Source organism: Microbacterium pollutisoli (assembly GCF_053586795.1).
Genome location: NZ_JBNYWT010000006.1, coordinates 1 through 115048 on the forward strand (window position 1 = coordinate 1; position 115048 = coordinate 115048).

103 protein-coding genes, 4 tRNA genes and 3 pseudogenes are annotated in these 115048 nt (G+C 69.3%); 40 read left to right on the plus strand and 70 right to left on the minus strand.

Annotation, left to right across the window (positions count from 1 at the left end):
• Positions 1-123: 123 nt before the first annotated feature.
• The gene (locus tag ACQ143_RS12950; protein WP_449571124.1) at positions 124-531 is read right to left on the minus strand and encodes a GreA/GreB family elongation factor; all 408 of its coding nucleotides are present in this window, start codon (positions 529-531) and stop codon (positions 124-126) included.
• A 136-nt stretch (positions 532-667) separates the two neighbouring features.
• Here ACQ143_RS12950 and ACQ143_RS12955 point away from each other — a divergent pair, with 136 nt between their 5' ends.
• The 4 genes from ACQ143_RS12955 (at position 668) to ACQ143_RS12970 (ending at position 7395) form a co-directional block, all read left to right on the plus strand.
• The gene (locus tag ACQ143_RS12955; RefSeq protein ID WP_449571125.1) at positions 668-5332 is read left to right on the plus strand and encodes an ATP-dependent helicase; all 4665 of its coding nucleotides are present in this window, start codon (positions 668-670) and stop codon (positions 5330-5332) included.
• Entirely contained in the window at positions 5325-6098 is a 774-nt protein-coding gene (locus ACQ143_RS12960; protein ID WP_449571302.1) for a DNA-formamidopyrimidine glycosylase family protein, read from the plus strand. Before ACQ143_RS12955 ends, ACQ143_RS12960 begins: the two co-directional genes overlap by 8 nt.
• A 103-nt stretch (positions 6099-6201) precedes the next feature.
• Complete coding sequence (locus ACQ143_RS12965) at positions 6202-6609, plus strand: transferase (protein WP_449571126.1); 408 nt, start codon at positions 6202-6204, stop codon at positions 6607-6609.
• A 36-nt stretch (positions 6610-6645) separates the two neighbouring features.
• Positions 6646-7395, plus strand: a complete 750-nt coding sequence (locus ACQ143_RS12970; RefSeq protein WP_449571127.1) for a LysR family substrate-binding domain-containing protein — start codon at positions 6646-6648, stop codon at positions 7393-7395.
• Between the two features lie 275 nt (positions 7396-7670).
• Here ACQ143_RS12970 and ACQ143_RS12975 read toward each other — a convergent pair whose 3' ends face one another.
• The 4 genes from ACQ143_RS12975 to ACQ143_RS12990 all read right to left on the minus strand — a co-directional run bounded on the left by ACQ143_RS12975 (position 7671) and on the right by ACQ143_RS12990 (position 13056).
• Positions 7671-10154, minus strand: a complete 2484-nt coding sequence (locus tag ACQ143_RS12975) for a CHAT domain-containing protein (RefSeq protein ID WP_449571128.1) — start codon at positions 10152-10154, stop codon at positions 7671-7673.
• Between the two features lie 44 nt (positions 10155-10198).
• The gene (locus ACQ143_RS12980; RefSeq protein ID WP_449571129.1) at positions 10199-11902 is read right to left on the minus strand and encodes a S8/S53 family peptidase; all 1704 of its coding nucleotides are present in this window, start codon (positions 11900-11902) and stop codon (positions 10199-10201) included.
• A 64-nt stretch (positions 11903-11966) separates the two neighbouring features.
• Positions 11967-12437: a hypothetical protein gene (locus ACQ143_RS12985; protein ID WP_449571130.1), complete on the minus strand. Its 471-nt coding sequence runs from the start codon at positions 12435-12437 to the stop codon at positions 11967-11969.
• Complete coding sequence (locus ACQ143_RS12990; RefSeq protein ID WP_449571131.1) at positions 12430-13056, minus strand: RNA polymerase sigma factor; 627 nt, start codon at positions 13054-13056, stop codon at positions 12430-12432. Before ACQ143_RS12990 ends, ACQ143_RS12985 begins: the two co-directional genes overlap by 8 nt.
• A gap of 142 nt (positions 13057-13198) precedes the next feature.
• Between ACQ143_RS12990 and ACQ143_RS12995 the strand changes: the two genes are divergently transcribed.
• Positions 13199-13924, plus strand: a complete 726-nt coding sequence (locus ACQ143_RS12995; protein WP_449571132.1) for a glutamine amidotransferase-related protein — start codon at positions 13199-13201, stop codon at positions 13922-13924.
• On the opposite strand, the gene ACQ143_RS13000 is transcribed toward ACQ143_RS12995, so the two are convergent.
• The 7 genes from ACQ143_RS13000 to xylA all read right to left on the minus strand — a co-directional run bounded on the left by ACQ143_RS13000 (position 13900) and on the right by xylA (position 24450).
• Positions 13900-14718: a tryptophan-rich sensory protein gene (locus ACQ143_RS13000; protein ID WP_449571133.1), complete on the minus strand. Its 819-nt coding sequence runs from the start codon at positions 14716-14718 to the stop codon at positions 13900-13902. The two genes, ACQ143_RS12995 and ACQ143_RS13000, sit on opposite strands and share 25 nt — an antisense overlap.
• A 62-nt stretch (positions 14719-14780) precedes the next feature.
• Positions 14781-16610 carry a malto-oligosyltrehalose trehalohydrolase gene (gene treZ, locus ACQ143_RS13005; protein WP_449571134.1) on the minus strand — a complete coding sequence of 610 codons (1830 nt, stop codon included), beginning with the start codon at positions 16608-16610 and terminating at the stop codon, positions 14781-14783.
• 37 nt (positions 16611-16647) lie between these two features.
• Complete coding sequence (gene treY, locus ACQ143_RS13010) at positions 16648-19071, minus strand: malto-oligosyltrehalose synthase (protein ID WP_449571135.1); 2424 nt, start codon at positions 19069-19071, stop codon at positions 16648-16650.
• A gap of 9 nt (positions 19072-19080) precedes the next feature.
• Positions 19081-21264 carry a glycogen debranching protein GlgX gene (gene glgX / locus ACQ143_RS13015; RefSeq protein ID WP_449571136.1) on the minus strand — a complete coding sequence of 728 codons (2184 nt, stop codon included), beginning with the start codon at positions 21262-21264 and terminating at the stop codon, positions 19081-19083.
• Positions 21265-21331: 67 nt separating this feature from the next.
• A complete protein-coding gene (locus ACQ143_RS13020; protein ID WP_449571137.1) occupies positions 21332-21802 on the minus strand; it encodes a glutaminase in 471 nt (156 codons plus the stop codon).
• A 22-nt stretch (positions 21803-21824) separates the two neighbouring features.
• Positions 21825-23114: a xylulokinase gene (xylB, locus tag ACQ143_RS13025; protein ID WP_449571138.1), complete on the minus strand. Its 1290-nt coding sequence runs from the start codon at positions 23112-23114 to the stop codon at positions 21825-21827.
• Positions 23115-23259: 145 nt separating this feature from the next.
• Positions 23260-24450, minus strand: coding sequence for a xylose isomerase (gene xylA, locus ACQ143_RS13030; RefSeq protein ID WP_449571139.1), 1191 nt, complete (start codon positions 24448-24450; stop codon positions 23260-23262).
• Between the two features lie 264 nt (positions 24451-24714).
• On the opposite strand from xylA, the gene ACQ143_RS13035 reads away from it, so the two are divergent.
• Together ACQ143_RS13035 and ACQ143_RS13040 are read left to right on the plus strand one after the other, a co-directional pair.
• Complete coding sequence (locus ACQ143_RS13035) at positions 24715-25734, plus strand: LacI family DNA-binding transcriptional regulator (protein ID WP_449571140.1); 1020 nt, start codon at positions 24715-24717, stop codon at positions 25732-25734.
• Positions 25735-25757: 23 nt separating this feature from the next.
• Positions 25758-26423, plus strand: coding sequence for a sugar-binding protein (locus ACQ143_RS13040; protein ID WP_449571141.1), 666 nt, complete (start codon positions 25758-25760; stop codon positions 26421-26423).
• A gap of 5 nt (positions 26424-26428) precedes the next feature.
• Here the strand turns inward: ACQ143_RS13040 and ACQ143_RS13045 are convergent, their stop codons facing one another.
• The 4 genes from ACQ143_RS13045 to ACQ143_RS13060 are packed head-to-tail and all read right to left on the minus strand — an operon-like array spanning position 26429 to position 31987.
• Positions 26429-28786: a beta-xylosidase/alpha-l-arabinosidase gene (locus ACQ143_RS13045; RefSeq protein WP_449571142.1), complete on the minus strand. Its 2358-nt coding sequence runs from the start codon at positions 28784-28786 to the stop codon at positions 26429-26431.
• Entirely contained in the window at positions 28783-29652 is an 870-nt protein-coding gene (locus tag ACQ143_RS13050) for a carbohydrate ABC transporter permease (RefSeq protein WP_449571143.1), read from the minus strand. Before ACQ143_RS13050 ends, ACQ143_RS13045 begins: the two co-directional genes overlap by 4 nt.
• Positions 29652-30644: a carbohydrate ABC transporter permease gene (locus ACQ143_RS13055; RefSeq protein WP_449571144.1), complete on the minus strand. Its 993-nt coding sequence runs from the start codon at positions 30642-30644 to the stop codon at positions 29652-29654. Before ACQ143_RS13055 ends, ACQ143_RS13050 begins: the two co-directional genes overlap by 1 nt.
• 5 nt (positions 30645-30649) lie before the next feature.
• On the minus strand, positions 30650-31987 hold the full coding sequence (locus ACQ143_RS13060) for an extracellular solute-binding protein (RefSeq protein WP_449571145.1): 1338 nt from the start codon (positions 31985-31987) through the stop codon (positions 30650-30652).
• A 134-nt stretch (positions 31988-32121) separates the two neighbouring features.
• On the opposite strand from ACQ143_RS13060, the gene ACQ143_RS13065 reads away from it, so the two are divergent.
• A complete protein-coding gene (locus ACQ143_RS13065; RefSeq protein ID WP_449571146.1) occupies positions 32122-33366 on the plus strand; it encodes an ROK family protein in 1245 nt (414 codons plus the stop codon).
• Here the strand turns inward: ACQ143_RS13065 and ACQ143_RS13070 are convergent.
• Positions 33332-34027 carry an SDR family oxidoreductase gene (locus ACQ143_RS13070; RefSeq protein WP_449571147.1) on the minus strand — a complete coding sequence of 232 codons (696 nt, stop codon included), beginning with the start codon at positions 34025-34027 and terminating at the stop codon, positions 33332-33334. The genes ACQ143_RS13065 and ACQ143_RS13070 overlap by 35 nt on opposite strands.
• Before the next feature lie 40 nt (positions 34028-34067).
• Positions 34068-35546 carry an SDR family NAD(P)-dependent oxidoreductase gene (locus ACQ143_RS13075; RefSeq protein WP_449571148.1) on the minus strand — a complete coding sequence of 493 codons (1479 nt, stop codon included), beginning with the start codon at positions 35544-35546 and terminating at the stop codon, positions 34068-34070.
• Between the two features lie 49 nt (positions 35547-35595).
• On the opposite strand from ACQ143_RS13075, the gene ACQ143_RS13080 reads away from it, so the two are divergent.
• The gene (locus ACQ143_RS13080; RefSeq protein ID WP_449571149.1) at positions 35596-36000 is read left to right on the plus strand and encodes an NUDIX hydrolase; all 405 of its coding nucleotides are present in this window, start codon (positions 35596-35598) and stop codon (positions 35998-36000) included.
• 17 nt (positions 36001-36017) lie between these two features.
• On the opposite strand, the gene ACQ143_RS13085 is transcribed toward ACQ143_RS13080, so the two are convergent.
• The 4 genes from ACQ143_RS13085 to ACQ143_RS13100 form a co-directional block, all read right to left on the minus strand.
• Entirely contained in the window at positions 36018-36917 is a 900-nt protein-coding gene (locus ACQ143_RS13085; RefSeq protein ID WP_449571150.1) for a glycoside hydrolase family 43 protein, read from the minus strand.
• Positions 36914-38566: an MDR family MFS transporter gene (locus ACQ143_RS13090; protein WP_449571151.1), complete on the minus strand. Its 1653-nt coding sequence runs from the start codon at positions 38564-38566 to the stop codon at positions 36914-36916. The genes ACQ143_RS13085 and ACQ143_RS13090 overlap by 4 nt, the downstream gene beginning before the upstream one ends.
• Positions 38563-39186 carry a TetR/AcrR family transcriptional regulator gene (locus ACQ143_RS13095; RefSeq protein WP_449571152.1) on the minus strand — a complete coding sequence of 208 codons (624 nt, stop codon included), beginning with the start codon at positions 39184-39186 and terminating at the stop codon, positions 38563-38565. Before ACQ143_RS13095 ends, ACQ143_RS13090 begins: the two co-directional genes overlap by 4 nt.
• Before the next feature lie 211 nt (positions 39187-39397).
• The gene (locus tag ACQ143_RS13100; protein WP_449571153.1) at positions 39398-40816 is read right to left on the minus strand and encodes a DUF222 domain-containing protein; all 1419 of its coding nucleotides are present in this window, start codon (positions 40814-40816) and stop codon (positions 39398-39400) included.
• 29 nt (positions 40817-40845) lie between these two features.
• On the opposite strand from ACQ143_RS13100, the gene ACQ143_RS13105 reads away from it, so the two are divergent.
• The 4 genes and pseudogenes from ACQ143_RS13105 to ACQ143_RS13120 all read left to right on the plus strand — a co-directional run bounded on the left by ACQ143_RS13105 (position 40846) and on the right by ACQ143_RS13120 (position 43967).
• Positions 40846-41136, plus strand: a complete 291-nt coding sequence (locus ACQ143_RS13105) for a PadR family transcriptional regulator (RefSeq protein WP_449571154.1) — start codon at positions 40846-40848, stop codon at positions 41134-41136.
• Position 41137: 1 nt separating this feature from the next.
• On the plus strand, positions 41138-41506 hold the full coding sequence (locus ACQ143_RS13110) for a DUF1048 domain-containing protein (RefSeq protein ID WP_449571155.1): 369 nt from the start codon (positions 41138-41140) through the stop codon (positions 41504-41506).
• Positions 41503-42185 (plus strand): annotated as a pseudogene (locus ACQ143_RS13115) (ATP-binding cassette domain-containing protein). Before ACQ143_RS13110 ends, ACQ143_RS13115 begins: the two are co-directional and overlap by 4 nt.
• A 60-nt stretch (positions 42186-42245) precedes the next feature.
• A complete protein-coding gene (locus ACQ143_RS13120; protein WP_449571156.1) occupies positions 42246-43967 on the plus strand; it encodes an acyl-CoA dehydrogenase in 1722 nt (573 codons plus the stop codon).
• Positions 43968-43980: 13 nt separating this feature from the next.
• On the opposite strand, the gene ACQ143_RS13125 is transcribed toward ACQ143_RS13120, so the two are convergent.
• On the minus strand, positions 43981-44310 hold the full coding sequence (locus ACQ143_RS13125) for a DUF7882 family protein (RefSeq protein WP_449571157.1): 330 nt from the start codon (positions 44308-44310) through the stop codon (positions 43981-43983).
• A 54-nt stretch (positions 44311-44364) separates the two neighbouring features.
• Between ACQ143_RS13125 and ACQ143_RS13130 the strand changes: the two genes are divergently transcribed.
• The 4 genes from ACQ143_RS13130 (at position 44365) to ACQ143_RS13145 (ending at position 45881) form a co-directional block, all read left to right on the plus strand.
• Complete coding sequence (locus tag ACQ143_RS13130; protein ID WP_449571158.1) at positions 44365-44733, plus strand: DUF7882 family protein; 369 nt, start codon at positions 44365-44367, stop codon at positions 44731-44733.
• Between the two features lie 138 nt (positions 44734-44871).
• Positions 44872-45327, plus strand: coding sequence for an SRPBCC family protein (locus ACQ143_RS13135; protein WP_449571159.1), 456 nt, complete (start codon positions 44872-44874; stop codon positions 45325-45327).
• Positions 45324-45659, plus strand: coding sequence for a hypothetical protein (locus tag ACQ143_RS13140; RefSeq protein WP_449571160.1), 336 nt, complete (start codon positions 45324-45326; stop codon positions 45657-45659). The genes ACQ143_RS13135 and ACQ143_RS13140 overlap by 4 nt, the downstream gene beginning before the upstream one ends.
• A 45-nt stretch (positions 45660-45704) precedes the next feature.
• A complete protein-coding gene (locus ACQ143_RS13145) occupies positions 45705-45881 on the plus strand; it encodes a hypothetical protein (protein WP_449571161.1) in 177 nt (58 codons plus the stop codon).
• Between the two features lie 3 nt (positions 45882-45884).
• Here the strand turns inward: ACQ143_RS13145 and ACQ143_RS13150 are convergent, their stop codons facing one another.
• The gene (locus tag ACQ143_RS13150; RefSeq protein ID WP_449571162.1) at positions 45885-46730 is read right to left on the minus strand and encodes a transposase; all 846 of its coding nucleotides are present in this window, start codon (positions 46728-46730) and stop codon (positions 45885-45887) included.
• A gap of 83 nt (positions 46731-46813) precedes the next feature.
• On the opposite strand from ACQ143_RS13150, the gene ACQ143_RS13155 reads away from it, so the two are divergent.
• Entirely contained in the window at positions 46814-47434 is a 621-nt protein-coding gene (locus tag ACQ143_RS13155) for a cyclodeaminase/cyclohydrolase family protein (RefSeq protein WP_449571163.1), read from the plus strand.
• A 51-nt stretch (positions 47435-47485) separates the two neighbouring features.
• On the opposite strand, the gene ACQ143_RS13160 is transcribed toward ACQ143_RS13155, so the two are convergent.
• Both ACQ143_RS13160 and ACQ143_RS13165 read right to left on the minus strand, forming a co-directional pair.
• Positions 47486-48133: an IMPACT family protein gene (locus ACQ143_RS13160; RefSeq protein ID WP_449571164.1), complete on the minus strand. Its 648-nt coding sequence runs from the start codon at positions 48131-48133 to the stop codon at positions 47486-47488.
• A 206-nt stretch (positions 48134-48339) separates the two neighbouring features.
• Entirely contained in the window at positions 48340-48702 is a 363-nt protein-coding gene (locus ACQ143_RS13165) for a fasciclin domain-containing protein (protein WP_449571165.1), read from the minus strand.
• Here ACQ143_RS13165 and ACQ143_RS13170 point away from each other — a divergent pair.
• Entirely contained in the window at positions 48597-49226 is a 630-nt protein-coding gene (locus tag ACQ143_RS13170; RefSeq protein WP_449571166.1) for an anti-sigma factor, read from the plus strand. The genes ACQ143_RS13165 and ACQ143_RS13170 overlap by 106 nt on opposite strands.
• A gap of 81 nt (positions 49227-49307) precedes the next feature.
• Here ACQ143_RS13170 and ACQ143_RS13175 read toward each other — a convergent pair whose 3' ends face one another.
• The 5 genes from ACQ143_RS13175 to ACQ143_RS13195 all read right to left on the minus strand — a co-directional run bounded on the left by ACQ143_RS13175 (position 49308) and on the right by ACQ143_RS13195 (position 54391).
• Positions 49308-50531, minus strand: coding sequence for an NAD(P)/FAD-dependent oxidoreductase (locus tag ACQ143_RS13175; protein WP_449571167.1), 1224 nt, complete (start codon positions 50529-50531; stop codon positions 49308-49310).
• A 352-nt stretch (positions 50532-50883) separates the two neighbouring features.
• Positions 50884-51858 carry a CFI-box-CTERM domain-containing protein gene (locus tag ACQ143_RS13180; RefSeq protein WP_449571168.1) on the minus strand — a complete coding sequence of 325 codons (975 nt, stop codon included), beginning with the start codon at positions 51856-51858 and terminating at the stop codon, positions 50884-50886.
• A gap of 70 nt (positions 51859-51928) precedes the next feature.
• Positions 51929-52504, minus strand: a complete 576-nt coding sequence (locus ACQ143_RS13185) for a hypothetical protein (RefSeq protein WP_449571169.1) — start codon at positions 52502-52504, stop codon at positions 51929-51931.
• A gap of 83 nt (positions 52505-52587) precedes the next feature.
• Positions 52588-53145, minus strand: coding sequence for a hypothetical protein (locus ACQ143_RS13190; RefSeq protein ID WP_449571170.1), 558 nt, complete (start codon positions 53143-53145; stop codon positions 52588-52590).
• A 73-nt stretch (positions 53146-53218) separates the two neighbouring features.
• Positions 53219-54391 carry a tyrosine-type recombinase/integrase gene (locus ACQ143_RS13195; protein WP_449571171.1) on the minus strand — a complete coding sequence of 391 codons (1173 nt, stop codon included), beginning with the start codon at positions 54389-54391 and terminating at the stop codon, positions 53219-53221.
• A gap of 73 nt (positions 54392-54464) precedes the next feature.
• Here ACQ143_RS13195 and ACQ143_RS13200 point away from each other — a divergent pair, with 73 nt between their 5' ends.
• Positions 54465-54836: a hypothetical protein gene (locus ACQ143_RS13200; protein WP_449571172.1), complete on the plus strand. Its 372-nt coding sequence runs from the start codon at positions 54465-54467 to the stop codon at positions 54834-54836.
• Positions 54837-54842: 6 nt separating this feature from the next.
• On the opposite strand, the gene ACQ143_RS13205 is transcribed toward ACQ143_RS13200, so the two are convergent.
• The 3 genes and pseudogenes from ACQ143_RS13205 to ACQ143_RS13215 all read right to left on the minus strand — a co-directional run.
• Positions 54843-55412 carry a transposase gene (locus ACQ143_RS13205; RefSeq protein WP_449571303.1) on the minus strand — a complete coding sequence of 190 codons (570 nt, stop codon included), beginning with the start codon at positions 55410-55412 and terminating at the stop codon, positions 54843-54845.
• A gap of 19 nt (positions 55413-55431) precedes the next feature.
• A complete protein-coding gene (locus tag ACQ143_RS13210; RefSeq protein WP_449571173.1) occupies positions 55432-56628 on the minus strand; it encodes an IS110 family transposase in 1197 nt (398 codons plus the stop codon).
• 222 nt (positions 56629-56850) lie between these two features.
• Positions 56851-57648: pseudogene (locus ACQ143_RS13215) on the minus strand (IS256 family transposase); the annotation flags it as partial.
• A 113-nt stretch (positions 57649-57761) separates the two neighbouring features.
• On the opposite strand from ACQ143_RS13215, the gene ACQ143_RS13220 reads away from it, so the two are divergent.
• A protein-coding gene (locus tag ACQ143_RS13220) for an IS3 family transposase (RefSeq protein WP_449571174.1) occupies positions 57762-58912 on the plus strand; the annotation gives its coding sequence in 2 pieces (ribosomal slippage) (positions 57762-58032 and positions 58032-58912; 1152 coding nt in all).
• Positions 58913-59390: 478 nt separating this feature from the next.
• Here ACQ143_RS13220 and ACQ143_RS13225 read toward each other — a convergent pair.
• The 3 genes from ACQ143_RS13225 to ACQ143_RS13235 all read right to left on the minus strand — a co-directional run bounded on the left by ACQ143_RS13225 (position 59391) and on the right by ACQ143_RS13235 (position 64072).
• Positions 59391-61757, minus strand: a complete 2367-nt coding sequence (locus tag ACQ143_RS13225) for a hypothetical protein (RefSeq protein ID WP_449571175.1) — start codon at positions 61755-61757, stop codon at positions 59391-59393.
• A 249-nt stretch (positions 61758-62006) separates the two neighbouring features.
• A complete protein-coding gene (locus tag ACQ143_RS13230; RefSeq protein ID WP_449571176.1) occupies positions 62007-63152 on the minus strand; it encodes a Gfo/Idh/MocA family protein in 1146 nt (381 codons plus the stop codon).
• Positions 63149-64072: a class I fructose-bisphosphate aldolase gene (locus ACQ143_RS13235; protein WP_449571177.1), complete on the minus strand. Its 924-nt coding sequence runs from the start codon at positions 64070-64072 to the stop codon at positions 63149-63151. The genes ACQ143_RS13230 and ACQ143_RS13235 overlap by 4 nt, the downstream gene beginning before the upstream one ends.
• 44 nt (positions 64073-64116) lie before the next feature.
• On the opposite strand from ACQ143_RS13235, the gene ACQ143_RS13240 reads away from it, so the two are divergent.
• From ACQ143_RS13240 to ACQ143_RS13260, 5 genes are all read left to right on the plus strand, one after another.
• Complete coding sequence (locus tag ACQ143_RS13240) at positions 64117-65115, plus strand: carbohydrate kinase family protein (RefSeq protein ID WP_449571178.1); 999 nt, start codon at positions 64117-64119, stop codon at positions 65113-65115.
• Positions 65112-66110 carry a class I mannose-6-phosphate isomerase gene (locus ACQ143_RS13245; RefSeq protein WP_449571179.1) on the plus strand — a complete coding sequence of 333 codons (999 nt, stop codon included), beginning with the start codon at positions 65112-65114 and terminating at the stop codon, positions 66108-66110. Before ACQ143_RS13240 ends, ACQ143_RS13245 begins: the two co-directional genes overlap by 4 nt.
• 8 nt (positions 66111-66118) lie before the next feature.
• A complete protein-coding gene (locus ACQ143_RS13250; RefSeq protein ID WP_449571180.1) occupies positions 66119-67114 on the plus strand; it encodes a DUF4432 family protein in 996 nt (331 codons plus the stop codon).
• A 65-nt stretch (positions 67115-67179) separates the two neighbouring features.
• On the plus strand, positions 67180-68232 hold the full coding sequence (locus tag ACQ143_RS13255; protein WP_449571181.1) for a LacI family DNA-binding transcriptional regulator: 1053 nt from the start codon (positions 67180-67182) through the stop codon (positions 68230-68232).
• The gene (locus tag ACQ143_RS13260) at positions 68178-71012 is read left to right on the plus strand and encodes an FAD-binding and (Fe-S)-binding domain-containing protein (protein ID WP_449571182.1); all 2835 of its coding nucleotides are present in this window, start codon (positions 68178-68180) and stop codon (positions 71010-71012) included. The genes ACQ143_RS13255 and ACQ143_RS13260 overlap by 55 nt, the downstream gene beginning before the upstream one ends.
• Before the next feature lie 260 nt (positions 71013-71272).
• On the opposite strand, the gene ACQ143_RS13265 is transcribed toward ACQ143_RS13260, so the two are convergent.
• The 6 genes from ACQ143_RS13265 to ACQ143_RS13290 form a co-directional block, all read right to left on the minus strand.
• Entirely contained in the window at positions 71273-72319 is a 1047-nt protein-coding gene (locus tag ACQ143_RS13265) for a LacI family DNA-binding transcriptional regulator (RefSeq protein WP_449571183.1), read from the minus strand.
• A gap of 47 nt (positions 72320-72366) precedes the next feature.
• The gene (locus tag ACQ143_RS13270) at positions 72367-74808 is read right to left on the minus strand and encodes a hypothetical protein (protein ID WP_449571184.1); all 2442 of its coding nucleotides are present in this window, start codon (positions 74806-74808) and stop codon (positions 72367-72369) included.
• Complete coding sequence (locus tag ACQ143_RS13275; protein WP_449571185.1) at positions 74805-76790, minus strand: glycoside hydrolase family 2 protein; 1986 nt, start codon at positions 76788-76790, stop codon at positions 74805-74807. Before ACQ143_RS13275 ends, ACQ143_RS13270 begins: the two co-directional genes overlap by 4 nt.
• 82 nt (positions 76791-76872) lie before the next feature.
• Complete coding sequence (locus ACQ143_RS13280) at positions 76873-77727, minus strand: carbohydrate ABC transporter permease (RefSeq protein ID WP_449571304.1); 855 nt, start codon at positions 77725-77727, stop codon at positions 76873-76875.
• Positions 77728-77768: 41 nt separating this feature from the next.
• Positions 77769-78620 (minus strand): carbohydrate ABC transporter permease, encoded by an 852-nt coding sequence (locus ACQ143_RS13285; RefSeq protein ID WP_449571186.1) that lies wholly within the window; start codon positions 78618-78620, stop codon positions 77769-77771.
• A 150-nt stretch (positions 78621-78770) separates the two neighbouring features.
• On the minus strand, positions 78771-80075 hold the full coding sequence (locus tag ACQ143_RS13290; RefSeq protein WP_449571187.1) for an ABC transporter substrate-binding protein: 1305 nt from the start codon (positions 80073-80075) through the stop codon (positions 78771-78773).
• 193 nt (positions 80076-80268) lie between these two features.
• Between ACQ143_RS13290 and ACQ143_RS13295 the strand changes: the two are divergent.
• Positions 80269-80565: pseudogene (locus tag ACQ143_RS13295) on the plus strand (tyrosine-type recombinase/integrase); the annotation flags it as partial.
• A 33-nt stretch (positions 80566-80598) separates the two neighbouring features.
• On the opposite strand, the gene ACQ143_RS13300 reads toward ACQ143_RS13295, so the two are convergent.
• Complete coding sequence (locus tag ACQ143_RS13300; protein WP_449571188.1) at positions 80599-80928, minus strand: hypothetical protein; 330 nt, start codon at positions 80926-80928, stop codon at positions 80599-80601.
• 194 nt (positions 80929-81122) lie between these two features.
• Positions 81123-81213: transfer RNA gene (locus ACQ143_RS13305), tRNA-Ser, on the minus strand.
• A 137-nt stretch (positions 81214-81350) separates the two neighbouring features.
• Here ACQ143_RS13305 and ACQ143_RS13310 point away from each other — a divergent pair.
• The 4 genes from ACQ143_RS13310 to radA all read left to right on the plus strand — a co-directional run bounded on the left by ACQ143_RS13310 (position 81351) and on the right by radA (position 86143).
• Positions 81351-82745 (plus strand): MFS transporter, encoded by a 1395-nt coding sequence (locus ACQ143_RS13310; RefSeq protein ID WP_449571189.1) that lies wholly within the window; start codon positions 81351-81353, stop codon positions 82743-82745.
• 104 nt (positions 82746-82849) lie between these two features.
• Positions 82850-83650: an SDR family oxidoreductase gene (locus ACQ143_RS13315; RefSeq protein WP_449571190.1), complete on the plus strand. Its 801-nt coding sequence runs from the start codon at positions 82850-82852 to the stop codon at positions 83648-83650.
• A 75-nt stretch (positions 83651-83725) separates the two neighbouring features.
• Complete coding sequence (locus tag ACQ143_RS13320) at positions 83726-84676, plus strand: L-lactate dehydrogenase (protein WP_449571191.1); 951 nt, start codon at positions 83726-83728, stop codon at positions 84674-84676.
• A gap of 99 nt (positions 84677-84775) precedes the next feature.
• Positions 84776-86143, plus strand: coding sequence for a DNA repair protein RadA (radA, locus tag ACQ143_RS13325; protein ID WP_449571192.1), 1368 nt, complete (start codon positions 84776-84778; stop codon positions 86141-86143).
• A 117-nt stretch (positions 86144-86260) separates the two neighbouring features.
• Here radA and ACQ143_RS13330 read toward each other — a convergent pair whose 3' ends face one another.
• The 4 genes from ACQ143_RS13330 to ACQ143_RS13345 all read right to left on the minus strand — a co-directional run bounded on the left by ACQ143_RS13330 (position 86261) and on the right by ACQ143_RS13345 (position 90806).
• Complete coding sequence (locus ACQ143_RS13330; protein ID WP_449571193.1) at positions 86261-86665, minus strand: dehydrogenase; 405 nt, start codon at positions 86663-86665, stop codon at positions 86261-86263.
• 278 nt (positions 86666-86943) lie between these two features.
• Positions 86944-87633: a hypothetical protein gene (locus tag ACQ143_RS13335; RefSeq protein WP_449571194.1), complete on the minus strand. Its 690-nt coding sequence runs from the start codon at positions 87631-87633 to the stop codon at positions 86944-86946.
• A gap of 45 nt (positions 87634-87678) precedes the next feature.
• Complete coding sequence (locus ACQ143_RS13340; protein WP_449571195.1) at positions 87679-88197, minus strand: amino-acid N-acetyltransferase; 519 nt, start codon at positions 88195-88197, stop codon at positions 87679-87681.
• An 86-nt stretch (positions 88198-88283) separates the two neighbouring features.
• Complete coding sequence (locus ACQ143_RS13345) at positions 88284-90806, minus strand: ATP-dependent Clp protease ATP-binding subunit (RefSeq protein WP_449571196.1); 2523 nt, start codon at positions 90804-90806, stop codon at positions 88284-88286.
• Positions 90807-91018: 212 nt separating this feature from the next.
• Between ACQ143_RS13345 and ACQ143_RS13350 the strand changes: the two genes are divergently transcribed.
• Genes ACQ143_RS13350 through ACQ143_RS13360 form a run of 3 tightly spaced genes read left to right on the plus strand, consistent with a single transcriptional unit; the run spans position 91019 to position 92591 of the window.
• Complete coding sequence (locus tag ACQ143_RS13350) at positions 91019-91699, plus strand: hypothetical protein (RefSeq protein ID WP_449571197.1); 681 nt, start codon at positions 91019-91021, stop codon at positions 91697-91699.
• Positions 91699-92364 (plus strand): hypothetical protein, encoded by a 666-nt coding sequence (locus tag ACQ143_RS13355; protein WP_449571198.1) that lies wholly within the window; start codon positions 91699-91701, stop codon positions 92362-92364. Before ACQ143_RS13350 ends, ACQ143_RS13355 begins: the two co-directional genes overlap by 1 nt.
• Positions 92361-92591, plus strand: coding sequence for a helix-turn-helix domain-containing protein (locus tag ACQ143_RS13360; protein WP_449571199.1), 231 nt, complete (start codon positions 92361-92363; stop codon positions 92589-92591). The genes ACQ143_RS13355 and ACQ143_RS13360 overlap by 4 nt, the downstream gene beginning before the upstream one ends.
• Positions 92592-92746: 155 nt before the next feature.
• On the opposite strand, the gene ACQ143_RS13365 is transcribed toward ACQ143_RS13360, so the two are convergent.
• The 4 genes from ACQ143_RS13365 to ACQ143_RS13380 all read right to left on the minus strand — a co-directional run bounded on the left by ACQ143_RS13365 (position 92747) and on the right by ACQ143_RS13380 (position 96589).
• On the minus strand, positions 92747-93490 hold the full coding sequence (locus tag ACQ143_RS13365; protein ID WP_449571200.1) for an endonuclease domain-containing protein: 744 nt from the start codon (positions 93488-93490) through the stop codon (positions 92747-92749).
• A 531-nt stretch (positions 93491-94021) separates the two neighbouring features.
• Positions 94022-94702, minus strand: coding sequence for a hypothetical protein (locus ACQ143_RS13370; RefSeq protein ID WP_449571201.1), 681 nt, complete (start codon positions 94700-94702; stop codon positions 94022-94024).
• A 185-nt stretch (positions 94703-94887) separates the two neighbouring features.
• A complete protein-coding gene (gene cls, locus ACQ143_RS13375; RefSeq protein ID WP_449571202.1) occupies positions 94888-96360 on the minus strand; it encodes a cardiolipin synthase in 1473 nt (490 codons plus the stop codon).
• Positions 96361-96406: 46 nt separating this feature from the next.
• Positions 96407-96589 carry a hypothetical protein gene (locus ACQ143_RS13380; protein ID WP_449571203.1) on the minus strand — a complete coding sequence of 61 codons (183 nt, stop codon included), beginning with the start codon at positions 96587-96589 and terminating at the stop codon, positions 96407-96409.
• A 133-nt stretch (positions 96590-96722) separates the two neighbouring features.
• Between ACQ143_RS13380 and ACQ143_RS13385 the strand changes: the two genes are divergently transcribed.
• A complete protein-coding gene (locus ACQ143_RS13385) occupies positions 96723-97946 on the plus strand; it encodes a DUF4192 family protein (RefSeq protein WP_449571204.1) in 1224 nt (407 codons plus the stop codon).
• Positions 97947-98037: 91 nt separating this feature from the next.
• Here the strand turns inward: ACQ143_RS13385 and lysS are convergent, their stop codons facing one another.
• The 12 genes from lysS to tilS form a co-directional block, all read right to left on the minus strand.
• The gene (gene lysS / locus ACQ143_RS13390; RefSeq protein ID WP_449571205.1) at positions 98038-99555 is read right to left on the minus strand and encodes a lysine--tRNA ligase; all 1518 of its coding nucleotides are present in this window, start codon (positions 99553-99555) and stop codon (positions 98038-98040) included.
• Positions 99556-99586: 31 nt separating this feature from the next.
• Positions 99587-100303, minus strand: a complete 717-nt coding sequence (locus tag ACQ143_RS13395; protein ID WP_449571206.1) for a DUF2520 domain-containing protein — start codon at positions 100301-100303, stop codon at positions 99587-99589.
• Positions 100300-102234 carry a PH domain-containing protein gene (locus ACQ143_RS13400; RefSeq protein ID WP_449571207.1) on the minus strand — a complete coding sequence of 645 codons (1935 nt, stop codon included), beginning with the start codon at positions 102232-102234 and terminating at the stop codon, positions 100300-100302. The genes ACQ143_RS13395 and ACQ143_RS13400 overlap by 4 nt, the downstream gene beginning before the upstream one ends.
• Entirely contained in the window at positions 102231-102908 is a 678-nt protein-coding gene (locus tag ACQ143_RS13405; protein ID WP_449571208.1) for a PH domain-containing protein, read from the minus strand. The genes ACQ143_RS13400 and ACQ143_RS13405 overlap by 4 nt, the downstream gene beginning before the upstream one ends.
• Positions 102853-103347: a DUF3180 domain-containing protein gene (locus ACQ143_RS13410; protein WP_449571209.1), complete on the minus strand. Its 495-nt coding sequence runs from the start codon at positions 103345-103347 to the stop codon at positions 102853-102855. Before ACQ143_RS13410 ends, ACQ143_RS13405 begins: the two co-directional genes overlap by 56 nt.
• Positions 103344-103880, minus strand: a complete 537-nt coding sequence (gene folK, locus ACQ143_RS13415) for a 2-amino-4-hydroxy-6-hydroxymethyldihydropteridine diphosphokinase (RefSeq protein ID WP_449571210.1) — start codon at positions 103878-103880, stop codon at positions 103344-103346. The genes ACQ143_RS13410 and folK overlap by 4 nt, the downstream gene beginning before the upstream one ends.
• Complete coding sequence (folB, locus tag ACQ143_RS13420) at positions 103877-104239, minus strand: dihydroneopterin aldolase (RefSeq protein ID WP_449571211.1); 363 nt, start codon at positions 104237-104239, stop codon at positions 103877-103879. Before folB ends, folK begins: the two co-directional genes overlap by 4 nt.
• Positions 104236-105033: a dihydropteroate synthase gene (folP, locus tag ACQ143_RS13425; RefSeq protein ID WP_449571305.1), complete on the minus strand. Its 798-nt coding sequence runs from the start codon at positions 105031-105033 to the stop codon at positions 104236-104238. The genes folB and folP overlap by 4 nt, the downstream gene beginning before the upstream one ends.
• A gap of 11 nt (positions 105034-105044) precedes the next feature.
• Positions 105045-105635: a GTP cyclohydrolase I FolE gene (gene folE, locus ACQ143_RS13430; protein WP_449571212.1), complete on the minus strand. Its 591-nt coding sequence runs from the start codon at positions 105633-105635 to the stop codon at positions 105045-105047.
• A 9-nt stretch (positions 105636-105644) separates the two neighbouring features.
• Complete coding sequence (ftsH, locus tag ACQ143_RS13435; RefSeq protein WP_449571213.1) at positions 105645-107654, minus strand: ATP-dependent zinc metalloprotease FtsH; 2010 nt, start codon at positions 107652-107654, stop codon at positions 105645-105647.
• A 65-nt stretch (positions 107655-107719) separates the two neighbouring features.
• Positions 107720-108271 (minus strand): hypoxanthine phosphoribosyltransferase, encoded by a 552-nt coding sequence (gene hpt, locus ACQ143_RS13440; protein ID WP_449571214.1) that lies wholly within the window; start codon positions 108269-108271, stop codon positions 107720-107722.
• Between the two features lie 60 nt (positions 108272-108331).
• Complete coding sequence (gene tilS / locus ACQ143_RS13445) at positions 108332-109327, minus strand: tRNA lysidine(34) synthetase TilS (protein ID WP_449571215.1); 996 nt, start codon at positions 109325-109327, stop codon at positions 108332-108334.
• A gap of 63 nt (positions 109328-109390) precedes the next feature.
• Between tilS and ACQ143_RS13450 the strand changes: the two genes are divergently transcribed.
• Positions 109391-109924 (plus strand): inorganic diphosphatase, encoded by a 534-nt coding sequence (locus ACQ143_RS13450; RefSeq protein WP_449571216.1) that lies wholly within the window; start codon positions 109391-109393, stop codon positions 109922-109924.
• 66 nt (positions 109925-109990) lie between these two features.
• Here ACQ143_RS13450 and ACQ143_RS13455 read toward each other — a convergent pair whose 3' ends face one another.
• Positions 109991-111403, minus strand: coding sequence for a peptidoglycan DD-metalloendopeptidase family protein (locus tag ACQ143_RS13455; protein ID WP_449571217.1), 1413 nt, complete (start codon positions 111401-111403; stop codon positions 109991-109993).
• 260 nt (positions 111404-111663) lie between these two features.
• On the opposite strand from ACQ143_RS13455, the gene ACQ143_RS13460 reads away from it, so the two are divergent.
• The 3 genes from ACQ143_RS13460 to ACQ143_RS13470 all read left to right on the plus strand — a co-directional run bounded on the left by ACQ143_RS13460 (position 111664) and on the right by ACQ143_RS13470 (position 111978).
• Positions 111664-111736, plus strand: a tRNA-Glu gene (locus ACQ143_RS13460).
• A gap of 27 nt (positions 111737-111763) precedes the next feature.
• A tRNA-Asp gene (locus ACQ143_RS13465) sits at positions 111764-111837 on the plus strand.
• A 68-nt stretch (positions 111838-111905) separates the two neighbouring features.
• Positions 111906-111978 (plus strand) — tRNA-Phe (locus ACQ143_RS13470).
• Between the two features lie 457 nt (positions 111979-112435).
• Here ACQ143_RS13470 and ACQ143_RS13475 read toward each other — a convergent pair.
• The 3 genes from ACQ143_RS13475 to ACQ143_RS13485 all read right to left on the minus strand — a co-directional run bounded on the left by ACQ143_RS13475 (position 112436) and on the right by ACQ143_RS13485 (position 113904).
• Positions 112436-113029 (minus strand): DUF305 domain-containing protein, encoded by a 594-nt coding sequence (locus ACQ143_RS13475; RefSeq protein WP_431797296.1) that lies wholly within the window; start codon positions 113027-113029, stop codon positions 112436-112438.
• 52 nt (positions 113030-113081) lie between these two features.
• The gene (locus tag ACQ143_RS13480) at positions 113082-113351 is read right to left on the minus strand and encodes a hypothetical protein (RefSeq protein WP_449571218.1); all 270 of its coding nucleotides are present in this window, start codon (positions 113349-113351) and stop codon (positions 113082-113084) included.
• 400 nt (positions 113352-113751) lie between these two features.
• Positions 113752-113904: a hypothetical protein gene (locus ACQ143_RS13485; RefSeq protein WP_449571219.1), complete on the minus strand. Its 153-nt coding sequence runs from the start codon at positions 113902-113904 to the stop codon at positions 113752-113754.
• Positions 113905-114066: 162 nt separating this feature from the next.
• On the opposite strand from ACQ143_RS13485, the gene ACQ143_RS13490 reads away from it, so the two are divergent.
• On the plus strand, positions 114067-114546 hold the full coding sequence (locus ACQ143_RS13490; RefSeq protein ID WP_449571220.1) for a YciE/YciF ferroxidase family protein: 480 nt from the start codon (positions 114067-114069) through the stop codon (positions 114544-114546).
• A gap of 48 nt (positions 114547-114594) precedes the next feature.
• On the opposite strand, the gene ACQ143_RS13495 is transcribed toward ACQ143_RS13490, so the two are convergent.
• Positions 114595-114927, minus strand: coding sequence for a DUF7882 family protein (locus ACQ143_RS13495; RefSeq protein ID WP_449571221.1), 333 nt, complete (start codon positions 114925-114927; stop codon positions 114595-114597).
• Between the last annotated feature and the right edge of the window lie 121 nt (positions 114928-115048).

A 115048-nucleotide genomic window follows, 5' to 3' on the forward strand; every position in this document is an offset into this window, starting at 1 on the left:
ACTGACCACGCGTCACCAGACACGCCGCATCTCTGCCCGGTCACGGCGAACGACGAAGCGCCCGCCGGACAGACCAGCCCGACGGGCGCTTCACCCTGCCCGCTTGACAAAACGAGTTACATATCAGGCGAACGGCGCCGCCGCGACGATCGTGACACGGATCTCGGCGCCGCTGGGCGCCTTGTAGCTGACGCTGTCGCCGACATAGTGACCGGTGATCGCGACGCCCAGGGGCGACTCGGGCGAGTACACGTCGAGGTCGACATCGTGGTCCTGGCGCACCAGTTCACGGCTCCCGAGCAGGAAGCTCTCGGCCTCGGCGTCGTCGCCGAAGCGGACGGTCACCTTCATGCCCGGCTCGACGAGGCCGTCGTCGGGCTTGGGAGAGGTCTCGGCGCGGCGGATGAGGTCACGCAGTTCGATCAGGCGCACCGGATCGGCGTCCTCGCGCTGCTCGAGCTCGTGGAGCTCCGCCTCGAGGGCGGCCAATGCCGCTGCGGTCATCCACACGGTACCGGTGGTGTTCGACATGGTCTTCCCCTTCCTGCCCATGGCAGCCAAAGATTCTCAAGTTTACCGAGCCCCGCTGGGGAAAGGCGAATATCACGCGAAATCCGCCGGCGACAGGCCGTACCCCGATGTCGTCGGCGGCGACGAAGATGGAGGGATGGTCGATGTGCTCGAACGGTTCGGTCCTGCCACGCAGGACTGGTTCCGGTCGGCGTTCTCGGCTCCGACGTCCGCACAGGCCGGCGCGTGGGAGGCGATCTCCGCCGGCGCGCACGCGCTCGTGGTCGCCCCGACCGGCTCGGGCAAGACGCTGTCGGCCTTCCTCTGGGCGATCGACCGCACCTTCCACGAACGCGAGCGGCCGAAGGATGCCGGGGCGGCGCGCACCGGCATCCTGTACATCTCGCCGCTGAAGGCACTGGGCGTCGACGTCGAGCGCAACCTGCGTTCACCGCTGGTGGGGATCGGGCAGTCCGCCCGCCGGCTGGGTGTCACGGTGCCCGAGGTCACCGTCGGCGTGCGGTCGGGCGACACCCCGTCCGCCGACCGGCGCAAGCTCGTCACGAATCCGCCCGACATCCTCATCACGACGCCCGAGTCGCTCTATCTCATGCTCACCTCGCAGGCGGCCGAGACGCTGCGCGGCGTGCACACGGTCATCGTCGACGAGGTGCACGCCGTGGCGGCCACCAAGCGCGGCGCCCACCTGGCGGTCAGTCTGGAGCGTCTCGACGAGCTGCTGGAGACCCCGGCCCAGCGCATCGGCCTGTCGGCCACGGTGCGGCCGATCGACGAGGTCGCGCGGTTCCTCGGCGGGGCGGCACCCGTCGAGATCGTCGCGCCCCCGGCGAGCAAGACGTTCGAGCTGAGCGTGGTCGTGCCGATGGCCGACATGGTCAACCCGCCGCCGGCCCCGGGCACGGCCGTACCACCCGACGGCGCGGGGGCGGATGCCGATGGCGACGGCGCCGAGGACTGGTTCACCACCCCGCCGACCGAGGTGACCGGGTCGGTGTGGCCCCACGTCGAGGAGGCGATCGTCGATCGGATCCTCTCGCACCGGTCGACCATCGTGTTCGCCAACGCGCGGCGTCTGGCCGAACGGCTCACGGCGCGGCTGAACGAGATCTACGCGGAGCGCGTCGGCGCGGACCTGCCCGCACCGGCGGTTCCCGCCGCGATGATGGCCCAGGCCGGGTCGACCGCCGGCGCCGAGCCGGTGCTCGCCAAGGCGCACCACGGCTCAGTGTCGAAGGAGCAGCGCGCCCAGGTCGAAGACGAGCTCAAGTCGGGTGTGCTGCGCTGTGTCGTGGCCACCAGCAGTCTCGAGCTGGGCATCGACATGGGGGCGGTCGATCTGGTCATCCAGGTCGAAGCACCGCCGTCGGCCGCGTCGGGGCTGCAGCGGGTCGGCCGTGCCGGACACCAGGTGGGCGAGGTCAGCAAGGCCGCCCTGTTCCCGAAGCACCGCGGCGACGTGCTGCACACCGCCGTGGTCACGGAGCGCATGCTCGCCGGCAAGATCGAGGCCATCGCGGTGCCGCAGAACCCGCTCGACATCCTCGCGCAGCAGACGGTCGCGGCGTGCGCCCTGCAGCCGGTCGACGTCGAGGGGTGGTTCGAGACGGTGCGCCGGTCGGCGCCGTTCCGGTCGCTGCCGCGCTCGGCGTTCGAGGCGACGCTCGACCTGCTCGCCGGCCGCTTCCCCTCCGACGCGTTCGCCGAGCTGCGTCCGCGCGTGGTGTGGGATCGTGATCACGGCACCCTCACCGGCCGGCCCGGCGCCCAGCGCATCGCGGTCACCAGCGGCGGCACCATCCCCGACCGAGGGCTGTTCGGTGTGTTCGTCGCCGGTGAGACCACCGGGGCGCGCGTGGGGGAACTCGACGAGGAGATGGTCTACGAGTCCCGGGTGGGCGACGTGTTCACCCTGGGCACCACCAGCTGGCGGATCGTGGAGATCACCCATGACCGCGTCAACGTGCTGCCCGCTTACGGGCAGCCCGGCAAGCTCCCGTTCTGGCACGGCGACGGCCTCGGCCGCCCGGCCGAGCTCGGCGAGGCGCTGGGCCGGTTCTCGCGGGAGCTGGCCGCCGCGCCGCGCGAGAAGGCGGCCGCACGCCTGCGGGACTCGGGGCTGGACGACAACGCCATCGACAATCTGCTGGCCTACCTCGCGGAGCAGCGCGAAGCGACCGGCAGCCTGCCGACGGACAAGACGCTCACGGTGGAGCGCTCCCGCGACGAGGTCGGCGACTGGCGGGTCATCCTGCATTCCCCCTACGGCATGCATGTGCACGCGCCGTGGGCGCTGGCGGTGAACGCCCGGGTGCGCGAACGCCTCGGCGTCGAAGGGTCAGCCGTCGCCAGTGATGACGGCATCATCGTGCGGGTGCCCGACGCCGAGGCCGAGCCGCCCGGCGCCGAACTGTTCGTGTTCGACCCCGACGAGATCGACCAGCTGGTCACGGGCGAAGTGGGCGGGTCAGCCCTGTTCGCCTCACGCTTCCGCGAGTGCGCGGCCCGGGCACTGCTCCTGCCGCGGCTGAACCCCAACAAGCGATCGCCGCTGTGGCAGCAGCGGCAGAAGTCGGCGCAGCTGCTCGAGGTCGCCCGCGAGCACCCGACGTTCCCGATCATCCTCGAGACGCTGCGCGAAGTGCTGCAGGACGTCTACGACCTCCCCGCGCTGCTGCGCGTCGTCCGGGCGATCGGCGACCGCCGCATCCGCCTGGTCGAGACGACGACGAGCCAGCCCTCACCGTTCGCCCGCGACCTGCTGTTCGGCTATGTCGGCGCGTTCATGTACGAGGGCGACTCCCCGCTGGCCGAGCGCCGCGCGGCCGCGCTGTCGGTCGACCCGGCGCTGCTGAGCGAGCTGCTCGGCAAGGTCGAGATGCGCGAGCTGCTCGACGCCGACGTCATCGCCCAGTTCGAGCGCGAAGTGCAGCGCCTCGACCCCACGCGCAAGGTGAAGGGCGTCGAGGGTGTGGCTGACCTGCTGCGGCTGCTCGGCCCCCTCGACGCGGCGGAGGTCGCCGCCCGGCTGGTGCCGACGAGCACCGACGGCACCGACCTCCCGAGCGCGGAAGCGGGTGAGGCGGGCGTGACGGAGGCGGCCGCGCTGCTCGATCAGCTCGTCGACGCCCGCCGGGCCGTCCGCGTGACCGTCGCCGGGGTCGAACGGGTCGCCGCGATCGAGGACGCGGGGCGGTTGCGGGACGCGCTGGGGGCGGCACTGCCGGTGGGCATCCCCACCGCGTTCCTCGAACCGGTCGCCGACCCGCTCGGCGACCTCGTCGCCCGCTATGCCCGCACCCACGGTCCGTTCCGCACCGCGGCGGTGGCCGAGCGTCTCGGGCTCGGCCCGGCTGTGGCCCGCCAGACCCTGCAGCGGCTCGAAACCGCCGGTCGGCTCGCCAGCGGGTACTTCCTGCCGGACGCGGCCGGGGACGACCTCGAGTGGTGCGACAGCGAGGCGCTCCGCCGCATCCGGCTGCGATCGCTGGCGGCCATCCGCGGGAGCGTCGAGCCGGTGTCGGCCGAGGCCTTCGCCCGGTTCCTCCCCGTCTGGCAGCATCTCGAACGCCCCCTGGAGGGCATCGACGGGGTGCTCGCGGCCGTCGAGCAGCTGGCCGGTGTGCCGCTGCCGGCCAGCGCCTGGGAATCCCTGATCCTGCCGGCCCGGGTCGCGGACTACTCGCCCACGATGCTCGACGAGCTGACCAGCAGCGGCGAGGTCGTCTGGTCGGGCCACGGCTCCCTGCCCGGCCGCGACGGATGGATCGCCCTCCACCCCGCCGATGCGGCGCCCCTCACACTCGCCCATCCGGTCGGCGACGTCGACGAGCCGCAGACCCCGCTGGAGGAGCGCATCCTCGAGACCCTCACCGCCGGGGGCGCGTACTTCGCCGCGCAACTGGTGCCCCTCGCGGGCGCGGAGAACGAGCAGTCGGTCGTCGAGGCCCTGTGGAACCTCACCTGGGCGGGGCGGGTCACCAACGACACGTTCGCGCCCGTGCGGGCACTGCTGACCGGAGGTTCGCAGGCCCATCGCGTCGCCCGGCGCACGCCCCGCACACGCATGTTCCGGGGCGTGCCGCTGGCGGCGACCCCCCGGTCGGCGCCGCCCCGCCCGGCGCTGGTCGGTGGTCGCTGGTCGCTTCTGCCGGGCCGCGATCCCGATCCGCTGGTGCGCGCGGCCGCCGCTGCGAGCCTGCTGCTCGAACGCTACGGCGTCGTCACCCGCGGCTCGGTGCAGGCCGAAGGACTGCCGGGCGGTTTCGCCCAGGCGTACCGGGTGCTGGCCGGGTTCGAGGATGCGGGGCACTGCCGTCGCGGCTACTTCATCGAGAAGCTGGGCGCCGCCCAGTTCGCGACCTCCACCACCGTCGACCGGCTCCGCGCGTTCGCCGGGCTGCCGGGCCCGGCGCCGCGGACGGCGATCACACTCGCGGCCACCGACCCCGCCAACCCGTACGGCGCGGCCCTGGGCTGGCCGGCGCTCGCAGGCGTCTCCCATCGGCCGGGCCGGAAGGCGGGCGGCCTCGTCGTGCTCGTCGACGGCGCGCTCGTGCTCTACCTCGAGCGCGGCGGCCGCTCGGCGCTGGCCTTCACCGACGACGAGGAGGTGCTGGCCGCCGCGGCCCACAGCCTCGTCGACACGGCACGCCGGCGGCGTCTGGACACGCTGACGATCGAGAAGGTCGGCGGCGAGTTCGTCTACAACACCGCCGTGGGCCGCACCCTGCGCGCCGCCGGGTTCGTCGAGTCCACACGTGGTCTCACCCTGCGCAAGACGACGGCGGGTGCCCGTGCCTGAGGGTGACACCGTCTTCCGCACCGCGCGGCGCCTGCACGCGGCGCTGGCCGGCCACGAGGTCGTCCGGTTCGACATCCGCGTGCCCGGCAGCGCCACCGCCGACCTCACCGGGCAACAGGTGCGGGAGGTGGCCGCCCGCGGCAAGCACCTGCTGCTCCGCGTCGGCGACCACACGCTGCACTCGCATCTGAAGATGGAGGGCGAGTGGCATGTCTATCGCCCGGGCCAGCGGTGGCGCAAGCCCGGTCACACCGCCCGCGCCATCGTCGGGGTGCGCCCCGCCGACGCGGTCGGTTTCGATCTCGCGATGGTCGAGGTGCTGCCCACGCGCGACGAGCAGCGCGTGGTGGGACACCTCGGCCCCGACCTGCTCGGCGCGGATTGGGATGCCGCCGAGGCGGCCCGGCGGCTGGCGGCCGACTCCCGTGCCGTCCACGTCGCCGCGCTGGACCAGCGCAATCTGGCCGGGCTGGGCAATGAGTACGTCAACGAGCTCCTGTTCGTGCGCGGCGTGCTGCCCACCACCCCCGCGAACCAGGTCGACACCGCCGCGCTGGTCGACACCGCATCGCGCATGATCCGCGCGAACCGCGACCGGTCCGGCCGTACCTTCACCGGAGACACCCGCCGGGGACGGGGGAACTGGGTGTACCGCCGGGCCGGCAAGCCGTGCCTGCGGTGCGGCACCGTCATCGAGGGCTCCCGACTCGGCGCGCAGCCGACCGCCGAGCGCATCGTGTTCTGGTGCCCGAACTGCCAGCGCTGACCCGGTGCCGACCCGAGCAGGCCGCCGACCCCGTCCGCCGGACGCCGGACGCCGGCCGGGAATATCCGGGGCCGGGACGCGTTGTCCTGTGTCAGGAGGAAAAGTGGGCAAGAACTACGTCGACATCGAAGACGACCACGGCGATGTGCTGCGCTACCGCAAGCACGCCAACGGTCGCGGCCTCATCGCGCACGGAGCGAAGGTGCACGCCACCGCGCTCGTGGAGCAGGGAGCGTATGTCGAACCCGGAGTGCAGGTCGCCGCGGGCGCCCACATCGGCCGCGGCGTGTGGATCGAGCCGGATGCGGTGATCGGTCCCGACGTGGAGATCGCACCCCACGCGCACATCGGTCCGGGTGCGCACATCGGCTCCCACGCCAAGATCGGCGTCCGCGCATACATCGGCGCCCACGCCCGGGTGGCCGGCGGATCGCTCATCGGCGACGACGAGAGCGTGTCGGAGGGCGAGCGCATCGCGACCGACCGCCGCGGACTGCGTCTGGCCGCCTGACGACCGCGCCGTGACACCGCGGCTACGCTGAATCGCATGGCGACCGGCGGCAGGGCGAAGCGGGGCGGCGGACAGGGGCGCCGGCCGGCTCCGCGCACGCCTCAGCCGCATCGCTCGCGCTCGCAGGCGCCGCGCGCACAGAAGTCGTCGCCCCGCGCACAGCAGTCGTCGCCGCCGGCTCCCGCGACCCCGCCGGGTCCGTTCCGCCTCGGCGCGGTCGCCGGCGCGACGCCGGGCAAGTGGATCGACATCTGGCATGAGCGGATGCCGCAGGTCGACCTGCAGCTGATCCCGCTCCCCGGTGATCGGCAGCGTACGGCCCTGGCCGACGGTGAGGTGGATGCCGCGCTCGTGCGGCTGCCGATCGACAAGACCGGTCTGCACGTCATCTCCCTCTATGACGAAGTGCCCGTCGTCGTCTGCGCGGCCGATTCGCACCTGACGGCGGCCGACGAACTGCACCCGGCCGATCTGGCCGGAGAGGTCGTCATCACCCCGGCCGACGACGTGCTCCAGGTGCGGGTGCCGGACGCCGTGGCACCGGTGTTCGACGCCCCCGCCACGACCGAAGAGGCCATCGCCACCGTCGCGACCGGCGTGGGCGTGGTGATCGTGCCCATGTCGCTGGCGCGGCTGCATCACCGCAAGGACGTCGCGCATCGGCGGCTGGTCGACGCGCCCGGCTCCACCGTCGCGCTGGCGTGGCCCGCAGTGCAGCCCCATCCACTCGCCGACACGTTCGTCGGGATCGTGCGCGGCCGCACCGCCAACTCGTCACGCGGCTGAGCAGAGCCGACCGGCCCCCGGGCTTCCCCCAGAAGCCCGGGGCCGTGACCCCTCCCCAGAGGTCCGGACCGGGGCCGGTGGTGTCCCCACGATCCACCGACCCCTTCGGAGCGGCCTGAACCCCCCGGTGGCCGTCCGCAGCGAACAGCGGTCACGTTGCCTCCAGCCAGGCGACCCCCATCACGTGACCTCCGACCGTGTGTCCGGTCGAAGCGCCGTTCTATGTGTCAAGAGCACGAGGGGGCGGCGGTGATACACCCCGGGTGAAGAATTTCTCAGAATCCGGCGCCGTGCACCTGGAACGGGGCGACGATGCCCGTGCGCGCGGCGGCATCGGCGAGCGCCTCGGACGGGGACACCCCCGCGGCCAGGCCCTCGTGCATGGCCCCGAGCAGCTCGCACGCATCGTCGTCGGCGACGACCACCGGCGCGGCCACGACACAGCGTGCGCCCGCGTGCAGCCAGGCGCGGGTCATGCCGATGGCCTCCTCGCCCCAGCGGACGTTCGAGCGGCCCACCTCGCACGCGGACAGGACGACGGTGGCCGGGATCTCCGGCATCCGGTCGATGTCGTAGCCGAACAGGAGCCCATCGGCCAGTTGCAAACCGGAGAAGAACGGGTTGTCGGGGGTGTGGCGGCCGTGCGCCGACACATGCAGCACGTCGACGGCTCCCACCAGTTCGGTGGCCGCGTCCACTGTCGCCGCGGCGCCGTCGTGCACGACAGGTGCGCGGCCCTGCCAGGCGGATGCCGCGCGCGCGACCTCTTCGCTGCCGCGCGCGACGCGCGGGCCGACGACGAAGCCCGCTGTGCGCTGCGGGGCCGGCGAGCGCAGGCGGGCCCAGCGCGACACCGAGACGGCACAGGTGATCACCCGGCCCCGGAGGTCAGGCAGCATGCTCCAGGGCACACCGGCGAGCACGCCCGGAGCCGTCACCACCAGCCGGCGCGCATCGGTCGCCGCCACCGCCGGCGCGACCAGCAGACGCGACAGTTCGGCCAGCCGACTGTCAAGGGATCGGCGGACGACATCGGCCAGCGGGCCGGCGCGCACCGCGGCGGCCACGTCCAGGTCGGAGCGGAGCCCGCCCAGCAGGCGCTGTACCTCGGCCCAGTCCGCCAGGGCCACCACCATCGCGTCCTCCGCACCGGTGACCACGCAGTCCAGACCGTGCGAGCTGAACACGAACGAGAGCGCGGCGGTGTCGGGATCGAGCACGCGCTGCAGCGCCGGCAGGTCGATGCGGTCACCCGTGCGCGGCGCATCCGTCGCGCCCACGCTGGTCCACTGCCGCTCGCGCAGCAGCTCGCTCAGCTCGGCGGCACGCGGATCGGTGAGCCAGGTGTCCGCGGGCAGATCGGCGCGCAACGTGCGCAGTTCGGCCAGGCGGCGGGCCGTCTCCGGATCAGGCGGCGGCCGCAGCGGCACCACCTGCTGGCTGAGCAGTCGTGCCCGCTCCGACCATTCGAGCATCGCCTCCGGATCCCGCGTGGCCGCCGCGGCCGCCAGCCCCAGGCCCAGCAGCCCGTTGCCGTGCATGGCCAGGGAGGTCTGCAGGTCGAGGCTGCCGAACGACCGCGACCACGCGGTGAGCTCATCGAGTCCGCGCGCAGCGTGCCGGCGCGCCGTCCCCGGCGTGGTGGCGCGGGCGGCCCGGACCTCGTGCGCCAGCAGGCGCACCTCCAGCGGTGCCGAGCGGCGCAGCCGGGGCAGTGGCGCGCCGTCGTCACGCCCATGGCGCAGCCGCCACAACATGGCGGTGAGCTGCACCGCCACGGCCTCCCCCCAGGCGCCGTGTTCTTCGAGATCGGTCACGACCCGGTCGATGGCAGGGGCACTGGGCACCCGGCGGGCGTCGGGGACGATGCGCCCCGAGCGCGTCACCGTTCCGCCGGCCAGCAGCGCACGGATGCGGATGCCGGCGGCGCGTGCCCGCCAGAGGTCCCCCTCGAGTGCGGCGAAGCGTCGCTCCGCCGCCGCCGCCACCCGGGCGGCGCGCGCCGGGTCGTGCCGCAGCAGTGACCGCGCCAGGTTCAGCTCCGACTCGCCCTGTGCCTGACGCATGCGTCGGGCGCCGAAAGTCTGGATCGCCGATTCCAGCAGCCGCTCGGCCTCGGTCGTCAACCCGGCGTCACGCAGTACCTGGGCCCGGTCGAGGTCGCCGATGGCGGTGTTGACGTCGGATTCGCCGGCCATGACCTTGCGGGCGCTCACCATGCGCGCGAGCGCGCCCACCAGGTCACCTTCCAGCAGCAGCAGATACCCGAGGTTGTGCTCCGCGACCGCCATGGCGTCGTGATCGGGGTCGTGCGCGTAGTCGGCCAGCGCGCGGTCGAGGTCGGCCCGGGCCTCTGCGAAGGCGCCCACCTGCATGTGGGCGACGCTGCGGTTGAGGTGCATGCGGGCGCGGGCCTTCGGTGAGGCGTCGAGGCCCGCGATGCCCCGGGTGAGCATCTCGACCGCGGCGGCCGGGTTCCCCCGGGTCAGGGCGATCAGGCCCAGCTGCCCTTCGAGGACGGCCGTCGTCTCCGCCGAGATGCCCTCCAGCGCGAGGGCCTCGCGGCACAGCGCCTCCGCGCTGTCGGGTGCGCCGCCATGGGAGGCGAGATAGGCCTGGGTGCCCGCGATGCGTGCCCGCAGGTCGGGATCGGTCGCACGTTCGGCGGCGGTCGCGAGCAGGCGTCGAGACGCGGCATACCGTCCCCGGTTGCCGTTGTCGAGGGCGCGCTGGTACAGCTCCTCGGCCGAAAGAGTCACTCCCCTAGTGTGCCGCCCTCGCGCCGATCACGCGCGCAGCCCGATCACACCGTGGGCATCTCCTCCTCGGCGAGCGCCTCCTTGACGGCGGCGGCGATGTCGTCGGCGACCGTGGAGGCCATCGCCGGCCGGGACCCGTCGGGAGCGGCCTCGGGCTGAAGGCGGGCGACGATGCGTCCGGCCACCAGGGGCGCCGCGAACGAGGTCCCGCTCCACACCGCGAAGCCGCCGCGGTAGTCGTCGGGGTCGATCGTCTGCCGCCGCAGCTTGTACTCGTCGTGTCGCGCGGTGGCCTGCACGCCGCCGAGGAACTGGGGCATCGTGCTGACGATGCCGGCGCCGGTGGCGTAGGTGCCGACCCATGGGCCCACATTCGAGAACAACGCCGTCGAGCGCCGGCTCGGGTTGAGGGCGCCGACCGAGAGGTGCGCGGCGTAGTCGTCGGGGCGGATGCCGTTGTCCGACCCGGGCCACGCCCACAGCGATGCCGGGAACGACGGCCGGTCGATCGCGTCGTTGCCCGCCGACGCGACCACGACCGTCCCCATCGCCCGCAGCGCCGTCAGCAGGTCGTGCAGATGGCGGCTGTACAGGCCGTCCTCCGGGGTCTCGTGGTAGTAGCTGAGTGACAGGCTCAGCACGTCGATCGGCCGGCCGCCGCTCTGGCCCGACCGGTGTCGGAAGACGAGCACGGCGAGGTCTTCGAGGATCTGCAGCAGGGTCGACTCGGTGACGATGCCCAGGCCGTTCGCGACGCGGATGGCCAGCAGGTCGGCGTTCGGCGCCGCCTGGCGCACGATGCCGGCGATGAAGGTGCCGTGCCCCGCGACGGCGTCGATCTCACCGTCGAGCGGTCCGTACAGGTCGGGGTAGATCTCGGGGTTCGCCTCGTCGGTCAGGCCGATCGGCCGCCCGTCGAGTTCCACATGGCGGTCGACGATGTCGTCGGGCAGCCACGGGTGGGTGCCCGCGCCGGTGTCGAGGATCGCGACCACCGGGCGTCGCCGGCCCACGGGCACCTTCGTGCGGTGCGGTGCCGGCCCGACCCAAGCCACCGGTTCCCGGCCGCCGCAGCCCGGCTGCCCGTACTCGCTGACCGGGTTGGTCTTCGTGTACGGGTTGGTCTTCGTGTACGGGTTCGTCTTCGTATACGGGTTGGTCTGCGTGAACGGGTTGGTCTGTGTGAACGGGTTCACCCCGATCGGGTCGATCGACACGATGTGGTCCAGGCCGATGCGGTCCACGCCGGCCTTGCGCAGTGCCGCGCCCACGTCGCCGCCGCGCAGGGTGCGCAGGTCCCCACCGAGGGCCTCCCGCCGGATGCGCTGCAGCACGCGCCAGGCGTCGGGCAGCGCCGGCGACTCGACCGAGGACGAGTCCTCCGGGGTGAGCTCGATCCGCAGCACCGGCGCGGCGCCGGGCACGACCGGCTCGCCGAGGGCGTCCTCTTCCTTCGGGCCGATGCGCGCCCCGCTGAGCCGCTCCCGCTGGATCCCCCAGCCGAACGACTCGGCCGCGGCCTTGACGCGGGCGACGTTGTCGCGCAGCCGCATGCCGTCGGGCGCGCCGTCGTCACCGACTCCGGAGACCAGCAGCCGGTTCGGCACGTACGCGGTCGGGAAGACCCGCATCGGCTCGATCGGATCGGCCTGCGGGTCGAGCACGACACCGGTCGTGATCGAGCCGCGTGCGCGGTCCTTCCAGGTCCATCCCTCCGGCTGCGGCATCGCATTGCCCACATCGGCCATGCTGCTCTCCCCTTCCGACCGCACAGCGCGGCCCCCATCGTCGCCCTGCCCCAGGGCCCGGTCGTCAGACTTCGAAGTGCGGTGTCAGCAGATCGCCGGCGGCACCGGCATCCGTGGTGGCGTCGAGCACGACACGCAGCTGGACCATGCCCCTGGGCACGTCCTCGAACGCGAAGCGGCCCCCGTCGGCGGGCGTCGTCTGCTCGGTGTCGTCACGCAGCAGCACGACCGAGGTGGCCGGCCCGTCGACCCAGCCGTCGATGCGGTGCATGCCGCCGCCGGAATCGGTGAGGTGCACGAGCACGTTCGTGGTGCCGTCGCTGAACTGCAGCGTGAGCATGTCGGCGTCGCCGCGCGTGGCCCCGACCGCGTCGGACTCGACGAGCGTCAGCAGCGCGTACTCATGGGCGAGGTCGTCCGCGGCCACCGCGGCGACCATGCGGTCGACGAGGTCGACGGGCATCGGATCGACCTTCTCCCAGGTGCGCCGCAGCGCGCGGAACAGCAGGGCGTCGGATGCCGGGTTGTCAGCCATCGGTCTCGTCCTTCCAGCCGTCGGCGGCCAGCGCCGTGCGGAGCTTGCCCAGGCAGCGCCCCCGGGTCGGGCCGATCGACCCGACCGGCATGGCCAGGTCGGTCGCGATGCGGGCATAGTCGGGCCGCTCTTCGAACGCGATGACCCGCAGCAGACGCCGGCACCGGTCATCGAGGGTGCCCACCGCCCGCCAGAGCCGCTGATGGCTGTCGGCGGTCTCGGCCCGGGACTCGGCGGACTCGTCGGTGGGCAGGTGCGGCTCGAGCGTCTCGTGTTCGACGGGGGTGGCGCGCTGATGCGCGCGGGCCACCCGCCACGCCTCTCGACGCGCGCACGTGGTCAGCCACCCTGCCACCGCGCGGGCCTCGGTGATCGAGTCGTGCCGGCGCACGAGGGTCAGCCACGTCGTCTGCACGACGTCTTCGGCCAAGCCGCGCTCGAGGCCGTAGGCGCGCACGACATGCCATAGCACCGGGGTCAGCAGGCGCACGAGGCCGTCCATCGCCCGCGTGTCACCGGCGCGCCAGCGCGCGAAATGCTCCGCCGCCTGCACCCAGATCGAGGCGTCGCCGACGGATGCGTCGTCGCCGCGGGTCGGCGCGCGATCGGCTTCAGTCATAACGCCCATTGTGGCCACACTCGAAGGAGCACTGCCACCACCCCCGTGATACACGGGCTTCCGAAAAACCCGTCGTCCGCAACGGCGGCCTCGTTTCGGCTCCGCCGGACCACACCCCGGGGTGCCGCCGTAGACTCACCGCATGGCCCCGTTCGTGTATGTCTGCGCACGCCCGCAAGCCGAAGCCGCCGCCGCCGAGTTCGACTCGTTCCGCACCAGCGCACGGCTCGCCGAGGGCGAGATCGACCGTCTCGACCTGGTGCACGACGAACTGCCCGACGACGCGTTCACCCGCTGGCGGGGCTTCATGGTCGGCGGCAGCCCCTTCAACGTGACCGACCCCGAGTCGACCAAGACGGCCGCCCAGCAGCGTCTCGAGGCGTCGCTGGCGCGCATCGCCCGTGCCGCAGCGGCCGGGGAGACGGCGGCGCTGTTCACCTGCTTCAGCATCGGTGTCGCCGCCCGCACACTCGGCGGCCGGGTCACGCGCGGCTATCCCGAAGACACCGGGCCGACCACGGTGTCACTGACCGAGGCGGCCGGCGGCGACCCCGTGTTCGGCGGGCTCGCGGACACGTTCTCGGCGCTGACCGCGCACAAGGAGGGGGTGGAGACCCTGCCGCACGGCGCGGTGCTGCTGGCCACCAACGAGGCCTGCCCGGTGCAGGCGTTCCGCGTCGGCGACCGGCTGTACGCGACGCAGTTCCACCCCGAGCCGACCGCGCAGGCGTTCGTCGACCGGATGGCGGTGTACCGCAACGACGGCTATTTCGACGCCGGCCACTTCGATGAGATCGCCGGGCGCGTGCTGGCGGCATCCCTCACCGAGCCGGCCCGCATCCTTCAGGCGTTCGCACGCACCTTCTGATCCCGGTCGCTGCGGATGCCGGTGAGCCGCAGGAGCAGCGGCACCCCGAGGACGACGGCGGCGGCGATCCAGGCGGTCACGGCCACGGGCGTCGAATCCGGTTCGTCCACCGTGCGGGCGATGCCGATCCAGACGAGCCCCCACGCCATCGCCAGTCCGGGCGCGATCCGGCCCCGCGTGCCCCAGGCGATGGCGGCGCCCAGCAGGGCGACGACGACCAGCACCGCGACGCCCCACGCGTCGGCAGCCGCGTCGGACTGGGCGGGCACGACCTCGGCGGTCAACCACGCCGTCACGTTGGCGACCGTCGCCAGCGTCACCCATCCGAGGTGCAGGCCCACCGTGGCGTCGGCGAGGATGACATCGTCCCAGCGGCTGGACGGGCGGGCCACGAGGGCGCGGATCGTGATCGACAGCGCGATGACCAGCAGCACGATGGCGATCACGGTGGAGATCAGGTTCAGGAACTGTGCGGCCAGCAGCCAGCAGCCGTTGAGCACGGCCGTGAGGGCGATCCACCATCCGGTCGCGCGCTGCCGTTCCCGGGCGCGCTGACCCGGCAGCGCCTGCCAGACCGCGTACCCGATCATCAGCACGTAGATCACGCTCCAGATGCTGAAGGCCGGGCTGCCGGGGGCGAGCACCGTGGCGTCCGCGGAGAGCGCGCCGTCCTGCAGTTCGCTCACGTCGGTGCCGCCGAACAGTCCGACTCCGAGCAGGGCCGCGATGAGCATGAAGACGACGACGGCGATGACGACGATCTGGCGGGCGAGGTCACGGGCCTCTGTTCTCATGCCGCGACCGTATCCAGACCCGCGGCCCGGTCACAGGGGGGTTGACAGCGCCCGGCCCGACGTCACGGACCGGCGACCACGGCCGCGTCCGGCGGGATGACGAGCACACCCGGCGTCCGCCGGCCGGGCGTCTCCTCCCCCGTGCCGAGACCGTCGACCGTGGCGATCCACACTGTCTCGCCGGGCCTCAGCGGCACCTCCCACGGCTCGGCCGACAGGTTCACGAGCACGCGCGCAGCTCCCCGGTCGAGCTCGTAGCGACGGCCACCCGGAGCTTGGGCGGCGGCCGCACCGCGCTGTCCGTACCGCGGATCGGTCAGCTCGGGCCGGGCGCGGCGCAGCGCCGCGAGCCGGCGGTACAGGTCGAGCAGGCGCGCGTGGTCTCCGGCATCCTTCTCGGCCCAGTCGAGTTTCGAACGCTCGAATGTCGCCGGGTCGTTGGGGTCGGGCACGAGCGACTCGTCCCACCCCATGCGCGCGAACTCGGCCTTCCGTCCGCGGGCGGTGGCCGCGGCCAGCTCCGGCTCGGGATGCGAGGTGAAGAACTGCCAGGGCGTGGACGCGCCCCACTCCTCGCCCATGAACAGCATGGGCGTGCCGGGGGCGGTGAGGGTGAGCACGGCGGCGACCGCGAGGCGGTCGGAAGACAGCGTCGCGGAGAGCCGGTCGCCGGCGGCCCGGTTGCCGATCTGGTCGTGGTCCTGCGCGAAGGTGATCAGCTGCCAGCTGGGCACCTCGGGCGGCAGGGGGATGCCGTGAGCGCGGCCGCGGAACGACGAGTGGGTGCCGTCGTGGAAGAACCCGCCGGTCCACACCTTCGGCAGGGCGTCGAGCGCATCGAAGTCGGCGTAGTAGCCGGCCGTCTCGCCGGTGAGGGCGACGTGCACGGCGTGGTGCCAGTCGTCCGACCACTGCGCGGTCAGGCCGTGGCCGCCGGCGGTGCGCGCCAGGATCATGACCGGGTCGTTCAGGTCGCTCTCGGCGATGAGGGTGAGCGGACGACCGAGGTGGGCGCTGAGGGCGTCGACGCGCTCGGCGAGCTCGGCCAGCAGGTGCTGCGGCTGTTCGCCGGACTCGTGCAGGGCGTGCACGGCGTCCAGGCGCAGGCCGTCGACGTGGTAGTCGTCGAGCCACATGAGGGCCCCGGCGAGGATGTGCTCGCGCACGGCGCGTTCGTCGAGGTTGATGCTGTCGCCCCACGTGTTGCGGGTGCCCTCCCGCAGGTACGGGCCGAACTCGGGCAGATAGTTGCCCGAGGGGCCCAGGTGGTTGTAGACGACGTCCTGGATGACGGCGAGGCCCCGGGCGTGCGCGGCGTCGACGAACCGCTGATACGCGGCCGGGCCGCCGTACTCCTCGTGCACCGCATACCAGAGCACGCCGTCGTAGCCCCAGTTGTGCGTGCCGTTGAAGGCGTTGACCGGCAGCAGCTCGACGTGGGTCACGCCGAGGTCGACGAGGTGGCCGAGCTTGCCGACGGCGGCATCGAGGGTGCCCTCGCCGGTGAACGTGCCGATGTGGAGTTCGTAGATGAGGCCGCCGGCCAGCTGACGGCCGGTCCAGGCGGCGTCGGTCCAGGTGTGGGATGCCGGGTCGACGAACGCCGAGGGTCCGTGCACACCGGTCGGCTGGCGCCGCGAGCGGGGGTCGGGCAGGATCTTGTCGCTGTCGCCGAGCACGAAGCCGTAACTCTCGCCGGGGGCGAGCGCGACGTCGGCCCGCCACCAGCCGTCGTCGCCGACCGGCGTCAGCTCGGTGTCGGGGTGCGGCGCGGACTCTGTGTGGTCGTGCGGTGCGGGTCCGGTGTCGCCGTGCGGTGCGGGTCCGGTGTCGCCGTGGCCCCAGCGGCGCAGCCGCACGCGAGTGGCGTAGGGTGCCCACACCTCGATCATGGTTCCGCTCCTTCGGTGAGGGCCGGGCGGGCCCGCATCAGATTCCCGCCTTCAACAGCGCCACCGGGTAGCGGGCCAGCAGATCGGCGAGGGGCACCTCGGTGCCCGAGAACCGGCGCCCCGTCAGCACGTCGACCGTAGGGCCGGCGTGGCGCAGCAGCACGGTGTCGCCCCAGCCGCCGCGCGCCGTGAGCCCCATCGGAAGGCGGGTGGCCACGGCGAGGGCTCCGCCGCGGTCGAACGCGATCGCGTGCTCGGCGGCTGCGCCCACCACGGTCAGGGGCGTGTAACGGCTGAACAGCGCCGGGCGGTCGCGGCGCAGCCGCAGCGCCCGTGAGGTGACGAGCAGCTTCGCGGCACCGGTGTCGTCGATCGGCGGCAGCAGGCCGGCATCCAGTTCGCCGAGCAGGCGTCGACGCTGGGCGAAATCCACCGGTCGGCGGTTGTCGGGGTCGACGAGCGAGAAGTCCCACAGTTCGGTGCCCTGGTAGACGTCGGGCACCCCGGGCCCGGTCAGCTGCAGCAGCTTCGCCGACAGGGAGTTCGACCACCCAGCGTCGCGGATCTCGGCGACGAATGCGTTCACGATCGCGACCGCACGGCCGTGTGCGGCCGCGACGACGTCGAGCACACGCTCTTCGAACGCGGGGTCCGGCGCCGCCCAGGAGGAGTGTGTGCCGGCTTCGCGCGCGGCCTTGATCGCGTAGGCGCGCAGCCGCTCGGGGGCGGCGGGCCAGGCGCCGATGATCGCCTGCCACAGCAGGTTGTCGAACGGCCCGTCTCCGGTCGAGGCGATGCCGCGCAGCCGTTCCAGCACCTCGGCCCAGCGGTCGGGCTTCTCGGCGAGCACGTGCAGGCGTGCGCGCACGTCTTCGCTGCGCTTGGTGTCGTGGGTCGTCAGCGTCGTCATGGCCTGCGGCCAGGCCGCGTGCCGCCGGGCGAACGCGTCGTGGAGCCCGTCGGGGTCGAGCGAGAACTGCGACGGGTCGCCGCCGACCTCGGTCAGGGAGGTGAGCCGCGAGTACCGGTAGAAGGCGGCATCCTCGACCCCCTTGGCCATGACGGGCCCGGTGGTTTGCATGAACCGGCGGGAGAACTCGGTGCCGGGTTCGGCCACCAGCGGGCCGAGCACCGCGAGGGCGTCGGCGAGGTCGGCGCGGCGTGCGGTCGCGGCGGCGACGGCGACGGTGACGTGCTCCCGCCCCGCCGGGAGGTAGGAGCGGTAGACGGGGAACGCGGCCAGCAGCTCGGCGAGCGCGTCGGTCGCCGTCTCGGCGCCGAGCCGGTCGCGGATCGCGGCGGGCAGGCAGCGCACCAGGCGGGCGATCTCGGCGGCCTGCGCAGTGTCGCCGACGGCGCGCTTGGTCGTGTGGATGAGGCCGGCCCACTGCGGCGCGGTCTGCCCCGTCGGGGCGTGCAGTTCTGTGTCGAGGGCGTCGAGCCGCTCGCGGCCGCGCGGATCGACGAGCACCCGGTCGATCTCGGCGAGCGCGTCATACCCGGTGGTGCCGTCGACGGGCCACCAGCCCGGCAGCTGCTCGCCATGCTCGAGGATCTTCTCGACCACGAGGTACGGCGCTGCGCCGCCCTGCTGTGCGACGGCGTCGTCGAGGTCGGCGAAATACCCGCGGGGGTCGGCCAGACCGTCGGGGTGGTCGATGCGCAGGCCGTCGACGAGCCCCTCACGGAACCAGCGCAGCACCTCGGCGTGCGCCGCCGCGAACACCGCCGGGTCTTCGACGCGGACGCCGGCCAGCGAGGTGATCGTGAAGAACCGGCGGTAGTTGAGCGCGGTGGACTCGTCGCGCCAGAACGCCGGTTCCCAGTGCTGCCGGGCGAGCACGGCACGCACCGTGTCGGGGTCGTCGGCGGCGGCATCGGGTGCGGTCCCCTCGGCCAGCGGCAGCAGGTGGTCGAAGTAGCGGGCATGACCGAAGGGAGCCCGCGCGGCGGCGTCGGGTGTGTCCCCGGCGGCCGGGTCACCGGCATCCACCGCGGGCGGCACGATCCGCAGCTCGCGGGCGGCGATCACGTCCTCCAACGGTGCGCCGAGGATGGGCAGCCGCACCCGCCCGTCGCCGGCGTCCCAGTCGATGTCGAACGCGCTCGCCCAGCGGGAGGCGCGGCCATGGGTGAGCACGTCCCACCACCACGGGTTCTCCGCCGGTATGGCGACGCCGACGTGGTTCGGCACGATGTCGACGAGGATGCCGAGCCCGGCGTCGCGGGCGGCCGCCGAGAATCGGGCGAGAGCCTCCGGTCCGCCGCGGGCGGCATCCACCCGGGTGGGGTCGACGACGTCGTAGCCGTGGTCGGAGCCGCGGGCCGACTGCAGGATCGGCGACAGGTAGGCCCAGCCCACCCCGAGCTCACCCAGGTAGTCGGTGAGCGCTGCCGCCGCGTCGAGGTCGAACCCGGCGCGGATCTGCAGCCGGTAGGTGGATGCCGGGCGCCGCGTCATCGGGCTCGCCTATCCCTCGTCCGCATCGGCGACGACCTCGACCGGCTCGGTGCGGGCGGCCAGCGATGCGGCCACCGAATGGTCGATCTCGGGCTCGTCCTCTTCGTGGTCGCGCAGCACCACCAGCGATTTGGCGGCCAGGGTCACGACCTCCCCGCCGCTGAGCGGCTCACGGTCGGAGGCCTCGCCGGAGGTGTCGATCACGACCTCCCAGCGGGGGCTGGGCTGCACCGCCGGGACGGTGAAGTCCACCGCCTCGGTGCCGGCGTTGAACAGGACGAAGAAGTGCCGGTCGTGGATGTCCTGGCCGCGGCGGTCGCGCTCGCGGATGCCGTCGCCGTTGAGGAACACGCCGATCGCGCGCCCGAAGCCCGACTCCCAGTCCTCGGGCTGCATCTCGGTGCCGTCGGGGCGGATCCAGGCGATGTCGGGGATCGCCATGCCCTCCTCGCGGCGCACCGGCCGGCCGTCGAAGAACCGACTGCGGCGGAAGGTCGGGTGGTCGCGGCGCAGCGCCGACAAGGCGGCGGTGAACTCGATCAGCGGGCGGTCCGCGGCATCCCAGTGCACCCAGGTCAGCTCGCTGTCCTGCGCATAGCCGTTGTTGTTGCCCTGCTGGGTGCGACCGAGTTCGTCGCCGTGGGAGAGCATCGGCACGCCCTGGCTCAGCAGCAGCGTCGCCAGGAAGTTGCGCTGCTGCCGCGCCCGCACCGTGAGGATCTCCGGGTCGTCGGTGGGCCCCTCGACACCGTGGTTGTCGGAACGGTTGTGCGATTCGCCGTCCCGGTTGTCCTCACCGTTGGCCTCGTTGTGCTTCTCGTTGTACGAGACCAGGTCGCGCAGCGTGAACCCGTCGTGCGCGGTGACGAAGTTGATGGATGCCACGGGGCGGCGTCCCGAATGCTCATACAGGTCGGCGGAGCCCGTGATGCGCGAGGCGAACTCGCCCAGCGCCTGCGGCTCGCCGCGCCAGAAGTCGCGCACCGTGTCGCGGTACTTGCCGTTCCACTCGGCCCACTGCGGCGGGAAGTTGCCCACCTGGTAGCCGCCCGGGCCGACATCCCACGGCTCGGCGATGAGCTTGACCTGCGACACCACCGGGTCCTGCTGCACGAGCTCGAAGAACGCGGCCAGCCGGTCGACCTCGTAGAACTCGCGCGCGAGGGTGGAGGCCAGGTCGAACCGGAACCCGTCGACGTGCATCTCGAGCACCCAGTAGCGCAGCGAGTCCATGATCAGCTGCAGCGTGTGCGGATGGCCCACGCCCATGCTGTTGCCGGTGCCGGTGTAGTCGGTGTAGTAGCGCTTGTCCTCTTCGAGCCGGTAGTACGCGAGGTTGTCGATGCCGCGCATCGACAGGGTGGGGCCGAGGTGGTTGCCCTCGGCGGTGTGGTTGTAGACCACGTCGAGGATGACCTCGATGCCGGCCGCGTGCAGCGACCGGACCATGGCCTTGAACTCGTGCACCTGCTGACCCTGCCGCATCGCGTAGGTGTTCTGCGGGGCCAGGAAGGCGATCGTGTTGTAGCCCCAGTAGTTGGACAGGCCCTTCTCCTGCAGCACCGAGTCGTTGACGAACTGGTGCACCGGCATGAGCTCGATCGCGGTGACGCCGAGCTTGAGCAGGTGGTCGATGATCACCGGGTGTCCGATGGCGCCGTAGGTGCCACGCAGTTCTTCGGGGATCTCGGGGTGCAGCCGGGTCAGGCCCTTGACGTGGGCCTCGTAGATGAGCGACTCCGCCAGCGGCCTCTTCGGCGCGCGGTCACCGGCCCAGTCGAAGTACGGGTTGATCACCACGCCCTTCATCATGTGGGCGGCCGAGTCGTCGTCATTGCGGCCGTCGGGGTCGCCGAACGGGTACCCGAACACTTCCTGACCCCACTGCACCTGGCCGTCGACGGCCTTCGCGTACGGGTCGAGCAGCAGCTTGTTCGGGTTGAACCGCAGGCCCTGTGCGGGGTCGTAGGGTCCGTGCACCCGGTAGCCGTACCGCTGGCCCGGTTCGACGGTCGGCAGATAGACGTGCCAGACGTAGGCGTCGACGTCGCGCATCTCGACGCGGGTCTCGACACCCTCCTCGTCGAACAGGCAGAGCTCGACGCGCTCGGCCCCCTCGCTGAACAGCGCGAAGTTCGTGCCGCTTCCGTCGAAGGTCGCACCCAGCGGATACGCGTTCCCGGGCCATTCCATGCGGGCCTCCGTGCTCTGCTGTCGGACCGTGCTCTGGGTGCCAGACTAAGGGGTCGCAGAGGCCGGGTCAGCGCAGCGCGAGCTGCTCGTCGAGGTAATCGGCCAGCGGCCGAGTGCCGCCGGCGGCATTCCACCGCACGTGCACCACCCCGGCGACCGTCAGGAGCGGGTCGGCCGCACCGCCGGCATCCACTGTCGCCAGGTCGATCTCGCGCCACCCGAAGTGGACGACCTCGCCCTCGGCGAAGCCGCCCCGGTGCGCGGCGGCGGCCCGGTCGGAGCGCTCCCGCTGCGATTCGGCCGTGAATCCGCGGATCGCCTCGTGCCGCGCCCGCAGCACCTCGCCGGTGGCGAACACCTGCTCGTCGCCGATCAGCAGCACGCCGAGGTGCCACGCCTCACCGACCGGCACGATGCGCGGCGCACGCCCGATGCCCAGGATCCGCCGCGACTCGACCAGAGCGCCGAGCCGCACCCGCGGGGCGCCCGCCAGGCGCGTGCGCGCCGCGGCGATCAGGGTCGAGGCACCGGCATCCACCCCCCTATTGTCTCGTGTGGAGTCAGGCGGCGAGCACGCGGGCGGCTTGGCGGGCGGCGCCGAGGGCGACGTACTCCGCGGGGGCGGGCACCTCGACCGGGACGCCGAGCACCTGCGGCGCGATCTCGCGCACGGCGTCGGACTGCGCACCGCCGCCGATCAGCAGGGCGCGTTCGATGGGCACGCCGAGGTCGCGCACCGCGTCCACGCCGGCGGCCAGGCCCGACAGCATCCCCTCGACGGCGGCGCGGGCGAGGTTCTCGCGGGTGGTGGATGCCAGGGTCATGCCGGTCAGCTCAGCCGTGGCGTCGGGCAGGTTCGGCGTGCGCTCGCCCTCGAAGTACGGGACGAGCGTGAGACCGCCGGCGCCGGGCTCGGCGGCCAGTGCGAGCCGGCTCAGCTCGGCATGGTCGACCGCGAGCAGGCGCCCGATGGCGTCGAGCACGCGCGCGGCGTTCAGGGTGGCCACCAGCGGCAGGAAGTTCCCGTCGGCCGAGGCGAAGCCGGCGACGGTGCCCGACGGGTCGATCGTCCGGCGCTCACTGACCGCGAAGACGGTGCCGCTCGTGCCGATCGACACCACGACATCGCCCGGGCCGGCCCCGACGCCCAGGGCGGCACCGGCGTTGTCGCCAGCGCCCGGACCGACCCGGCGGCCGGCGGGATCGGTGACGGACTCGTCGGGGCCGAGCACCCGCGGCAACACCGCGTCGTGGCCGAGCGCGGCGATCAGCAGGTCGCGGTCGTAGTCGCCGGTCTCCGGATCCCAGTAGCCGGTGCCCGACGCGTCGGAGCGGTCGGTGACCAGTTCGTCGAGCACCGGGTTGTCCGGGCCGAATCCGCGCAGCCGCCAGGTGAGCCAGTCGTGCGGCAGGGCGACGGCGGCGACGCGGGCCGCGTTGTCGGGCTCGGCGTCGCGCAGCCAGCGCAGCTTGGTGATGGTGAACGACGCCACCGGCACCAGGCCGGTGCGCCGGGCGAGCTGCTCGGCGCCGAACTCGGCGATCAGGTCGGCTGCCGCGCCGGCCGAACGGGTGTCGTTCCACAGCAGCGCGTCGCGGATGACCTGGCCGTCGGCGTCGAGCACCACCATGCCGTGCTGCTGCCCCCCGATCGCCCATGCGGCGACGTCGTCGAGGCCACCGGCATCCGCGATCGCGCTCTGCAGCGCCGCCCACCACGCCTCGGGGTCGACCGACGTGCCGTCGGGGTGCGATGCGCGTCCGGTTCGCACGACCTGACCGGTCTCGGCGTCGCAGATCACGACCTTGCACGACTGGGTCGACGAGTCGACTCCCATCACCAGTGCCATCCGAACTTCCTCTCCGTCAATGCCCACCGGGGCTCCTCCGCGCGCTTCATCCTCCGCGAGAGAACAACCGGGCGCCGAGAGAACGGGCGGGGGGCCCGGGGTCGGGGTGACCCCGCGGGCAGGGCGGCCGCGGGGTCACGATCGGTCAGCCGCGGGCGCCGAGCAGGTGCTCAGTGGCCAGCTGCTGCAGGCGGACGAAGCCGAAGCCCTTGCCGCCCAAGTAAGCGCTCGTGTCGAAGTCCTCGTAGGCGGAGCGGTCGGCGAGCAGGTCGTCGTAGGTCTCGCCCTCGCCCAGGGTCGGCACGGACAGCTCGTCGACCTTGGCGGCGGCCAGCGCCTCCTGCACCTCGGGGTCGGCGCGGAAGGCCGCGGCGCGCTCCTTGAGCAGCAGGTAGGTGCGCATGTTCGCGGCCGCCGAGTCCCACACGCCGTTCTCGTCCTCGGTGCGGCTGGGCTTGTAGTCGAAGTGGCGCGGGCCGTCGTAGGCGGGCACACCGCCGGGGCCGCCGTTCTCGAGCAGGTCGACCAGCGCGAACGCGTTGTGCAGGTCGCCGTGGCCGAACACGAGGTCTTGGTCGTACTTGATGCCGCGCTGCCCGTTGAGGTCGATGTGGAACAGCTTGCCGTGGTACAGCGCCTGGGCGATGCCGGCGGCGAAGTTCAGGCCGGCCATCTGCTCGTGGCCGACCTCGGGGTTCAGGCCCACGAGCTCGGGGCGCTCGAGCGAGTCGATGAACGCGATCGCGTGGCCGAGGGTGGGCAGCAGGATGTCGCCGCGCGGCTCGTTGGGCTTGGGCTCGATCGCGAAGCGGATGTCGTAGCCCTTGTCGACGACGTAGTCGCCGAGCAGGTTCACCGCCTCCCGGTAGCGCTCGAGCGCCGCGCGGACGTCCTTGGCCGAGTCGTACTCGGCGCCCTCGCGGCCACCCCACATGACGAAGGTCTTCGCGCCCAGCTCCGCACCGAGGTCGAGCTGGCGGAACACCTTGCGCAGCGCGAAGCGGCGCACCTGGCGATCGTTCGAGGTGAAGCCGCCGTCCTTGAACACGGGCGCGGAGAACAGGTTGGTGGTGACCATCGGCACGATCAGGCCGGTGTCGGCGAGCGCACCCTTGAGCCGGTCGATCTGCGTCTGACGCTCCGCGTCGCTCGAGCCGAAGGCGAACAGGTCGTCGTCGTGGAAGGTGAGGCCGTAGGCGCCGAGCTCAGCGAGCTTCTCGACGGCGTGGACGACGTCGAGCGCGGGCCGGGTCGGACCGCCGAACGGGTCGGTGCCGTTGTAGCCGATCGTCCAGAGGCCGAACGAGAACTTGTCTGCGGGAGTGGGGGTGAGCATGACGCTCCTTTACGCGGGCTGCGGGAATTGTTGTGTACCACAACCTATAACACTTCCCGCGATCCGTCCACCGGCCGTCGACGTCGATGGTCAGCTCGACGGCGGTCGTGGGGATGCCGGAGACCTCGCCCACGGTCGTGGGCACCGGCGGGCGTGGGGGCGCCGGCGTAACGCGCGCCGAAAGTATCGCCGCATCGACCGAAAGCGTGTGATAATCGACGGCACTGCGGCGCTCTCCCGCAGCATCCACGTATGGAGTCGCCCATGACGCGCACGACCCGAGTCACCCTCGCCGAGATCGCCGCCGAAGCGGGGGTGTCGCTGGCCACCATGTCGAAGGTGCTCAACGGGCGCACCGACGTGGCCCCCGCGACCCGGGCGCGCCTCGAGGAGCACCTCAACCGGCACGGCTACCAGCGACGCAACGTCGCCCAGCGCTCCGAGACGATCGAACTCGTCTTCCACGAGCTCGAGTCCAGCTGGTCGATGGAGGTCATCGACGGCGTGGAGGCGGTCGCGCACGCCGCGGGACTGTCGGTCGTGCTCACCGTCAGCGGCGACCGCCACGCCCCGTCCTCAGACTGGATCGACGGCGTGCTGCGGCGCCGGCCGGTCGGCGTCGTGCTCGTGTTCAGCGACCTCGCCCGCCCGCACCGGGAGAAGCTGCGGCTGCGCGGCGTGCCGTTCGCGATCGTCGACCCGGCGGGCGACCCCGCGCCCGATGTGCCGTCGGTGGGGTCGGCCAACTGGTCGGGCGGGGTCATGGCCACCCGGCACCTCATCGAGCTGGGCCACCAGCGCATCGCGGCCATCACCGGACCCGAGGACATGATGTGCTCGCTCGCGCGCATCGACGGCTACCGGTCGGCCATGAACGCCGCGAACCTGCCGATCGACCCGCGGTGGATCCGCTTCGGCGACTTCCACCCGCCTGCCGGGGAGACCCACGCGCGCGACCTGCTGGCCGGACCGGACCGCCCCACGGCGATCTTCGCCGGCAGCGACCTCCAGGCGCTCGGCGTCATCGCGGCGGCGACGGCCGCGGGGCTGAGCGTGCCCGGCGACCTGTCGGTGGTGGGCTACGACGACATCGCCCTCGCCCGCTGGCTGAGCCCGCAGCTGACGACCGTGCACCAGCCGCTGCGCCGCATGGGCGAGGAGGCGGCGCGCCTCGTGCTGCGCCTGGCCGACGGCGAGACGGTTGACACCCTGCGCATGGATCTGGCCACGCACCTCGTCGTGCGCGGCAGCACGGCACCGCCGGCGAGCACGCCGCGGCGCTGACCGACACCGGCTACATCGTCGAGATGGCCATCGACATGGTCGGTCAGTCGGGCGGGCAGAGCGATGTGCCGCTGGGTGGACCGGACACGTTCCACGGCATCGACTTCCAGGTCAACGACGGCCGCGACGGCGCCCGCTTCTCGGTCCATACGTGGGCGGAGCCGACCGGTACCGGCTACCAGAACACGGCCCGCTGGGGCGTCGCACGGCTCATCGCCGCGGATCACGGGGGTGAGCCCGGTGGTCCGGATGAACCCGGGGAGCCGGGAGAGCCCGGGGAGCCGGGTGGTCCGGGTGAGCCGGGCGACGCATGGGCGATCGTCGACATCGGCACCGGCCGGGTGGCGCAGGGCGGCGACCTCGACGTGAAGCTGTCGGGGCTGACCCCGGGCCAGCAGGTGTCGGCGACGCTGTTCAGCGACCCGATCGTGGTGCGCGGTATCCCTGCCGCCGACGCGAACGGCCAGACCGCCTTCACCGTGGCGATCCCCGCCGATCTGCCGCTGGGTGCGCACACGCTGGTGCTCGAGTCGGGTGATCTCGATCCGATCAGCGTGGCGGTCACGGTGATCGGACCGTTGCAAGCCACCGGCGGTCAGGTGCCCTGGGGCATCGGACTGGTGGGCGCGGCGCTGCTGACGGTGGGGGGACTGCTGGTGTACCTCCGTCCGCGCCGACGGGTGGGCTGACCCCGTCAGACGGCCGTCACCGTGACCTCGGGCACGAGCGCCCGGGTGTGGTCGACGACGCGCGTGGGCCCGGTGACGGTCAGCGTGACCGCGGACGGCAGGTCCTCGGCCGAGCGGCCGGCGCTGAGCACGACCGTGCCGGCGTCGACGATGCGCTCCAGCGCCCGGCCGGTGTAGGAGAACAGGTCGGCCGGGACGGTGAAGCGCACCTCGGCGCTCGCGCCGGCGGGCAGCTCCACCCGTGCGTAGCCGATCAGGCGCTGCACGGGACGCGGCGTCTGCGCCACCGGGTCGTTGAGGTACAGCTGGACGAGTTCGATGCCGTCGCGGTCGCCGGTGTTGGTCACCTGCAGCGAGACGGTCACCGTGCCGTCGGTGGGCAGCTCGGTCGCGTCGGCGACCAGGTCGGTCCACACGAACGTCGTGTACGACAGGCCGTGGCCGAACGCGAACGCCGCCGACGGATCGATGTTCGAGACGCCGCTGGGCCGGGCCAGCGGCACGGCGAGGTAGCTCGACGGCTGGGCGCCGGGACTGGCCGGGATGCTCACCGGCAGGCGGCCGCTCGGATTGACGCGCCCCGACAGCACCCCCGCCAGCGCCGGCGTGCCCTCCTCACCGGCGAAGAACGCCTCGACGATCGCCGCCGCGTCGGTCACCGCGCGCCCGAGCGCGTAGGGGCGCCCGGCCAGCAGCGCGACCACGGTCGGCGTGCCGGCGTCGAGGACGGCGTCGAGCAGATCCTGCTGGGCGCCCGGCAGCGACAGGTCGGCCGCGTCGCACCCCTCACCGCTCGTGCCGCGCCCGAACAGGCCCGCACGGTCGCCGAGAGCGAGCACCACCACGTCGGCGGCCTGCGCGGCGGCCCGCGCCTCGTCGAAGTCCCGTTCGCCGCCGTCGACGCTCGTGCCCTGCACGTAGGTCACCTCGGCGTCGGGGAACTCTGTCCGCACCGATTCGAGCAGGGTGGGCAGGGCGATCCCGGCCCCGAAGTCGGGGTGGTGGATGCCGACGTGCAACGGGAAGGAGTAGCAGCCGAGCACGGCGAAGGGGTCGTCGCCGTTGGGTCCGATCACCGCGATGCGCCGGGGCTCCCGCAGAGGCAGGGTGCCGTCGTTGTGCAGGAGGACGATGGCCCGCTCGGCGATCTGCCGGGCCAGGGCCCGGTTCTCGGCCGGGTCGAGGTCGACGCTGCCGCGCACGTCGTCGGCACCGGCATCCACCCGCCCGGCGAGCACCTCGGGCACGTACCCGGCGTCGCCGTCGAGGAGGCCGAGCTCGATCTTCTGCGCGAGCACGCGCCGCAGCGCCCGGTCGATGAGCGCCTCGGGCACGATGCCTTCGCGCACGGCGGCGGCCAGGTCCGGGCCGAACGTCTTGCGTCCGGGCAGCTCGACGTCGATGCCCGCCTTCAGCGCCTGGTGCGCGGCGTCGGTCCAGTCCTCGGCGACGGCGTGCTGGGTGAGCAGGAACGCGATGGCGAAGTAGTCGGCCACCACGGTGCCCTCGAAGCCCCACGTGTCGCGCAGCAGCCCGGTGAGCAGCTCCTCGTCGGCGGCCGAGGGCACCCCGTCGAGGTCGGTGTACGAGTTCATGACGCTGCGCACGCCGCTGTCGCGGACCGCCATCTCGAACGGCGGCAGGATGACGTCGTGGAGCTCGCGGGGACCGATCGACACGGGCGCGAGGTTGCGCCCCGCCTTCGAGGCCGAGTAGCCGGCGAAGTGCTTGAGCGTGGCGACGACCCCGGCCTGCTCGATCCCCTGGATGTAGGCGGTGGCGATGGTGCCCACCAGCAGCGGGTCCTCGCCGATGGTCTCTTCCACGCGGCCCCAGCGGGCGTCGCGGACGACGTCGAGCACGGGGGCCAGGCCCTGGTGCACCCCCATCTTGCGCATGTCGGCGCCGATGCGCTCGCCCATCTCCCGCACGAGGTCGGGCTCCCACGTGGCACCCCACGACAGGGGCACGGGGTAGGCCGTGGCCCCCCACGCGGCGAAGCCGGCCAGGCACTCCTCGTGCGCGAGGGCAGGGATGCCCAGACGCGACTCGGTCACGATCCGCTGCTGCGTGCGCAGCAGCGAGACCGCTCCGGCGGCCGGGTCGACCGGCACGGTGCCGTAGGTGCGGGTCAGCTGGCCCAGGCCCAGCGGCGCGATGGTGTCGAGATCGACGTCCTCGGTCATCGCGTTCTGGTTGGGGGCGACCTCGGCGCCGTCGTTGGACGCGGCGATCCAGATGCCGTACAGCTGGGCGATCTTCTCCTCGAGCGTGAGCTCGGCCACGAGGGCCTCGACACGCTCGCCGATCGGCAGCGCTGCGTCACGCCACGGTGTGTGGGTGGGTGTTTCAGACAAGGTCATCCCTTCACGGCTCCCTGGAGGCCGCCGACGATGCGCTTCTCGGCCAGGGTGAAGAACAGGATGGCCGGGAGCATCGCCAGCGAGGTGTAGGCGAGCACCCCCGTGGTGTCCTGCCCGTAGGCGGTCGAGAAGAACTGCACACCGAGCGGCAGCGTGTAGTCGGCGGGCGCGGCACCGCCGGCCTGCAGCACGAACAATGGCAGCAGGTAGGCGTTCCAGCTGCCGACGAAGGCGAGCACGCCGACGGTCATCATCCCGGGCATCGACAGCGGCAGCATGATGCGCCAGAAGAACCCGATCTTGGTGGTGCCGTCGACGACGGCCGCGTCTTCGAGCTCACCCGGGATCGCCCGCAGGAACGGCACCAGGATGATGATCGTGGTCGGCAGCGCGAACGCCACCTGCGGGATGATCAGACCCCACCACGAGCCGAACAGGCCGAGCTGGCGCAGCATGACCGTCAGCGGGAGGATCGAGATCGTCAGCGGGAACAGCAGCCCGGTCGTGAACAGGGCGTACATGAACCCCCGGCCGCGGAAGTCGTACCGCGCGATCACGAACGCCGCCATCACGCCGAACGCCATGACCCCGAGGGTCGTGCCCAGCGCCGTCACGGTGCTGGCCAGCACCTGACGCCAGAACTGCGCGTCACCGAGGATGCGCGCGTAGTTGTCGAAGATCCACGGGTCGGGCAGGCCCCCCGGACTGGTGAAGAAGTCCGGGTTCGAGCGCATGCCGGCGATCATCACGTAGAGCACCGGACCGATGGCGATGGCCGCCACGGTCAGCGCCACGACGTAGACGATCGGCTGGCTCCAGTCGAAGCGCCGCGCGCCGGCGCGGTGGGATGCGGTTGCAGTAGACATCAGCTGTTTCCTTGAGTGATCGCACCGGCGAGGTCGCGACGCAGCGCGTAGCGCTGGTAGAAGAGGGCGATCACGAGCGAGATGAGGAAGAGCACGACCGCGACGGCGCTGCCGTAGCCGATCTGCGAGACGTTCAGGCCGTTCTTGACCATGTAGACGGCCATCGTGGACGACGCGTTGAGCGGTCCGCCGCCGGTGACGATCCACACCATGTCGAACAGCTGCAGCGAGCCGATGATCGACAGGAACGCCCAGATGCGGATGGTGGGGCCCAGCAGCGGCACGGTGACGTACCACTGGGTCTTCCACCAGCCGGCGCCGTCGAGCGCGGCGGCCTCGTAGAGCTCGTCGGGGACGCTGGTCAGCCCGGCGAGCATCAGGATGATGGCCAGGCCCAGGTACTTCCAGGTGAGGATGCCGAACATCGTCCACATGACGACGTCCTGATCGGCCAGCCACGACGGCGGGTTCTCGATGCCGATCATCCCCAGCCAGGTGTCGATGGGACCCATCCGGTTCGGGGGCACCGACTGCAGCATGATCTGCCAGGCGATACCGGCGGTCACCTCGCTGAGCACGTAGGGCACGAAGATCAGCGCCCGCAGCAGTCCGCGGAAGCGCAGGCGTCGGTTCATCAGCAGCGCCACGAGAATCGCCAGCGGCCCCTGCACGAGGAGGGACATGATGACGATGAAGAAGTTGTTGCCCACCGAACGGTGGAAGACGGGGTCGGCGAGCAGGCGGACGTAGTTGTCGATGCCGATGAAGCGGTCGAGCGGCCCGAGGCCGTTCCAGTTGAAGAAGCTGTAGTAGGCGGCCAGTGCCACCGGGAAGAGGACGAAGGCGAGATAGACGAGCACGCCGGGGCCGGCGAACAGCGTGATCTCGAACCACTTGCGGCGTTGCGCGCGGGCGCGCGCCGTGCTGCGGGCTTTCGGAGCGGGGGCCGGGCCCGCGCTCAGCGCGGGCCCGGCCTCGTTGATTGCTGTCATGGGTGTTACAGCGTCGCCGCCGCCGCGTTCATCGCCTCGGGGATCGACTCGGGCGTGCCGTCGCCGAACATGAGGTTGACGATCGCGTCGTTCATCGCGTTGCCGATGACCGAGCCGTACTGCGTGTCGAGCCAGGTCACCACGAGCGAGGAGTTGACCGTGCCCTCGGCGATCTGCTTGAGCACCGGGTCGGTCAGGCCCGCCTCGGCACCGGCGACGGTCGGGATCGCACCGGTCTCGGCGAAGCGCGTCTGCACCTCGACGCTGGAGATGAACTCGACCAGGTCGACGGCCGCGTCGGGGGCGTCGACGTAGACGCCCCACGCGTCACCGGAGCCGAGCGCCGCACCCGGGGCACCGGCGGCACCCTCGATGTCGGGCACCGGCATCCACGCCAGCCACTCGGGAGCCGGCGGGTTCTCGGCGGGCGCACCCGGAACGAGCTTGGCGACCTCACCACGGTGCCACGAGCCCATGAGCTCGGTGGCGGTGGCCTGCGAAGCCATCAGACCCGCCGCGCTGTTGGGCACGCTCTGGGCCGGGGTGCTCGTCGGGTTCTGCTGGAAGGGCAGGTCGCCCTCGAACTCGTCGAGCCAGGCCTGCAGGTTCTCACCGGCGGTGACGAAGCACTCGTCGTCGAAGTTCAGCGTCTCCGCGGCCGTGGCCAGCGAGTCGGCCGAGCACGACTTGATCGCGAACTGGTACCACCAGTGCGCCGCCGGCCAGCCGTCACCGGCACCCACGCCGATGGGCGCGACGCCGCTGTCGGCGAGCTTCTGCAGCGCCTCGGAGAACTCGGTGAACGTGGCGGGCACCTCGGTGACACCGGCGGCCTCCCACAGGTCGGTGTTGTACCAGAGGCCCTCGATGCCGAAGGTGTAGGGGATGCCGTACTGCTTGCCGTCGACGTTCCAGCCGGTGCCGGCGCCGCCGATCGACTCGATGACGTCGGTCAGGCCGCTGAGGTCCTTGAGGTACCCCGCCTCGACCTGCGCCTTGATCTCGCCCTCGGCCCAGACCATGAACACGTCGGGTGCCGCGTCACCGCCGGCCTGCAGGGCGTTGGGGATGAGGGTGCGCTGAAGGTCCTCGTTCTGGAACGCCTGCACGTCGACCTTGACGCCCGGGTTGGCGTCCTCGAACTCCTGCGCGACGTCCTCCCAGAGGGACTTCAGGGGCTCGCCGGTGGCGTTGTGCCACCAGGTGATCGTGACCTCTTCGCCGTTTCCGTTGCCGTTGCCGTCGGTGGGCTCGTCACCCGCGGAACAACCGGCCAGCATGCCGACGGCCAGACCTGCGGCCCCGATACCGGCAGCCGCGCGCATGATGCTGCGTCTGTTCATCCTTGAACCTCTCGAAAGTTTCGACAGTGATGTCGAAAGTGATGTGGACACCCCCACCATAGGACGCCGGTCATTCGTGGTCAACCCCAACAAAACCCCGCGCGATAACGATCTGATCACCTAGAGTTGTGCCTGTGGCAGAGGCGACAGGGACCGTCGAAGGCGTACGACAGCGCAATCTCACCCGCGTGCTCCGGCTCGTGCATCTGGAGGGCCCCACGTCGCGGGCGGCGCTGACCGAGGCCACCGGCCTGAACCGATCGACCATCGGCGACCTGGTCGCCGAACTGGTGCGCGCAGGTCTCGTCGTCGAACGCGCACCCGACCCCGCACGCCGCGTGGGCCGCCCCTCTCCCCTCGTCGTGCCGGCCCCCGACGTCGTCGTCATCGCCGTCAACCCCGAAGTCGACGCCGTCGAGATCGCCGCGGTGGGCCTGGACCAGAGCATCAGCGTGCGCGAGCGCGTCGCCGTCACCGACCTGATCACCCCCGAGGCGACCGCGGCCCTGATCGCCGACCGCATCGCGGCGTGGCGCACAGATGCATTGGCCACCGCGCGCATCGTCGGGGTGGGCCTGGCCGTGCCCGGACTGGTGCGCGCCGCCGACGGCCTGGTCCGCCACGCGCCGCACCTGCAATGGGCGGATGCGCCGCTGCACGACCTCGTCGCCGCGGCCACCGGCCTGCCGGTCGTCGTCGGCAACGACGCCTCCCTGGGCGCGCTCGCCGAACACCTCTACGGTGCGGCGCGCGGCATCGACAACGCGATCTACCTCAACGGCGGGGCAAGCGGCATCGGCGGCGGCCTGATCGTCAACGGGATGCCGGTGGGCGGCCGCGGCGGCTATGCCGGCGAGTTCGGGCAGAACCGGCCCGGCATCGCGACGCTGGCCGACCGCCGCGCGCGCGACGGTGTGCTCGAAGACGAGGTGCGGCGCTCGCGCCTGCTAGCGGCGGTGGGGCTGCCCCAGGCCACCGACCGCGAACTCGCGGCGGCCCTGGCGGCGGCCACGGCACCGGATGCGACCGCCGAGATCGCGCGCGAACGCTCGATCCTGGCGACGGCACTGGCCAACGCCGTCAACGTGCTGAACCCCTCGGTGATCGTGCTGGGCGGGTTCCTCTCGATCCTGGCCGAGCTCGACGCGGAGGGCTTCGCGGCCGCGGTGGCGGCCCACTCGATGCCGGCCTGCGCCGAGGACCTGCAGATCCGCTCGGCCGAGCTGGCCGACGAGCGTCTGCTGATCGGCGCCGCCGAAGCCGCGTTCGAGCCGCTGCTGGCCGACCCGGCCGGCGCCGCCGTCGACGGTGCGGTCGCCGACGAGCCGGCCGACGCGGACCTGGTCAGCGCGGGCCCGGACGCACCGTCAGATCGCTGATCACCGCGTCGCGGGGAAGATCGAGGGCGGTGAGGATGCCGGTGGCCACCGAGTCCACGTCGATGTACACCGTCGGGACGTAGTCGCGCCCCTCCTGCTCGTGCACCTGGGCCTGCATGGGGGTCGCCGTGCGGCCCGGGTACACGGTCGTCACGCGCACGCCGTGCGGCGCCTCTTCGGCGCGCAGGGCGTCGGCCAGCGCTTTCAGCCCGTGCTTCGAGGCGGCGTAGGCCGACCAGTCCGGGTGGGTGCGGAGCCCTGCCCCCGAGTTGACGAAGAGCAGCTGACCGCGGGCGGCGCGCACCCGCGGCAGCACGACGCGCGTGAGCTCGGCCGGCGCGATGAGGTTGACCGTGAGCTGATCGGTCCAGGCGCTCAGGGGCAGCTCGCCCACCGCGCCGAGTTCGACGATGCCGGCGGCGTGGATGACCGCATCGATCGATTCCGGCAGGTCGGCCGCGGCCACGGCATCCTGGATCGCCTCGGGATGCGCGAGATCGACGACGACCGGGATCGCACCGGGGAACGCGGCGGTGAGCTGGGCGGCGCGCTCGCCGTTACGGGCCACGAGCACGAGCCGGTCGCCGCGCGCGGCGAGACGCTGCGCGACGGCCTGGCCGATACCCGAGCCGGCGCCGGTGAGCAGGTGGGTCTGGGTCATCCCGCCATCTTCGCAGGTCGTCGGCCGTCGCGGCCCGGGGTCACCACTTGCCCGGGGCGTAGTCCTTGAGGAAGACGCCGAACAGGTCCTCGCCGGCTTCGCCGCGCACGATCGGGTCGTACACGCGTGCGGCGCCGTCGACGAGATCGAGCGGGGCGTGGAAGCCCTCTTCGGCGAGGCGGACCTTGGTGGGGTGCGGGCGCTCGTCGGTGATCCACCCGGTGTCGACGCTGGTCATGAGGATGCCGTCGGTCTCGAACATCTCGCGCGCACTGGTGCGGGTGAGCATGTTGACGGCGGCCTTGGCCATGTTCGTGTGCGGGTGGCCCGGGCCCTTGTAGCCGCGGTTGAACACGCCCTCCATCGCGCTGACGTTGACGATGTAGGTGCGGCGCGCGCTGCTGGCCGCCAGGGACGCCCGCAGCTTCGAGATCAGCAGGAACGGTGCCGTGGTGTTGGCCAGCTGCACCTCGAGCATCTCGAGCGGGTCGACCTGATCGACGCGCTGCACCCACGAGTTCACGTCGTCGTGGTCGGGGATGAGCCCCCCGGCGTCGATCGCGGTGCCCGCGGCGAGGCGCTCCAGCGAGCTGGACCCGGCCTGTAGGGCCTGCTCGGTGAGCTCTTCGGCACGTGCGGCCGCGGTGGCCAGGATCGGGTGGGCGGTCACGGAACGCTCGAGTGCCTGCGGGTGCTGGTCGTTGGTGTGGCCGAAGGTCACCAGCTCGGGCAGGGGCCCGTCGGGCAGCGGGGCCAGCTCGGCCTCGACCAGGGGCTGGTAGGCGCCCGGCGAGCGCCGCACGGTCTGGGTGGCGTTGTTGATGAGGATGTCGAGGCTGCCGGCGGCGGCGACCTCGTCGGCCAGGCCGATCACCTGCGCCGGGTCCCGCAGGTCGATGCCGACGATCTTGAGCCGGTCGATCCATTCGGGCGCGTCGGGGAGGCGGCTGAAGCGGCGCACCGCGTCGCGGGGGAACCGGGTGGTGATGGTCGTGTGCGCGCCGTCGCGCAGCAGCCGCAGGGCGATGTACATGCCGATCTTGGCGCGGCCGCCGGTCAGCAGCGCGCGCCGGCCGGTGAGGTCGGTGCGCGCGTCGCGCTTGGCGTGGCTCATCGCCGCGCAGGGCGGGCAGAGCTGGTGGTAGAACGCGTCGACCAGGGTGTACGGCTGCTTGCAGATGTAGCAGCCGCGGGGCTTGATGAGGGTGCCCGCCGTCGGCGCGGTCGTCCGGGTGCTGATCGGGATGCCGCGGGTCTCGTCGTCGATGCGGTCGGGCGCCCCGGTGGCGGTGGCGGCGATGACGGCCCGGTCCGCGGCGGCGACGGCGTCGCGTGCGGCACGGCGGCGCTCCCGCTTGACGGCCTTGAACATCTGCCCGGTGGCCCGGCGCACCGCGATGAAGTCGGGGTGGGTCTCGTCGACGTCGGCCAGCCCCTCCAGCACCCGGAGGGTGGCGGCGAGGTCGGCGGGGTCGATGCCGCTGGGCGGCAGATCGGAGTCGGAGGTCGCGGGAAGCACACGCGATTCTACGTCGGGCCGCCTGCACACCACCTGTTACCGTGCCACCGTGACCTCTCCCGCTGTCGAACCCCGCCGCATCCACGTCTCGGCCGCCGTGATCGTCGACGAGGCGGGGCGGCTGCTGGTGGTGCGCAAGACCGGCACGACGGCGTTCATGCAGCCCGGCGGCAAACCCGAACCGGGTGAGACGGCCGGTCAGACGCTGCGCCGTGAATTGGCCGAGGAGCTGGGCCTCGACGTGGCACCGCACGATCTGGTCGGACTGGGGTCGTTCACCGCGGCCGCCGCGAACGAGCCGGGGTACCTCGTGGTCGCCGAGGTCTTCTCCGTGGACATCGGCCGGCAGCAGCCGGCGGTCGGCGCCGAGATCGCCGAACTGCGCTGGATCACCCGCGCCGATCTGGCGCACCTCGACGTCGCGCCGCTGGCCCGCGAGAACTTCCTCCCCTGAGCCGGCGCGGGTCCGCGCTAGAGGAGCTCCACGGAGTCGGCCGTCTCGCCCAGCGGGCGGAACACAGCGCGCTCGTCGGGGGTCGTGTTCGGCTGATGCAGGGTGAGCAGCAGGCTGCCGTCGAGCGTACGCGCGATCATGCCGTGTCCGCCGTCGGCGCCCCAGATGGGCTGCTCCTCCTGCACCCAGGGGCCGGCGAGTGTGCCCGACGCCGACCGGGCGATGCCCATCGCATAGCCCTGGTCGCCGAAGCTCGACCACAGCATGATGAGCCCACCGCCGGCCAGGCGGTGCAGGAACGGTCCGTCGGTGACGTGCGCGTGCGTGCCGGCGGGGATGCGCGGGTGATTCAGGGGCCGTGCCCACGGCGCCTGCGAGGCTCGGAACAGCACCTCGGGCTCACCCACCGTCTCGCGCAGGTCCGCCGACAGCCTCTGCCGCACGACTTCGCCGTCGAACACCTGCACCCACTCGTGGCAGAACACGATCCAGGGGTCGCCCTGCTCGTCGATGTGCAGGGTGCCGTCGAGGCACTCCCAGTCGCGCGGGGTCACCGGGCCGTCGCTCCAGGGCCGGTAGGGGCCTGCCGGTGCGTCGGCGACGAGGATCTGGGTGCCGCGCCGCACGCCGTCGGCGTGGAAGGTCGCGAACATGAAGTACCGGCCGTCGTGGCGGTGCACCTCGGGGGCCCAGTAGTTGCGGTCGCTCCAGAACCCGGCCGGCGGCCGGAACGCCTCGATCGGCCCCTCCCACGACACCAGGTCGGTGCTGCGGTAGGCGTCGAACCCGGTGGCGGGGGGATGCCAGATGTCGGCGTCAGTGGACCCGAACAGGTAGTAGGCGCCCTCTTCGGGCACGGTCAGCACGAACGGGTCGCGGATCTGGATGTCCGCCAGCGGCACAACGGCGTGGGTCATCCTCCCATCGTGGCAGGCCTGGCCCGGTCGCCCTCCGTCGACGCCCCGGCATCCTCGGCCGGGGCGGACTGAGTGGGCTCGGCACCGGATTCGATCAGCAGCTGCCCTTCGGCGAGGGCCTCGGCGGGCACATCGCGCTCGACGGTGGTCTTCAGCGGGATCTCCTCGATGAAGCACAGCAGCACCACCGCGATCAGCGCCAGGGGCGCCATCCACAGGAACAGCGGGCTGAGGGCGTCGTTGTATCCGTGCACGACGATCGAGTGCAACTGGTCGGGCAGTCCGCGCACGAGGTCGGGGGTCAGCGAGCTGATGTCGCCCATCCGGTCCTCGAGGCCCTCGGGCACCCGGGTGCTGATGATGTCGATGAGTCGCACAGTGAACAGGCTCCCGATCACGGCGCTGCCCAGCGATGCGCCCACCTGACGGAAGAAGTTGTTCGACGCGGTCGCGGTGCCCACGATGCGGTTGGGGAACGAGTTCTGCACGATCAGCACGAGGTTCTGCATGTTCGCGCCGAGGCCGATGCCCATGAGGGCGAGGTAGGTGCAGAACAGCCACAGCGGCAGCTCGGGCGTGGCGGTGCCCAGAAGCACCAGGGCGAGGGTCACCAGCGCGGCGCCGGTCAGCGGCATCCACTTGTACCGGCCGTAGCGGCTCACGAGCCACCCGGTGCCGACGGAGCTGAGGAGCATGGCACCCATCATCGGCACCATGAGGAGCCCGGCGACGGTGGCGTCGGCACCGAACGTCATCTGCAGGTGCGTGGGGATGTAGCCGATGACGCCGAACATCGCGACCCCGATGAGCAGACCCGCGACGGTGGCGATGTTGAAGTTGCGGTCGCGGAACAGCGCCGGCGGGATGATCGGCTCGACGGCGCGGCGCTCGGCGAACACGAACGCGATCCCGAGCACCACCGTGGCCGCGATCAGCCCGAGGATGACCGGCGACGTCCAGGCGAAGTCGTTGCCGCCCCACGAGGCGACGAGGATGAGGGATGCCGTGGCGGCGGCGAGCGTCATCATGCCCCACACATCGATCTTCGGCTTCGCGGTGGTGCCCTTCGGCAGGTGCAGCAGGGTGATGGCGGCGGCGAGGGCCAGCAGGCCCAGGGGCACGTTCATCCAGAACGTCCAGCGCCAGTCGGCGTGCTCGGTGAGGTAGCCGCCCAGGAGCGGGCCTGCCACCGACGACACGGCGAAGACGGCGCCCATGATGCCCATGTACTTGCCGCGATCGCGGGCCGGGATCACGTCGGCGATGATCGCCTGCGAGAGGATCATGAGCCCACCCGCGCCCAGGCCCTGCACGACGCGCGCGACGATGAGGACGCCCATGTCGGGAGCGAGGGCGCCGATGACCGATCCGATGATGAACAGCACGATGGCCGTGATCAGCGGGCTCTTCCGGCCGATCAGGTCGCTCATCTTTCCGTAGATGGGCATCATGATCGTCGACGCGAGGATGTACGCGGTCATGACCCAGAGCATCTGGTCGACACCACCCAGTTCGCCGACCATCGTCGGCATCGCGGCGCTGAGGACGGTCTGGCTCAGGGAGGCCAGCAGCATCGCGAGGATGAGACCGACGAACAGGAGGACGATGCCTCGGCGGGTCTCATGGGAATGGCGGCGGGGTGTCGTCATGGGAGTGTGCGCAGAACCTCTCGGAGTGTGTGGAGGCCGTCGTCGAGACGGCGGATGACGTCGGCGGGGTACCCGCCGGCGGTGACGGTCTGACGGATGCTGTGGCGCAGCACGCCATTGCAGGCGACGACGAGCACGCGGGCGGCCTCGTCGATGTCGTCGTGCGCGAACCCGCGGCGGCGCATGCGGTCGGCGACGGCGGCGGCGATGCGGACCTCGACGCCGTGCATGCGGGCCCACTGGCGCTGGATGAGCTGGGGATGCTGGATGGCCAGGCGGCGGCGTGCGGCGACCAGCTCGTCGTCGCCGACGGTGAACACGCCCATCAGCAGACGCGAGAGGTCCGCGATCAGGTCGTCGGACTCACCGGCGGCGAACTCCTCGAGCTCGGCGTCGCTGGGCTGGCCTTCGTGCAGGCCGACGATCGCGTCCTCTTTCGACGGGTAGTAGTTGAAGAAGGTCCGCGTCGAGATGTTGGCATGGTCGCTGATGGCGGCCACGGTCGCCCCGTCGGGGCCGTGCTCGAGCGCGAGCTCGACGGCGGCGCGGTGGATCGCCTCGCGGGTCGCGCGCTGCTTGCGCGCGCGGAGCCCCTCGGTCTCGGTCACCGTCTCAGTCACCGCACAATTATTGCACATCGTGCACTTTTTCACCAACTGCATTTGGATGCCGGGGGCGGCGCCACCCCGCGGCGACGGCACGACGATCGCGCACACCGCCTCGGGCGCCGGGCCCGTCGTGGTCATCGTGGGTGGGGCACTGTCGGTCGCGGCCGGTCTCGCCACGACGCTGGTCAATGCCGGATCCACGTCTGGAGAACCGTGGCGCGGACTACGTCTGAAGCACCGTGGCGCGCGCTCGATCCCGAAGCCGGAGCGCTGAGCTGGTGGCACGCCTCCAGATGTGATCGTCGGTGTACCACCCGGGGGCCCGCACCTCGGGGATGCCGGCGTTCATGCGGATCTGCCAGCCGATGCTGTCGAGAAAGCGATGGTGGAACCAGCACAGCAACACCCCATTGTCGGTGTGGGTGGGCCCGCCCTTGGCATGTTCGGTGACATGGTGGATCTCGCACCACCCGGCCGGGATACCGCAACCGGGAATGATGCAGCCGCCATCACGCAACGCGATGGCGCGGCGCTGATGCCGGTTGAACACCCGGTCTTCCGTGCCGATACGCAGGATTCTTCCGTCGGCGGTGCTCGTCACCCGCTGGATCACACCCGCACAGGCGACACGGCGGGCCAGGTCGATCGGGAGCGGCTCCGTGCACCCCTGAGCGTGCGCGTATCCGGTGCCGGATTGCAGTTCTTCGGCCGCGACCGAGACGACAAGCGTCGGGGCGGCCCCGCCGATCGTCGGCAAGAGCCGGCTCGAGGCCGCCACCGACAGCGCGTTGGCCAGCGCATCGTGCTGCTTCTGGGGTCGGGTGCGGTCATCAGGCAGAGGGGTGGGCTCTTCGCCGGCCGGATCACCCTCCGGGTCGCCGAAGGCGACGCGAGGCGACAGCTGCGCGTCGAAGATCGATTGCAACTGCGCCGCGACTTCGTGCATCAGCAACCCTCGAACCGGCACCCCGTAGGGCGTCGCCGCCCCCAGCGTCAGCGAGCGCTTGCGTTTCGCGGCCCGTTCGCGCGGCTCGGCTCCGTCTTGATCGAGAGCACAGGCCCATGTCGTGGCCTGCAGCTTGAGCAGGTCTGCACACAGCGGCGGAGATCCGTCAGGCCCGTCGCCGCGCGCTTCAGCGACGAGCACCCGCTCAGCAGCCCGGCGCGCCTCGGTGGTCACCCGCGGCGCGGTCGACTGCAACGGCGTGGAGATCGCCAGCACCCCATCGACCCCTACGACACCGTCGGTCATCGCCGCTCGCAACACCGGCATCTCACCCTCGAGCAATTCACCCGTGGTCTCGGACACCACCGGCCTGACCGCCTTCGCCGCCTTCTGCAACCGTGAGGCCGCCGGGCCGCTGACCCGGGTGATCCGCTGCACCAGCTCGCTCACGTCATGCGCGCCCAGGCGCGACGTCATACGGTCGGCGACGATGCCGGTCTCGGAACGCCGCATCACTTCGCCTACCGCGTCGACGAGCAGCGCCTCAGCCAATCGACCCAATCCGGCGACCTCGCCGAGCAGGTGAGCGAGTTCATGCTCCCCCATGCCCTGCAGCGCGCCTCCGGTGGCCGCTGCACGGACTGTCGAAGACAACTCCGCATGCAGGTGATCCAGCGTGCCACTGAAGGGGTTCATACATTCGATTATCGCGAGGGCCTCCGACATTGAAGGTCCCCTCGCGCGGCCCCCGGCATCCGCTATTCAGTCTTGCCAAGTACCGGTACCGCGGATTCGTCGACATCGTCGAGGGAACCGTCTATGCACTGCTGGTGCGCATCGAGCAGCGCGGCCTGGTCGACGTCGAGAAGGTGCCGTCCGAGAAGGGGCCGCCGCGCAAGGTGTACTCGCTCAACCCCGCCGGTCGTGCGCAGCTCGCAGAGTTCTGGAAGACGTGGAGCTTCCTGGCCGATCGCATCCAACGACTCCACGACGACGAAGGACAAGGAGGCGACTGATATGGCCGCGAAATGGATCGAAGCCCTCACCGGGCCGCTGGAGCAGAAGAAACAGTACCGGCGGTACAAGGCCCGCATCGACGGCCTCGCCGAGCCCCACAGGACGGTGGCGAAGGCGATCGAGCGGTACCTGATGGCCTCGGCGATGGTCATCGACGGGGACACCATGGTCACGATGCTCGGCGACCTCGCCGACCTCTGGGCGCGCGCGGCCGTGGACCGCACTCCCGTGCGCGACATCGTCGGCGACGACCCCGTCGAGTTCGCCGAGAACTTCGCCCGCGCCTACAGCGGCAAGCAGTGGCTCGACAAGGAGCGCGCGCGACTGACCAAGGCCGTCGACGGCGCCGTGCGGAGTGAGCCCTCATGACCGCGGCGATTCAGGTGCGCAGCGTCGAGAAGTCGTTCGGCGACGTCGACGTGCTGCGCGGTGTCGACTTCGACGTGGCCGCGGGCAGCATCGTCGCACTGCTCGGCGCGAACGGCGCGGGTAAGACGACGCTCGTGCGGATCCTTGCCACACTCGCCCAGATGGATGCCGGCACTGCGGCCGTCGGCGGATTCGACGTCACCGCGCAGGCGCCTCAGGCATGCGTCGACGCCTCGACATCGCGATGAGCCTGGTCGGCGACCCGTCGATCATCTTCCTCGACGAGCCGACGACCGGCCTGGACCCGCAGTCCCCGGCCGGCGTCGCCGCGTGGCTCGCCGTCACCGGCATCCTGACCCTGTTCATCCTCGCGCTCACCTGGCTTGCGGTGATCGCCGGATTGTCGGCGAAGACGGTCGACGGGGCGAGCGCGTTCTCCTACCCGCTGATCTTCCTGCCGTTCATCAGCTCGGCGTTCGTGCCGACCGAGACGATGCCCGGGCCGGTGGCGTGGTTCGCCGAGAACCAGCCGGTGACCCCGATCGTGAATGCGATCCGCGCATTGCTCGCCGGACAGCCCGCCGGCGGCGAGATCTGGGTCGCCGTGGCCTGGTGTGCCGGCATCCTCGTCGTGGCCTTCGCACTGTCGATGATGGTGTACCGCCGCCGCCTGCGGTGACTCGGGGGCGAGACTGAGTGTCACGTATACTGACTCTCAGTCTCGCCCCAAGGAGTCCTGATGGCCGCCCCTCAATACCAGCCCCCCGTCGACGACTACGCGTTCCTGTTCGGCGAGGTGTTCGGCCTCGACCTCATCGCCCGCGCGACCGGTGGCGAGCTGACCACCGAGGACGCGACCGAGATCATCGCCGGTGCGGGCGAGTTCGCCGCGTCGGTGCTCGCACCGCTCGAGACCGTCGGCGACCGGGAGGGCGCCCGGCTCGTCGACGGCCAGGTGCGGCTGCCGGACGGTTTCGTTGACGCGTACCGCGCGTTCGTCGAGGCCGGCTGGATCACCGCCGAGGCGCCGGTCTCTGCCGGCGGCGACGGCCTGCCCGGGGCGGTGCGCGCCGGGCTCGGCGACATCTGGAACGGCTCGAACGCCGCGTTCGCGCTGTGCTGGCTGCTGACGGCCGGACAGATCCATGCACTGGATGCCGCGGCATCCGACGAGATCCGAGAGACATATCTGACCAAGCTGGTGTCCGGCGAGTGGACGGGCACCATGAACCTCACCGAGCCGGCCGCCGGCACCGATCTGGGCGCGATCCGCACGATGGCGACGCCCCGCGACGACGGCACGTGGTCGATCAGCGGGCAGAAGATCTTCATCACGTGGGGCGACCACGACGCGGCCGAGAACATCGTGCACCTCGTGCTGGCCCGCACACCCGATGCGCCGGCCGGCGCCCGCGGCCTGTCACTGTTCGTCGCGCCGAAGACCCTGGTGAACCCCGACGGCGGTCTCGGCGAGCGCAACGCGATCACGACAGTCGCCGTCGAGCACAAGCTGGGCATCCACGGCAGCCCGACCTGCGTGCTGTCGTATGAAGACGCGACCGGTCACCTCGTCGGTGAGCTCCACGGGGGCCTGGCCGGCATGTTCGTGATGATGAACGCCGCGCGCGCCGCAATGGGCTTCCAGGCGACCGGAATCTCCGACCGCGCGTACCAGCAGGCGGCTTCCTACGCGGCCGAGCGGCGGCAGGGGCCGGTGGTGGGCCGTCCCGACGGTGCCCCGATCGCCGAGCACCCGGACGTGCGACGCATGCTGCTGTCGATGTCGAGCAAGATCTTCGCGATGCGCGCGCTCGGCGTGTACGCGGCCGATCTGCTCGACCGGGCGGATGCCGGGGGCGACGCGACGCTGGCGGAGTTCTTCGTGCCGATCCTCAAGGGGTGGACGACCGAGGACGCCCAGCAGGTCACCAGCGATGCGATCCAGGTGCACGGCGGCATGGGCTTCATCGAGGAGACCGGCGTCGCGCAGCACTACCGCGATGCCCGCATCACGACCATCTACGAGGGCACCACGGCCATCCAGTCGAACGACCTCATCGGCCGCAAGGTGCTGCGCAACGGCGGTGCGACCGTCGAGACGCTGCTCACGCAGATCGAGGCGACGATCGCCGGGCTGCGCGGTTTCGAGGATGCCGTCGCGACGCGCACAGCGGAGCGGCTCGAGCGTGCGGTGGCGGCGGCGCGACGGGCCACGGCCGATCTTCTCGGCTTCGCCGACGCCCCGCGCGACGCCTACGCGGTGAGCGTCCCCTACCTGATGCTGCTGGGCACCCTCGCCGGCGGCTGGATGCACGGCCTGGCCGTCGTCGCCGTGCTCGAGCACGCCTCACCCACCGAGGAGGATGCCGCACGGCTCACGTCGGCCGACTTCTACGGCAGCCACCACCTGCCGCGCGTGCACGCCCTCGCCGAGACCGTCGCCGGCGGTGAGATCGCGTAGCGCGCGTCGGCGCTCAGCCGATGTCGTCGCCGGGCGGCGCCTTGTCTTCCGGCGGCTCGGGCACGACGTAGAGCCCGCCGGGCGAGTTCGCGGTGACCGCGAGCGCTTCGACCCAGGCGCGGTTGAGGGCTGGCTGACGGCTGCCGTGGAACTTGAACGCGATCGAGGTACTGGGGTTGAGCCAGATCGAGGTGCGCCCCTCGCCCACGCTGGCGTCATCGCGCCAGGTGAACAGGAAGCTCTCTCCACGGCGGAGCTTGTTCGCGATCACCACCTGAAGGTGCGCGAGAAGACGGTCCTCGAAGTCGACCTTGGAACCGTTGTGGTAGATGAATCTGCCCATGTCAGGGCTATCCTGGCACACGAAATCGACGCACGAGGGCATTAGGGTGACCCCATGGGCACGATCTACTACGGCGGGTCCGCGACGCCGATCCACATCGAAGATCGCGCGCTCGCGCACTTGAAGGTGGTCATCGCCACCAAGCTGCGGCGCGGCGAGAGTTTCACCGTCTCGTGGCAGCACCCCGACGACCAGCCACGGGGCCGCAGCACCATCTGGCTGCATCCGTCGATCCCGCTGCGCTTCGTGTTCGAAGACCCGGAGCCGGCCCAGCTGAGCCGGGAGTGGATCGAGGAGCTCGCCAACTCCGCGAGTTCGACCGGCGGCATCCAATTGGTCGCGACGCACATCGAAAGCGACGACGAAGCGCCCGACAACAATGCACCGCAGACGGTGGCCGTGTCGTCGGCCGAGGAGGACTGACCCCCCTGACCGCGGCGACGCCGTGATACAGGGTGTCGCCCGATCTGACAAGCCCCTCGCCGCCGAACTCCCCCGGCAGGCACGATGGCCTCTCCAACCCGCAGTGGCGCTGTGCGCCGCACGACGAGAGGAGCCTTCATGGCACGCATCATCGAGACCATCGACGTCGACGTCCCGGTGACGACGGCGTACAACCAGTGGACGCAGTTCGAGTCGTTCCCGCAGTTCCTGAGCTTCGTCGACTCGGTCAACCAGATGGACGACACGACCACGCACTGGAAGGTGACCATCGCGGGTGCCACGCGTGAGTTCGACGCGTCGATCACCGAGCAGCACCCCGACGAGCGCGTCGCGTGGCGCAGCACGACCGGCGAGGCCGAGCACGCGGGCGTCGTCACGTTCCACAAGCTCACCGACACGTCCACGCGGGTCTCTGTGCAGCTCGACTGGGAGCCGCAGGGCTTCGTCGAGTCGGCCGGCGCGGCGCTGGGCGTCGACGACCATTCGGTCAAGAGCGACCTCAAGCGCTTCAAAGAGTTCATCGAGTCGCGCGGTCAGGAGACCGGAGCATGGCGGGGAGACGTCGAACGGTGACCCCTCCGGCCGATGAGCGGCCGCGCAATGCGACTGATCTGAGCAATCAGACGGCGCTCAACCAGGGGCGTGCGCGGCGATGGCTCATCCCCTCCACCGGGCTCGCCGCCATCGGTCTGGTGCTGTTCGCCCTCGCGATCCCGCTGCAGCCGGTGCTCGGCGTGGTCGGCATCATCCTCACGGTCGCGCTGACGGCCGCGATGTGGATCGTCGCGGTGCGCGTGGCCGATGCGCCCGCCCGCAACCGTGCGCACGCGTGGCTGATGGGGGCGATGGCCGTCGAGATCCTGGCGCTGCTGCTCGTGCTGTGGTTCCTGGAGGCGAACGCGTGACACTTCTGACAACCCAGGAAAGGGAGCCTGTTCATGGTGCGTGAGATGACCGACGAAGAGAAGCGCCGCGACCAGTTGCTGGCGGCTCCGAACGCGACGGAGGAGGACGCGGCCCCGCGCATCGACGTGACGCACCGGGAGGGCGTGACCCGCATCGATGTGCGCGACGACGCCGTCGTCCGGCCGGGAAACCCCATGGAGGAGCCCGCTGAGCAGGACTGAGGTTCAGTCGTCGAGTTGCGCACGGGCTTCGGCCACGGCGCGCTCGGCGTCCACCACCTGCGCGTCGGCCGCACGGTGCTCGGCGGTGATCTCGGCGAGCTCGTCCTGTGCCTGACGCGCTTCGCGCTCGAGGCGTTCGAGCTCCTGCCGCAGCTTCTCCTGACGCGTCGCGAGCTCGTCGGATCGGTCGGCGAGGCGTTTCCGGCGACGTTCGAGGTCGTCACGGGCGCGGGTGGCGTCGCGCACCTGCGCTTCGGCGGTGCGCAGCGCACGTTCGGCCTGCTTGCGCCGTCGCCGCGCGGCGACCTCGTCGGTGGGTGGCGCCGGTTCAGGCGCGTCGGTGTCCAGACCCCCGGCGACCGCATCGGTCAGGTCGACCTCCGCGGCGCCCGACGCCTCGAGGGGCCGGACGAGGCGACCGGATGCCACGGCCGCGGCCGCGCGCGCGTCGAACATCGCCGCGTTCAGCGTCTCCGCCACCGCGTCGGTGGTGGCGGGAGTCACCTTCTCGCCGCGGTCAGCGGCCAGGCGCGCGGCCTCGGCGGCCAACGAGCGCACGAGCGCGCGGCGTTCACGGCCGAGGGCGGTCAGGGCCGCGGCATCCAGGTCCGCCTGCGCCTCGCGCAGTTCGGCCGCCAGCTCCAGGGCTTGGCCGAGCTGGTCGGCGCGCTCCCGGGCGATCACATTCACCACCCAGGCCGCCGTCAGCGGTTTGCGCAGCCGGCTGATCTGCGCCGCGAGCGCGCGGTCGCCGACGACCTTCGCACGGGCGTTGCGGGCGGAGGTGAATTCCGCCGGGGGCAGTGTGTAGAGCTCGGCGGCGATCTCCTCGAGACTCTGATCGACCATCGCCCCATTCTGCCCCTGCCGAACATCCGGCTGCCGGACAACCCCGTTGACGCCCCGGTTCCGGCCGTGGCCGAATGAGCGGCATGGTGGACACGCACGACGATCCCACGCAGCGCGCCTCAGAGGCCGCGCCTCTTCACGAGTGGCTCGACCGGCTCGGGCAGGATGACGGCGCCCCCGGGGGTGGATCGGCCGCGGGCGTAATGCTCGCGATGGCGGCTGCGCTCCTTGAGATGGTGCTCCGCTATGGTGACGGCACCGAGAACGAACGTCTACGCGGACAGGCGGCGCAAGCGCGCGCCGTCGCACTCGAACGCGCGCGAGAGGATGCGCGCGCCTCGGCCGCACTGGGCGCGGCGCTGGCGCGGGACGAGGACGATCCGGATCGGGAGAATGCGGTTCGGCGTGCCGGCATCGATGCGGTGCGGTCGTCGGCAGAACTGGGCGCCTCCGGCATCCACCTCGCCGACATGCTCACCGAGGTGACCGCGCTCGCCCGGCCACCCCTCATGTCCGACGTCGGCGTTGCCGGAGAGGCGCTGACCGCAGGGCTCGGCGGCGCTCTCATCAATCTACGTGCCAACACCGCGCTGCTGGCACGCCACGGCCAGAGCGCGCCCCCGGAGGCCATCGCCGCGGACGCCCGGATGGCAGCCGCCCGGCGCGCGGCCGAGGAACGGGCCGCGGCCGTGCGGGAGCGGTGACACCGTTCGGCCCGGCATCCTTCGTGCTGTGACGGGTTCGTCGCGCTCGGTTCACTCCGCGACGTCGACGACCCGCTCGCCGCCGATGACCGGCGTGATCGACCCTCCGGACGCCGCGGCGACCTCGTCGCGCAGCCGGGGCAGCGCCTCGGCGGGCGCCCAGAGCTCGAAGGTCGCCTGCGCCGCGTACACGGTCTCGCCGAGGGTCGCGCCGGAGCGATGCGCCCACTCGCGCAGCAGGTTGTCGAAGCGCCCGGCATCCGCATGCGGCACCTGCACGCTCACCTGCGTCAGGGCGCGCCGGTGCACGAGCCGGGCCTCGTCGAGCGCCTCCGAGACCGCGGTCGAGTACGCGCGCACGAGTCCGCCCGCGCCGAGCTTGACCCCGCCGAAGTAGCGCGTGACGACGGCCACCACGTCCGTCAGTTCGCGACGCCGCAGAACCTCGAGCATCGGGATTCCGGCCGTGCCGGACGGTTCGCCGTCGTCGGAGGAGCGGGCCTGATCGGCCAGAAGGCCGGTGACCATGGCCGTGCAGTTGTGCCGCGCGTCCCAGTGACGTTTGCGGACCGCCGCGATGACGGCGTCGGCGTCGTCGACGGATCGGACCGGCTCGACACGCGCGATGAACCGGGACTTGCGCACCTCGAGCTCACGCTCGACGGGGGCCGCGATCGTGGCGGGATAGAGGCGACTCACCCCTCCGACGATACGACGCCGGCGCCACACCGACGCCGGGCAAGATGGGGCCCGCCCGGGGCGGGGGTCCCACAGGCGGACCCCATCGGCTGGATTCTCAGTCCGCGGGCACCAGCACGCGGTCGATCGTGTGGATCACGCCGTTGGTGGCCGGGATGTTGAGCCCCCACAGCACCAGGCGGGGATCGCGCAGCGCCGTTGTCTCATCACGCAGGGTGAACCCGCGCGGCGAGACGGTGCCGCCGTTTGGCCATCTCGAGCGACTTCGCGGTGATGACCCGCACCGGCCCGAGTCTCTTGCCCGCGACCACGTGGTACAGCAGGATGTCGGCGATCTGATCTGTGCTGAAGGTCGACGTGATGGCGGTGAGGGCCTCTGCCTCCGACGCGGGCGCCGTGCCGGTGAGGTCGTGGACCAGCCGCAGGAAGGCACGGTCGTTGGGGGCGAAGACCGTGTAGGACGGTGGGCGACCTCGAGCTCGAGACGCCGCCGGAGCGCGTGTGGGACGCCATCGCCGCCGAGATCGGACTCTCCGACGCCGTCGCGCGCCCCAGCGATTCCCCCGCATCTGAGGCCGTTGCACCCGTCGCCGCGGCCGGAGCCGACGCCGGGAAGGAGGCCGGCGATCCCCCCGATGCGCCACCGACCCCCGGTCGCCGTCGGAGTCGGGCACTGTTCACGCTCGCCGCCGCACTCGTCGCGATCGCAGGTCTCGGCATCGGAGCCTGGGTGATCACCGCGCTCTCGCCGCCGGAAACAGTCGCGCGCGCGGCGCTCGAGGCGTTCCCCGGCCACCCGGGCGCCACCGGCACGGCGGACGTGGAAGTGGATCGCGACGGGGCGCGGCAGCTGGTCGTCACGGTCGACGGCGGTGTGGTGGCCGACACCTATCGCGAGGTCTGGCTCATCCGCAACGACGCCGGGGCGCTGATCAGCCTCGGTGTGCTCGAGGACGAGACGGGGAGCTTCCCGATCCCCGCCGGTGTCGACCTCGACGAGTACAGCCTCGTCGATGTCTCCGTCGAGCCGATCGACGGCGACCCGGCCCATTCCGGGGACTCGATCGTGCGGGGCGCGCTGGCGCAGATCTGACCGGCGGGGTCAAGGGCGTCGGGCGATGCACTCCCGCGTCTCCGTCCCGCCTACGCGCACGGCGGCATTCTCCATCGCGCGTCAGCGGAGCGGGTCGAACGGGCGCAGGATGGGGTCGATGGTGCCGCTGACGATCTGTTGAGCCAGGAGCTTGCCGGTCGCGGGCCCGAGGACGAAGCCCCACATTCCGTGACCGCCCGCGACATAGACGCCCGGGGCCCGGGTGGCGCCGACGAGGGGGAGACCGTCGGGCGTCACGGGACGCGAGCCCACCCACTCATCCTGGCGGTCATCGAGGTCGACGCCGGCCAGGAGTCCACGCGCCTGATTGACGATGGCCTGGATGCGACGCGGCTGCGGCGGCTCGTCAGGTCGGCGGAACTCCATGGTTCCCGCAACCCGGAATCGGCCCTGGTAGGGAGTGCACGCGATGCGCTGGAACGGCAAGTAGACGGGGTGCTTCGCGGGGTTCTCGCTCGCCACCGTGAAGGAGTAACCGCGACCCGCCTGCACGCGGACCTTCACCCCCAGCGGGCGCGCAAGCTGCGGCATCCATGCGCCCGTCGCGATCACGACCGAATCCGCCGTGAGCCGTTCACCCGAATCGAGCGTGACACTCGGCGCGCCCTCGGAACCGACCGCGGTGACCGCTGCGCCTGTCCGCAGGTGCGCACCTCGCCCGACGACCGCCTGTCCCAGCGCTTCCATGAAGGGTCCCGGCTCGGTGAACCGCTGCCCGTCCAGCCGGTAGACCGCCTTGACGGCATCGGACAGCTGCGGTGCCAGTTCGCGCGGGTTCTCGACCCGCTTGATCGCCACGTCCTGCCCGTGACCGGCGACGTTGGCGGCCTCCGCGAGGTAGGCCCTGGACTGGCGCTCCTCAGTGAACGCGATCAGAAACGGTGCCTGGCGGGTCCAGGACTGCACTCCACCGTCGGTGAGCTCGTCGAAGCACTCGAGAGCGATCTTGTTCATCGGTGTGAGGGCAGCCATGGTGCGGTGCCATGCACGCATCGTTCCGCGCGAGACGAACCGGGCCAGGAATGCCCAGAGTGCCGGGTCGACGCGGAACGGGACGTGCAGTGCGGCGTCCGGATCCAGGAGCGCTCTCGGTCCGTAGGTCCACACGCTGGGGTCGGCCAGCGGGATGGTCTTCGCGGGCGCGAGGTATCCCGCGTTACCCCAAGACGATCCGGCCGCGACACCGGTCTTGTCGATCACCGTGACCTCGACACCACGCTCCTGCAAGTGCCAAGCCGTCGCCAGCCCGACCATTCCCGCACCCACGACAATCGACCGCGGCATCCCAGGTCCTCTCTGACACTGTTCCGACAGACAGTAGTCTGCCCTGCCTCCGCACTTCCCCGATCAGGCTCGTCGACACGCAACGCGAAACCCCCGCGATCCCAGGATTTCTCAGGGATCTGCGGGGGTTTCGGATGGCGGTGACGGTGGGATTTGAACCCCTATCGCGGGTCAATGGATGCCGGCACGACCGGCGCGATCCGCGTGATTCCGCGGAAGTTGGGCACATGTGCGCACACCTGAAAACGGGGTCGCGCAGAAGTTCCGTTACCGCTGCGTTACCGCTGCGCGCTCGCCAGTCCGTGCGCAAGACCGCTCCGGTGGATGTCGACGGCCGCGCGGCCTTGCGCGCTCAAAGGCCGGAATATGGGAGGGCAGACACACCGCGTCGGCGAAGTCGACCGACGAGTCTGCCGATTAATGGTCGCGCCGCGCGAGTGAACCAGGTGTGGCGACCGACTTTCCGGACGACCCAGGGGCTAGTGGCATAGTAGCTGCGTACGAAAAGGCGACCGCCGACGGACTTAAGTAGTTTGTCATCGCGCCATCGGCGTAGCACCCATACTTCGGGAGCGTCATAGGAACCGTACACGGCCGTCGCCACGTAGCAGCCTCCGGACTTTGGCGCCTGCGCAGGCGACTCGGAAGGGGCAAGAGACTCCTTCAACGTCGGCCCTGTGACCGGCGAGGCGTGCTTGACCTGGACAACAACGTCACCACGTCGCGATCCGTCGCCTTCGGGTACCCACTCGCGGGCCGCCGTTACGACCCCGCGCACAAACCGCTCCACCCGCTGGGCTCCCTGCTGGGTGAGCGTGTGACCGTCTGCCTCAAGGAAATCAGGGGCTCTGGCAGGGAGCTCCTGCAGATACACGCTCCATCTGTCTCCGTCCGGCCCGAGGATGCCGACCTGTCGCACGCCGCTCTCCGCTGCGATCCGTTGTTCGGCAGCGGCAGCGGCGGCGCGCAATCCTTTGTCTCCACCGAGGATCGGAACGTCGCTAGCAGACACCTTCTCTCCGCGCCGCATCGCCTCACGCTGCTCCTCCGTCGGCATCGGGATGCCAGCGCCGGTAGTCATCCCGAGAAAGCCTGGGAACGCTGCTAGGAGCACGCGTTCTCGAGGCACATCGATCAGAACCAAGATCAGGTCGAGCACGACGCCGTACTGAGTGTGGAGAGGCTGGAACACCCGGAGCAGGTTGCGTCCAGCGAAGGCGGAAGGCTCTGTCTTCCTCGACTCCGCAATCACCGCTGAGCGCCAGAACGGCGCGTTGCTGTGCCATGTCAGGTGGTCTGGCAGACCGACTTGGTACCACTCAGGCATCCGAGATCCTCGCTGTCGGGACGCAACAATGAACTGCACGACCAGCCTAGAGGTGACCGAGCGAACGCGCCTAGCGCCAGATCTCAAGTGCGCCCGGGTCCCACATCTCCATCTGAGCGACAACGCCTTCGTACAAATAGATTTCGCCACTGCCGCAGATCGTGGCGTCGGCTTCGATCGGTTGGAGCGAGACGTCCCAGAAGATGAATGTGAACCGATCCGCGGAAGGGTAGTCACGCCCAACGTTGACGAAGGTTCCGTCGGCAGTCTCGCGGACGCTCATGAGCGGGCCGCACACACGCTGAACGGTTCCAGCATTCTCCCGTGCGCGATCCCACCCGAGGCCGCCGTCCGGCCATTCCTCGGCGGCGGGAAGTTCGGTCACCCCGAACGTGCAATACCCATCCTCCTCGAGAAGCGCAACCGATTCTTCCCGCATGTTGTAGCCGAGGAGTTCTTCGCAGGAGTCAATCTTGAACTCGCTGTCGATGGCGTTGGAGAGATAGTCGACCGCGATGTCGTACTCGTTTGAGCAGGCGTCACTCAACGCCTGCATGACTGAGTCGACGTCTCCAGTTCCGGACCTCTCGTACGAGATCGCCGCCGAAAGCAACTGTGAGCAAGAAGGCGGCGCATACGTGGACATGCTCGACCCCGAACTGCATGCGGCCATCACCGTGGCCGATGACAGAACCAGGAATGCCAAGCCGGCCGCCCGCGAGCGAGAAGTCATTGGAGAAGCCCGTCACGCTGCGCGCGCTCTTCGAGAAGCACCATGATCATTGCCCAGCGCCCGCGCTCCATGCGCGCGACCTCCAGCGACGAAGTCCGATGCCGCGACGGCCACTTCGGAAAGAGCGCGACAAACGCACTTGCCAGCGCGACTCCGACGTCAGACTTGGACCAGTGCTCCACTTCTTCGTAAGAGGAACCCCCAGTGACCGCGTACGCGGCCTCGACCGCGATGGGAAACTGGCTCGTTCGCACGGCGATGCTGTACCCCTCGATCACCTCGTCAATGGTCAGATCGTCTAGGTCGAGATCGAACGGACTGTGCCTCAGCAGATCAGCGAAGAACCTCGCCGCCTTCTCCTTCGACTGCGGCGATCCGTCGTTCGCTCCCGACCGCGCAGCGAGCGTGGCGATGGCAACGCCTTGTGGGCTCTCCCGGAGGCGACGATCATGCCCGGACAGTGCCAGATTCGCAATCCCACCGATGAGCTTCCAGACGAGCCAGATCCCTACAATGACCCCGCCAACGATGAGAACGACTCCCCAGAAGTCCATCAACACCCTTCCGCATGAACGCGGGCGTATGACGTCCGCCGATCGAAGTGCGCCCGCGCTTCGGCCGCACAGCTCATAGTTGTCCGCCGACGTCAGAGTCCGCAACTCGCCCACGCAGGGCAACGAAGCGATGTTCGTTGAGCGCCACCGCGACGGAGTCGAGATCGTCCTCGAAAAGCTCGGCGTAGGTGTCGAGTGTCATCGCCGCGCTCGCATGACCGAGCATCCGCTGAACCGCTTTGACGTTGGCTCCGGCGCTGATCGCGAGCGACGCCGCGGTGTGACGCAGATCATGCGGAGTGACCCGAGGCATGATCGGCGGCGCTTCCTCTCCACGCTCCTTCGCCTCAGCTGCAGCCTTGGCATCCTCGGCGCGAATCCTCTTCACCGCACCCGCGAACCACCCGGAGACGGCGTTGCCCGGCCGGAGGTATCCTCCGAACTCCGCCGGCCAGAGCAAATCGTTGGCCGCCTTACCCTTCACCGCAGCACGTACGGACTTGTCCAAGAACGCCGGGTAGACCACGGCGCGCCGCTCATGCGTCTTCGGAGTGCCGACCTGCACGTGTCCGTTGACTTCGACCGCGTTCTCTTCGATCAGCACTCGACGCCGCATGACGTCGACGTTCCGGACTCTGATCCCGGTGACCTCGCCCCAGCGCAGGCCGGTGTACGCGGTGAAGCGGATGACATCGGGATAGCGGGATGCCGCTGCCAGACGCTCCACCTGCTTGTGGCTGAGAAACGGCTTCGGCTTCTTCGACTTCTTCGGCGTCTTCACCTCGCGTGCCGGGTTTGCTGGAATCCGCCGATCACGCACCGCGCCGCCGAGGATGGTGGCCAGCACTCCGTGGCACCGCTTCACCGTCGTTGGCGACTTGGTCGCGGCGAGCTCGGCGATCCACGCGGCGACCTCGGTGTGCCGGATCGAGCCGACACGTCGAGCTCCCCACTTCGGCTCGACATGGATCCTCCACGAGCTCTCGTCCGAATGGTAGGTCGAGGGCTTCACCCCGGTCTGGTGGGCGACGAGCCATTCCGCGCCCAGCGCCGCGACTGTGGCGTGCGCGTCGCTCGGAGCGATATAGGTGCCGGCGGACTTCGATACCTCGATCTCGGCGATGTACGCCTCGGCGTCGCGCTTACGGAGGAAGCCGCCCTTGCGAGCCGTCTTGCCGTCGGGCTTCCGGTACCTCGCCTCCCAGCGCTTGCCAGCCTTCGTGTCGTACGAGTACGCGGAACCCATGCCGACAGTCTGCCGTGGGCCACAGACGTCGGTGCAAATGTGAGCGTCCCATGCGGCAGTCATCATTGAGATTGTGACGACCACTGAACACTGGCTCAGCGCGATCCGCGACACCTACACCGATCTCGATGGTTGGCAGGCACGCGCAAAGAAGATGCCACCGGAACAACCCGAGGGCGGCAGCTTGCTGGCCGCCGACGATGCGCTGTTCCCGTGGCATCCCATCAGTGAAGCGTCTCGTATCTCGTTGGTCGTCGCCGGAGAACATCTGCGACTCGCTCGGACGGCGATCGAGGCACGCCAGGTGTACCCCAGCGCTCATTTCACAGCCCTCCGTGGAGCACTCGTCGGCGCCGCGCAAGGCGTGTGGGTCCTGTGCCCGTCCGATCCGCATGGGTCAAGCCCCGGGTGGTGGTGTAACGGTCGGTGGTCCTTCTGCTGTTGAGATTGGTTAGGCGCTGAGTTCGAGGACGGGGTCGGTGTTCACCTCCGGCTCGGGTTCGGTGACGAGGGTCAGTCGGGACTTGGCGAGCATCTCGAGGCCGAGGTAGCGGCGCCCTTCGGCCCACTCGTCGGTCTGCTCGGCGAGCACGGCGCCGACGAGGCGGATGATCGCGTCGCGGTTGGGGAAGATGCCCACCGAGTCGGTGCGGCGGCGGATCTCCCGGTTGAGGCGTTCGTTCGGGTTGTTGGACCAGATCTGCTGCCAGAGGCCCTCGGGAAACCCGGTGAACGCGAGGATGTCCGCCCGGGCCGCGTCGAGGTGCTCGTGCGCGTCGGGGAGCTTCTCTTCGACGTAGTCCAGGAGCCGGTCGAACTGTGCGTTCACGGCGTCTTTGTCGGGCTGGTCGTAGACCGAGTGCAGCATCGCCTTCACCGCCGGCCACATGGCCTTCGGTGTGACGGACATCAGGTTCGCCGCGTAGTGGGTGCGGCAGACTCCCACTGTCAACTGGGTGCAGATCTGTGTGTGTTTGCGTGGGCGCGCTGAAGGCGCCGCTCGGCCCCGGGTGTCGGGCAGCGGCTCGCGGGGTGCGCGATCACGCGGCGGTGATCAATGCGGCTGAGCCGTGGCGGGCCGGGTCGTAGGTCTCGTGGTTGGTCCAGCAGCGCCAGAGGATGCGGGTCCAACGGGCGGCGAGGCCGCGGAGTGCGCGGTGATAGCGCTGGCCCTTCTGGTCACGGGCGTCGCGGAACGCGGCGGCCGCCCAGGGTGAGAGCTTGATGGAGTTGAACGCCCACCACATGGTCGCTTCTCGCAGCCTGCTGTTCGCGGCGTAGCGGAACCTGACCGACCGGGACCTGCCCGAGGAGCGGGTGACCGGGGCGAGGCCGGCTTCGGCGAGCAGCACTTCGGATTGCGGGAACCGGGCCCGGTCCTCACCGATCTCGGAGAGCAGTACCGCGGTCAGCACGGGTCCGATGCCGGGGAAGCTGGCGAAGATCACCGCGTCCGGGTGCTCCGCCGTGGCCGCGGCGATCGCATCGTCATATTCGGCGAGTTGAGTGTTGAGCAGTTGCAGCACTTGGGTGAACGCGAGAGCGGAGAAGCTCTTGCCCGCAACCGTTCCCGGGGAGCCGGAGAGCAGATTCTGTCGCATCCGGTCGGCGAGGGTCTGCGCGGGAACTCGGCCGGTGTAGTGGTGGCGGGAAAGGAACCCGGCCATCCTGGTGGTCTTCACCCGCGATGCGTTCGCCGGCGTCGGATAGTCGGTCACGAACGACAGCGTGATCTGCCGGTCGACGGACGAGAACAGCCGGACTGGCGCGGGGTGGTAGGCCTCGAGGATCATCCGCAGCTGGCTCTCGGTCGCTTGCTGCGTTTCGAGGAGCCGGTCGCGGTCGCGTGTGAGCGCCTTGATCTCCGCAAGAAGCGGCGACGGGACAGACAGTGGGCGCCAGTGCGCGTGATCGAACCGGAGCGTGTCGGCGAGCACGAACGCATCGAACCGGTCGTCCTTGACCGCGGCGACCTTGTAACGCTCCCGCGCTCGAGCGGAGATCCTCGGAGACACCGGGAACACCACGTGCCCGATCTCTTGGAGATGCTCAACGAGCAGCCCTTCAGAGCGTTCGATCGCGATCGGGACCTGCGGCCCGAAGCCGTTCAGGTGCTGGTCGAGTTGGTGGAGCCCGGCGACGTCGTGACTGACGCGGGTTTCGAGCAGCCGCTTCCCGTCGGGCGCGACAACGCAGAGCTGGTGGTTCTCACCGCCCCAGTCGATGCCGGCGAACACCGGCCACGTTGGCGAGTTGAGGTCTTGCATGAGCGCTTCTCCTTCGAACGAGGGGTCCGCCTCGTGACGAACTCCTCTGGACGCTCACTCAGGTGCTCCCGCTGTCGGGGCACGACTCCCACTAGCCAGTCGGAATCCGCCACCGCCGGGAGGGACAGGTCTGCCGCTGGACCTCAAAGGTCACGCTGCCAAGGTCCTCTCCCGACGGTGAGGATGAACCAGCGGGACGATCCCGCCACCACCCATGTTGACGAGTGAGCGTTGCCAGACCGCGCCGGGCAGGTTCGCCGCGATCGCCTCCACGAGCCCGGCATGGGCGTCACTGGTGACCAGGCGGACCCCGCCCAGGCCGCGGGCGACGAGGTCGGCGAAGAACGAGTTCCAGGCTGCGCCGGTCTCGCTGGTCGCAATCCGCAGGCCCAGGACTTCCCTGCGCCCATCGGCGTTTACCCCGGTCGCGACGAGCACGACGGCATTGATGACCCGGCCGCCTTCGCGGACCTTCATGGTCAGCGCGTCGGCGGCGACGAACGTGAACGGTCCCGCGTCGCCGAGCGGGCGGTGGCGGAACTGGTCGACGTGTTCGTCGAGGTCCGCGGCCATCCGCGACACCTGCGACTTGGACAGCGAGTGGATCCCGAGGGTCTTGACGAGCTTGTCCATCCGGCGGGTGGAGACCCCGGCGAGGTAGCAGTCCGCGACGACGGTGATCAGCGCCGTCTCGGCGCGTTTGCGGCGCTCGAGCAACCATTCCGGGAAGTACGTTCCGGTGCGCAGCTTCGGGATCGCGACGTCGATCGTGCCGACGCGGGTGTCCAGGTCGCGGTGCCGGTAGCCGTTGCGCTGCGCCGAGCGATCCGGGGACGGCTGACCCCATTCCGCGCCGACCACGGCGTCCGCGTCGGCGGACAGCAGCGCGTTGATCATGGTCTGCAGCAACTGCCGCATCAGATCCGGCGACGAATCGGCGAGGGCTTCACCCAGCAGGCGGGCAGGGTCGACAATATGAGGAGCGGTCATCGTGATGATGCCTTTCGAGTGGGATGTGAGTGGGCTGACCCCGTTTCGTAGGTCCGGTCGTTATGCGAGTCGTCCTGTTGCCCGCGGTCGCGGGCAGGGAGACTGGTCAGATCATGACGAACAGCAGGAAGCGTCACACCCCGGAACAGGTCGTCCGCAAGCTCGGGCAGGCCGACAGGATGCTCGCCGACGGTGCGGATGTCGCGGCGGTGTGCCGAGAGCTCGGGGTGTCCGAGCAGACGTACTACCGGTGGCGTAACCAATACGGCGGACTCAAGGCCGACGACGCGAAGCGCCTGAAGGAGCTCGAGAAGCAGAACGCGACCCTGAAGCGGCTGCTCGCCGAGGCGGAGTTGGAGAAGGCCGCGCTCAAGGAGCTGGCTGAGGGAAACTTCTAGGCCCGGGCAGGCGCCGCGCCGCCGTCGCTCACCTGATCAGAATACTGCAGGTGAGCGAGCGGATGGCGTGCCGTCTGGTCGGGCTGAGCCGCTCCGCGTACCGACGCCCGCTCAACGCCGACACGGTCACGGACCCAGACCGGGCGCTGCGGGAGTGGCTGCGCGCATGGGCGAAGAACCATCCCCGCTACGGGTACCGGCGGGCGTACCACGACGCCCGCGCCGAGGGGTGGGTGGTGAACCACAAGAAGATCCAACGCCTGTGGCGTGACGAAGGGCTCCGGGTCCCGCAGCGCCGGCGTCGCAAGCGCGTCGGATCTTCGACCGTCGACGCGCCGACGGCGGACGCGCCGAACGTGGTGTGGGCGGTGGACTTCCAGTTCGACGCCGACGAGCACGGCCGACCGGTCAAGATCTGCTCGATCGTCGACGAACACACCCGGGAATGCATCGGCGGCCTCGTGGAGCGCTCGATCACCGCCGACCGGCTCACCGCCCACCTCGAGGACCTCGTCGCCGCCCGGGGCGCCCCGGCGGTGCTCAGGTCGGACAACGGGCCGGAGTTCATCAGCGAAGCGATGGCCGACTGGGCCGGCACCCGCACCGGCCTGTCCTACATCCCTCCGGGCTCGCCGTGGCGCAACGGGTACGTCGAGTCATTCAACAGCCGGATCCGCGACGAGTGCGTCAACATCAACAGCTTCTACTCGCTACTGCACGCGCAGGTCGTGATCGGCGACTGGAAGGACGAGTACAACCATCACCGCCGGCACTCCTCGCTCGGCTACCTACCCCCAGCCGAGTACGCTCGGCAATGCACCCATCAAATCGAAACCGACGACTCACACACCGTCCGGACCGAATAACGGGGGCGGCCCATGAGAGTTTCCTCGAAGGACCACACGGTGACCGCGCCCACGTTCAAGACGGGACCGGTCACCGCGCGCTACACCACTTTAAGGGGCACTACTAACTCCCCTCATCAAAACACCCGGGCGCATCCGGGCGTGGCGCCGAAACGGGGGCCTCTCTGCCCACGCTTTACCTGGCCGACGGCCGATGGCATTCGGCGGCGACAGTGTGGATCTGAGGCGTTCGAGGAGTGAGCGTCCAGGTCATCGCGATTGACGTCCGTTGTGCAGCTTGTCGGCTGGGGCAACCTCGTGAACTTGATGAGCCCCGGCGCCGGACACTCGTGAGTGCGAGCCGCCGGTCCCCCGGAAACCTCAGAAGATCGTTGCGAACCACTCGACGAAACGGATCGCGGCGGGGCCGAACTTCCACACTCGACCCCGCCGCCTGCGAGACGACGGCCTCTGCTACTGGACGGCCGCCATCTCGGTCCTATTGTGCTTGCATGTGCTGAACCTGGACCATGCCGTTAACCGCATATATCCGCACATTGAAGGATTTGGTGCCAGTCCAGTTCGTCACCGACGCGAGATTGTAGGTGAACTGGCCCGTCTGATTGGAGTCTGGCTCCAGCGTGATGTCCCCGCTGCCGTCGTTGACTTTCAGCGCCCAGCGAGCTGAGCCGTACACCGCACCGACGTCGATAGTCAGCTGGGGGTGTGCGCCGACGTCGTAGGTGACCTGCTTTTGCACCATCCCATATCCGACAGCACCGCCGTCGACGTCTTCATACCGGACCACCGCCGCGCCGCCGGTCGCGCTCATGAATGAGTTGTATGGGTTCATCCAATCGCTAATGTCCTCGAAGCTATCGATCACCGGGAAGACATCGGGCACGTTCGGGACGGGAATGCTCGAAGTGTCGAAGGTGAAGGCGACTGGGGCGCCGGAATCGAGGCGAAGGCCGTTCAGCAGCCAGGTTAGTTCGATCGCTTCGGCGGCGGTGAAATTGCTCGGTGCGACACTGTCGACCTTTACACCGGTGGCTGTGGGAATGAGCACCTCTCCGAACTGTTTACCTCGGATCACGTCCCGCAAGGCAGACTTTGTGAATTGTTGCGCTTGCACGTGACCGCCGTTCCCAAGCAGACCATAAATAATCAGGTTCACGTCGGGGTACTTGTGGTAATGGAAATTGTCCAAGTTGTCGTCAGGACGGTGGATACTGGCGAAGAATTCCTTCATCCTGTCCATCTGGTTGGTGGGCAGACCAGAGATTGACAGAGCGGTAGACTTAAACATGTCGTTTCCGATCGACCATTCCTTAGGGATGGCCGTGTACTGGTAACTCACGCCGTAGATAACGTCTGGTTCCTGGAAAAACCAGTCGTCGAGTTCGGCGATCATCGCGAGGCGCTTAGTCTGCCACATGGTGGCGTCTGCGGTGAGGCCGAGTTCGTTGGCAATCTTGATCGCGAACTCGGTGTCGAACAGCCAGGACGAGATGAAGTTAAGGTCTTTCTCCTCGGGTATGTCGTGACCGCAGCAAATCCACCGTGGGTTGTCCTCTGCCCAGTCCAAGAATCGCTTCAAGTCAGCATAGGCGCTGGCCAGGTAGGTTGCGTTGTCAGAGTTCTGATACAGCATCCATGCCGTCTGCGCCAGTCGTGTCGGCAACGATTCCCCGCCAATCATGCCATTGGCATCTACCTCGGAAAGCAACCCGAGGTAGGACTGCCAAGCTTGGTCCGGCATCAGGAACGACAGCATCTGGTATCCGAACGCGCTCTCCCACTGCGCGGTTCCGGGATTTGCGTCGCTACCGAAATTCCACAGCGATGGTTTCCCTGCCATTACCTGCGGGTAGGGATAGGTACTGGCATTCTCCGGCAACGAATCCACAAGCCCCTGTAACAGAAATGCCCAAGCGGAGTAGTACATCTTCTCGTGTTGCTGGGCGGTCACTCCCTTCGCGTCGATTCCAGAGATGCCCCAGTTGGTGGGCGCCGGGGCCGCCTTCAACCAGCCGGAGAAGTCAGCCTTCACCTGGTTCAGGCTGGTAACTACCGGCTGATCGAAGGCTGCCTTTGCGCGAGTGATCGCCGCCGCGCTTCCTTCCGAAGCCGCCGCCACTCCGACACTCAGTCCCAGATTCCCGGATCCAGCGAACGCCTTCCGGTAGGTCCAATTCCCTCCGCTGACGGTAGCGGTTTCCAGCAGCTCGACGGGTGCGAGGTCGCCTCCGTCGAGAGAAACAACGTGCACCGCGTAGAAGTACTTGCTGTCGGAGACCAAGACCACTTTGTCAGTCCCGCCGATCCACTGCGCGCCTCCAGATCCGGGCACGGCGCCGCTCAGCACGACCTCGTTGTTCACTGTCGCGTTCACCTGCATGACGCGAATCATCGTGGACTGCGCGTCCTTCATGAAGTCATAGCCGGCGATGGTACTACCCGGACTACCGTAGCTAGCGTTGAACCCGATCCTGTACGGATACCACGTGGTGCCGACCGTGGTCGCGCTGGCAGGGGCACCCCCGGGCGTGGCAAGTTCGGTGCGCACGATACCGTTGAGGTTGACGGTGCTCGTGCCGAACCACCCGCCGAGATTCATGCTGAGCCGCGTATCCATCGGCCCGGCAGGTGCCTTTGAGTCCGAAGCCTGGTTGGCGTTTAGGGTCAGGCGGGAGCCCGGGTAGCTGTGCCATCGGTACTGGGACGCGGAGGAATCCGCAAGCGAGTCGATGTCGAAGGAGGCGTCGCCGGTCATGTCCACTCCGCCGATGACGGTTGCCGAGGCAACCGTCGGCACGCTGATGACCGGGCTCAGTACCGCGAATAGCGCCGACGCCAGCATCATCGCGATGGGTCTGATTGCGGGTTTATCGGACCATCTGCGCTGCAACGTTGTGGCCCTCAACCGCTGCTTTCCAACTCGTTTCACGATCATGAATGCTCACCTTCGGTTGCTTGTCGGTCGACGTGATGCGTGCGACCAAAGAGCCGCGCCGCGTACGGTTCGGACTTTGACATCGGCAGCATCGGGACATCGGTGTCTCGTCGTTTTGAGGACGCCACCATCGCCAAGTAGCTCTCTGCAACTCCCCGGCTACAGGCGAACCCTGTTGCCCGTGTCGTGTGACCGAATCGCCGCGTCGTAGATTGCGTGCGTGAACGCGGCTTCCTCGGGTCGCACGGTGCCGAATCGAGTGCCTAGGGCGCCTGCGCGCTCGGCGAGGAACGCCGCCCACATCTGCAGAATCGCGTCGGAGAAGCCAAACTCGAAGTTGGCTCCGGTGACCGTCGGCCAGATGGACTGACTGCCTACATCGATCTGCTTCCAGGTCTGCTCACGGCCTACGCCCGGGATGTCGTCGAACGAGAACACTTCAACGAGTTTGGGGTTCTTTGTGCTGAATCGAACCCCCCCGTCCAAACCGATCGCTTCGAATTCCCACGTGTTCTTCTGCCCGGGATCGATCCGTTTGGTCTCGGTGGTGAGCGGGAACCGTTCGCCGTCGTGGATAGCCCAACTGTGGATAACCGCGTTGTCCCAAGTATCGCAGGGCTCCGCAGCGCCGGTGGGCCCGGGCCGTTCCGTGACGATGTTCTGAAGCACGCCATACACCGATTGGGGCTTCCAGCCGAGGCGCAGCGGAATGTGCCAGGTGTGCATGCCGAGGTCGTTGAGCACACCGCCGCGACCGCAGTACTTGTTCTGGCGCTTCCAATTCAGCGGCTTGTCAATGTCCACGTCACTGCTGTGCAGGAAGGTGTTCTTTGCCTCGATGATCCTGCCCAGCGAACCGGACAGCACGTAGTTGATGGCCAGCTGGGCGCCCGGGAAGAACGGCATCTCGCTGGAGCAGCGAACGAACGAATCCGGGTGAGCGTGCCCCGCGGCCAGAATGGCCTGGGCGGCGACGGTGTCTATGCCGAAAGGCTTTTCGGCGAGCAGGCTCTTGCCGGACTCGATGACGTCGACGTACAACTGCTGGTGCAGATCGTGTCGCACCGCGACATAGACGACATCGATGCTGTCATCCCGGAGCAATTCGCGGTAATCGGTCACCCGGGTGGTCACCGTCGGGATCGCGTCGAACCAATCTAGCGCGGCCGGGTTGATGTCGCAGACGGCCGTCAGCCGGGGTGTGACGGGATGGTCGATCAGCGCAGGCCACCGTTGAATGGCAGCGGCGATCTCTCGCCCCATCAGGCCGCCGCCGACGATGGCCACGTTTACGGTCTCAGTCACGAGTGGTCTCCGATCAGGTCGAGCGCGGCCGACACGTCGGCGTCTTCATGCAGCACTGCCATCAGTGCACGGGTGATCCCCGCAGGGTTCGGGTGCTGGATGATGTTGCGGCCGTACACGATGCCCGATGCGCCCTGGGCGAGCACGGCGACCGTGCGTTCGATGAGGGTACGGTCGTCCACGCGGCCACCGCCGCGCACCAGCACGGGAACATCCCCCGCCGCGGCGACGACTCGGTGATAGTCCTCGATAGCATCGGTCGGGTCGGCCTTGATGAGGTCAGCGCCCAGCTCGCGCGCTTGACGGACCAGCGTGGTCACCTTGGCGGTGTCGCCATCGACCATGTAGCCGCCACCGGCCTTCTCGTTATCCTGCATCACCAGCGGCTCGACCATGAGAGGCATGCCGTAGCGGGTGGCCTGCTCTCGCAGCGCCATGATCGACTCGATGTTCGCCTCGCGGATCTCCGGCCGACCGGGGATCTGCATCAGGTTGACGCAGACCGCGACCGCATCTAGCCGCACGGCCTCCTCGATCGCATTCGGCACGTGCTTGCTGAAGATGTGCGCATCCAGCGGGTTGCCGTACACGTTGGCCACGTCGGTGCGCAGCACGAGAGCTGGCTTGGCCTTCCCCGGGATGGATTGCAGCAGCCGCGCCTGGCCGAGGGTGAGCTGGATGGCGTCGGGCCCGGCATGCACGAGGGTGTCCACGACCGATGTCATGTCCTCGATCCCGGCCAGGAACGACGGCTCCCCGAAGTACCCGTGGTCCACGGCGACATCGAACGCACGGCCTGATCGGGGATTGAAGAGCCTATTGAGGCGGTACGGCTGCATGGGATGTACTCCTGTTCGTCGGCGCGCGGCCGAGGCTTGGGATTTCGATGTCTGTCTGTCATAGTAGACATCGTGGAACAACGTTGTCTAGCCGAACCCCGCTCGTGTCTCGCCGGAGGCGCTCCGTGAATCGTGTCGTCGTCGCCGGCCATGTCTGTGTGGACCTGACCCCATCGCTGCGGACCCTTTCGATCGAGCCTGGTCGCCTGTCGACGGTGGGCCCGCTGTCGGTGGCGCTCGGGGGGAGCGTTGCCAACACCGGCCGGGCACTGGTCGCGTTGGGCCATGACGTGGAGCTCGCTGCACGAGTGGGAACGGATGAGTTGGGCCGTATCGCCGGGCACCTACTCCGCAGCTCTGGCCTGCACGGCGTGCCGACGGTGTCCGCTGAAGCTGGCACGTCGTATTCGATCGTGATCGAGCCGCAGGGCACCGATCGCAGCTTTTGGCACTACGTGGGTGCGAACGAGCTGTTCGATGGCTCCGAAGTGACTGTGGACGCGGAGATCGTGCATTTGGGCTACCCGTCGCTGCTGCCGCGGCTGGTCGCTGACGGCGGGGTGGCGCTGCGGGTCCTCCTGCAACGGGCTCGGCAGGTGGGCGCGGTCACGAGCGTCGATCTGGCGGTTGTCGATGACGCGACCATGGTCGACTGGGAATCGGTACTGCGGGATGCGATGCCGCAGATCGATGTCATCACTCCCAGTGCGGACGATCTACGCTCCGCGCTTCGCCAACCGCGCGCCACCGCGCCAGATCTGGTGGAGATGCTCCTTGACTGGGGAGCAGCGGTCGCGACCGTCTCGGATGGGCCGCGCGGAATGTCACTGGGCGTCGCTGGAGCCGGCCGACTGGCTGCCGCCGGGGAGACCCTGGCGCGGCTCGCCGGAGACTGGGCGGACAGCCGTGTGTATCAACCGACAAGCGTATTGCGCCAGCACACCACCACCAACGGCGCCGGGGACGCCGCGACGGCGGGCATCCTGTCGGGCATCCTCCGCGGCGAGTCCCCCCCAGAGACGACCGCGCGCGCCGCGCGAACAGCCGCCGCCGTTATCGAGGGCGACCTGCTCGGCGCCTACACCATCCCCACCCGTGACGGAACTACGAGCGAGGCCCAATGAAACCTATCGTTCTCCCCGCCAATCAGCCGCGGGACCGCTTCTATGCCGGCGGTGCGGCGATCGCGAGGTTCCGCCGCGACTCGTCAGCGCTGCCGAATACCCCCGAGGACTGGGTAGCGTCAGTAACTACTGTGCGAGGCGAGCACACCCAGGGTCTGTCACGGCTGCCGGATGGCACGCTGCTGGCAGACCGGGTTCAGTCCGACCCGGAATTCTGGCTCGGCAAAGCACACCTGCGGGCATTCGGTGCGGACCCGAACCTGCTGGTCAAGCTCCTGGACGCGGGACAACGGTTGCCGGTGCACGCGCATCCCGACGACGAGTTCGCGGCCCGGCATCTCGGCGCCGCGCACGGCAAGGCGGAGGCCTGGTACATCCTCTCGCCCGGAGTCATTTTCCTCGGTTTGAAGGAAGACTTGTCCGCGGGCGAGCTGCACCGGCTCGTCAGCACTCAGCAGATCTCATGCCTGCTCGAGCGGATGCACACCGTTCCCGTCGCATCCGGCGACACCGTATTCGTCCCGCCTGGCGTGCTGCACGCGATCGGAGACGGAATCCTGTTGGTAGAGGTGCAGCAGCCGGAAGATCTGTCCATCCTGCTGGAATGGCGCGGATTCAATCTCGACGGCGCCAAGGACGGCCACTTGGGGCTGGGTTTCCCGGCGGCGTTGCGCGCGGTGGAACGCTGTGGTCGCAGTTTCCAGGACCTCAACGCCCTGATCCGCCGCGCTCCCGGTCCGGGACCGACGCTGGTCGAACCGGCAACACCCTTCTTCCGGCTCGACCTAATCGAGGTGCCCTCGCTGGCCGTACTGCCCGCCGGTTTCGGGGTCATCGTCGTCCTCGAGGGCGACGTCAGCCTTCGCACCGATTCTTGCGACATCGCGGCGGTGGCCGGATCGACCGTGTTGCTGCCTGCCGCGGCGGGCGCGGTGACAGTGGCCGGAAGCGGCCGTATCCTGCATTGCCGCCCACCAGCGCCGGAGCAACGATGAGTGCGAGTGTGGACGGGCTCACCGTGGCGAGCCTGGCTGACGCGCACCTGCTTGCACATACGTCCGCTCCGGCGGAGGTGGTGGAACGGTTCGGAGTCCCAGGAAGCAATGACCCGGCCAGGGTGTTCCTCAGCAGAGTGATGGGCGGCTTCGAGCACGAAATACTCGCGTCCCGGGGACTGGACATCGGATACGCGTCCTGGCGCGGCGTTCCCCTCGCGTGGCGTTCCCCCGTACAGGACGCGCGTCCCCTGGATCAGCCCACCGGTTCCTCCTGGCTGTCCCGGTTTATCGGCGGCCTGCTGACCAGCTGCGGGCCATTCCACATTGGCGCGGCGACCGCCGAGCACGGCCTCCATGGCGACTTCTCACACCGCCCGGCGGCACGCATCGTCGCGGATGCCCGCAATGCCCGCACCGTAGTGACAGGCGCGGTGGAAGTGCATGACCTGTTTGGCGGCTCCGTCACGATCCAGCGCACCATTGAGTCCTACGCCGGCGCGGATTTCGCACGTATCAGCGTGCATGACCGGGTCGAGAACACCGGGCCGGTCTCGGTGCCGGTCCAGATGCTGTACCATGTCAACATCGGCCCTCCCGTCGCAGTACCCGGCACCCGCGTGCAGGTGGACGCCGACAATTGGCAGCCCCGCAGCCTCGTCACCGCGGTCCCCGCCCCGTCGCCGCTGCCGCCGGTGTGTGACGCCGTAGTGGAAGCAGTCTTCGCGCACACTGGAATCCGTACGGGCGCGGACGGCTGGGCCCATGCCGTCGTCGCCCGTCCCGGGTCGGGCCTCGAGGTGGACGTGGCCTGGGAACCGCAGGGCCTTCCCTACATGCACCAGTGGGTATATCCCACCAGGGGACGGTGGGCGCTGGCGCTGGAACCGGCCACCGTGCCCCTTACCCCACTCGCCGCCACCACAGATAGCGGGGACGCTGCCGTCGGTCCCAACCAATCGCGGGACCATAGGATCATGATCACCGTGCGCGAGGTAGCGTGATCGAGCACCGGCCACCTAGGCGCACGGAACTGTCTATGGAGGCGAGTATGGGCGCGAATCCGACGATGAACGATGTCGCACGGGTGGCAGGTGTGGCGCTTAAGACTGTGTCACGTTACGTGAACGGCGAGACGAACATCAACCCGCAACTGGCAGCGCGAATCGGGGCGGCGATCGAGGAGCTCGGCTACCGACGAAACCTCGCTGCCGCCAGCATCCGCCCTGGGTGGACGAGCAAGATTCTCGGTCTGGTAATCAGCGATCTGTCCAACCCATACTATTCGACCCTCACCCAGGCCATCGAGCTGACCGCCCGCGCACGAGGTTATCTGCTCATCAGCGCGAGTTCGGAAGAAGACGGACAGACCTTCGACCGTGTGATCGATCGGTTGATGGAACAGCGCGTAGACGGGCTGATTGTGGTGCCACCGAAGAGTCCGAACCGGCCGTGGTCGACGGTTGCGCCCCCTGTTCCACCGCTGGTGGTGCTCGACCGCCCGATGGATGCGGCCGGGTTAGCCGACACCATCCTCGCCGACAACGCAGGTGGCGCCTCGCACGCCGTGCGCGCTCTGGTCGAAACCGGTGCCCGCCGAATCGCGTTCGTGGGCGACAGCCTCGCCCTTTACACGATGCAGGAGCGGTTCGACGGCTACCGTACCGCCCTCGCGGACGCGGACCTCGTCGTCGACTACACCCTCGTTGCCAGCGATGCCCACAGCCAAGAGGACGCAACGGCCGCCGTGCTCCGACTCTTGGACGGCGCCAATCCCGATGCGATCTTCGCCGCCAACAACCGTGCCGCGATCGGGGCGCTGTTCGCCTTTCGCCGCCACGGGCGGCGTGTCCCGCTGATTGCGTTCGACGACTTCGAAGCAGCACAACTCGCGATGCCCGCCGTCTCGGTGGTCACGCAGAACATTTCGCAGATGGGCCGCCTCGCCGCAGAGCGTGTCATCGCGCGCGCGAATGGTGACGGCGCACCGGCAACCACCACCGTCCTCCCCACCACGCTCGTGCTGCGCGGCTCGGAGCGGCCCGACACCCCTCAGGAATACGATCAATGCCATCCCGCCCCATTTCCGTCCTTGACCGCGCCGACCTCCCCGCCGATCTGACCTTCCTCGACCGGTCGATCGATCGGTTCGCCCGCGCACACGATGCTTCGCACTACCTGCTCATCCCATCGGTCGTGATTCAACCCACCAGCACGACCGACGTGGCCGCGGTGTTCCAGTCCTGCACTCAGCGAAAGGTGCCGGTGACGCTGCGATCGGGTGGCACCAGTCTCAGCGGCCAAGGAGTAACGGACTCGGTGCTGCTCGACATCCGTCAAGGCTTTCAGCGCATCGTCGTTAGTTCCGACGGGACGACCGTGACCGTCGAGCCTGGTGTGACGGTGCGGCAGGTCAACGCTCGGCTGTCCCGGTTCCAACGGAAGCTGGGTCCGGATCCCGCGAGCGAGATAGCCTGCACGATCGGCGGGGTGGTAGCCAACAACTCCAGCGGCATGGCGTGCGGAATCACACAGAACACTTACCGCACGCTGCGCTCCATGGTGGTCACCCTGCCCAGCGGCACCACAATCGATACCGGCGCCCCCGACGCCGATGAGTTGCTTCGCACCCATGATCCCGACCTGCACGCGGGCTTGATCGCACTGCGCGAGCGCATCACCAGACGGCCAGACCTGGTCGCCGAAATTCGACGGCAGTATGCGATCAAGAACACGATGGGCTACGGACTCAACTCGCTGATCGACTTCGAAACGCCCGCGGACATCCTCAGCCACCTGATGATCGGCAGTGAAGGCACCCTCGGGTTCGTGTCAGAGGCCACCTTCGAGACCGTTCCGGTTAGCCCGGCCATCGCCACCGGCCTGCTCGTCTTCCCCGATCTTGCCACGGCCACCGCCGCCCTGCCGGCGCTGGTGGAAGCGGAACTGGCAACCATCGAACTCATGGATGCCACCTCCCTGCGGGTCGCACAGACTCTCAGTGACGTGCCGGATGTGATCGCAGGGATCTCCGTCGAGTCGCACGCCGCACTATTGATCGAACATCACGCGCAGGACGCGGCCGAGCTGCAGGCGCGCGTCGCCACATTCCGGAACATCTCATCGGGGTTGCAACTGGCGAGGCCGTTTACTTTCACCACCGACCCGGCCGCGCGCGCGACACTGTGGCATGTGCGCAAGGGGCTCTACACAGCGGTGGCCGAAGCGCGACCGTCGGGCACGACCGCGCTGCTGGAGGATATCGCGGTACCGGTCGACCGGCTGCTAACCACGTGTGAGCGACTCGTCGATCTGTTTGCCCTGCACGGGTACACAGATTGTGTGATCTTCGGACACGCCAAAGACGGCAATGTGCACTTCATGATCAGCGAGCGATTCGACGACCCGGCCAGCGTCGCCCGTTACGAACGCTTCACCGCCGACATGGTGGATCTGGTCCTCGAACAGGGCGGCACCCTGAAGGCCGAGCATGGCACCGGCCGGATCATGGCGCCGTTCGTGCGTCGTCAGTTCGGCGACGAGCTGTATGGCGTGATGCGTCGGATCAAAGACCTGTTCGACCCTGCTGGCATCCTGAATCCTGGGGTGCTGCTGTCGGAGGACCCGTCGTCGTATCTTAGCGATCTGAAGTCGGCACCAAGGGTCGAAGAGGAAGTGGACCGCTGCGTCGAATGCGGGTATTGCGAACCCACCTGCCCGAGCAAGACCCTCACCCTGACCCCCCGCCAGCGGATCGTGTTGCGCCGGGAGATGCGGGCCGCCGAGGATCGCGGTGACACAGCCCTGCTGGCTGACCTTGCCCGGGACTACGACTACGACGGTGTCCAGACGTGCGCCGTCGACGGTATGTGCTCTGTCGCGTGCCCGGTCGATATCAATACCGGCGATCTCGTTCGGCGCCTGCGGGCGGAGACCGCCAACCGGTTCACCGGTGCTGGCTGGAACCTGGCCGCCCGGAACTGGGGAACCGTTGCCCGCGCCGGGGGGGCTGCGCTCTCGCTGGCAGGTGCGCTGCCCACGCCAATCGTCACCGCCGCCACCGACGTGGGCCGGATGCTGCTGGGTGCCGACGAGGTCCCGCGCTACTCCAGCGATCTGCCCCGCGGAGGATACCCCCGGCGCGGCGGTGGCGTCACGCCCGGCGCGGAGGCTGTGTTCTTCGCCGCCTGCACCGGCACAATGTTCGCCCCTGGTGGCGGCGGCGTGGGTAGCAGCGAGGCGTTCCGTCTGCTGTGCGAACGCGCGCACTTGACGATTGTGGAGCCTGACCACGTGTCCTCGATGTGTTGCGGCACCCCCTGGAAGTCGAAGGGACACCGCGACGGGTACGACACGATGACCGAGCAGGTCCTGCCTGCCCTTCTTGTAGCCAGCCGCGGCGGCCAGCTGCCGATCGTCTGCGACGCCGCCTCGTGCACCGAGGGATTGCGGTCGATGGCCGCCCGGGCCCACTCAACCGGGCCCGCGTACGCCAACCTTCGCTTCGTCGATTCCGTCCAGTATGTCCGCGAGCGACTTCTTGGCCGGCTCGTCGTCACCACCCCAATATCGTCCATCGCGCTGCATCGCACCTGCTCGACCACGCAGCTTGGCATCGACGACGATCTGGCCGCAATCGCCCGCGCGCTCAGCCCCGACGTGTTCGAACCGGCGGAGTGGGGTTGCTGTGCGTTCGCCGGGGACCGTGGCATGCTGCACCCGGAGTTGACCGCGTCCGCCACCGCCCGGGAAGCAGGCGAGGTCAATTCGCGCGCCTTCGCGGCCTACGCGTCCGCCAACCGCACCTGCGAACTCGGAATGTCACGCGCCACCGGGAAGACCTACGTTCACATCCTCGAGCTCCTGGAACACAGTACCCGGCCGCCGCAACCCACCAGTTGACCCCAGGAAACTGGGCAAGGACCCGCCGGGACCGCGATGCGTGCCCCCCGCGAGTTCGCGTCGGCGGATTCACGCTGTCGGGTCACAGCGAACGGGTCATCGAACGAGGATGCCCGCCCGGCGATGCGATAGCTCGCGCGGCGGTACGCCATCGGGCCGTGAGGCTCACCAGCGGGCGACGCGCGGCAGCGAACCGATTCCCCAGCACAGTCCGCCGCGTAGCAGAACGACTGACGGGACCAGCACCGGCGCGGGGCTCATCAACAGGACGGCGGCGCGGTCGAATCCCGGAGCAGCAGGTGCCCGGCGGGAACTTCGACATCCGAGATCGCCTCTTCAGGGTGTTCGATGACATCTACGAGTAGGGCCGCCATCGCTTCACCGAGTAGCCGGGGGGTTCCGCTGTATGTGGTCAACGTCGGGCGGACGATGGTGGCCATGGTGATGCCGTCGAACCCGGCTACCGAGACGTCTTGCGGTACTCGCACCCCCGCGCCCTGCAGCCGCAGAATGAATCCGATCGCGCTGAGATCGGTCGCGCAGAAGACCGCGGTGGGTCGATGAGTCAGCTCCAGCCACATTTCGGCTGCACGGTACCCGGCGTCGTAAGTGAAGTGACCGGGGAATACGGGGCCGGGCTGCAGTCCGGCGACCGCCAGAGTCGAACGCCAGGCCGCTTCCCGTTCGTGGGTGTGCACGTAAGCGGGGGCGCCGCTGATATGCCCGATATAACGGTGCCCCAACTCCACCAGATGGTTGACGATCTCAGCGACGCCGCGGCTGGAATCCTGGTGTACCGCGGGGAACGGAAACTCTGCCCCGGCGTTGACGCCGACCGCGGTCAGCCCCAATTGCTGAACCAGTTGGACACGTCGGTCCGGGTCAGTGGTTTCGTTGAGCAAGACACCGTCAACCATTCGGCTGGCGGCCAGTTCCCGGTACCGGCGAGTCTCTTCCGCCTCGTCCTCAGCGATCTGTAGCACAAGCGCGTTCCCCCGTGCCGCCGCGGCGCGCTCAACCCCTGCGACGTAGGCTCCGAAGAACGGGTCAGCTTCCAGTACTTCGGCGGGGCGATGGATGACCAGCCCGATCGCGTAGGCGCGTTTGGAGGATAGCGACCGGGCATGCGGGGAGGGCACGAACCCTAGTTCTCGGGCGACCCGACGCACACGGAGACGCGTGGCATCGGACACGCCTGACCGGTTGTTCAGCGCCGCCGACGCCGAACTGATCGCCACGCCAGCGTGCCGGGCCACGTCACCGATCGTGACGCGGCCACTGTCCCCTGCGATGGGGTCTGCCATCATTGCCCAATCTTATCGAGCGGCGAAATCGCCCCGTCTCCGACGGCCAGTCAGTAAGTATGCTCGGGAAAGGCCGTTCCGGCCCGATGGGCCGCGAAGAGCGTGCGAGCGGCGGGGGCAGCGGTGGCCTCGTCAAAGATCGTGGCGGAGTAGTCGTGCACCGTCAGCGAGATGCGGCGCCCCGCCAGAGGGATCCCCGAGACACCCCCGTCCGTTCCGGGCAGGGCGACTGCATGCGGAACACCTAGATCCATGCGGAGCCCGTTGTTCAGCCAAACGGCGTCCAGCACCTGCGTCATGCCGAAGATGGACGGGCGCACACCCCAGGGCCGGGGTCGTTGCAGGCCACGGTCGTAGACCTCTGCGAACGATCCGGAACGGATCACATCCCGCAATTGCGCGTTCGACAGTGCCAACGCGTCTGCCTCACGGCCGCGTTCGAGAAGACCACGGACGGTGTAGCTGACGTTGGGGTGTTTCACGAAGTCGAACCCGGCGAGCTGGTCTGTTGGGTCGAAATGAGAGTCGAAGCGGGCCAGCAGCGACCCCACCTGCCAGTCAGCTAGTCCGGGCACCGCCAACCCCATCGACACCTGCAGCCCGAACCCGTCGGGTCCGCCGCGCAACGACGCGTCACTATCCGGGAACCAATGTTGGATGGCGCGTTGCTGCGGACCGGCGAAACATTTGGCGCGGTATTCGCCGTTCAGCTGGTCCCGCAGCTGCCCGAATCGCGTGACGTCATCATGCGCCGCGAGCTCCATCGCGATCTGCACACCGAAGTCCAGGTCGACGATCAGGGAAGACAGGAACTCGGCGTCCAACTCCCCCGGATTGTCATAGGTGCCGTATACCCACCGGGGACGTTCTGCCTGCCACTCCAGCAGCCGCCGCAATCCCGGGTACCCGGCGGCCAACGCGTCCCGGTCTTTCGTGAGGCAGTACAGCACCCACGCGGTCTGCGCTTTCCGGCTGGGAAGGCTTTCCCCGGCCAGCGATCCTTCCGCATCCACCAGCGACATCAGACCGTTGAAGCAGGACCACGCCAACGACCCGTCCACATAGCCGAGGAATTGTATGGCCAGGAACGTTTCCCAGGCGGCCGCCGATCGCGCCCCGGGCGCCCCGTAGTTCCACATCGAGGCCTTGCCTGTGGCAACGGTCGGGTATCGGAAGCCCGTCTCAGGCTGCTGGGGGAGGACGTTCGAGAGTAGTCCGATGAAGGCTCGGTAATACTCGGCGCGCACCGCCTCCGGGCCGACGTCGATGGCATCGACACCGCGCAACTCGAAGCGCGCCGGACGAGGCAACCGCCCGAGCTGGTCGTCCCAGTACTCGTGCCAATGCTGGCGTCGTTCGGTGGCGCTGGCGCGGGTAGCGTCAACAGCAAGCTGCCGGCTACGTCCCGGATCATCTGGTGTCACCGCAACACCGATCGTGTACCGAGCTTGCCCCGGCAGCAACGGGATCGCCCAGACGCCGACCGGCGACACCGGAACGGGAGAACCCGCTCCCCCGGCGGCCAGTTCGGATTCGTCGTGGTAGTACCGGATCGGCCCGCCGGCGCTGACAGCGACGGCGACACAGATTCCTGACGCGGAGACCGTGACGGTGCCGGAAGCATCCTGGGAGGGCGGTGCGATGTGGCGGCCGACGAGGGTCATCGGGGTGGTCGGCGACAGCGGAAAGGAGAAGTTCAGTTCGCGCACCACGCTGTCGCGATCGACGAACGCGTCCACCCCCTGAACGTCAAGCCCGCTGTAGTGGCCCTCCAGTCCCAGGCCGCCCGGCGACCAGTCGGTGTCGTAACTGGACGCGCCGATGCTGTGTCGATCGGCGGCGGGGACGAACCGCATCTCATCGATGCTCACAAAGGCGCCCTCCCCAATGACGCCGATCGCCAACTCCACCTCTCCCGAAAGACCGTCAGGGAAGTAAGCGCGCAGATCCAGGTAGTGCTGGCCGAGCGTTGCGGCCCCGGGCAGCACCATCACCGGCTCCGTGCCCACCCGACCGACATGCAGGGTCCATTGGCCGCGCACCGCGCCGACCGAGACACGCAGCACAGGTGTCTGGTCACCGATACTGACCCGCGTTCTTGCGGTGCTGAGGTGACCGCCATCAGCACTGGTGCGGAACACTGTCACGCAATCCGTGCGCGTCTCGAGGTGGACGTCGTCACCGCCGCTCCACCCGGTCGCGGCGACTGCGACCGCCTCCCCGAGAGAGACAGCCGGTGAAGTGGCGCCGGGGGCCACCGCCCACAACGTCAGGAACTGCGGCAAGATTGTAGCCTCATCAAACGCGTAGTACCCCAGTCCAAGCGGAAACGTCGGCCCGCAGTTCTGCGCGACTTCGCTTGCATCGGACATGAAGTCTTGCGGGTTGATGACGATTCGGCTCAGGGGCAGGCTCAACGACCGTTGCTGCAGCGCGTCGGTCTGCAAGAGCTCGAGGGCGGTCGGTGCGATGCCGGTAGTGGGATTGTTCATTTCTGCTCCGCATGAAGAAAGCTGGGGACCGGTGTCAGGATGTCGGCAGGCCGAGGCGACGCGAACACGTCGCCGAAAGCGCTGGCGGCAGGTTTCGGTGCACCGTCGCTGTCCAGCAGCGACAGACTCACGGCGCAGGGGAAGGTGTCATGTCCGAGCCAGACCAGGAAGCCGGCGCAGGCGGGGAACCGTTCCAGGCTGCGACGGGCGGCGTAGCCGAGCATCTCGGCCTGTCGTAGCTGGCTGTGCTCGACCCACTCGGCCAACTCGGTCAGATCACCGCCGGAACTAAGCCACTTGTCGAGCTGACTCAACCACCATCCTGAGGAATGCGTCCACAGCTGGCGCAGCTCCTCAGGCGTGGCGGCTTGGGTGAGGCCGTGCCGAGCAAGCAGGTCCATATCCGAAGCGCCCGCGACACCTACCTCCGAGCGCATGACGGCATCATCTTCGTCCCAGTACGCGTGCCACTCGTCCAAGTCGCCGTCGAACTCCCAGGGGCCGTGTACATCGTGATGTACGCCGCGCCCGAACTCCGCCGGATCGGCCTCGAAACGAGGCCCTGTCGGCGTAGTGGCGACGTACCGTCGCCGCGGGTCCAGCCGTTCGACCACCGCGCGCAACGCGGCGAGAGTCGGGTGCGTAACATCCAACGGCGAGCCGGGAACTCCCGGCTCAGCGACGTGGGTGAGTTCGTTGCCCCCGCTCCACAGCGTGAGAGACGGATGATGCGCGAGACGTTCGACGTAGCTCTCCGCAACCTCGACCAGTGCAGCGATGAAGTCCGGATCGCTCGGCGGCTCGTTGTCCAAGCCGGACGAACTCATCGGGAAGTCTTGCCACACCAGCAGACCGAGTTCATCGCAGATCCGGTAGAACTCAGGCCTCTCGATGCCCGCACCGCCCCACACCCGGACCATGACGACGCCCAGGTCGCGGTACCGCTCTAGCCGGGAACGATAGTCGGCCTCGGTGAGATCGGCGTACTGGGGGCGGATCGGGACCCAGTTCACCCCGGCAAGAAATACCGGTTCACCGTTGACCACGCAGAGCCACCGGTCACATCCTTCCGGCGCGTTCGCGGTGGCCGCCCACTCGATCCGGCGGAACCCGATCCGCCGTTCGACGACTGCCAACACCACACCCCCGGGCGTGACGACACGCAGCAGCACATTGTGAAGCCGCTGCTCGCCTCGGCCGGAAATCTGCCACGGTGCTGCCGCAGCCTCGGCCCTGATCGTCTCACCACCGGCTAGGCCGTCCCAGATCTGTTCGTCATCGACGATGACCTGCACCCGCGACCCGGCTGGAAGCTCCCCGTGGACGAACAGTCGGACCTCGACGGTCGACGTACGGGTAGCAGGGTCATAGTCGCCATGCATGATCGCTCGCAGCGTGACCGCCTCTGGCGTGCATCGGCGCAACCGGACCGCCCCCGTGATTCCGGCGGAGACGGTACGCGGCGTCCAGTCCCAGCCATAGTTGAACCGCGGCTTCAGATCACGGATCTTGCTCGTCCACCCGTTCTGAGCCAATCCATCTGGCGCGCCAGTCAGAATGATCCGGAGTTTCCGCTCCCCGGCCCGGTAGGCGTCGGTCAGATCAAAAGCGTGCGGAACGAAGCTGCCACGGAACCGGCCCACCTCGCGCTGCCCCAGCAGAACGGTTCCGACGTAGTCGAGGCCTTCACAGTCCAACCACAGCCGCGTGCCTTCTACCAGCAGCCCGTCCGCTAGGACGCGGCTGAACTCCCAGTCTCGATGCTCGACCCATTCAGCTGCGCGAGAGTTCACTCCCACCGTCGGGTCAGAGACGACGCCGGAGCGCTGTAAAGCCCCGGTGACTGACCCGGGAACGGTTGCGGGCACGGTGGCCACATCGGGGTAGGCCACCTTCCCAGCCGCCGGCGTCCGCGCCAACTCCCAGTCGTTGCGGCGCCAGCCCACCAGCGTCCAGTCTCGTCCGCTCAGATCGATGTTCATATTCCGGTTTGTTCCAATCGACGTGTTGTCACGGTCGTCGGCGCGACGCAGTCCGGCGCCGGCAGGCCTTGTCGGATCGTGGCTATCCCTTGACGGCGCCAGCGACGGCGTTGACGAGGTAGCGCTGCACGAACAGGTACAGCACGATCAGCGGCACCGCGACGATGATCGTCGCCGCCGCCAGCAATGGCCAGTTGGTCAGGTTGACGCCCTTGAACGCGTTCAGGCCGGTGGCGATCGGCCATTTCGACGAATCGGCGAACAGGACCGTGCCCAAGATGATGTCGTTCCAGATGGCTACCGCGCTGAGCAGGAAGACAGTAGCCAGTGCGGGACGGCACAGCGGGACGGCGAACGTCCACAAGTATCGCCAGTATCCGGCGCCATCGATCGCGGCAGCCTCGTCGATCTCCCGGGGAATCGACTGCGCATACGCCGCCAGCAGCAACGGACCGATGCCGACGCCGAGCGCCAGGATGACGATGTAGCCGACACGAGTGTCATATAGGTTCATGCCGATCAGCAGCTGGTACTGCGCGACGATCGCGTTGGGCAGGAAAAGGAAGCTCGCCAGCACCCCGAACCAGAACTTCGAGCCGCGAATGTAGCCGCGGCCCAGCGGAAATCCGATCATCAGGGCAAGGAGGGTCACCCCACCGGCGCCGGTGATGGCGTACAGCAGCGTGTTCAGGAGATAGGTGCCGAAGTTGCCCTGCTGCCACGCATCAGGAAAGTTCGCCCACTGCGGGTCCTGCACCAGGCCGTTCGGGTTGACCGCATACTCCGCGTAGGACTTCAACGCGGTGTTCACCAAGTACAGTAACGGGATGGTATAAGAGAGGATGAGCAAGCTGAGCAAGACGTACGAGCCGACTTGGAAACGCCGCTGACGGCGGCGCATCCGGTCATCGGCGGCACGAGTCGTGGTCACGGTCATTCCTTCCGCCGGTACTGAGGGGACCACCACGCGAACCGTGTTCACAGTTTCTCCTCTCGCCACTTCAGGTAGCTGAACACCACGAGCGCGACCAGGCCGACAAGAACGAACTGGATCATCGCCACCGCAGCCCCGAAGCCCTGAGTTGCGTTGCCGCCACCGAACGCCGCGGAGAACACAGAAACGCCGAGCGTCTCGGTATCAGGGCGTGCCGTCCCCATGAGCACGTAGATCATGGCGAAGCCCTGCAGCCCAGCGATCACGCTCAACAGCATGTTCGTGGTGAAGGTGGGTGCCAGCAGCGGCCACGTGATGTACCAGAACGTCTGCCGACTGGTTGCGCCGTCAATGGCAGCAACCTCGTACAGTTCAGGCGGGATCGCTTGCAACCCCGCAAGGAAGATGATCGTGGTCGTGCCCATAGCACTCCAGATCACGACAAAGATGACCAGGTACAGCGCAATGGTCTTGTCGCCAAAGAAGTTTGACGAGGCTCCGAACCAACCCAGCACCTGCTGGATGGGGCCATACACCGAGAAGATGACCGACCAGATCAGCCCGACCACGGTGACCCCGAGGATCGTCGGCATGAACACGACTGCCCGAGCGAACATGCGGCCTTTCAGCTTCTTGTTCAGCAGCAGTGCAATCCCCAGCGAGAGGAAGCATCCGACGAGGACCGTGAGCGCCGCGTAGATCAGCGTGTTCTCGATGACTTGCAGGGAGCTACTCAGCCGGGCTGGGTTGAAGAACCTCACGTAGTTCTCGATGCCCACCCACTCCCACGGCAGACCGGGGGTCCGTCGGATGTCCGTGAACGACAGAACCACGGTGATGATCGCGGGAACGAACACGAAGAAGAGGATGGGGATCCACGCACCGTAGTAAGTCACGCGAAGAGCGCTACGTCGACGGAAGGGGAAGGTGACGGGGTTCGGGTTCACAGCGATGGACATCCTGACTCGAAGACTGCTTTTCGTCGCCCGGGCCGCGGCGGCGCGGCTTCCGCCGCCCCGGCCCAGGACTACCTCACAGCGGTCCGGCTATCGCACAGCCTCCCAGGCCGCTTCGGCAGCCGCCGCGGCTTCCTCGGGCGTCTGGGCGCCGAGCGGGGGCAGCAGCTGGTAGGCGAAACCGACTCCGCCTTCTGGTGCCAGCCCCTGCGGCGCGATGAAAATCGCCTCCCAGAACAGGGAGAACTCGCTGGTGTAATCCGCGATCGAGTTGAGGAAGGCGTCGTCGCTGGCGATGTCAGGCTGGGAGGGGGCAAAACCGGACAGCTCCGTGAAGGTGGCGTAGTTCTCCGGCTGGGAGAAGAACTCCAGCCACTTCAGCGCCGCCTCCTTGTGCTCGCTACCTTCCACCGCGCACATCTGGAGCTCAAGCTTGCCGTTCAGGTTGTGGTTGTCGGCTGCGTCGTCACCACCAGGAAGAGGGAACATCCCAACATCGAACTTCGTGCCCACCACATCGGCGATTGATTTCTGATCCCAGGAGCCATCGAACAGCATCGCGAACTCCCCGTTGGCGAAAGCTCCGAACGACTCGACCACGCTGATACCCGGCGACGTCGGGGTGGTGTTGTCGTAGACGGTCTGCAGACGTTCCATGACCTCCAGCGGCGCGCCCTCGGTCAAGTCGACCGACCCGTCGTAGATCCCCTCCAACAATTCGGTCTTGTCCGCATCGGTCGGGTAGTAGGAGGCCAGGATGCCGTAGAGGGGCAGCGCTGCGGGGAATGCGTCCAAGCCACCGAAGCCGAACGGCGTGACATTGTTCTCGTTGAGCACGGACATCACATCCTGCAGTTCGTCCCAGGTGGTGGGAATCTCCAGGCCGAGCTCGTCGAACAGGCTCTTGTTGTAGTAGACACCCGTGGCATACGAAAGGCCGGTCGGCACTGCGTAGACGCGGTCGTCGATAGCCGACCGCGGCGACGCCAGCACGCTTGGGAGATAGTTGTCCATGAAGGGCTCGTCGGTCAAGTCAACAAACGTCCCCGACTGCGCCATCAGCGTGTCCTCGCTGACCACTTCATCCGGCAGCCCGGTCGGCTGCCGCGGGTAACAGGCCACAATATCGGCCTTGCTGGCGGTTAGCTGCGCAGCCCGCGTGGTCTCGTAGTCCGAAACGCCGGTATACGTCGCGTGAATGTCCGGGTTGGCAGCGTTAAACGCCTCCGTCACTGCCTGGAAGCCCGCATCCGACGGCGGATTGGAGGGCGCGATTATGTTGATCTCGGTCGGCCCACCACTGGCATCGTCGCCACCTGCACTGCACCCGGCGAGCACAACTAGTGCACCCGCGCTGGCGAACACCAGGGCAGTTCGCAACCTCTTCGTTGTCATGACACTCTCCTTTGAGGGTTTCGGGTACCGAAACGCTTCGGTAGGTCTCAAGGTACCGCACTTGAAGGCGGAAGACAACGATGTTTCGACCAGCGAACAGCCACAGCCCCCGCGCTAGAGTGCCCACGCCGCACTCGCGGAAGTAGTGCCCCTTAAAGTGGTGTAGCGCCACCTACGGCTGCCTAACTCGCAGGACGGCTGGTTCGCCAATGCGGTCAAGCGAGCGCGAGCGAAGGACTCAACGTTCCCGATCGTCACGCCGCACGACCTGCGTCATACGGCCGCGAGCCTCGCGATCAGCGCCGGCGCGAACGTGAAGGCCGTGCAGCGGATGCTCGGCCATGCGTCGGCCGCGATGACACTCGACACGTATGCCGACCTCTTCGACGATGACCTGGACTACGTTGCCGACGCGCTCAGTCGCGCCCGTCAGGCTCCACCATTCACCATCATCCGCGAGCAGGAGCGATCAGGACTCGGTCCTCGCTGATCACCCATCGAAGCAACGGTGCTCCCACCCCGCTCACGCTTCGCGGGGACCGACTGGCACACCCCACACTTGGTCCTCCAGAGGCTCACGCTGCCAGCGATGCCACCGCAACTCGTGACCGGAATCGACGAGAGCGGTGAGGGACGCGTAGGCCGCGGCACCGATCTCGACGTCGACGACGCGTTCCGGGTCGAACTGATCGCGCTCCCCCTCAGGGATCCGGTCAAAGTCGAGTTCCCACGGATCCGCATCCAGCACCAGACAATTGGCGGCGACAAGGAGCCGCCGCAACTCGGCAGCGGCGCCCTGGGTCGGTGCCCATACGAGCGTCTCGCGGGGGGTCGTGGTGATCTCAAGCTTCATGTCAGCATCCCAGTCCTCGGAGGCCGACTCTACTGTCGCCGAACTGTCGACGCGAAGCGTCACCGATGTCCTGATTCACGCTCACACCCGGGTTGAGAAGACCGGTCTTCTCAAATTCTTCTCAAACCAGTTCCGCCGCCAATGCGAAACCCCCGCGATCCCAGTGTTTTCAAGGGATCTGCGGGGGTTTCACGTGGCGGTGACGGTGGGATTTGAACCCACGGTAGGGGGTTACCCTACACGACTTTTCGAGAGTCGCACCTTCGGCCGCTCGGACACGTCACCGCGGAAAAGTGTACGCGACCGCGCCCCCATGCGCGAATCAGTACCTGTGGAGATTCCGCGGGCGCCGGCCGATCGGCATCCACTCGGGCCGGCACATCCCCTCCCGCGCGCCGGGTCACAGGTCTAGCGTGGCGAACATGGCTGATCAGATGACGCCGAACCAGCGCCTCGTGGTCGCGGTCGCCGTGCTGGCGTCGTTCGTCGCCTTCCTCGACGGCACCGTGGTCAATGTCGCTCTGCCCGCCATCAGCGACGAACTGGGCGGCGGCCTGATCACCCAGCAGTGGGTCGTCGACAGCTACCTCGTGACCCTCAGCGCGCTCATCCTCGTCGCCGGGTCAGTGAGCGACGCCTACGGGCGAATCCTGGTCATGCGCATCGGCCTGATCGGGTTCGGCATCACCTCGCTCATCATCGCGGTGGCCCCCGACGCCCTCATCCTCATCATCGCCCGCGCGCTGCAGGGGGCCGCCGGCGCGTTCCTCGTGCCCAGCTCACTGGCCCTGATCACCTCGAGCATGCGCGGCGCGCTGCAGGGCCGCGCGATAGGCATGTGGACGGCGTGGACCACCAGCGCCATGGTCATCGGCCCGCTGCTGGGCGGCGTGTTCGTCGACCTGCTCTCGTGGCGGTGGGTGTTCGTCGTCAACATCGTCCCCATCGCGATCACGCTCTGGCTTCTCACCCGGCTCACCACCCGCGACACCCCGCGACCCGACCGCCGCATCGATTGGCTCGCCGCGACGCTGTGCACCCTCGGCCTGGGCCTGGCGGTCTTCGCACTCATCGAAGAGCCACGGCTCGGCTGGGTCCACCCGGCCATCTGGATCCCCGCCGTCGCCGGCGTCGTCATGTTCGCCCTGTTCCTGCGCCGCCAGCGCACCACGGCCGCACCGATCCTCCCCCTGTCGATGTTCCGCATCCGCAACTTCGGCATGGGCAACATCGCGACCCTCTTCATCTACGCGGCGCTCGCGCTCAACGGGTTCGTCGTGGTGGTGTACCTGCAGCAGGGAGCGGGCCTGCCCGCCACCCTCGCGGGACTCGCGAGCCTGCCGGCCACCCTCATCATGATCGTGCTCAGCTCGTCGGTGGGCACCCTCGCCGGACGGTGGGGTCCGCGCCTGTTCATGACCGTGGGCCCCCTCCTGATGGGCGTCGGCTCGCTGCTGCTGCTCGCCGTCGACGAGGACTTCGACTACTGGTGGCAGATGTTCCCCGGCATCGTCGTGTTCGGCCTGGGCCTGGTCATCACCGTCGCCCCGCTGACGTCGGCCATCCTCGGCGCCGTCGACGCCGACCGCTCGGGCATCGCCTCCGCCGTGAACAACGCCGTCGCCCGCGTCGCCGGTCTCCTCGTCATCGCCGTCCTCGCGTTCATCACCGGCGGCGCGCTCGACCTGGCCGGCTTCCACCGCGCGGTCATCGTCACCGCGGTCCTCGTCATCGCGGGGGGACTGGTGTCCTGGGCGGGGATCAGGAATCCGGCGCCGGCGGCCGAAGCCCCGGCATCCACCACTCCCACTGAGTGATAGTCGTGGCGCTCCCGAGCAGCCTGACCCGCTAGCGTTTGTGGTAAGACCACATCGGAGCCCGCCGCGGCACCCACGAGGTGCCCGCAGAACGGAGAGCAGTCATGGCTCGCACCTACGTCATCACCGGGTCGGCCTCCGGCATCGGCGCCACCACGGCACAGATGCTGCGCGACCGCGGCGAGCGGGTGATCGGCATCGATCTGAAGAATGCCGACGTCGAGGCCGATCTGTCCCGCGCGCAGGGGCGCGCCGACGCCGCCGCGAATGCCATCGAGCTGGCGGGCGGCACCATCGATGCGGTCATCGCGTGCGCGGGCATCTCGGCGCCGATCGCCAGGACCATCTCCGTGAACTACTTCGGCGTGACCGAGCTGCTGGCCGCCCTGCAGCCGGCGCTGGCCGCCGCCGAGGCGCCGCGTGCCGCCGTCGTGTCGTCGATGGCGTCGCTGCAGCCCAACTCGTCGGAGATGGTCGAGGCGGCGCTGGCCGGCGACGAGGACACGGCCGTTGCGATCGCGCAGCAGCTGGCCGACCAGGGTCCGGCGATCGGGTACCTCGTCTACCCGTCGTCGAAGCGGGCGTTGTCGCGCTGGGTGCGCCGCGCCTCGATCAGCCCGGACTGGGCCGGTGCCGGCATCCCCCTCAACGCGGTCGCCCCCGGCACCGTCCTGACCCCGATGACGGCGGGTCTGCTGTCCACGCCCGAGGGCGCGAAGATGGTGGATGCCGCGGTCCCCATGCCGCTCAACGGCCACCAGTCGCCGGAGTCCATCGCCGCTCTGCTGATCTGGCTGACCTCGCCCGAGAACACCCACGTCACCGGGCAGGTCATCTACAACGACGGCGGCGCCGACGCGACCCTGCGCGGCGACGACATCTGGTCGTGGAACGACCCGCAGTGACCTGACCTCCCCCTGAATGGATGCCGGGGCCCGAGGGGCTGGACCCCGGCATCCGCCCCCTGCCAGACTGACCTCATGGCGGTCATCGAGAACTCGAAAGTCACTGTGGTCGGCGCCGGGAGCGTCGGTTCGAGCACCGCGTACGCCGCGTTGATCCGCGGTTCGGCGCGGCACGTCGCGCTCTATGACATCGCGACCGAGAAGGTCGAAGCCGAGGTGCTCGACCTCGCCCACGGCACGCAGTTCACCGGAACCAGTGACATCATCGGCGGCAGTGACCTGTCGGTCGTCGAGGGGTCGCACGTGGTGGTCATCACCGCCGGCGCCAAGCAGAAGCCGGGGCAGACCCGCATCGAACTGGCCGGCGTGAACGCCGGGATCATGAAGTCGATGATGCCGCAGCTGCTCGAGGTCGCCCCCAACGCCGTGTATGTCATCGTCACCAACCCCTGCGACGTGCTGACGGCGCTGGCCCTGGAGCAGACCGGACTGCCACCGGAGCGACTCTTCGCGTCGGGCACAGTCCTCGACACGTCGCGCCTGCGGTGGAAGCTCGCCGAGCGCGCCGGGGTGTCGACGTCGAACGTGCACGCCTACATCGTCGGCGAGCACGGCGACACCGAGTTCGCCCTGTGGTCGAAGGCGACCATCGGCACGGTGCCGATCCTCGACTGGGTCACCCCGCGCGGTGACAGGATGACCGTCGAGGAGCTCGACCAGATCGCGATCGACGTGCGCGACGCCGCGTACAAGGTGATCCAGGGCAAGGGCGCCACCAACTACGCGATCGGCCTGTCGAGCGCGCGGATCGTCGAGGCGATCCTCGGCGACGAGCACGCCGTCATGCCGGTCTCGCCGGTGCTCACCGACTTCCACGGCGTGAACGGCATGGCCCTGTCGGTGCCGTGCATCGTGAGCGCGACTGGCGCCGAGCCGATCCGCGAGACGACCTTCTCGCCGACCGAGCTCGAGCTGTTCCACCACTCGGCCGCCGAGCTGCACAAGGTGGCCGACTCGCTGCGCTGACCCGGACGCCTGTCTGCGGGCCGTTCGGGCTGACCCGGCGCTCACGGATGCCGCCGGCTCCGCGCCTGCGGTGTCTGCGGGCCCACGTACGCTGGGGCTATGGCCTCGCGAAAACCCGCCACCGCAAACCCGTATCGGTGCACGGAGTGCGGCTGGACCGCCATGAAGTGGGTCGGCCGCTGCGGAGAGTGCCAGCAGTGGGGCACGGTCGTCGAGGCTGCGGAGCAGACCGGCATCACCCGCAGCGTCGCGCCCGTCGCACCGTCGGCTGCGCGGGCTGCCCGCCCGATCACCACGATCGACACGACCGAGACGCCGCGGCGCACGAGCGGCGTCGGCGAGTTCGACCGGGTGCTCGGCGGCGGCATCGTGCCCGGTGCGGCGATCCTGCTGTCGGGCGAGCCCGGGGTCGGCAAATCCACCCTGCTGCTCGAGGTCGCCGCGCAGACCGCCCGTGCCGGCGGCCGGGTGCTGTATGCGAGCGCGGAGGAGTCGCTGGGCCAAGTGCGTCTGCGCGCGGAGCGTACCGGTGCCCTGCATGACGAGCTGTACCTGGCCAGCGAGACCGACCTGGCGACCATCCTCGGCCACATCGACCAGACGTCACCGGATCTGCTCATCGTCGACTCCGTGCAGACGGTGTCCTCGGCACTGTCCGAGGGCGTGGCCGGGCATCCCAGCCAGGTGCGTGAGGTGGCATCCACCCTCATCCGCGTCGCGAAAGAGCGCGGGCTGCCGGTCATCATCGTCGGGCACGTCACCAAGGACGGGTCGATTGCCGGGCCGCGCATCCTTGAGCACCTCGTCGACGTCGTGTGCCACTTCGAGGGCGATCGGCAGACCTCGCTGCGCTTCGTGCGGGCGTTGAAGAACCGCTTCGGCGCGACCGACGAGGTCGGATGCTTCGACATGACCGGTGCGGGAATCACCGAAGTCGCCGACCCGTCCGCCCTGTTCCTGGGCCAGGGCAGCGTCGAGCCGGGCACGTGCGTCGCGGTCGCGCTCGAGGGGCGCCGGGCGCTGCCGGTCGAGGTGCAGGCACTCACGATCGACACCCACGCGCCGAACCCCCGACGCATCGTCAACGGCGTCGATTCGGCCCGAGTGGCCATGATCCTCGCCGTGCTCGAGAAGAAAGCCGGCGTGAAGACGTCCGACAAGGACGTCTACGTGTCCACCGTCGGCGGCGTGCGGTTCACCGAGCCGGCCGCCGACCTGGCCATCGCTCTGGCCGTCGCCGGCGCCGTGCAGGGGTTCTCGATCCCCCGCCACATCGCGGCCATCGGCGAGCTGAGTCTGGCGGGTGAGGTGCGGCCGGTCACCCAATCCCCGCAGCGCCGATCCGAGGCCGCACGGCTGGGCTACCGCGAGCTCATCGACCACCGCTCGGGGCGGCTGCGCACGGCGTTGAACGACGTGCGCGTGCGCCTGCGCGCCGAACCGGGGCAGGACGTCCCCGAGTTCTGAGCGGCACGGCTTCGGAGCGGCGCGGAGGCCGTCATGCGGGCGACGGCGCCGTCAGGCGTCGAGGGGGCAGTCACGCGTCGAGGGGGCAGTCACGCGTCGAGGGCGCCGGCGTCGCCGTCACGCGTCGAGCGCGGCGATCAGGTCCGTCGGCGAGGCCTGCATCGGGTGGGGACCTGCGATGTCGAGGAACACCGTCGTGATGGCCTCCTGATGCGTGCCGAGGAAGGTGCGCAACCAGCTCGGCGACTGCAGCGCGACGGTGGGGGGCAGCGCCGCCGGCTTGTGCTTCGCATCACTGAACAGCAGCAGGGCGATCTCGCCGGTGTTCGGGTCGCGGTAGGTCCACACCTCGCCGCCGTCGAGCGGGTTGTCCCGCTGCCCGGGCCGCATCATCGGAACGACCGTCGGCCCATGCCGGAGGGCGAACGCCACGGCAGCCATGTCCTGCGTCTGCAGGGCGTCACTCAGCTGCGGATTGCGGAATTCGGGCGCGTCCTTCTTCGAGCGCTTCTTGGCGGCCATGACTCCAGCCTACGAGAGCAAAGAGAAGGGGCCCTCTCGGTCCCCCCATTGGGGACTGGGGAAATCGAAAGGGCCCATTGCTCACCGTGGCGGGGGATCCGATGCCGGGCCTCTGGGGTAGACCCGGCTACCGCTGCTGGGGACAACGGGGGTCGCCGGCGGGAGCTGATTCCAGAGTACGCAACCACCGGCGAAACTGTGTCCGCCAGATGGGGGACATTCGATGAGAATGTTCTTAAATAGCCGCGGTTTTCCGGGGTTTTCCGGGACGTGTCGCTTCAGTTGAGTTGAAACATCCGGGTGTCGGCGGCTTCGATGCCGCCGATCGACACCGAGAGGTGGAACCACCCGGCCGGCGCTCGGGGTCGGTCCTCATCGCAGGTGTCGACGGACGACCGCGTCCGGTCCCATTCGAGGGGGGTCGCACTGGCGACCGTCTGCCCCGACTCGATCTGCACGACCTGATCGCTCGACTCGGTCTGGCAATCGGTCGAGCGCCACCAGGTGTCACTGCCGCTGGTGATCTCGAACTTCTGCGTCGAGGTGCCCACGTTCATGATGCAGGCCTCGGGGCCGTCATTGGTCAGCGAGATCGACAGCTGCGGCTTCTGGTCTCCGCCGTACGACTCCCGGTCGGTGACGGCCAGCACGGTGATGTCACTGGTGGTGCAGGGCGGGACCGGCGGTGTCGTCTCGGTGCCCGTGGGGTCGGGGGTGGGGGTGGATGCCGGAGTCTCGGCCGCCGCGGGCGTGGTCGCGCCCGGCGTGGGTGTTCCGGGGGTCGGCGCACCGGCATCCTCGGCCGCGGCCGGCGCGCGCGGCGGCTCAGGCTCGCCCCACGCCTGCCAAGGCTGCCAGACGAACAGGGCGACGATGCCGCCGATCAGCACCAGGAGGACGAGCAGCAGCACGAGTCGCCGGCGGCGGTACACGGCCGGTGACGGCCGGCGGGGCGGTGTCGCAGTCACCCTTTCAGGCTAAGCCGACGTAAAGGCTCGACCGGGTCGGCACGCCTAGAGGTGCTTGAGCATTCGGGTGTTGCCCAGGGTGTTCGGCTTGACGTGCGCGAGGTCGAGGAACTCGGCGACGCCTTCGTCGGGGCTGCGCAGCATCTGTGAGTAGACGTCGGGGTCGACGATGTGCTCGCCGATGGGGGCGAAGCCGTGCCGGGTGAAGAACGGCACCTCGAAGGTGAGGCAGAACAGGCGGGTCAGCCCCAGTCGGCGCGCGTTCTCCTCCAGAGCCCGGACGATCGCCCCGCCGACCCCATGGTGCAGCCACTCGTCGGCGACGATGAGGGTGCGGATCTCGCCGAGGTCCTCCCACATCACATGCAGCGCGCCGCAGCCGATGAGACGCCCCTCGTGCTCGGCGACGATGAACTCCTGCACCGACTCGAACAGCGTCACCAGTTCCTTGCCCAGCAGGATGCGTCGGTCGACATACGGCGCCAGCAGCGCACCGATGGCCCGCACATCCGAGGTGCGGGCGGGCCGCACCGTGTACGACGTCGTGGTGTGGGGTTCGGTCACGGATCCACCTTAGAGCGCCCTCGCCGCCGGACGCGGAAGGGCCGGAGCGTGCGTGACGCTCCGGCCCTTCCGGTGGATGTGTGTCGTCAGCTGCCGGCGACGATGTCGGGCGTCGCCTCGATGGCGGGGTTGGTCCCGACGCCGACGGCGACCTTATCCCCCCGCGGCCCGTGCTCGAACGTGAACTTGCCGTCCGCGGCATCCACCTTCACGTGGTCGCCGGGGTTGAGCTCACCGTGCAGGATGCGCTCGGAGAGCTGGTCCTCGACCTCGCGCTGCATCGCGCGGCGCAGCGGCCGGGCGCCCAGCGTCGGGTCGAACCCGATCTCGATGAGCCGGTCCTTCGCGGCGTCGCTCAGCTCGACGGTCATGTCGCGGTCGAGCAGACGCTCGGCGAGCCGCTTCGTGAACAGACCCACGATCTGGCGCAGTTCGTCCTTGTTCAGCTGCGGGAAGACGATGATGTCGTCGACGCGGTTGAGGAACTCGGGCTTGAAGTGGCGCTTGAGCTCTTCGTCGACCTTGCCCTTCATCCGCTCGTACGTCGTCTGCGCGTTGCCCTCGACCTGGAACCCGACCGGGCCGCCGGCGATCGCCTGCGAACCGAGGTTGGTCGTCATGATGATGACGGTGTTCTTGAAGTCGACGACGCGGCCCTGACCATCGGTCAGACGACCCTCTTCGAGGATCTGCAGCAGCGAGTTGAAGATGTCCGGGTGGGCCTTCTCGATCTCGTCGAACAGCACGACCGAGAACGGCTTGCGGCGCACCTTCTCGGTGAGCTGACCGCCCTCTTCGAACCCGACGAACCCGGGAGGGGCACCGAACAGGCGCGAGACGGTGTGCTTCTCACCGAACTCACTCATGTCGAGCGAGATCAGGGCACTCTCGTCGTCGAACAGGAACTCGGCGAGCGCCTTGGCCAGCTCGGTCTTTCCGACGCCGGTGGGGCCGGCGAAGATGAACGAGCCGCTGGGGCGCTTCGGGTCCTTCAGACCGGCGCGCTGACGGCGGATCGTGCGGCTCAGGGCGGCGATGGCCTCGTCCTGGCCGATGACGCGCTGGTGCAGCGCCTTCTCCATGAAGACCAGGCGGCTGGTCTCCTCTTCGGTGAGCTTGAAGACGGGGATGCCGGTGGCCTGGGCGAGCACTTCGGCGATCAGGCCCTCGTCGACGACGGCGTGGGTCGCCACGTCGCCCGACCGCCACTGCTTCTCGAGGCGCAGCCGCTCGGCGAGCAGGCTCTTCTCCTCGTCGCGCAGGGCGGCGGCCTTCTCGAAGTCCTGCTCCTCGCTGGCGAACTCCTTGTCCTCGCGGACCTTGGCGATCTTCTCGTCGAACTCACGCAGCTCGGGCGGGGACGACAGGATCGACAGGCGCAGGCGAGCGCCGGCCTCGTCGATCAGGTCGATCGCCTTGTCGGGCAGGAAGCGGTCGGACACGTACCGGTCGGCGAGGTTCGCCGCGGCCACGATCGCGCCGTCGGTGATCTGCACCTTGTGGTGCGCCTCGTAGCGGTCGCGCAGCCCCTTCAGGATGTTGATCGCGTGGGGCAGGCTCGGCTCCGCGACCTGGATCGGCTGGAAGCGGCGCTCCAGCGCGGCATCCTTCTCGAAGTGCTTGCGGTACTCGTCGAGGGTCGTGGCGCCGATCGTCTGCAGCTCGCCGCGGGCCAGCAGCGGCTTGAGGATGGATGCCGCGTCGATCGCGCCTTCGGCGGCACCGGCGCCGACGAGGGTGTGGATCTCGTCGATGAACACGATGATGTCGCCGCGGGTGCGGATCTCCTTGGTGACCTTCTTCAGCCGCTCTTCGAAGTCACCGCGGTAGCGGGACCCGGCGATGAGCGACCCGAGGTCGAGCGAGTAGACCTGCTTGTCCTTGAGCGTCTCGGGCACGTCGCCCTTGACGATGGCCTGCGCGAGGCCCTCCACGACGGCGGTCTTGCCGACGCCGGGCTCGCCGATGAGCACAGGGTTGTTCTTGGAGCGGCGCGAGAGGATCTGCATGACCCGCTCGATCTCCTTCTCGCGGCCGATCACCGGGTCGAGCTTGTTGTCGCGCGCGGCCTGGGTGAGGTTGCGGCCGAACTGGTCGAGCACAGCCGAGCCGCCCTGGGCGGGCTGGTTCTGCTCGCCGGCGCCGGCGGCGACGCCCGCGGGCTCCTTGCCCTGGTATCCGCTGAGCAGCTGGATGACCTGCTGGCGCACTTTGTTCAGGTCGGCGCCGAGCTTGACGAGCACCTGCGCGGCGACGCCCTCGCCCTCGCGGATCAGGCCGAGCAGGATGTGCTCGGTGCCGATGTAGTTGTGGCCCAGCTGCAGCGCTTCGCGCAGGCTGAGCTCGAGCACCTTCTTGGCACGCGGCGTGAACGGGATGTGCCCGGTCGGCTGCTGCTGCCCCTGGCCGATGATGTCCTGCACCTGCTCGCGCACGGCGTCGAGCGAGATGCCCAGGCTCTCGAGGGCCTTGGCGGCGACACCCTCACCCTCGTGGATCAGGCCCAGGAGGATGTGCTCGGTGCCGATGTAGTTGTGGTTGAGCATCTTCGCCTCTTCTTGGGCGAGCACAACCACACGACGGGCACGGTCCGTGAATCTCTCGAACATGTCTTGACTCCTCCGGGCACCGAGTCTTCTGGTGCCTACGAAAGACGATAACGAGGGTTGGATGCCGGTATGCCCGTGTTCGCCGTCGGCGCACCGCTTCGGGGTTCGGCACACGGGCGTCGGTGACAGCCGGAACAGGATGGGGGTTGACGCGCGCCCATGACACAACATATCGTTTTTCGATAACAACGACTATCGATATGGGAGCACGGATGTCCAGTAACCCCGCACACGCCGGGCGCACCAGCGCACTCATCGCCGCACTCGTGGTCGGCGGCGCGCTGCTCGTCGCCTCGATCATCGGTGCCGTACCGACTCTGTCCGCCTACTTCGGCGGCTTCTGGACCGGGCGCGCGGACCTCATGACGGGGCGCTCTCCGCAGATCCCTGTCAATGGCGAGGTGCCCACCGAGCCGAGTGGAGCTGACTACCCCGGCGTGCTGATCTCCAGCAGTGAGGCACTCAGCGGACCGCGGACACTGCAGGCGATCGCCGCGGCACTGGCCATCGTCGTGGTCATCGCCGGCAGCCTGCTGCTGGTGATCCTGGCGGTGAGGATGCTACGGGGTCGCAGCTTCGCCCGGCTGCTCGGCTGGGGTCTGGGCGGCGTCGGCCTGCTCGTGGTGATCGCCTCCGCTCTCGCCCCTCAGCTCGAGGCACTCGCCGTCGACCTCGGCGTGCAGGAACTCGGATACCGCATCTACGACCCTGCCGCCGATGCGCTCATGACCGTGGACAGCCCCGATGCCGTGATCCTCTCGCTGTGGGACTTCGAGTGGATCCTCGACCGCATGGACCTGGCCGGCGTTCTGCTCGGTGTGATCATCGCGGTCCTGGGCCTGCTCATCATCGACGGCACGCGGCTGCAGCGCGACACGGAAGGACTCGTCTGATGACCACCTCTCTCCCACCCGCCGCGATCATCACCGGCGCCGCGCGCGGCGCTGCCCTCGCGGTCGCGATCATCGCCGGAGCGCTGCTCGCTGCGGCCACCCTGTTCTTCGCGCTGTGGCTCATCTCCGACGTGTTCGCGCCGGAGTGGATCGTCGAGGTGCCGGTGGCATCACCGCTCGATGTCGTACCGCTGGTGACGGGCGCCGCGAACGAGTCCCACACCTACGCGTACGGGACGGTCCTGATCTCGAGCTACGCCGAACTCATCGTGCCGCGCACCCTCACCGCCGTGGCGCTGGGGCTGAACTTCGCGGTCGCTCTCGTCGCGCTCGTCGTGCTGATCGTGCTGGCCGTATGCATGCGCATGCAGCGCAGCTTCACCCGCGCCGCGACGATCGGGGTCGCGGTACTGGGCCTGCTGTCGGCCGTGGCGTCGATCGGGGCGCCCTGGCTGATCCGCCTGGCCACGGCGACCACGGTCTCGGAACTCGGTTACCCCACCTCGGGCGACGACGCTCCCTCCGGCGAATGGGTCGTGCCGCCGGAGTTCACCCTGCAAGACACGAACTGGCCGCTGCTGTTCCTCGGCGTGCTGTTCGTGCTGACGTCCGCACTGTTCATTCGTGCGCGGCGCCTGCAGCGGGACACCGAAGGGCTGATATGAGTCCCGCCGACGACGACGAGATCACCGGCATCCACTGCCGTCTCGACGAGCTGCTCGCCGACCGCGGGATGACCCTCACCCGCCTGTCAGAGGTCGTCGGTGTCTCGGTGGTGAACCTGTCGATCCTGAAGAACGACCGCGCCCGCGCGATCCGTTACTCCACCCTGTCAGCGATCTGCCGCGCACTGGACTGCGAAGTCGGCGAGCTGCTCGTGCGCGCCGACTGAGGGCACCCGCCGCGCTCTCCTGTCGCGAATCGCGGGTGTGGTCGCGCCGCACCCGCAATCCGCGTCAGGGGAACGTGACCCTCTGACGCTCTCCTGTCGCGAATCGCGGGTGTGGTCGCGCAGCACCCGCAATCCGCGCCAGGGGAACGCCGCGGCTATTGGCGGTCGGCGATCGCGCGTCGCACACGGGCGACGATGGATGCCGGATCCCCGAAGAGCTGGTCCTTGGTCACCCGGATGACGAACCAGCCCGCAGCGACAAGGTTCTCGTAGCGGGCGATGTCCGTGTTCCACTGCTCATCGTCGGTGAGGTGGTGGCCGCCCTCGTACTCGATAGCGATCTTCCGCCCGGGGTAGGCGAGATCGATGCACGCGACGGTGCGACCGTCGACGGTGAGGGTCCAGTTGAGCGCAGGCTCGGGCAGACCCGCCTGGACCAGCGCCAACCTCAGCCATGTCTCGGGCCGTGACGCAGAGCGGGTGCGGATCAGCGGAAGTGCCTCGCGCAGCGATGCGATGCCCACGCGCCTCCCGCTATCGATCGCCGCGGCCAGGTTCTCCTTCGAAGCAAGCGGTTTCGGACTCTCGGCGAACATCTTCTCGCGCACCAGCGCATCACCGGCGGCGACGAGATCGCGGATGTCGGGGACCAGCGCCCCGAGCATCGCCCACGTGCTCGCCGGCGACGCAACACGCACTCGATGAGTGGGATGGCTGACTATATGCGCTAGCTGGACTGCCACTTCGTGCCCTCGGACCGCGCGGTTGCGCGGTGCGCGCCCAGGGCTCATCACCCCGACATCGGGGGCAAGGGGCGCCTTCAGTATCAGGCTCGGCGGCAGCGGAACACCCCAGAACAGGGCAGCCGTCAGATGGGTGAAGAACTGCGCGATCGGCATCACCAGCGCGTACGCCAGCGCATGCGTGCGGAGTTCGTGCTCGCGACGGGCGACAGCGCTGGTGTTCGGCGACTCGTCGACGAGAGTCGTACGCGTGCGCACACCTCGGAAGGGCAGCTCCAGATCCCCCGCGCGCAGGCGCGACGCCGATACGCCACGCCTCCCGGCATCCACCGTCGTGAACGTCCGGCCCAGGTCCGCGGGAAGGTCACCACGTCTCATGCCGACCAGATTCGCGTGCCGGTCGTGCGCATGGCGCGTTCGGGGCGACTCTGTGGACGGTGGCGCAGCCCACCGTCCTTGGGGAGGAGGCTGCACCGCCCTGGGGAGGAAGCGGCGCTCGACGTTCCCCTGACGTTAAACGTGGGTTGCCGCGCGAGACACCCGCGTCGTGGGTCAGGGGAACAACCGGGCGTGACTCTCCCCTGACGCGCGTTGCGGGTGCCCGTGCCAGACACCCGCGTTCCGCGTCAGGGGAACTGCCGGCGCAACGAACGTTTCAGCCGCAGCGCAACGCCCACCCCGCGCGACTCAGTCGGCGAGCAGGATGGTCACCGGGTCGGCGAAGTCCGAGCCACCGGACAGCGTCACGGTCGAGGCCTCATCGACGTTGAACCCCGAGACCAGCGTCACGCGCGGGGCCATGTCCATCGTGCACACCTGGTCGGATGCCGGGGTCTCGAACTCCACGTGGGTCGCCTCACCGTCGAACTCGGCCGCGGCCACCACCGGAGCGCACGACGACGAGCCCCAGGTCAGCAGCGCGATCAGGTCGTCGCCGACGACACCGGCCGAGGGCGTGAACTCCGCGACGTCGCCACCGGCGTAGGCGTCGAGATCGGCCTCACCCGACGAGTCGATCCCGTACGTGACACGGATCTCGAGCTCGCCGGCCACCGCAACACCGTCGGGCACGCCGACAAGCGTCGCGCGCGGCGCGAGGTCATCGCTGCACCCGTCGGTCTGCGGATCCTCCAGCGCGACCTCGAGCGCCCCGTCATCACCGACGGTCACATCAGCCGCGATCGGCACACACGACGAACTGCCCTGCGTCACGAGCGCGATGGCCCGCCCACCGTCCAGCCATGCGGCCTCGACCGCGAACTCGCCGTCCACGATCCCGCCGGGTTCCCCCGCCCCCGGCGTCGCGCATCCGCCCAGCACAAGGGTGAGGGCGGCGAGCGTAGTGAGGGCGAGACGACGTACGGGCATGGGGGGATCCTTTCACGCGAGTGGATGCCGGCGCGCGGGCGCGCAGCACGATGAACGCCGCGGGCATTCACCCCGAGAGTGTCGCCCGGGGCAGAAGCGTCTCAGCCGGCATCCATCTGTACTCGTGTCCCGGCCGCGCCGTCGGCAGCGACGCTCACAACGCCACCTCCTGCAGCACACAGCGCTCACTGCAGCGCAGAGGTGAGCCGCGCGAGGTTGTCGAGCACGGTCGAGCGCAGCGGCTGCTGCAGCCACTCGTCGAGGGTGAGCTCGCGCGAATCGGCCCGGTACTGGTCTTCGACCTCGCGCAACTGATCGACGAATTCGGCGCCGCGCACGAGCATCGACATCTCGAGGTTGAGGCCGAACGAGCGCATGTCCATGTTGCTCGAGCCGATGACGGCGGTCTCGTCGTCGATCGACATCGACTTGGAGTGCAGGATGTACGGCCGCTTGTACAGCCAGATGCGCACGCCGGCGCGCAGCAGGGTTTCGTAGTAACTGCGCTGCGCGTGGTACACCATCGCCTGGTCGCCCTCTTCGGACACGAACAGCTCGACGGCGACGCCGCGCTGGCACGCCGACTGGATCGCCGTGAGCAGACCCTCCTCGGGCACGAAGTACGGGCTCACGATGCTCACGCGCTTCTCGGCCGCGAACAACAGGGTCATGAACAGCTTCAGGTTGTTCTGGAACTCGAATCCGGGGCCTGACGGCACGATCTGGCAGTCGAGGTCACCGGTGCCGGGCTGCACCGCGAACATGTCGAACTCGTCGGTGAGCGACTCGTCGGTCTCGCTGTACCAGTCGGACAAGAACACCGCGTTGATGGATGCCACGACAGGACCGTCGACGCGGGCCATGAGGTCGACCCAGTGCAGCCCCCGCCGGATGTTCTTGCGCAGGTTGTAGGTTGAGTCGACCACGTTCTGCGACCCGGTGAAGGCGACCTTGCCGTCGACGACGAGGAGCTTGCGGTGGTTGCGCAGGTCAGGCCGCTGGAACCTCCCCTTGAACGGCTGCAGGGGGAGCATGAGGTGCCAGTGGGCACCCATGGCATCCAATCGCTTCAGGGTCTGCTTGTAGAACGGCTTGCCGCGGTTGGCCCAGTGGTCCAGCAGCACCCGCACGGTCACGCCGCGGGCGGTAGCCTCTTCGAGGGCGCGGAAGAAGTCGTCGGTCGTCTCGTCGGACTGCAGGATGTAGAACTCGACGTGGACGTACTCCTCGGCCGTGCGGATCGCCGCGGCCATCGCGTCGAGACTGTCCTGATACCCGGAGATGAGCTGCGCGCCGTTGTCACCCGACAGCGGCAGCGCGCCGAGATTGCGGTTGAGGGTGACCACGCCGGTGAACCAGGCCGGAGCGTTGGGGCGCAGCGACCCGAAGTCGAGGTTGGCGTCGGAATCACGGATGTAGGCGTTGATGCGCTGCTGCTTCTTGCGCCGTCGGCGCGGCAGGCGCGGGTTGCCGATGAGCAGGAACAGCAGGATGCCGATGACCGGGATGAAATAGATGGCCAGCAGCCATGCCATCGCCGAGGTGGGACGGCGGTTGCGCGGGATGATGATGACCGACAGCACGCGAACGGTGATGTCGAACGCCAGCACGAGGACGACCCACCAGGTCCACGTCCAATTGATGCTGATGCTGATCACGCCATCCCCCGCCGTACGCTCTCGCTCAGCGTACCGAGGGGCGCGGTCACTCCGTGTTCTGGGTGGGCTTCAGACCGCGTTTCGCGCGCTCTTCGGCCTCGATCTTGGCGTGCACGCGTCGCTCGCTGCGGTCCATGCGCAGGATGCCGCGGAGCACGAAGATGAACAGCCCCAAGACCACCACGGTCGGCAGCAGCGACCAGATGACGGCGGCCCAGTACTCATCCATGCCTCCATCGTACGTCGCCGCGCGGCGGTGCCGCCTCCTCCCCAGCGCAGTCTGCGCGGCGTGATCGGACCGATCCTCCACATTCGGGTCCGCGGGCCTCACACGCACCGCGGCGAACGAGCACGCTCGACCCATGTCCACCATCGTGCCGGTCGCCGACGCGGCCCAGTTCCTGTCCGTCGTCCCGCGGCTGCTCGGGTTCACCCCCACCCGCAGCGTCGTGGTCGTCCCGCTGCGGGACGGCCGCAGCGTCGGCGCGTTGCGCGTCGATCTGCCCCCGGGTGATCCCGGACCGCTCGTGTCGACGACCATCGGCATGCTGTGCCGGCTCGACGGGGTGGATGCGTTCGTCACCGTCGTTTACACCGACGAGCCCGTCGTCGACGGCCTGCCGCGCGGCGACCTGGCGGCTGCTCTCGGCCGTGCTGCGGCGGCCAGCGGACTGCGCTTGGTCGACGTGCTCGTCGTCGCAGCCGACGGTTGGGGCTCCCATGTGGATGCCGGGGCCCCGCCGGTGCGGTCGCTCGACGAGCTCATGCTGACCGGTACGGCGCGGGGCGACCAGTCCACGGGGGCGGAGCTGCCGGCGTACGGCGAGGAGGAGCGGGCCGAGGTGGATGCCGCGCTGCGGTCGCTGCGCGCATCCGTCGAGTTGCTGTGTGGCTTCGACCCCGACCCCGAGCTCGACGACGGGCTGGGCGACGCCGAGCTCGACGACGTCGCGGATTGCGGGTGCCTCGACGGGGAGTGCCGGGAGGAGGACTGCGTCGACGAGTGCGTCGATGGCGCGTGTGTCGCCGGCGGCATCCCCCGCCGCCGGCACCGGATCGACCCGAGAGCGCTGGCGGCGGCCTGCGAGATGGACGATCTGCCCGGCCTGTACGAACGGGCGCTGAGGTGGAAGGCGACCGATCTGCGCCCGGCCCAAGCCGCGGTGCTGGCCTGGTGTCTGGGCCGCCCGGCGCTGCGCGACGTGGCCCTGGTGCAGTGGAGCGGAGACATCGTGCGCGGACAGCAGGCCCTGGAGGCGCAGCACCGGTGGGAGGACAGTGGCGCCGAGTACCCGGTCGAGTTGGCCTCGGTCATGTGGGGCGAGGATGCCGAGCCCCTGCCCGCGCGGCTCGACCAGGCGTTGGAGTTGTGCCGGCACGTCGCCGCGCTGGCGCCACCGCACCTGCGGGCCGGGGCGCTGTCGGTGTGCGCATGGCTGTCCTGGGCGCTGGGCCGCTCGACACACGCCGACAGGTACGCGGCAATGGCGCAGGCGATCGATCCCGACCATGGTCTGGCGGAGATCGTCCGCTCGTTCGTGGCGGCCGGACACCTGCCTGATTGGGCGTTCCGCACCTCCGCGTGACCGGCACGACCGCATGACCAGGCGCAGCACCCCCACGACGCCGTGGCGGGCACAGCACCCCGCGAAATCGGCCCCGCCGCCGGGCCGAGGGCTACTTGACCAGCGGGAACAGGATGGTCTCGCGGATGCCCAGGCCGGTGATCGCCATCATGAGGCGGTCGATGCCCATGCCCATGCCACCCATCGGGGGCATGCCGTGCTCCATGGCGCGGAGGAACTCCTCGTCCAGTCGCATCGCCTCGTCGTCACCGCGGTCGGCCAGGGCCGCCTGCTGAACGAACCGCTCGCGCTGGATGACCGGGTCGACCAGCTCGGAGTAGCCGGTGGCCAGTTCGAAGCCGCGGATGTACAGATCCCACTTCTCGACCACACCGGGGATGCTGCGGTGCTCGCGCACCAGCGGGCTGGTGTCGACCGGGAAGTCCATGACGAACGTGGGGCGCTCGAGCCCGCCCTTGACGAAGTGCTCCCAGAGCTCCTCGACGAGCTTGCCGTGGGTGGCGATCTTGGCCGGCACCTCGACGCCTTCGGCGGCGGCGAGCGCCTGCAGCTCCTCGAGCGACGTGTCGGGGGTGATCACGCGGCCGGCAGCCTGCGACAGCGACTCGTACATCGAGATGCGGTCCCACTGGCCACCCAGGTCGTACACGGTGCCGTCGGCCCAGGTGACCTCGGTCGAGCCGGTCACCGCGACGGCGGCGTTCTGGACGAGGTCCTGGGTGAGGTCGGCGATGCCGTTGTAGTCGGAATAGGCCTCGTAGGCCTCGAGCATCGCGAACTCGGGGCTGTGGGTCGAGTCGGCGCCCTCGTTGCGGAAGTTGCGGTTGATCTCGAAGACCCGGTCGATGCCGCCTACGGCGGCACGCTTGAGGTACAGCTCCGGGGCGATGCGCAGGTAGAGGTCGGCGTCGAACGCGTTCGAGTGCGTGACGAACGGGCGGGCGGCCGCACCGCCGGGCTGGACCTGCAGCATCGGGGTCTCGACCTCGATGAAGTCGCGGTCGGCGAAGGTGGCGCGCAGGCTGGCATTGACCTTCGCACGGGCCAGCACCGTTGTGCGAGCCTGCTCGCGGACGATGAGGTCGAGGTAGCGCGAGCGCACCCGGCTCTCTTCGCTGAGCTCGGTGTACATGTTCGGCAGCGGCAGCAGCGCCTTCGAGGCGATCACCCAGTCGGTGACCATGATCGACAGCTCGCCGCGGTGGCTGGAGATGACCTGTCCGGTGACCGAGACGTGGTCGCCGAGGTCGACGAGTTCCTTCCACGCCTGCAACGATTCCTCGCCCACTTCGGCCAGAGACACCATCGCCTGGATGCGGCTGCCGTCACCGGCCTGCAGCGATGCGAAGCACAGCTTGCCCGTGTTGCGGCTGAACACGACGCGGCCGGCCACCGAGGCGGTCACGCCGGTCTCGGCACCGGCCTCGAGGTCGCCGTAGCGCTCGCGCAGCGCGGGGATGGTGTCGGTGACCGGGACGGCCACCGGGTAGGCGCCGCCGGCGGCATCCGCACGCTCGTTGATGAGGCGCTCCCGCTTGGCCATGCGGACGGCCTTCTGCTCGAAGATGTCCTCTTCGGTGGCGGCGGGCGCGTTCGGCGTGTCGGTCATGCGGATGCTCCTAGGATTTCGACCTCTCAGTCTACGTGGGCCGCGTGTCCGCCCCGTCGACCGGGTAGCCGTCCGGGTCGGCTCCGCCCAGGGCGCGGTCGATCGTCGAGTGGACCAGCGCCGAGAGGTAACGGCCGGGCTCGGGCACCCCCGCCTGTGTCAGCAGCCCCGACGCCTGCTGCACGATCGATGTCGAGAACGCGGTGGCCGTGGCGATGGCCTCCGCATACGCGGCACGGTCGGCCTCGGCGATGACGACCGGCTCACATCCGATCTCGACGGCGAGCGCCTGCGCGATAGGCAGCACGGCCGCGGGAGCGGTGACGGCGGCATACGCTCCGGTGAGCTGACGCACGTCGATGGAGGTGCCGGTGAAGGTGATCGCCGGATGCATCGCGAGGGGAATCGCCCCGCGTGCGGCGGCGGGTGCCAGCACGTCGATGCCGTGGGCGGGGTCGACGTGCAGCACCAGCTGGCCGACTTGCCACGCGCCGAGCTCCGCCAGACCGGCGACCAGCCCGGGCAGTTCGTCGTGGGGCACGGCGATGACGACCAGCTCGCTGCGGCGCACCACCTCGTCGGCGGTGAGGGTGGGGATGCCGGGGAGCATCGCCTCGACCCGGTCGGCGTCCGAGCCGGAAGTGATCCCCGTGAGGGCGTGCCCCGCACCGGCGAGAGCGGCGGCGATCACGGGTCCGACGCGGCCGGCGCCGATCACGCCGACGCCGAGGCGTCCCTCGCGCTTCACCGCTGCGCCCCGGGGTCGGGACCGTCGTGTTCCGACCGCTCACCCGGCGTAGCGGGGTCATCATCCGGCGCGGCGGGGTTATCAGCAGCCCGGTCCGGCACGGGCGTCTCACCTGGCACGGGTGGATCGACCGGCGCGGGCGAATCCACCGGTGCGGTGGGGTCGTCGCCCGACTGCCCCGGCATGGCCGCCGCACCCGGCACGGGCGAATCCACCGGCACGGCCGGCATCTCACCGGCATCCGCCTCACCGGCATCCCACCGGTGCGAGCGGTCGCCGGCGGCGGCAACGATCACGCCCGCGGCGGTGCGCTCCCAGAGCTGCAGGGCGTCGTCACGGTCGATGATGCCGAGCGCTCCGGACACCTGACCCAGCACGGTGTGGCCGGTGATGTTCGCCACCCCGACCCTGCGGTCGATCGGCCCCTGGCTGATGCGCACCGACTGCAGGCGCGCCAGCGGCAGCATGACCAGGGCGCGGCGGAACACGCCGTGGCGCAGCAGCAGCGCGTTCGGCGTCAGCAGGAATCCGTTGCGCTTCCAGGAGAACGGCCGCAGCCAGCGCGCGCGTCGCGGCGTCGTCGTGTACGGGTCGCCGGCGGCCGGTCCGAACAGTCCGTACGCGGACAGCTGGGTCCACATCTCGTCGGGCATCGTGGGCAGGAACAGCCGGAGCACGCGCTCGACATCGTCGCGGGTTCCCACCGGCAGCACCTCGGAGAACTGCTGCGCACTCGTGTCGGTCGCCGACCGCCCACTCAGGCGGTTGACCCGGATGCGCCACCAGCCGAACCGGCGCCAGAGGATCGGCTGCGCGATCTCGAACGCGTGGATCCGGCCGGGCGGCAGCGTCTCGGTGATGGTCGTGAACAGGCCGAAGGTGATGCGCACTCCGGCCGCGGTGGGCGCGATCGAGTACCGCAGCGATCGGGTGATCTGCCGGAACCAGTACGTTCCGAAACCGATCAGGGCCGGGATGATGCTGAACAGGACCCACGGCGTGCCCAGGATCGCCCCGACGATCACAGCCCCGATCAGCAGCAGCAGCCAGATCGTGGTGCCTGAGATCAGGTGCGCGCCGATGACGCGGCCGGTGGGCAGGTGCACGACGGATTCCGGTTCGTCGGCCGGCTCTTCGGCGCCTTCGATGAGACCCGTGAACCCCGCCGCGACCGTGTCGGCCGCGCGGGCAAGGGACACGCCCGCCCGTTCGGCCCGCGCCGCCGCCGCACCGAGCTGGCGTCCGGATGCCAGCCGCAGGATGTCGCCGCGGATGGTCTCGGCGTTCGTCGTCGTGAGGTACTCGAGCTTGACGTTCGCATCGAGCCCGGCCCCCACCACCTCGAGCTTGGCCAAGCCGAACAGCCGCGCGACCATAGGCCGGGTCAGATTGACGCCCTGCACACGATCGAGGGGAGCCCGGCGGTGGGTGCGGAAGATCACGCCGCTGCGCACTTCGACGTCGTCGTCGGTGATGCGGAAGGTGTGGAACCGCCACGAGACCCAGAAGATCGCCACCATCACGACGAGCAGGCCCAGCAGGACAAGGGCGGCAACGAGGATGAGGTCGTTCTCGATGATGAAGTCGAACGGGTCCCCCTCATACTCGACCCAGTCGGAGTCTCCCTCGGCGGGGACGAACAGTGCGATGAGCCGGTCGCGCAGGTTCGTCACCACAATGCCGATCACGACGAGCAGGAACAGCCCGCCCTTCAGCAGCGGCGACAGTGGGTGCATGCGGTGCCACTCGCCGTCGCTGAGCGGCGAGCGCACGTCGACCGCCGGCGGCGCGGATGCCGCGGCGGACGCCGGCTCGGGAGCGGCGGGCGCCGGCTCGGGCGCAGGCGACGCCCCGGGGACGGGCCCCCGCGGCGGAACCGCGTGCGGGACGGGCCCCCGCGGCGGAACCGCGTGCGGGTCGGGCGAGGTCACAGGCCGGTCCGCCGGGTCTCGGCGACGTCGATCAGGGTGTCGCGCAGCTGCTCGGCCGCCGCCTGCGTGAGACCGGGGATCGTCACCCCGGTCGACGCCGCAGCCGTCACGAGCTTGAGCTGCGCGATGCCGAAGCCGCGGTCGAGCGGGCCGTGCGTGATGTCGACCAGCTGCATCCGCCCGTACGGCACGGCGACCATGCGCTGCCACAGGATGCCGCGGCGGAACACGAGGTCGTCCTTGCGCAACTGATAACCGATCGAGCGGGCCTGGCGCGGCAGCACGATCATGGTCACCACCGTGACCGCCGCCGCGATCGCACCCGGAATCCACGCCCACGTCTGGTCGGCGAACAGATACAGCGCGACCACGACGGCGACGATCAGCAGCAGCACGGCCGCGTTGGCGATGAACTGCACGGTCACGTACTTCTTGGCCACCTGGTGCCAGGTGCCGTCGCCCAGCGGCAACCGGCCCGGGTGGCGCGGTTCGAGGATCGCGGAGTAGGTGCCGGCGTCGAACGCGGGCGCATCATTGACCGACGCGGGCGCCGCCGGCACTCCTGCCGACGGGGCCGCCGCAGCCCCCGGGGTGGATGCTGGGGAGTCGACCGCCGGGTCAGTCCCGGTGGCTGAGTCCGAAGCCGGGTTCGTCGGGTCCGGGCTGTTGGTCATCGTCATCCTTCCGGGTGGTGCACAGGTGCTCCGCGATCAGGGCGCCCGCCACGAGGACCAGTCCCCCCACGGCAGTCGCGAAGACCGCTCCCCATGAGCCTAACGAGGGCAGCACGGGCCGGGTCAGGAGGAAGACGAGCAATCCGCCCGCGAAGCCCGCCACCAGTGCGCCGACGAGGCTCGACGCCTTCGCGAGCATCGCGATGCGCAGCGCGCGGAACGGGTCGACGGGCGGCGCCCCCGGCGTGTGGGTCGCGCGGCGGATCGGCAGCGCGAGCACCACCAGCACGACCGCGAGCATCGCCAGCAGGATCGCCAGCAACGGCGAGGGTGTGAAGGTGGGACGCCCGGTGGCGGTCAGCAGCTGGTCGACGAGGAAGCCGACCGCGGCACCGACGACGGCCGCGGCGACGAGGATGCCCGGGCTCGTGCGCTTCACGAGCCCGCCTCCCGCAGTCGCTGCCACAGCTCGGCGACCGGACCGACGCCCGGCAGCTGGGCGTCCGGGTCGATGCGCAGCCACGGCTCGAGCACGAAGGACCGCTCCGCCGCGCGCGGGTGCGGCAGCGTGAGCGTCGGGGTGTCGCAGCGCACATCGCCGTAGGCGATGAGGTCGAGGTCGAGCGTGCGGTCGCCCCACCGCTCCCCGCGTTCGCGCCCATGGCGGGCCTCGATGGCGTGCAGGTAGCCCAGCAGGACGGTGGGGGCCAGGCGCGTGCGCAGCAGGGCCACCGTGTTCAAGTAGGCGGGCGCCGTGGCATCCGGACCCGACAGCGTCACGGCGACCGATTCGATGGGCTCGGCCATGCCGGTCACGCGGCTCAGCGGGAGCCGGTCGAGGTCGGCCTTCGCCGAGGCGATCGTCTGCGCGCGATCGCCCAGGTTGGCGCCCAGCGCGATGACCGCCTCCACCGCTGGTCGCCGCGCATCCGATGTCGGCGCATCCGCCCCCTGGGCCAGCCGCCGGTTCATGAGCGCGCCCGGGTGATCGTGACGGCGACATCGCCGAACGGCACCGTGATGGGCGCCTGCGGCTTGTGCACGGTGACGGTGACCTCCTGCACGAGGGGGCGGGCCAGCACCCGGTCGGCGATGCGCTGCGCCACGGTCTCGATCAGGTCGACCGGATCCCCGGCCAGCACGGCGGCGACCTCTTCGGCCACCTCGCCGTAGTGCACGGTGTCGGCGACGTCGTCGGTGCTCCCGGCCTCGCGCAACGAGAGAAACAGGACGACGTCGGCGATGAACTCCTGCCCCTCCCGGCGCTCGTGCTCGTACACGCCGTGGAAGCCGGTGGCGCGGATGCCGGTGATCGCGATGCGGTCGGTCATCGGGCGGCTTCCTGTTGCAGGGCGGCGATGTGCAGCGCGTCGCGGGTCGCGGCGACGTCATGCACCCGCACCGCCCACACGCCCGCCTGTGCGGCGCGGACGCTCGTGACGGCGGTGGCCAGGTCGCGGCGGGCTTCGGTGGCCTCGCCGCCGATCTCGGTGAGCGCCTCGGCGAGGAATCCCTTGCGGCTGGTGCCGACGAGCACGCGGGGTCCCATCGCGACGATGCGCTCGAGTCCCTGCAGCACCGCCCAGTTCTGCTGTCCACGCTTGCCGAAGCCCAGGCCCGGGTCGACGATGATCCGGTCGGGCGGGATGCCGACGGCCAGCGCCTCGTGGTGCCGCTCTTCGAGCTCGGCGATCACTTCGGCCACCACGTCGTCGTAGTGTGCGCGGGCGTACATGTCGGCCGAATGGCCGCGCCAGTGGCCGATCGCGTAGTGCGCTTCGGTCTCGGCGACCGCGTCGAGGATCTCGGGGTCGGCCAGCCCGCCGGAGACGTCGTTGACGATGAGGGCGCCGGCGGCGATCGCGGCGGCCGCGGTCGTGGCGTTCAACGTGTCGACGCTGATCATCACGCCTTCGGCGGCGAGCGCGTCGATGACCGGCAGCACCCGCTCCTGTTCCAGCGCGGCGGGCACCCGCTCGGCGCCGGGACGGGTGGACTCGCCGCCGACGTCGAGGATGTCGGCACCTGCCGCGATGAGCGTGCGGCCGTGGATCACCGCGTCGGAGGCGGCGAGATAGCGGCCCCCGTCGCTGAACGAATCCGGGGTGGCATTGACCACGCCCATGATGAGCGTCGTCACACCGACCCCCCGGTCAACAGCGCGATGACCTCGGCCCGGGCGACCGGTTCGGTGAACTGGCCGCGGGCGGCGATCGTGACGGTCGAGGCGAGAGGCTGACGGCCGCCGCGCATCGTGACGCACTGGTGGACGGCGTCGAGCACGACCAGCACGCCCCGGGTGTCGAGGGCGCCGTCGATCGCGTCGGCGATCTGCTCGCCGAGACGCTCCTGCACCTGCGGGCGGGTGGCGACCAGGTCGACGACCCGTGGCAGGGCACCGAGCCCCACGACCTGCTCCCCGGGCAGGTAGGCGATGTGCGCACGTCCGGCGAAGGGCAGCAGGTGATGCTCGCACATCGAACGGAACCGGATGTCACGCAGCATGACCGCGCCGGACGGCAACGTGTCCGGTGCCGGTCCCTGCGAGACGGAGATCGTGCGCTGCAGAGGCTCGCCGGCATCGGCACCGACGCCCGCGAAGAACTCCGCGTACGCGTCGGCGACCCGCTGCGGCGTCTGCTTCAGGCCGGGACGGTCGGGATCCTCCCCGATCGCCTCGAGGAGTTCGCGTACCGCCGCGGCCACACGTTCACGATCGACGGTCACGTCATGAGCCTATGCCGTCGCGGGCCGGGCCTGACCGCTGGGGCGCCGCGCGGGGGCGGTGCCGGCAGCAGGTGCCGTGTCGGCTTCGACCGACGCGGCCAGGCCCGCCTCGTCACGACGCTGCGGCACTTCGACCGGCGGGAGGGTCGACACCGGACGCTCCTGGCTCGACAGCCACTGCGGGCGGGGCGGCAGGCGCTTGACGTCGGCGAAGATCTCGGCGAGCTGGATGTGGTCGAGCGTCTCCTTCTCGAGCAGCTCGAGGGCGAGCCGGTCGAGGATCTCGCGGTTCGCGTTGATGACCTCGTAGGCCTCATTGTGCGCCTGCTCGATGAGTTCGCGCACCTGCTCGTCGACCCGCTCGGCGATGCTCTCGCTGAAGTCGCGGCCGTGGCCCATGTCGCGGCCCATGAACACCTCACCGGACGACTGGCCGAGCTTGATGGGCCCGACGTCGGTGGTCATGCCGTACTCGGTGACCATCTTGCGGGCGATGCCGGTGGCCTTCTCGATGTCGTTGGCGGCACCGGTGGTGGGGTCGTGGAAGACGATCTCCTCGGCGACGCGGCCGCCCATCGCATAGGTGAGCTGGTCCTGCAGCTCGTTGCGGGTGACGGAGTATTTGTCGTCGAGCGGCAGCACCATCGTGTAGCCGAGCGCCTTGCCGCGGGGCAGGATGGTGACCTTCGTCACCGGGTCGGTATGGTTCATCGCTGCGGCGGCGAGGGCGTGGCCGCCCTCGTGGTACGCGGTGATGAGTTTCTCCTTGTCCTTCATGACGCGGGTGCGGCGCTGGGGGCCGGCGATGACCCGGTCGATGGCCTCGTCGAGCGCGCGCATGTCGATCAGCTGCGCGTTCGAGCGCGCCGTCAGCAGGGCGGCCTCGTTGAGCACGTTCGCGAGGTCGGCACCGGTGAAGCCGGGGGTCTTGCGGGCGATGACCGACAGGTCGACCGAGGGCGAGAGCGGCTTGCCGCGGCCGTGCACCTCGAGGATGCGCTGGCGTCCCTTCAGGTCGGGCGCGTCGACGCCGATCTGACGGTCGAACCGGCCCGGGCGCAGCAGGGCGGGGTCGAGGATGTCGGGGCGGTTGGTGGCGGCGATGACGATGACGTTCTGCTTCGGGTCGAAGCCGTCCATCTCGACGAGCATCTGGTTCAGCGTCTGCTCGCGCTCGTCGTGCCCGCCGCCCATGCCGGCACCGCGGTGGCGGCCGACGGCGTCGATCTCATCGATGAAGATGATGGCCGGGGCGTTCTCCTTGGCCTGGTTGAACAGGTCGCGCACGCGGCTGGCGCCGACACCGACGAACATCTCGACGAAGTCGGAGCCCGAGATCGAGTAGAACGGCACGCCGGCCTCGCCGGCGACGGCGCGGGCCAGGAGGGTCTTACCGGTGCCGGGAGGGCCGTACAGCAGCACGCCCTTGGGGATGCGGGCGCCCACCGCGGCGAACTTGGCCGAATCCTTCAGGAAGTCCTTGATCTCCTGCATCTCTTCGATCGCCTCGTCGGCACCGGCGACGTCGGCGAAGGTGACGGTCGGGGTCTCCTTCGTGACGAGCTTGGCACGCGACTTGCCGAACTGCATGACCTTGCTGCCACCGCCCTGCGCGCTCGACAGCAGCCACCAGAACAGCAGGCCCAGCAACAGGATGGGGATCATCAGCGACAGCAGGCTGTCCCAGAAGGTGGTGCGCGGCACCACGTCGTTGAAGCCCTCCTCGGGCGCGGCGGCGTCCACGGCGGCGACGACCTCGTCCGCCCGCGGTTCGACGTAGTAGAACTGCACCTGCGTGGCGCCGTCGAACTCCTCCGACAGGGTCATGTCGACGCGCTGGTCACCGTCGGTCATCACGACCTCGGTCACCGTGTCGCCGCCGAGAAGCTCGAGCCCCTGCTGCGTGGTGATCTGCTTCGCACCGGTCAGGCTGCTGATCAGCGACATACCGATCAGCAGGAGCACGCCGATGAGCAACACGTAGATGAACGGGTTGCGGGACAGCTTCTTCAGATTCATGGTCCGATCAGGCTACCGCGTGCCGTTATGCGCCGTCTGAGCATTCGCCCACGGCGTACGGGGCGTCAGGAGTAGACGTGCGGAGCCAGCACGGCGACGTCGCGCAGGTTGCGGTAGCGCTCGTCGTAGTCGAGGCCGTAGCCCACGACGAAGTCGTTCGGGATGTCGAAACCGACGTAGCGGCAGTCGATCTCCACCTTCGCCGCCTCGGGCTTGCGCAGCAGTGCGAGCACCTCGAGCGAGGCCGCGCCGCGCGAGGCGAAGTTCTCGAGCAGCCAGCTCAGGGTCAGCCCCGAGTCGATGATGTCCTCGACGATGAGCACGTGCTTGCCGGTCAGGTCGGTGTCGAGGTCCTTGCGGATCTGCACGACACCACTGGACTTGGTACCTGCACCGTAGGAGGAGACCGCCATCCAGTCCATCGTGATGTCGCGGGGCAGCTTGCGGGCGAAGTCGGCCATCACCATGACGGCGCCCTTCAGCACCCCGACCAACAGCAGATCTTTGCCCTCGTAGTCGGCGACGACTTCGGCGGCGAGCTCTTCGAGCCGGTCCTGGATCTGCTCCTCGGTGACGAGGACGTTCGACAACTGGTCAGCGATTTCGGCCGCGCGCATGACACGAGTCTAGGTAATGCGCGCGGCGACTCCCACCGCCCGACGCTCGCCCGGGTGTCGTCACCCTGCGGTGAACGCGATGCGCTGCCCCTGCCGGCGCGCCTGACACCCCGGAAGGTCGATCGGCCCCTGCCCCGACCAGTCGGTGACCAGTCGCGCCACTTCGAGGGTCTGGCTGCGGGTCAGGCTCGTGCCGAATTCGCTCGCGACGACGTGCCGGATGATGCGGTGGCGCAGTGCGGCAGGGTTGGCCGCCAGCGCGGGCACCGAGACGGCGATGCCGGCGTCGACGTGCTCGACGATGTCCTCGATCGTCTCGTCGATCATGTCGGCGAACGCGTCGGCGTCTTCGCGCAGCTGCTCGGCCGTGCGCGCGAGGGCCTCGGCCACGCCCGGACCGAGCTCGCGCTCGAGCACCGGCAGCACCTCGTGGCGCACGCGCACCCGCGCGAAACGGCGTTCGAGGTTGTGCGGGTCCGCCCAGGGCTCCAGGCCTTCGGCCGCACACGCGGCCCGCGTCGTCTCGCGCCGCACGCCCAGCAGCGGTCGCAGCCAGGTGAAGCCGTCGTCGGCGCGGGCCGGTGCCATCCCGGCCAGGCTCGTCGCGCCGGCGCCGCGGGCCAGGCCCAGCAGCACGGTCTCCGCCTGGTCGTCGAGCGTGTGACCGAGCAGGATGGCCGTGGCACCGGCATCCTTCGCCGCCTGGCGCAGCGCGGCACGTCGTGCCGAGCGGGCGGCGGCCTCGGGCCCGTCGGCGGTGCCCACCTCGACAAGGATCACCTGCGCGGCCAGGCCGCATGACCGGGCGTGCGCGGCGGCGCGGGCCGCGACCTCGGCGGATCCGTCCTGCAGGCCGTGGTCGACGACGACGGCGGTGGCCTCGATGCCGGCCCTGGGTGCTTCGAAGGCGACGGCAGCGGTCAGCGCCAGCGAGTCGGCGCCGCCGGACAGCCCGATGATCACCGGACCGGTCATGCCCGCCAGCGCGGCACGGACGGCGCGGCGCACCTCGGCGACGGCGGGATCGAGGCTCGGACGGTGCTCCACGACCCCCACGCTATCCCGGCCGAGACATTAGGCTGGACCGCGTCATTCCCACAGTTTTGAAGGAGAACCAGCATGGGCGCGTACGACGCCGTCATCGAGATCCCGCGCGGCAGCCGGGTCAAGTACGAAGTCGACCACGGCACCGGCCGCGTGTTCCTCGACCGCGTGCTGTTCACCCCCATGGGCTACCCCGCCAACTACGGGTTCTTCGAGGACACCCTCGGTGAGGACGGCGATCCGCTCGACGTGCTCCTACTGCTGGACCGCGACCTGTACCCGGGCGTCATGGCCAAGGTGCGCCCCGTCGCCGTGCTCAAGATGAGCGACGAGGCCGGCGGCGACGACAAGGTGGTCGCCGTGCTGGCGAAGGACCCGCGCTGGAACCACATCCAGGACGTCGGCGACCTCGACGAGTTCACCCGCGGCGAGATCGGCCACTTCTTCGAGCGCTACAAGGACCTGGAGCCGGGCAAGTGGGTCAAGGTCGAAGAGTGGGCCGACGCCGCCGAGGCCGAGCGCCTGATCACCGAGGCGTTCGAGCGCTTCCGCGCCGAGGGCGCGCAGACGGCGACCCAGGGTGAAGGGCACGCCCCGAAGACCATCTGATCGGACAGAACAGGGGGTGGATGCCGCGGCATCCACCCTTTGTCGTGTCGCGGCCGGTGTCGGGCGTCAGACGGAGATGCCGCGCGCGCGCAGGAAGGGCGCGGGGTTGATGCGCACGCCGCCCGAGTAGACCTCGAAGTGCAGGTGGCACCCGGTGGAGGCGCCGGTCGTGCCGACGTAGGCGATGACCTGACCGGCCGAGACGCTCTGGCCGTAGCCGACGTTGTAGCCGCCCGGCGCGATGTGCGCGTACCCGGTCACGATGCCGCCACCGTGGTCGACCTTGATGTAGTTGCCCCAGGCGCCGCTGTGCCCGGCGAACACGACCCGGCCGGACGCGGCGGCGTAGATCGGCGACCAGCAGCCTGCGGCGAAGTCGATGCCGCGGTGGCCGCTGCCGGTGCAGTAGCCGTTGGCACACAGTCCACCGCGGTTGCCGAACCACGTGCTGATCCAGCCGGCGGCCGGGCGCACCCACCCGGAGTTCTGCACCTCGCCGGCGGGGCTTCCCCCGCCGCCACCGCCACCGCCACCACCGCCGCCGTTGTTGTTCTTGGCGGCCTCTTCGGCGGCCTTGCGGCGGCGCTCCTCCTCTTCGCGGGCTTTGCGGGCGGCTTCTTCCCGAGCCCGGCGCTCGGCCTCTTCCCGCGCCTTGCGACGGGCTTCGACACCGGCCTTGTAGCCGGCGATCGTCTTGGTGGTGGTGTCCTGCAGGGCGGCCAGCTGCGCCTCGAGCGTCTCGCGGTGGGCGGACTGGGCTTCGAGCGCCTGCTGGGCGGCCGTCGCGGCCTCTTGCGCGGCGATCATCTTGCGCTCGGCCTCCTGCTGCAGCCGGTCCCGCTCGTCACGGGCGACGGCGGCCTGGTTGCGCAGGTTCTCGGCGTTGTCGCGGGCGCCGACGGCGTCGGCGTAGACGCTGCGGTTCGCGGCGAGCAGCTGGTCCATCGTGCCCAGGCGTGCGAGCAGGTCGTCCGCGCTGGCGGCGGAGTCGGAGAAGAACAGTTCGAGCGACGTGTCGTCCCCGCCGGTGCGGTACTGCTGCGCGGCGAGACGGCCGAGCTTCTGGGCAGCTTCCTCGGCACGGGCGGCTTCGGCGTCGGCCTGTTCCTGCAGCGACTCGACGCGGGCGGCCGCGTCTTCGAACTCCTCCTGCGCGAGCTGGTACTCGTAGCCGAGCTGCTCGGCGACCGCTTGCTTCTGCGCGACGTCGTTCTCGAGCTGGGCGATGAGCCCCTCGATGCGCTTGACCTCCGCGGCTTTCGCGCTCTGGTTGGACTTGGCCTTCTGCACGTCGTCCCAGGTCGGATAGGAGGTGGCGGCGAAGGCGGGGGATGCCAGCAGGAACCCGGCGCCGGCCAGGCCGATCACGCCCAGGCCGATGGCTCCGCGCCGGGTGACCGGATTGCGGAAGCCCCGCAGCTCTTCGGCGGTGGGCGCGCAGCCGCAGTCCACAGCCGGGTCGGCGCTCTCGGGACGCACGGTGGATACCTCTCCTGACGGTGTTCGGGCCGGTCTACGACGACAGGCCGTCACAGACAACAGTTTTCACAGTAGCAACATCTGTCACATTCGCCCAGGGTCAAATCCCTGGACACATCATCCCGCTTCCGGGCGCGATGCACACCCGCATCCTTCCCCGTCTCACGCGCGTGCGCGGGTGGGCGCGCCCTCGATTGGTAATTTCGTCGTCTGGCACGTATGCTTGACCCTCGGTAAGCGTGAGCCTTCCAGGTTCGCTCGGCCCCATCGTTTAGCGGCCTAGGACGCCGCCCTTTCACGGCGGTAGCACGGGTTCGAATCCCGTTGGGGTCACTCACCTCTCTACAATTGAATACGCATGGCCCTGTAGCGCAGTTGGTTAGCGTGCCGCCCTGTCACGGCGGAGGTCGCGGGTTCAAGTCCCGTCAGGGTCGCTCCGAGCGACGGGCCCTTTGAATTTCAGAGGGCCCTTCGCCTAGGACATGGCTCTTCGGATCCATGCGGCTCTGTAGCTCAGTTGGTAGAGCGCACGACTGAAAATCGTGAGGTCACGGGATCGACGCCCGTCGGAGCCACTGAACCCCCGAGGTGGCTTCTACACCGAGGGGGTTCTTCTTTTCCCTGGTGTGAGAGGGTTTCTGTTCCGGTCGTTGGGCGAGCGCAGCGAGACGAAACGCGGTGATAGAACGCCAGCCGCGTTGCTCTCGAGTCGGTTGGGCCGGTCTGGGGCCGGTCAGGCTACGAAATGGTACTCGAGAAAGCACTTCGCTCCCGGGACAGCAAGGGGTGCCCCGCGTCACGTGCACGATCGCAACATTTCAAGCAGCGGCGAGCAATCCCCGCGCGAGAGCGAGATCGGCCCGCGATCGCAGCCCAACCACCCCGGCCACCGCTTGCCGCTCAGACAAGACCCACTCGAGCGCAGTGTCCGTCACCGCGTCCGGGTAGGAGTCACCACAAGGCCGGGCTGTCTCAAGACGGGACCTTTACGGTCTCGTTGCGCTCCTACCCGGTTCACCTCCCGCTGAGTTCTCAGTCCGTTGGGCAGGTTCGGTCGGCAGGTTCGTCGTAGGTAGGCACGGGACGCGACGCAGCTTCCTCGGGTGTTGCCGCGATGCCGTTTTCGGCGATGTCCTTGATGAGCCAATCCATCTCAAGGATCTCCTTCTTCTGTGCTTCGCTGATATTGACCGCGAGTTCGCAGACTCGGACGTCCTGAATCTGTGCGCGTTCGGATCGGGTGATCGCGAGTGAATGGTGCGGGATCATTCCCTGCATGAAGGCGGTGTCGTCGACCGTGATCTGGCTACGGTCGAGAAAGATGCCTCCGCCGATGAGGAGCACGCCGGCGACGATGATTGCGATGTTCGCTTTCGTGTTCTTGTACATGTTGAGCATCCAGCCCAGCATGATGAGGACCATCGTGCCGCCCATGGTCAGGGCCATGAAGATGCGGCTCTCGCTGAGGCGGATGTGGCCCCACTCCCAGGAGCCGGCGAACATCACGAAGTACATGACGACGACGGCGGTGAGAATCATCGCGCCGAAGCGGATGTACATGCCGAGCATGTTGTTGTTGTGCTGCTTCTCCTCGTGAGAGGTGGTGTGATCATTGCTGTTTGACATCGGTATCGTTCCTTTCTCAGTGGGTGGCGCGTCAGCGCCGAGATGGGACTTGTTACGGGGATGCGACTTCCGGCAGGAGCGTGAGGCCACTGTCGTCGGCAATGAGGACGTCGCCGGAGTTGGTGACCGCGATAGCCTGCGCTGCGCCGTGCACCGTCCCGACCTCGACCCAGGAGGGCGCCCCGGCAGTGGTGGTCCAGATCTTGCCACCCGTTCCGACACCGACGATTCGTCGATGATCGGGTGAAACGTTCATCAAGGCGATGAGAGGCGCTCCCTCCCAGGGGGTGAAGGAGGCGGCGCCATCGGTGCTGATCTGCAATCCGTCCGGCGTGGACGCGATGATCCGACCAGTGGCGTCCGCGATCAGGTGCCGGACCCGACACGGGCGTCTCCCGGATGCGGACCACACATCCGGCATCCCTCGCCTGTGCTTCGATCTCGACGCGCGCCTCGCCCATCGGCCAGCCGCGTGCCAGCAGCACCATCCGGCGTGGCGGCGACCACTCCTCGACCACGGTCCGATCGTTGATGAGCAGCGGCCACGTGCCCACCGAGTGATGCAGTTCGGCCCGCGCCTGCGGCCATGCCTCGTCGACCTCGCGCATGCGCGAGGCACCGACCACCCACCCCGGGTACAGCCAGCCGTCGGCGAGCACGGCGAAGACCGCCTCCGGCGAGCAGTCGAACAGCCGCATGTTGCGAGCCATCTTCAGCCCCGCTCAGCGATCTGTCTCGTCCGACTCATCACCATTCCTCGGGTCCTCCCCCTCCGCCTGGGAGGGGTGACCGGTCTCGGGCACCGGGTCACCCGTGGGCGGACGGTCGGGATCCTCCCCCTCGGCCTGGCTCGGGTGGTCGTTCTGCTCGCGCATGGCGGCTCCTCTCGTCGTGGCGCCAGGATGCCGTCGGTCCGGCCGTCCGGCGAGGGGCTTGACACCCGATCCGCCTCGCCCGTACCTGCACGTGCAGGGTGGCGTCAAGGCCCTGAACACGCGACCGCAGCCGACCTAACGTGCGACGCGAAAGGAGCAACCATGCCTCAGAACCGCCTCGAAACCCCGGCCGACCTTCTGCGCTTCCAGCTGCGCACCGCACGCACGATGGAGGACGACTCCCTCGCCGCGCTCAAGGAGCTGGCCGCGGCCGCCCAGTCGAGCGATGTCAAGAAGCTCTTCCGCCACCACCAGGACGAGACCAAGCAGCAGATCCAGAACCTGAGCCGCGTGTTCGCCCTCCTGGAACTGCCCGAGTCGACCGCCCCCTCGCCGAGCACCAAGGGCATCTCGAAGCAGGCCCAGTCGCTCATCGAACGCAGTGCGAACTCGCTGCGCGATCAGGTCACCCTGTCGGCCGCGCTCGGCAACGAGCACTACGAGATCTCCGCGTACGAGTCATTGCTGGTGGCCGTGCGCGCCACCGGTCAGCAAGAAGCGGTCACCCTCCTGCAGGAGAACCTCGACCAGGAGACCCACACGAGCGAAGAGCTGCGCACGCGCCTGCAATCGATGCAGTGATCCACCGCATCGGTGCGCCGGGTCACCGCCTGGCGCGCACCGGTGGACTCAGCCGTATTGCAGCGCCGTCTCGCCGCTGGCGACCGGCGCGGGCTCGGGCACGATGTACAGCCCGCCGGGAGAGTTGGCGGTCACCGCCAATGCTTCGACCCATGCCCGGTTGAGCGTGGGCTGGCGGCTGCCGGAGTACTTGAAGGACAACGCAACGCTCGGGTTGAGCCACACGGAGGTGCGTCCGTCGCCGATGCTGGGGTCGTCGCGCCAGGTGAACACGAACGACTCGCCACGGCGGAGCTTATTCGAGATCACCACCTGGAGGTGGGAGAGCACGCGATCTTCCAGATCGATGCGCGTGCCGGATTGATAGGTGAATCGGCCCAATGCGGGCTCCGTCCTTGACGTGCGCTCATCGCTACGGTTTGCGGGGGACATCTACTCGTGAAGTCGACTCGCGAACGTCGGTTTGTGTCCATCCTCCCCCAGTTCTGCCTCGATCACCACC

Coding starts and splice junctions, on each gene's coding strand:
- ACQ143_RS12950 (WP_449571124.1), bottom strand. CDS start 531: ATGTCGAACACCACCGGTACCGTGTGGATGACCGCAGCGGCATTGGCC.
- ACQ143_RS12955 (WP_449571125.1), top strand. CDS start 668: ATGGTCGATGTGCTCGAACGGTTCGGTCCTGCCACGCAGGACTGGTTC.
- ACQ143_RS12970 (WP_449571127.1), top strand. CDS start 6,646: ATGGCGACCGGCGGCAGGGCGAAGCGGGGCGGCGGACAGGGGCGCCGG.
- ACQ143_RS12980 (WP_449571129.1), bottom strand. CDS start 11,902: ATGGCCGATGTGGGCAATGCGATGCCGCAGCCGGAGGGATGGACCTGG.
- ACQ143_RS12985 (WP_449571130.1), bottom strand. CDS start 12,437: ATGGCTGACAACCCGGCATCCGACGCCCTGCTGTTCCGCGCGCTGCGG.
- ACQ143_RS12990 (WP_449571131.1), bottom strand. CDS start 13,056: ATGACTGAAGCCGATCGCGCGCCGACCCGCGGCGACGACGCATCCGTC.
- ACQ143_RS12995 (WP_449571132.1), top strand. CDS start 13,199: ATGGCCCCGTTCGTGTATGTCTGCGCACGCCCGCAAGCCGAAGCCGCC.
- ACQ143_RS13000 (WP_449571133.1), bottom strand. CDS start 14,718: ATGAGAACAGAGGCCCGTGACCTCGCCCGCCAGATCGTCGTCATCGCC.
- treZ (WP_449571134.1), bottom strand. CDS start 16,610: ATGATCGAGGTGTGGGCACCCTACGCCACTCGCGTGCGGCTGCGCCGC.
- treY (WP_449571135.1), bottom strand. CDS start 19,071: ATGACGCGGCGCCCGGCATCCACCTACCGGCTGCAGATCCGCGCCGGG.
- glgX (WP_449571136.1), bottom strand. CDS start 21,264: ATGGAATGGCCCGGGAACGCGTATCCGCTGGGTGCGACCTTCGACGGA.
- xylB (WP_449571138.1), bottom strand. CDS start 23,114: ATGGCACTGGTGATGGGAGTCGACTCGTCGACCCAGTCGTGCAAGGTC.
- xylA (WP_449571139.1), bottom strand. CDS start 24,450: ATGCTCACCCCCACTCCCGCAGACAAGTTCTCGTTCGGCCTCTGGACG.
- ACQ143_RS13035 (WP_449571140.1), top strand. CDS start 24,715: ATGACGCGCACGACCCGAGTCACCCTCGCCGAGATCGCCGCCGAAGCG.
- ACQ143_RS13040 (WP_449571141.1), top strand. CDS start 25,758: ATGGCCATCGACATGGTCGGTCAGTCGGGCGGGCAGAGCGATGTGCCG.
- ACQ143_RS13045 (WP_449571142.1), bottom strand. CDS start 28,786: ATGACCTTGTCTGAAACACCCACCCACACACCGTGGCGTGACGCAGCG.
- ACQ143_RS13050 (WP_449571143.1), bottom strand. CDS start 29,652: ATGTCTACTGCAACCGCATCCCACCGCGCCGGCGCGCGGCGCTTCGAC.
- ACQ143_RS13055 (WP_449571144.1), bottom strand. CDS start 30,644: ATGACAGCAATCAACGAGGCCGGGCCCGCGCTGAGCGCGGGCCCGGCC.
- ACQ143_RS13060 (WP_449571145.1), bottom strand. CDS start 31,987: ATGAACAGACGCAGCATCATGCGCGCGGCTGCCGGTATCGGGGCCGCA.
- ACQ143_RS13070 (WP_449571147.1), bottom strand. CDS start 34,027: ATGACCCAGACCCACCTGCTCACCGGCGCCGGCTCGGGTATCGGCCAG.
- ACQ143_RS13085 (WP_449571150.1), bottom strand. CDS start 36,917: ATGACCCACGCCGTTGTGCCGCTGGCGGACATCCAGATCCGCGACCCG.
- ACQ143_RS13090 (WP_449571151.1), bottom strand. CDS start 38,566: ATGACGACACCCCGCCGCCATTCCCATGAGACCCGCCGAGGCATCGTC.
- ACQ143_RS13100 (WP_449571153.1), bottom strand. CDS start 40,816: ATGAACCCCTTCAGTGGCACGCTGGATCACCTGCATGCGGAGTTGTCT.
- ACQ143_RS13110 (WP_449571155.1), top strand. CDS start 41,138: ATGGCCGCGAAATGGATCGAAGCCCTCACCGGGCCGCTGGAGCAGAAG.
- ACQ143_RS13120 (WP_449571156.1), top strand. CDS start 42,246: ATGGCCGCCCCTCAATACCAGCCCCCCGTCGACGACTACGCGTTCCTG.
- ACQ143_RS13125 (WP_449571157.1), bottom strand. CDS start 44,310: ATGGGCAGATTCATCTACCACAACGGTTCCAAGGTCGACTTCGAGGAC.
- ACQ143_RS13130 (WP_449571158.1), top strand. CDS start 44,365: ATGGGCACGATCTACTACGGCGGGTCCGCGACGCCGATCCACATCGAA.
- ACQ143_RS13135 (WP_449571159.1), top strand. CDS start 44,872: ATGGCACGCATCATCGAGACCATCGACGTCGACGTCCCGGTGACGACG.
- ACQ143_RS13145 (WP_449571161.1), top strand. CDS start 45,705: ATGACCGACGAAGAGAAGCGCCGCGACCAGTTGCTGGCGGCTCCGAAC.
- ACQ143_RS13150 (WP_449571162.1), bottom strand. CDS start 46,730: ATGGTCGATCAGAGTCTCGAGGAGATCGCCGCCGAGCTCTACACACTG.
- ACQ143_RS13155 (WP_449571163.1), top strand. CDS start 46,814: ATGGTGGACACGCACGACGATCCCACGCAGCGCGCCTCAGAGGCCGCG.
- ACQ143_RS13165 (WP_449571165.1), bottom strand. CDS start 48,702: ATGCGGGGGAATCGCTGGGGCGCGCGACGGCGTCGGAGAGTCCGATCT.
- ACQ143_RS13175 (WP_449571167.1), bottom strand. CDS start 50,531: ATGCCGCGGTCGATTGTCGTGGGTGCGGGAATGGTCGGGCTGGCGACG.
- ACQ143_RS13180 (WP_449571168.1), bottom strand. CDS start 51,858: ATGCCTGAGTGGTACCAAGTCGGTCTGCCAGACCACCTGACATGGCAC.
- ACQ143_RS13185 (WP_449571169.1), bottom strand. CDS start 52,504: ATGTCCACGTATGCGCCGCCTTCTTGCTCACAGTTGCTTTCGGCGGCG.
- ACQ143_RS13190 (WP_449571170.1), bottom strand. CDS start 53,145: ATGGACTTCTGGGGAGTCGTTCTCATCGTTGGCGGGGTCATTGTAGGG.
- ACQ143_RS13195 (WP_449571171.1), bottom strand. CDS start 54,391: ATGGGTTCCGCGTACTCGTACGACACGAAGGCTGGCAAGCGCTGGGAG.
- ACQ143_RS13225 (WP_449571175.1), bottom strand. CDS start 61,757: ATGATGCTGGCGTCGGCGCTATTCGCGGTACTGAGCCCGGTCATCAGC.
- ACQ143_RS13245 (WP_449571179.1), top strand. CDS start 65,112: ATGAAACCTATCGTTCTCCCCGCCAATCAGCCGCGGGACCGCTTCTAT.
- ACQ143_RS13255 (WP_449571181.1), top strand. CDS start 67,180: ATGAACGATGTCGCACGGGTGGCAGGTGTGGCGCTTAAGACTGTGTCA.
- ACQ143_RS13260 (WP_449571182.1), top strand. CDS start 68,178: ATGCCATCCCGCCCCATTTCCGTCCTTGACCGCGCCGACCTCCCCGCC.
- ACQ143_RS13265 (WP_449571183.1), bottom strand. CDS start 72,319: ATGATGGCAGACCCCATCGCAGGGGACAGTGGCCGCGTCACGATCGGT.
- ACQ143_RS13270 (WP_449571184.1), bottom strand. CDS start 74,808: ATGAACAATCCCACTACCGGCATCGCACCGACCGCCCTCGAGCTCTTG.
- ACQ143_RS13275 (WP_449571185.1), bottom strand. CDS start 76,790: ATGAACATCGATCTGAGCGGACGAGACTGGACGCTGGTGGGCTGGCGC.
- ACQ143_RS13280 (WP_449571304.1), bottom strand. CDS start 77,727: ATGACCGTGACCACGACTCGTGCCGCCGATGACCGGATGCGCCGCCGT.
- ACQ143_RS13290 (WP_449571187.1), bottom strand. CDS start 80,075: ATGACAACGAAGAGGTTGCGAACTGCCCTGGTGTTCGCCAGCGCGGGT.
- ACQ143_RS13300 (WP_449571188.1), bottom strand. CDS start 80,928: ATGAAGCTTGAGATCACCACGACCCCCCGCGAGACGCTCGTATGGGCA.
- ACQ143_RS13310 (WP_449571189.1), top strand. CDS start 81,351: ATGGCTGATCAGATGACGCCGAACCAGCGCCTCGTGGTCGCGGTCGCC.
- ACQ143_RS13315 (WP_449571190.1), top strand. CDS start 82,850: ATGGCTCGCACCTACGTCATCACCGGGTCGGCCTCCGGCATCGGCGCC.
- ACQ143_RS13320 (WP_449571191.1), top strand. CDS start 83,726: ATGGCGGTCATCGAGAACTCGAAAGTCACTGTGGTCGGCGCCGGGAGC.
- radA (WP_449571192.1), top strand. CDS start 84,776: ATGGCCTCGCGAAAACCCGCCACCGCAAACCCGTATCGGTGCACGGAG.
- ACQ143_RS13330 (WP_449571193.1), bottom strand. CDS start 86,665: ATGGCCGCCAAGAAGCGCTCGAAGAAGGACGCGCCCGAATTCCGCAAT.
- ACQ143_RS13345 (WP_449571196.1), bottom strand. CDS start 90,806: ATGTTCGAGAGATTCACGGACCGTGCCCGTCGTGTGGTTGTGCTCGCC.
- ACQ143_RS13350 (WP_449571197.1), top strand. CDS start 91,019: ATGTCCAGTAACCCCGCACACGCCGGGCGCACCAGCGCACTCATCGCC.
- ACQ143_RS13355 (WP_449571198.1), top strand. CDS start 91,699: ATGACCACCTCTCTCCCACCCGCCGCGATCATCACCGGCGCCGCGCGC.
- ACQ143_RS13360 (WP_449571199.1), top strand. CDS start 92,361: ATGAGTCCCGCCGACGACGACGAGATCACCGGCATCCACTGCCGTCTC.
- ACQ143_RS13365 (WP_449571200.1), bottom strand. CDS start 93,490: ATGCCGATCGCGCAGTTCTTCACCCATCTGACGGCTGCCCTGTTCTGG.
- ACQ143_RS13370 (WP_449571201.1), bottom strand. CDS start 94,702: ATGCCCGTACGTCGTCTCGCCCTCACTACGCTCGCCGCCCTCACCCTT.
- ACQ143_RS13380 (WP_449571203.1), bottom strand. CDS start 96,589: ATGGATGAGTACTGGGCCGCCGTCATCTGGTCGCTGCTGCCGACCGTG.
- ACQ143_RS13385 (WP_449571204.1), top strand. CDS start 96,723: ATGTCCACCATCGTGCCGGTCGCCGACGCGGCCCAGTTCCTGTCCGTC.
- lysS (WP_449571205.1), bottom strand. CDS start 99,555: ATGACCGACACGCCGAACGCGCCCGCCGCCACCGAAGAGGACATCTTC.
- ACQ143_RS13405 (WP_449571208.1), bottom strand. CDS start 102,908: ATGACCAACAGCCCGGACCCGACGAACCCGGCTTCGGACTCAGCCACC.
- folK (WP_449571210.1), bottom strand. CDS start 103,880: ATGAACCGGCGGCTGGCCCAGGGGGCGGATGCGCCGACATCGGATGCG.
- folB (WP_449571211.1), bottom strand. CDS start 104,239: ATGACCGACCGCATCGCGATCACCGGCATCCGCGCCACCGGCTTCCAC.
- folP (WP_449571305.1), bottom strand. CDS start 105,033: ATGGGCGTGGTCAATGCCACCCCGGATTCGTTCAGCGACGGGGGCCGC.
- ftsH (WP_449571213.1), bottom strand. CDS start 107,654: ATGAATCTGAAGAAGCTGTCCCGCAACCCGTTCATCTACGTGTTGCTC.
- hpt (WP_449571214.1), bottom strand. CDS start 108,271: ATGCGCGCGGCCGAAATCGCTGACCAGTTGTCGAACGTCCTCGTCACC.
- ACQ143_RS13450 (WP_449571216.1), top strand. CDS start 109,391: ATGGGCGCGTACGACGCCGTCATCGAGATCCCGCGCGGCAGCCGGGTC.
- ACQ143_RS13475 (WP_431797296.1), bottom strand. CDS start 113,029: ATGTCAAACAGCAATGATCACACCACCTCTCACGAGGAGAAGCAGCAC.
- ACQ143_RS13485 (WP_449571219.1), bottom strand. CDS start 113,904: ATGCGCGAGCAGAACGACCACCCGAGCCAGGCCGAGGGGGAGGATCCC.
- ACQ143_RS13490 (WP_449571220.1), top strand. CDS start 114,067: ATGCCTCAGAACCGCCTCGAAACCCCGGCCGACCTTCTGCGCTTCCAG.